The 111,174-nt window shown below is 62.7% G+C and carries 108 protein-coding genes and 2 pseudogenes (2 of these 110 cut by a window edge); 49 read left to right on the top strand and 61 right to left on the bottom strand.

Annotated elements, in window-relative coordinates; genetic code table 11:
- The 4 genes in view from PPGU16_RS31795 to PPGU16_RS31780 are tightly spaced (at most 37 nt apart) and all read left to right on the top strand, a layout consistent with a single transcriptional unit that may run on beyond the window.
- On the top strand, nucleotides 1-978 hold the 3' portion of the coding sequence (locus tag PPGU16_RS31795; protein WP_180726689.1) for an ABC transporter ATP-binding protein. The gene continues 210 nt to the left of window position 1, outside the view; only the last 978 of its 1,188 coding nucleotides appear in the window; its start codon lies off the left edge, out of view; the stop codon is at nucleotides 976-978.
- A gap of 1 nt (nucleotide 979) precedes the next feature.
- The gene (locus tag PPGU16_RS31790; protein ID WP_180726688.1) at nucleotides 980-2,035 is read left to right on the top strand and encodes an ABC transporter substrate-binding protein; all 1,056 of its coding nucleotides are present in this window, start codon (nucleotides 980-982) and stop codon (nucleotides 2,033-2,035) included.
- Between the two features lie 37 nt (nucleotides 2,036-2,072).
- Nucleotides 2,073-3,326 (top strand): ABC transporter permease, encoded by a 1,254-nt coding sequence (locus tag PPGU16_RS31785; protein WP_180727130.1) that lies wholly within the window; start codon nucleotides 2,073-2,075, stop codon nucleotides 3,324-3,326.
- 30 nt (nucleotides 3,327-3,356) lie between these two features.
- Nucleotides 3,357-4,184, top strand: coding sequence for an ABC transporter permease (locus tag PPGU16_RS31780; RefSeq protein WP_180726687.1), 828 nt, complete (start codon nucleotides 3,357-3,359; stop codon nucleotides 4,182-4,184).
- A 28-nt stretch (nucleotides 4,185-4,212) separates the two neighbouring features.
- On the opposite strand, the gene PPGU16_RS31775 is transcribed toward PPGU16_RS31780, so the two are convergent.
- Genes PPGU16_RS31775 through PPGU16_RS31765 form a run of 3 tightly spaced genes read right to left on the bottom strand, consistent with a single transcriptional unit; the run spans nucleotide 4,213 to nucleotide 7,581 of the window.
- Nucleotides 4,213-5,334, bottom strand: a complete 1,122-nt coding sequence (locus PPGU16_RS31775) for a DUF2817 domain-containing protein (protein WP_180726686.1) — start codon at nucleotides 5,332-5,334, stop codon at nucleotides 4,213-4,215.
- 11 nt (nucleotides 5,335-5,345) lie between these two features.
- Nucleotides 5,346-6,506, bottom strand: coding sequence for an FAD-binding oxidoreductase (locus PPGU16_RS31770; protein ID WP_180726685.1), 1,161 nt, complete (start codon nucleotides 6,504-6,506; stop codon nucleotides 5,346-5,348).
- Between the two features lies 1 nt (nucleotide 6,507).
- Nucleotides 6,508-7,581 carry an aromatic ring-hydroxylating dioxygenase subunit alpha gene (locus tag PPGU16_RS31765; RefSeq protein WP_180726684.1) on the bottom strand — a complete coding sequence of 358 codons (1,074 nt, stop codon included), beginning with the start codon at nucleotides 7,579-7,581 and terminating at the stop codon, nucleotides 6,508-6,510.
- Between the two features lie 134 nt (nucleotides 7,582-7,715).
- Here PPGU16_RS31765 and PPGU16_RS31760 point away from each other — a divergent pair, with 134 nt between their 5' ends.
- The gene (locus tag PPGU16_RS31760) at nucleotides 7,716-8,663 is read left to right on the top strand and encodes a LysR substrate-binding domain-containing protein (RefSeq protein ID WP_180726683.1); all 948 of its coding nucleotides are present in this window, start codon (nucleotides 7,716-7,718) and stop codon (nucleotides 8,661-8,663) included.
- A 16-nt stretch (nucleotides 8,664-8,679) separates the two neighbouring features.
- Here the strand turns inward: PPGU16_RS31760 and PPGU16_RS31755 are convergent, their stop codons facing one another.
- From PPGU16_RS31755 to PPGU16_RS31745, 3 genes are all read right to left on the bottom strand, one after another.
- Nucleotides 8,680-9,522, bottom strand: a complete 843-nt coding sequence (locus tag PPGU16_RS31755; RefSeq protein WP_180726682.1) for a phytanoyl-CoA dioxygenase family protein — start codon at nucleotides 9,520-9,522, stop codon at nucleotides 8,680-8,682.
- Nucleotides 9,523-9,554: 32 nt separating this feature from the next.
- On the bottom strand, nucleotides 9,555-10,328 hold the full coding sequence (locus PPGU16_RS31750) for an ABC transporter substrate-binding protein (RefSeq protein WP_180726681.1): 774 nt from the start codon (nucleotides 10,326-10,328) through the stop codon (nucleotides 9,555-9,557).
- Nucleotides 10,329-10,480: 152 nt separating this feature from the next.
- Complete coding sequence (locus PPGU16_RS31745; RefSeq protein WP_180726680.1) at nucleotides 10,481-11,395, bottom strand: LysR family transcriptional regulator; 915 nt, start codon at nucleotides 11,393-11,395, stop codon at nucleotides 10,481-10,483.
- Between the two features lie 160 nt (nucleotides 11,396-11,555).
- On the opposite strand from PPGU16_RS31745, the gene PPGU16_RS31740 reads away from it, so the two are divergent.
- From PPGU16_RS31740 to PPGU16_RS31730, 3 genes are read left to right on the top strand one after another with little or no spacing between them, the layout of a single operon-like run.
- Nucleotides 11,556-12,920, top strand: a complete 1,365-nt coding sequence (locus PPGU16_RS31740) for an MFS transporter (RefSeq protein WP_180726679.1) — start codon at nucleotides 11,556-11,558, stop codon at nucleotides 12,918-12,920.
- Nucleotides 12,917-13,414 (top strand): GAF domain-containing protein, encoded by a 498-nt coding sequence (locus PPGU16_RS31735; protein ID WP_180726678.1) that lies wholly within the window; start codon nucleotides 12,917-12,919, stop codon nucleotides 13,412-13,414. Before PPGU16_RS31740 ends, PPGU16_RS31735 begins: the two co-directional genes overlap by 4 nt.
- Before the next feature lie 51 nt (nucleotides 13,415-13,465).
- A complete protein-coding gene (locus PPGU16_RS31730) occupies nucleotides 13,466-14,707 on the top strand; it encodes a metal-dependent hydrolase family protein (protein WP_180726677.1) in 1,242 nt (413 codons plus the stop codon).
- A gap of 5 nt (nucleotides 14,708-14,712) precedes the next feature.
- Here PPGU16_RS31730 and PPGU16_RS31725 read toward each other — a convergent pair whose 3' ends face one another.
- A complete protein-coding gene (locus PPGU16_RS31725) occupies nucleotides 14,713-15,630 on the bottom strand; it encodes a LysR family transcriptional regulator (RefSeq protein WP_180726676.1) in 918 nt (305 codons plus the stop codon).
- A gap of 145 nt (nucleotides 15,631-15,775) precedes the next feature.
- Between PPGU16_RS31725 and PPGU16_RS31720 the strand changes: the two genes are divergently transcribed.
- Nucleotides 15,776-16,531: an SDR family NAD(P)-dependent oxidoreductase gene (locus tag PPGU16_RS31720; RefSeq protein WP_180726675.1), complete on the top strand. Its 756-nt coding sequence runs from the start codon at nucleotides 15,776-15,778 to the stop codon at nucleotides 16,529-16,531.
- 36 nt (nucleotides 16,532-16,567) lie between these two features.
- On the opposite strand, the gene PPGU16_RS31715 is transcribed toward PPGU16_RS31720, so the two are convergent.
- Nucleotides 16,568-17,488 (bottom strand): LysR family transcriptional regulator, encoded by a 921-nt coding sequence (locus PPGU16_RS31715; protein ID WP_180726674.1) that lies wholly within the window; start codon nucleotides 17,486-17,488, stop codon nucleotides 16,568-16,570.
- 106 nt (nucleotides 17,489-17,594) lie between these two features.
- Here PPGU16_RS31715 and PPGU16_RS31710 point away from each other — a divergent pair, with 106 nt between their 5' ends.
- Nucleotides 17,595-18,254 carry a peroxiredoxin-like family protein gene (locus PPGU16_RS31710; protein ID WP_180726673.1) on the top strand — a complete coding sequence of 220 codons (660 nt, stop codon included), beginning with the start codon at nucleotides 17,595-17,597 and terminating at the stop codon, nucleotides 18,252-18,254.
- Between the two features lie 105 nt (nucleotides 18,255-18,359).
- Here PPGU16_RS31710 and PPGU16_RS31705 read toward each other — a convergent pair whose 3' ends face one another.
- Both PPGU16_RS31705 and PPGU16_RS31700 read right to left on the bottom strand, forming a co-directional pair.
- On the bottom strand, nucleotides 18,360-18,728 hold the full coding sequence (locus PPGU16_RS31705) for a hypothetical protein (protein ID WP_224027587.1): 369 nt from the start codon (nucleotides 18,726-18,728) through the stop codon (nucleotides 18,360-18,362).
- Between the two features lie 146 nt (nucleotides 18,729-18,874).
- Entirely contained in the window at nucleotides 18,875-20,140 is a 1,266-nt protein-coding gene (locus PPGU16_RS31700) for a LysR substrate-binding domain-containing protein (protein ID WP_180726671.1), read from the bottom strand.
- A 142-nt stretch (nucleotides 20,141-20,282) separates the two neighbouring features.
- Here PPGU16_RS31700 and PPGU16_RS31695 point away from each other — a divergent pair, with 142 nt between their 5' ends.
- The 4 genes from PPGU16_RS31695 to PPGU16_RS31680 all read left to right on the top strand — a co-directional run bounded on the left by PPGU16_RS31695 (nucleotide 20,283) and on the right by PPGU16_RS31680 (nucleotide 24,728).
- A complete protein-coding gene (locus tag PPGU16_RS31695) occupies nucleotides 20,283-21,134 on the top strand; it encodes an amidohydrolase family protein (protein ID WP_180726670.1) in 852 nt (283 codons plus the stop codon).
- A gap of 31 nt (nucleotides 21,135-21,165) precedes the next feature.
- On the top strand, nucleotides 21,166-22,080 hold the full coding sequence (locus PPGU16_RS31690; RefSeq protein ID WP_180726669.1) for a substrate-binding domain-containing protein: 915 nt from the start codon (nucleotides 21,166-21,168) through the stop codon (nucleotides 22,078-22,080).
- Nucleotides 22,081-22,147: 67 nt separating this feature from the next.
- A complete protein-coding gene (dctA, locus tag PPGU16_RS31685) occupies nucleotides 22,148-23,503 on the top strand; it encodes a C4-dicarboxylate transporter DctA (protein WP_180726668.1) in 1,356 nt (451 codons plus the stop codon).
- A gap of 184 nt (nucleotides 23,504-23,687) precedes the next feature.
- Nucleotides 23,688-24,728 (top strand): porin, encoded by a 1,041-nt coding sequence (locus PPGU16_RS31680; protein ID WP_180726667.1) that lies wholly within the window; start codon nucleotides 23,688-23,690, stop codon nucleotides 24,726-24,728.
- A 23-nt stretch (nucleotides 24,729-24,751) separates the two neighbouring features.
- Here PPGU16_RS31680 and PPGU16_RS31675 read toward each other — a convergent pair whose 3' ends face one another.
- Nucleotides 24,752-25,528: an SDR family NAD(P)-dependent oxidoreductase gene (locus PPGU16_RS31675; protein ID WP_180726666.1), complete on the bottom strand. Its 777-nt coding sequence runs from the start codon at nucleotides 25,526-25,528 to the stop codon at nucleotides 24,752-24,754.
- Nucleotides 25,529-25,673: 145 nt separating this feature from the next.
- Here PPGU16_RS31675 and gcvA point away from each other — a divergent pair, with 145 nt between their 5' ends.
- Together gcvA and PPGU16_RS31665 are read left to right on the top strand one after the other, a co-directional pair.
- On the top strand, nucleotides 25,674-26,600 hold the full coding sequence (gene gcvA / locus PPGU16_RS31670) for a transcriptional regulator GcvA (RefSeq protein WP_180726665.1): 927 nt from the start codon (nucleotides 25,674-25,676) through the stop codon (nucleotides 26,598-26,600).
- 117 nt (nucleotides 26,601-26,717) lie between these two features.
- On the top strand, nucleotides 26,718-27,011 hold the full coding sequence (locus PPGU16_RS31665; RefSeq protein ID WP_180726664.1) for a hypothetical protein: 294 nt from the start codon (nucleotides 26,718-26,720) through the stop codon (nucleotides 27,009-27,011).
- 54 nt (nucleotides 27,012-27,065) lie between these two features.
- Here PPGU16_RS31665 and PPGU16_RS31660 read toward each other — a convergent pair.
- Nucleotides 27,066-28,077 (bottom strand): annotated as a pseudogene (locus PPGU16_RS31660) (GlxA family transcriptional regulator).
- A gap of 124 nt (nucleotides 28,078-28,201) precedes the next feature.
- Here PPGU16_RS31660 and PPGU16_RS31655 point away from each other — a divergent pair.
- The 4 genes from PPGU16_RS31655 to PPGU16_RS31640 all read left to right on the top strand — a co-directional run bounded on the left by PPGU16_RS31655 (nucleotide 28,202) and on the right by PPGU16_RS31640 (nucleotide 31,357).
- The gene (locus tag PPGU16_RS31655; protein WP_180727129.1) at nucleotides 28,202-28,843 is read left to right on the top strand and encodes an HD domain-containing protein; all 642 of its coding nucleotides are present in this window, start codon (nucleotides 28,202-28,204) and stop codon (nucleotides 28,841-28,843) included.
- Between the two features lie 86 nt (nucleotides 28,844-28,929).
- Nucleotides 28,930-29,502: a TetR/AcrR family transcriptional regulator gene (locus PPGU16_RS31650; RefSeq protein WP_180726663.1), complete on the top strand. Its 573-nt coding sequence runs from the start codon at nucleotides 28,930-28,932 to the stop codon at nucleotides 29,500-29,502.
- A 125-nt stretch (nucleotides 29,503-29,627) separates the two neighbouring features.
- The gene (locus PPGU16_RS31645) at nucleotides 29,628-30,509 is read left to right on the top strand and encodes an NmrA family NAD(P)-binding protein (RefSeq protein WP_180726662.1); all 882 of its coding nucleotides are present in this window, start codon (nucleotides 29,628-29,630) and stop codon (nucleotides 30,507-30,509) included.
- A gap of 86 nt (nucleotides 30,510-30,595) precedes the next feature.
- Nucleotides 30,596-31,357 carry an SDR family oxidoreductase gene (locus PPGU16_RS31640; protein ID WP_180726661.1) on the top strand — a complete coding sequence of 254 codons (762 nt, stop codon included), beginning with the start codon at nucleotides 30,596-30,598 and terminating at the stop codon, nucleotides 31,355-31,357.
- A gap of 15 nt (nucleotides 31,358-31,372) precedes the next feature.
- On the opposite strand, the gene PPGU16_RS31635 is transcribed toward PPGU16_RS31640, so the two are convergent.
- The 6 genes from PPGU16_RS31635 to PPGU16_RS31610 all read right to left on the bottom strand — a co-directional run bounded on the left by PPGU16_RS31635 (nucleotide 31,373) and on the right by PPGU16_RS31610 (nucleotide 37,008).
- Entirely contained in the window at nucleotides 31,373-32,218 is an 846-nt protein-coding gene (locus tag PPGU16_RS31635) for a helix-turn-helix domain-containing protein (protein WP_180726660.1), read from the bottom strand.
- Nucleotides 32,219-32,256: 38 nt separating this feature from the next.
- Nucleotides 32,257-32,814 carry a carboxymuconolactone decarboxylase family protein gene (locus PPGU16_RS31630; protein WP_180726659.1) on the bottom strand — a complete coding sequence of 186 codons (558 nt, stop codon included), beginning with the start codon at nucleotides 32,812-32,814 and terminating at the stop codon, nucleotides 32,257-32,259.
- Nucleotides 32,815-32,922: 108 nt separating this feature from the next.
- Nucleotides 32,923-33,762 (bottom strand): urea carboxylase-associated family protein, encoded by an 840-nt coding sequence (locus PPGU16_RS31625; RefSeq protein ID WP_180726658.1) that lies wholly within the window; start codon nucleotides 33,760-33,762, stop codon nucleotides 32,923-32,925.
- A 76-nt stretch (nucleotides 33,763-33,838) separates the two neighbouring features.
- Nucleotides 33,839-34,522 (bottom strand): GntR family transcriptional regulator, encoded by a 684-nt coding sequence (locus tag PPGU16_RS31620; RefSeq protein ID WP_224027575.1) that lies wholly within the window; start codon nucleotides 34,520-34,522, stop codon nucleotides 33,839-33,841.
- Between the two features lie 8 nt (nucleotides 34,523-34,530).
- Nucleotides 34,531-36,048 carry an amino acid ABC transporter permease/ATP-binding protein gene (locus PPGU16_RS31615; RefSeq protein ID WP_180726657.1) on the bottom strand — a complete coding sequence of 506 codons (1,518 nt, stop codon included), beginning with the start codon at nucleotides 36,046-36,048 and terminating at the stop codon, nucleotides 34,531-34,533.
- A gap of 87 nt (nucleotides 36,049-36,135) precedes the next feature.
- Nucleotides 36,136-37,008, bottom strand: a complete 873-nt coding sequence (locus PPGU16_RS31610) for an ABC transporter substrate-binding protein (RefSeq protein WP_180726656.1) — start codon at nucleotides 37,006-37,008, stop codon at nucleotides 36,136-36,138.
- 345 nt (nucleotides 37,009-37,353) lie between these two features.
- Here PPGU16_RS31610 and PPGU16_RS31605 point away from each other — a divergent pair, with 345 nt between their 5' ends.
- Both PPGU16_RS31605 and PPGU16_RS31600 read left to right on the top strand, forming a co-directional pair.
- A complete protein-coding gene (locus PPGU16_RS31605) occupies nucleotides 37,354-38,394 on the top strand; it encodes a hypothetical protein (protein WP_180726655.1) in 1,041 nt (346 codons plus the stop codon).
- A gap of 323 nt (nucleotides 38,395-38,717) precedes the next feature.
- Entirely contained in the window at nucleotides 38,718-39,482 is a 765-nt protein-coding gene (locus PPGU16_RS31600) for a flagellar brake protein (RefSeq protein ID WP_180726654.1), read from the top strand.
- A gap of 45 nt (nucleotides 39,483-39,527) precedes the next feature.
- Here PPGU16_RS31600 and PPGU16_RS31595 read toward each other — a convergent pair whose 3' ends face one another.
- Together PPGU16_RS31595 and PPGU16_RS31590 are read right to left on the bottom strand one after the other, a co-directional pair.
- Nucleotides 39,528-39,812: a hypothetical protein gene (locus PPGU16_RS31595; RefSeq protein WP_180726653.1), complete on the bottom strand. Its 285-nt coding sequence runs from the start codon at nucleotides 39,810-39,812 to the stop codon at nucleotides 39,528-39,530.
- Between the two features lie 124 nt (nucleotides 39,813-39,936).
- The gene (locus tag PPGU16_RS31590; protein WP_180726652.1) at nucleotides 39,937-40,818 is read right to left on the bottom strand and encodes a LysR substrate-binding domain-containing protein; all 882 of its coding nucleotides are present in this window, start codon (nucleotides 40,816-40,818) and stop codon (nucleotides 39,937-39,939) included.
- 202 nt (nucleotides 40,819-41,020) lie between these two features.
- Here PPGU16_RS31590 and PPGU16_RS31585 point away from each other — a divergent pair, with 202 nt between their 5' ends.
- Genes PPGU16_RS31585 through PPGU16_RS31575 form a run of 3 tightly spaced genes read left to right on the top strand, consistent with a single transcriptional unit; the run spans nucleotide 41,021 to nucleotide 43,375 of the window.
- Entirely contained in the window at nucleotides 41,021-41,767 is a 747-nt protein-coding gene (locus tag PPGU16_RS31585) for an SDR family NAD(P)-dependent oxidoreductase (RefSeq protein WP_180726651.1), read from the top strand.
- Between the two features lie 56 nt (nucleotides 41,768-41,823).
- Complete coding sequence (locus PPGU16_RS31580; protein WP_180726650.1) at nucleotides 41,824-42,960, top strand: alkene reductase; 1,137 nt, start codon at nucleotides 41,824-41,826, stop codon at nucleotides 42,958-42,960.
- Between the two features lie 16 nt (nucleotides 42,961-42,976).
- A complete protein-coding gene (locus PPGU16_RS31575; protein WP_180726649.1) occupies nucleotides 42,977-43,375 on the top strand; it encodes a DUF427 domain-containing protein in 399 nt (132 codons plus the stop codon).
- Nucleotides 43,376-43,424: 49 nt separating this feature from the next.
- On the opposite strand, the gene PPGU16_RS31570 is transcribed toward PPGU16_RS31575, so the two are convergent.
- From PPGU16_RS31570 to PPGU16_RS31555, 4 genes are all read right to left on the bottom strand, one after another.
- The gene (locus tag PPGU16_RS31570; protein ID WP_180726648.1) at nucleotides 43,425-44,192 is read right to left on the bottom strand and encodes an SDR family NAD(P)-dependent oxidoreductase; all 768 of its coding nucleotides are present in this window, start codon (nucleotides 44,190-44,192) and stop codon (nucleotides 43,425-43,427) included.
- Nucleotides 44,193-44,377: 185 nt separating this feature from the next.
- Nucleotides 44,378-45,292: a LysR family transcriptional regulator gene (locus PPGU16_RS31565; RefSeq protein ID WP_180726647.1), complete on the bottom strand. Its 915-nt coding sequence runs from the start codon at nucleotides 45,290-45,292 to the stop codon at nucleotides 44,378-44,380.
- 56 nt (nucleotides 45,293-45,348) lie between these two features.
- The gene (locus tag PPGU16_RS31560) at nucleotides 45,349-46,644 is read right to left on the bottom strand and encodes an Nramp family divalent metal transporter (RefSeq protein WP_180726646.1); all 1,296 of its coding nucleotides are present in this window, start codon (nucleotides 46,642-46,644) and stop codon (nucleotides 45,349-45,351) included.
- 100 nt (nucleotides 46,645-46,744) lie between these two features.
- Nucleotides 46,745-47,710 (bottom strand): ferritin-like domain-containing protein, encoded by a 966-nt coding sequence (locus PPGU16_RS31555; RefSeq protein WP_180726645.1) that lies wholly within the window; start codon nucleotides 47,708-47,710, stop codon nucleotides 46,745-46,747.
- Between the two features lie 492 nt (nucleotides 47,711-48,202).
- On the opposite strand from PPGU16_RS31555, the gene PPGU16_RS31550 reads away from it, so the two are divergent.
- The 4 genes from PPGU16_RS31550 (at nucleotide 48,203) to PPGU16_RS31535 (ending at nucleotide 50,461) form a co-directional block, all read left to right on the top strand.
- Nucleotides 48,203-48,805: a sigma-70 family RNA polymerase sigma factor gene (locus PPGU16_RS31550; RefSeq protein WP_224027564.1), complete on the top strand. Its 603-nt coding sequence runs from the start codon at nucleotides 48,203-48,205 to the stop codon at nucleotides 48,803-48,805.
- Entirely contained in the window at nucleotides 48,802-49,521 is a 720-nt protein-coding gene (locus tag PPGU16_RS31545) for an anti-sigma factor (RefSeq protein WP_180726644.1), read from the top strand. Before PPGU16_RS31550 ends, PPGU16_RS31545 begins: the two co-directional genes overlap by 4 nt.
- 139 nt (nucleotides 49,522-49,660) lie before the next feature.
- Entirely contained in the window at nucleotides 49,661-49,924 is a 264-nt protein-coding gene (locus PPGU16_RS31540; protein WP_180726643.1) for a PepSY domain-containing protein, read from the top strand.
- Between the two features lie 15 nt (nucleotides 49,925-49,939).
- Nucleotides 49,940-50,461 carry a cytochrome b/b6 domain-containing protein gene (locus tag PPGU16_RS31535; protein ID WP_180726642.1) on the top strand — a complete coding sequence of 174 codons (522 nt, stop codon included), beginning with the start codon at nucleotides 49,940-49,942 and terminating at the stop codon, nucleotides 50,459-50,461.
- Nucleotides 50,462-50,491: 30 nt separating this feature from the next.
- Here the strand turns inward: PPGU16_RS31535 and PPGU16_RS31530 are convergent, their stop codons facing one another.
- Nucleotides 50,492-51,667, bottom strand: coding sequence for a porin (locus PPGU16_RS31530; RefSeq protein ID WP_180726641.1), 1,176 nt, complete (start codon nucleotides 51,665-51,667; stop codon nucleotides 50,492-50,494).
- A gap of 305 nt (nucleotides 51,668-51,972) precedes the next feature.
- Here PPGU16_RS31530 and PPGU16_RS31525 point away from each other — a divergent pair, with 305 nt between their 5' ends.
- On the top strand, nucleotides 51,973-52,590 hold the full coding sequence (locus PPGU16_RS31525) for a dihydrofolate reductase family protein (RefSeq protein WP_180726640.1): 618 nt from the start codon (nucleotides 51,973-51,975) through the stop codon (nucleotides 52,588-52,590).
- A gap of 53 nt (nucleotides 52,591-52,643) precedes the next feature.
- On the opposite strand, the gene PPGU16_RS31520 is transcribed toward PPGU16_RS31525, so the two are convergent.
- On the bottom strand, nucleotides 52,644-53,606 hold the full coding sequence (locus PPGU16_RS31520) for a GlxA family transcriptional regulator (protein WP_180726639.1): 963 nt from the start codon (nucleotides 53,604-53,606) through the stop codon (nucleotides 52,644-52,646).
- 145 nt (nucleotides 53,607-53,751) lie between these two features.
- Between PPGU16_RS31520 and PPGU16_RS31515 the strand changes: the two genes are divergently transcribed.
- Both PPGU16_RS31515 and PPGU16_RS31510 read left to right on the top strand, forming a co-directional pair.
- Complete coding sequence (locus tag PPGU16_RS31515) at nucleotides 53,752-54,942, top strand: MFS transporter (RefSeq protein WP_180726638.1); 1,191 nt, start codon at nucleotides 53,752-53,754, stop codon at nucleotides 54,940-54,942.
- Nucleotides 54,943-55,032: 90 nt separating this feature from the next.
- A pseudogene (locus PPGU16_RS31510) lies at nucleotides 55,033-55,122 on the top strand (carboxymuconolactone decarboxylase family protein); the annotation flags it as partial.
- 77 nt (nucleotides 55,123-55,199) lie between these two features.
- On the opposite strand, the gene PPGU16_RS31505 reads toward PPGU16_RS31510, so the two are convergent.
- The 8 genes from PPGU16_RS31505 to PPGU16_RS31470 form a co-directional block, all read right to left on the bottom strand.
- Nucleotides 55,200-55,553 carry a BON domain-containing protein gene (locus PPGU16_RS31505; protein ID WP_180726637.1) on the bottom strand — a complete coding sequence of 118 codons (354 nt, stop codon included), beginning with the start codon at nucleotides 55,551-55,553 and terminating at the stop codon, nucleotides 55,200-55,202.
- 47 nt (nucleotides 55,554-55,600) lie between these two features.
- On the bottom strand, nucleotides 55,601-56,404 hold the full coding sequence (locus tag PPGU16_RS31500; RefSeq protein ID WP_180726636.1) for a hypothetical protein: 804 nt from the start codon (nucleotides 56,402-56,404) through the stop codon (nucleotides 55,601-55,603).
- Nucleotides 56,405-56,474: 70 nt separating this feature from the next.
- Nucleotides 56,475-56,933 (bottom strand): YaiI/YqxD family protein, encoded by a 459-nt coding sequence (locus PPGU16_RS31495; RefSeq protein ID WP_180727126.1) that lies wholly within the window; start codon nucleotides 56,931-56,933, stop codon nucleotides 56,475-56,477.
- A 169-nt stretch (nucleotides 56,934-57,102) separates the two neighbouring features.
- Nucleotides 57,103-57,750: a TetR family transcriptional regulator gene (locus PPGU16_RS31490; RefSeq protein ID WP_180726635.1), complete on the bottom strand. Its 648-nt coding sequence runs from the start codon at nucleotides 57,748-57,750 to the stop codon at nucleotides 57,103-57,105.
- 66 nt (nucleotides 57,751-57,816) lie between these two features.
- Nucleotides 57,817-61,188, bottom strand: a complete 3,372-nt coding sequence (locus PPGU16_RS31485) for an efflux RND transporter permease subunit (RefSeq protein ID WP_180726634.1) — start codon at nucleotides 61,186-61,188, stop codon at nucleotides 57,817-57,819.
- 10 nt (nucleotides 61,189-61,198) lie between these two features.
- Nucleotides 61,199-62,413 carry an efflux RND transporter periplasmic adaptor subunit gene (locus tag PPGU16_RS31480; protein ID WP_180726633.1) on the bottom strand — a complete coding sequence of 405 codons (1,215 nt, stop codon included), beginning with the start codon at nucleotides 62,411-62,413 and terminating at the stop codon, nucleotides 61,199-61,201.
- 152 nt (nucleotides 62,414-62,565) lie between these two features.
- On the bottom strand, nucleotides 62,566-64,140 hold the full coding sequence (locus PPGU16_RS31475) for an efflux transporter outer membrane subunit (RefSeq protein ID WP_180726632.1): 1,575 nt from the start codon (nucleotides 64,138-64,140) through the stop codon (nucleotides 62,566-62,568).
- Between the two features lie 102 nt (nucleotides 64,141-64,242).
- Nucleotides 64,243-64,986, bottom strand: a complete 744-nt coding sequence (locus PPGU16_RS31470; protein ID WP_243460740.1) for a TetR/AcrR family transcriptional regulator — start codon at nucleotides 64,984-64,986, stop codon at nucleotides 64,243-64,245.
- 177 nt (nucleotides 64,987-65,163) lie between these two features.
- Between PPGU16_RS31470 and PPGU16_RS31465 the strand changes: the two genes are divergently transcribed.
- Nucleotides 65,164-65,790, top strand: coding sequence for a glutathione S-transferase family protein (locus tag PPGU16_RS31465; protein WP_180726631.1), 627 nt, complete (start codon nucleotides 65,164-65,166; stop codon nucleotides 65,788-65,790).
- Between the two features lie 52 nt (nucleotides 65,791-65,842).
- Here the strand turns inward: PPGU16_RS31465 and PPGU16_RS31460 are convergent, their stop codons facing one another.
- Genes PPGU16_RS31460 through PPGU16_RS31450 form a run of 3 tightly spaced genes read right to left on the bottom strand, consistent with a single transcriptional unit; the run spans nucleotide 65,843 to nucleotide 68,098 of the window.
- On the bottom strand, nucleotides 65,843-66,430 hold the full coding sequence (locus PPGU16_RS31460) for a flavin reductase family protein (RefSeq protein WP_180726630.1): 588 nt from the start codon (nucleotides 66,428-66,430) through the stop codon (nucleotides 65,843-65,845).
- A 1-nt stretch (nucleotide 66,431) separates the two neighbouring features.
- Complete coding sequence (locus PPGU16_RS31455) at nucleotides 66,432-67,166, bottom strand: GntR family transcriptional regulator (RefSeq protein WP_180726629.1); 735 nt, start codon at nucleotides 67,164-67,166, stop codon at nucleotides 66,432-66,434.
- Complete coding sequence (locus PPGU16_RS31450; RefSeq protein ID WP_180726628.1) at nucleotides 67,163-68,098, bottom strand: polysaccharide deacetylase family protein; 936 nt, start codon at nucleotides 68,096-68,098, stop codon at nucleotides 67,163-67,165. The genes PPGU16_RS31455 and PPGU16_RS31450 overlap by 4 nt, the downstream gene beginning before the upstream one ends.
- Nucleotides 68,099-68,397: 299 nt before the next feature.
- Between PPGU16_RS31450 and PPGU16_RS31445 the strand changes: the two genes are divergently transcribed.
- Genes PPGU16_RS31445 through PPGU16_RS31430 form a run of 4 tightly spaced genes read left to right on the top strand, consistent with a single transcriptional unit; the run spans nucleotide 68,398 to nucleotide 72,652 of the window.
- Entirely contained in the window at nucleotides 68,398-69,453 is a 1,056-nt protein-coding gene (locus PPGU16_RS31445; protein ID WP_180726627.1) for an ABC transporter ATP-binding protein, read from the top strand.
- Nucleotides 69,454-69,506: 53 nt separating this feature from the next.
- On the top strand, nucleotides 69,507-70,808 hold the full coding sequence (locus PPGU16_RS31440) for an ABC transporter substrate-binding protein (RefSeq protein ID WP_180726626.1): 1,302 nt from the start codon (nucleotides 69,507-69,509) through the stop codon (nucleotides 70,806-70,808).
- 31 nt (nucleotides 70,809-70,839) lie between these two features.
- Nucleotides 70,840-71,754 carry an ABC transporter permease gene (locus PPGU16_RS31435; RefSeq protein ID WP_180726625.1) on the top strand — a complete coding sequence of 305 codons (915 nt, stop codon included), beginning with the start codon at nucleotides 70,840-70,842 and terminating at the stop codon, nucleotides 71,752-71,754.
- Nucleotide 71,755: 1 nt separating this feature from the next.
- Nucleotides 71,756-72,652 (top strand): ABC transporter permease, encoded by an 897-nt coding sequence (locus PPGU16_RS31430; RefSeq protein ID WP_180726624.1) that lies wholly within the window; start codon nucleotides 71,756-71,758, stop codon nucleotides 72,650-72,652.
- Nucleotides 72,653-72,680: 28 nt separating this feature from the next.
- Here the strand turns inward: PPGU16_RS31430 and PPGU16_RS31425 are convergent, their stop codons facing one another.
- The 5 genes from PPGU16_RS31425 to PPGU16_RS31405 form a co-directional block, all read right to left on the bottom strand.
- On the bottom strand, nucleotides 72,681-73,394 hold the full coding sequence (locus tag PPGU16_RS31425) for a TetR family transcriptional regulator (RefSeq protein WP_180727124.1): 714 nt from the start codon (nucleotides 73,392-73,394) through the stop codon (nucleotides 72,681-72,683).
- A 73-nt stretch (nucleotides 73,395-73,467) separates the two neighbouring features.
- Nucleotides 73,468-74,385, bottom strand: a complete 918-nt coding sequence (locus PPGU16_RS31420) for an ABC transporter permease (RefSeq protein WP_180726623.1) — start codon at nucleotides 74,383-74,385, stop codon at nucleotides 73,468-73,470.
- The gene (locus PPGU16_RS31415; RefSeq protein WP_180726622.1) at nucleotides 74,382-75,500 is read right to left on the bottom strand and encodes an ABC transporter permease; all 1,119 of its coding nucleotides are present in this window, start codon (nucleotides 75,498-75,500) and stop codon (nucleotides 74,382-74,384) included. Before PPGU16_RS31415 ends, PPGU16_RS31420 begins: the two co-directional genes overlap by 4 nt.
- Nucleotides 75,497-77,077, bottom strand: a complete 1,581-nt coding sequence (locus PPGU16_RS31410; protein WP_180726621.1) for an ABC transporter ATP-binding protein — start codon at nucleotides 77,075-77,077, stop codon at nucleotides 75,497-75,499. Before PPGU16_RS31410 ends, PPGU16_RS31415 begins: the two co-directional genes overlap by 4 nt.
- On the bottom strand, nucleotides 77,074-78,096 hold the full coding sequence (locus tag PPGU16_RS31405) for a BMP family protein (RefSeq protein WP_180726620.1): 1,023 nt from the start codon (nucleotides 78,094-78,096) through the stop codon (nucleotides 77,074-77,076). Before PPGU16_RS31405 ends, PPGU16_RS31410 begins: the two co-directional genes overlap by 4 nt.
- 196 nt (nucleotides 78,097-78,292) lie before the next feature.
- On the opposite strand from PPGU16_RS31405, the gene PPGU16_RS31400 reads away from it, so the two are divergent.
- The 10 genes from PPGU16_RS31400 to PPGU16_RS31355 all read left to right on the top strand — a co-directional run bounded on the left by PPGU16_RS31400 (nucleotide 78,293) and on the right by PPGU16_RS31355 (nucleotide 89,271).
- On the top strand, nucleotides 78,293-79,099 hold the full coding sequence (locus PPGU16_RS31400) for a cysteine hydrolase family protein (protein ID WP_180726619.1): 807 nt from the start codon (nucleotides 78,293-78,295) through the stop codon (nucleotides 79,097-79,099).
- A complete protein-coding gene (locus tag PPGU16_RS31395) occupies nucleotides 79,096-80,247 on the top strand; it encodes an amidase (RefSeq protein WP_180726618.1) in 1,152 nt (383 codons plus the stop codon). Before PPGU16_RS31400 ends, PPGU16_RS31395 begins: the two co-directional genes overlap by 4 nt.
- 10 nt (nucleotides 80,248-80,257) lie before the next feature.
- Complete coding sequence (locus PPGU16_RS31390) at nucleotides 80,258-80,449, top strand: DUF4089 domain-containing protein (protein ID WP_180726617.1); 192 nt, start codon at nucleotides 80,258-80,260, stop codon at nucleotides 80,447-80,449.
- A complete protein-coding gene (locus PPGU16_RS31385; RefSeq protein ID WP_180726616.1) occupies nucleotides 80,446-81,849 on the top strand; it encodes an AtzE family amidohydrolase in 1,404 nt (467 codons plus the stop codon). The genes PPGU16_RS31390 and PPGU16_RS31385 overlap by 4 nt, the downstream gene beginning before the upstream one ends.
- The gene (hpxZ, locus tag PPGU16_RS31380) at nucleotides 81,849-82,226 is read left to right on the top strand and encodes an oxalurate catabolism protein HpxZ (protein WP_180727123.1); all 378 of its coding nucleotides are present in this window, start codon (nucleotides 81,849-81,851) and stop codon (nucleotides 82,224-82,226) included. The genes PPGU16_RS31385 and hpxZ overlap by 1 nt, the downstream gene beginning before the upstream one ends.
- Nucleotides 82,227-82,426: 200 nt before the next feature.
- Nucleotides 82,427-82,789 carry a hypothetical protein gene (locus tag PPGU16_RS31375; RefSeq protein WP_180726615.1) on the top strand — a complete coding sequence of 121 codons (363 nt, stop codon included), beginning with the start codon at nucleotides 82,427-82,429 and terminating at the stop codon, nucleotides 82,787-82,789.
- Nucleotides 82,790-82,881: 92 nt separating this feature from the next.
- A complete protein-coding gene (locus tag PPGU16_RS31370) occupies nucleotides 82,882-84,177 on the top strand; it encodes a TolC family protein (protein ID WP_180726614.1) in 1,296 nt (431 codons plus the stop codon).
- A gap of 11 nt (nucleotides 84,178-84,188) precedes the next feature.
- A complete protein-coding gene (locus PPGU16_RS31365) occupies nucleotides 84,189-85,721 on the top strand; it encodes an efflux RND transporter periplasmic adaptor subunit (protein ID WP_180726613.1) in 1,533 nt (510 codons plus the stop codon).
- Nucleotides 85,718-88,927: an efflux RND transporter permease subunit gene (locus PPGU16_RS31360; protein WP_180726612.1), complete on the top strand. Its 3,210-nt coding sequence runs from the start codon at nucleotides 85,718-85,720 to the stop codon at nucleotides 88,925-88,927. Before PPGU16_RS31365 ends, PPGU16_RS31360 begins: the two co-directional genes overlap by 4 nt.
- Nucleotides 88,924-89,271: a copper-binding protein gene (locus PPGU16_RS31355; protein ID WP_180726611.1), complete on the top strand. Its 348-nt coding sequence runs from the start codon at nucleotides 88,924-88,926 to the stop codon at nucleotides 89,269-89,271. The genes PPGU16_RS31360 and PPGU16_RS31355 overlap by 4 nt, the downstream gene beginning before the upstream one ends.
- A gap of 882 nt (nucleotides 89,272-90,153) precedes the next feature.
- Here the strand turns inward: PPGU16_RS31355 and PPGU16_RS31350 are convergent.
- Nucleotides 90,154-90,777, bottom strand: coding sequence for a VOC family protein (locus PPGU16_RS31350; protein WP_180726610.1), 624 nt, complete (start codon nucleotides 90,775-90,777; stop codon nucleotides 90,154-90,156).
- Nucleotides 90,778-90,887: 110 nt separating this feature from the next.
- Here PPGU16_RS31350 and PPGU16_RS31345 point away from each other — a divergent pair, with 110 nt between their 5' ends.
- Nucleotides 90,888-91,451, top strand: a complete 564-nt coding sequence (locus PPGU16_RS31345; protein ID WP_180726609.1) for a DUF4142 domain-containing protein — start codon at nucleotides 90,888-90,890, stop codon at nucleotides 91,449-91,451.
- 67 nt (nucleotides 91,452-91,518) lie between these two features.
- Here the strand turns inward: PPGU16_RS31345 and PPGU16_RS31340 are convergent, their stop codons facing one another.
- Entirely contained in the window at nucleotides 91,519-91,737 is a 219-nt protein-coding gene (locus PPGU16_RS31340) for a DUF2795 domain-containing protein (RefSeq protein WP_180726608.1), read from the bottom strand.
- Nucleotides 91,738-91,978: 241 nt separating this feature from the next.
- On the opposite strand from PPGU16_RS31340, the gene PPGU16_RS31335 reads away from it, so the two are divergent.
- Nucleotides 91,979-92,149: a hypothetical protein gene (locus tag PPGU16_RS31335; protein ID WP_180726607.1), complete on the top strand. Its 171-nt coding sequence runs from the start codon at nucleotides 91,979-91,981 to the stop codon at nucleotides 92,147-92,149.
- Between the two features lie 69 nt (nucleotides 92,150-92,218).
- Here PPGU16_RS31335 and PPGU16_RS31330 read toward each other — a convergent pair whose 3' ends face one another.
- From PPGU16_RS31330 to PPGU16_RS31250, 17 genes are all read right to left on the bottom strand, one after another.
- On the bottom strand, nucleotides 92,219-93,442 hold the full coding sequence (locus PPGU16_RS31330; RefSeq protein ID WP_180726606.1) for a M24 family metallopeptidase: 1,224 nt from the start codon (nucleotides 93,440-93,442) through the stop codon (nucleotides 92,219-92,221).
- 20 nt (nucleotides 93,443-93,462) lie between these two features.
- Entirely contained in the window at nucleotides 93,463-94,602 is a 1,140-nt protein-coding gene (locus tag PPGU16_RS31325) for an FAD-binding oxidoreductase (protein ID WP_180726605.1), read from the bottom strand.
- 14 nt (nucleotides 94,603-94,616) lie between these two features.
- Nucleotides 94,617-95,873, bottom strand: coding sequence for an aromatic ring-hydroxylating oxygenase subunit alpha (locus PPGU16_RS31320; RefSeq protein WP_180726604.1), 1,257 nt, complete (start codon nucleotides 95,871-95,873; stop codon nucleotides 94,617-94,619).
- Nucleotides 95,874-95,991: 118 nt separating this feature from the next.
- Nucleotides 95,992-96,918 carry a LysR substrate-binding domain-containing protein gene (locus PPGU16_RS31315; protein ID WP_180726603.1) on the bottom strand — a complete coding sequence of 309 codons (927 nt, stop codon included), beginning with the start codon at nucleotides 96,916-96,918 and terminating at the stop codon, nucleotides 95,992-95,994.
- Between the two features lie 7 nt (nucleotides 96,919-96,925).
- The gene (locus PPGU16_RS31310) at nucleotides 96,926-98,074 is read right to left on the bottom strand and encodes a branched-chain amino acid ABC transporter substrate-binding protein (RefSeq protein WP_180726602.1); all 1,149 of its coding nucleotides are present in this window, start codon (nucleotides 98,072-98,074) and stop codon (nucleotides 96,926-96,928) included.
- A 44-nt stretch (nucleotides 98,075-98,118) separates the two neighbouring features.
- Nucleotides 98,119-98,529 (bottom strand): cupin domain-containing protein, encoded by a 411-nt coding sequence (locus PPGU16_RS31305; RefSeq protein WP_180726601.1) that lies wholly within the window; start codon nucleotides 98,527-98,529, stop codon nucleotides 98,119-98,121.
- A 45-nt stretch (nucleotides 98,530-98,574) separates the two neighbouring features.
- On the bottom strand, nucleotides 98,575-99,609 hold the full coding sequence (locus PPGU16_RS31300) for a GlxA family transcriptional regulator (RefSeq protein WP_180727122.1): 1,035 nt from the start codon (nucleotides 99,607-99,609) through the stop codon (nucleotides 98,575-98,577).
- 67 nt (nucleotides 99,610-99,676) lie between these two features.
- On the bottom strand, nucleotides 99,677-100,678 hold the full coding sequence (locus PPGU16_RS31295; protein ID WP_180726600.1) for a LysR substrate-binding domain-containing protein: 1,002 nt from the start codon (nucleotides 100,676-100,678) through the stop codon (nucleotides 99,677-99,679).
- Between the two features lie 220 nt (nucleotides 100,679-100,898).
- Nucleotides 100,899-101,669 (bottom strand): pyrroline-5-carboxylate reductase, encoded by a 771-nt coding sequence (locus PPGU16_RS31290; protein ID WP_180726599.1) that lies wholly within the window; start codon nucleotides 101,667-101,669, stop codon nucleotides 100,899-100,901.
- A gap of 67 nt (nucleotides 101,670-101,736) precedes the next feature.
- Nucleotides 101,737-103,230: an aldehyde dehydrogenase gene (locus PPGU16_RS31285; protein ID WP_180726598.1), complete on the bottom strand. Its 1,494-nt coding sequence runs from the start codon at nucleotides 103,228-103,230 to the stop codon at nucleotides 101,737-101,739.
- A 17-nt stretch (nucleotides 103,231-103,247) separates the two neighbouring features.
- Nucleotides 103,248-104,579, bottom strand: coding sequence for an NAD(P)/FAD-dependent oxidoreductase (locus tag PPGU16_RS31280; protein WP_180726597.1), 1,332 nt, complete (start codon nucleotides 104,577-104,579; stop codon nucleotides 103,248-103,250).
- Nucleotides 104,580-104,584: 5 nt separating this feature from the next.
- Nucleotides 104,585-105,472 carry a dihydrodipicolinate synthase family protein gene (locus PPGU16_RS31275; protein WP_180726596.1) on the bottom strand — a complete coding sequence of 296 codons (888 nt, stop codon included), beginning with the start codon at nucleotides 105,470-105,472 and terminating at the stop codon, nucleotides 104,585-104,587.
- A gap of 37 nt (nucleotides 105,473-105,509) precedes the next feature.
- On the bottom strand, nucleotides 105,510-106,805 hold the full coding sequence (gene glyA, locus PPGU16_RS31270; protein ID WP_180726595.1) for a serine hydroxymethyltransferase: 1,296 nt from the start codon (nucleotides 106,803-106,805) through the stop codon (nucleotides 105,510-105,512).
- A gap of 89 nt (nucleotides 106,806-106,894) precedes the next feature.
- Entirely contained in the window at nucleotides 106,895-107,770 is an 876-nt protein-coding gene (locus PPGU16_RS31265) for a glycine betaine ABC transporter substrate-binding protein (RefSeq protein WP_180726594.1), read from the bottom strand.
- Nucleotides 107,771-107,868: 98 nt separating this feature from the next.
- Nucleotides 107,869-108,750 carry an ABC transporter permease gene (locus PPGU16_RS31260; protein WP_180726593.1) on the bottom strand — a complete coding sequence of 294 codons (882 nt, stop codon included), beginning with the start codon at nucleotides 108,748-108,750 and terminating at the stop codon, nucleotides 107,869-107,871.
- The gene (locus tag PPGU16_RS31255) at nucleotides 108,747-110,036 is read right to left on the bottom strand and encodes a quaternary amine ABC transporter ATP-binding protein (RefSeq protein WP_180726592.1); all 1,290 of its coding nucleotides are present in this window, start codon (nucleotides 110,034-110,036) and stop codon (nucleotides 108,747-108,749) included. Before PPGU16_RS31255 ends, PPGU16_RS31260 begins: the two co-directional genes overlap by 4 nt.
- Before the next feature lie 522 nt (nucleotides 110,037-110,558).
- Nucleotides 110,559-111,174: the 3' end of an ATP-dependent Clp protease ATP-binding subunit gene (locus PPGU16_RS31250; protein ID WP_180726591.1), read on the bottom strand. It continues 2,264 nt past the right edge of the window; the window shows 616 of its 2,880 coding nt (coding positions 2,265-2,880); its start codon lies beyond the right edge, outside the window; the stop codon is at nucleotides 110,559-110,561.

The raw sequence follows: 111,174 nt of genomic DNA, 5'->3' as shown, positions 1-111,174 counted from the left end.
CTCGACGACAAGCCGCCGCATCAGCGCGACATCGGCATGGTGTTCCAGAACTACGCGCTCTTTCCGCATCTGACGATTGCGGAGAACGTGGCGTTTCCGCTTTCGGTGCGTCACGTGAGCCGCGCCGAGCAGAAGACACGCGTGAAGCGCGCGCTGGACATGATCGAATTGCCGCATCTGGCCAACCGTCGTCCGTCGCAACTGTCGGGCGGACAACAGCAGCGCGTCGCACTGGCGCGCGCGCTGGTGTTCGAGCCGAGCGTCGTGCTGATGGACGAACCGCTCGGCGCGCTCGACAAGCGTCTGCGCGAAACGATGCAATACGAAATCATGCGCCTGCATCGCGAGCTGTCGCTCACGATCGTCTACGTGACGCACGATCAGGCCGAAGCATTGACGATGTCGAACCGTGTCGCCGTGTTCTCCGATGGCCGTATCCAGCAAGCCGCTACGCCGAGCGAGCTTTACGAGAATGCGCAGAATGCCTTCGTCGCGAACTTCGTCGGCGAGAACAATGGATTGACGGGCCGTGTCGTCAACGTCAGCGACGACAGCGCGACCCTCGCACTGGCGGACGGCAGCATCATTCGCGGCCGCTGCGAGAGCGGGCTGCGCGAAGGCGACGAGGCGATGCTCGCGCTGCGCCCCGAGCGCGCGCATATTCCGAGCGCCGAAGGCACGCAGGTCGACGGACACAACAACGTCGTGCAAGCGCGCGTCGAAGAACTGGTGTATTGCGGCGATCATCACCGCGTCCATCTGAAGCTCGGTGCGCGCGACGCCCTCGTCGTCAAGGTGCCCAACACGCAACGCCACGCGCTGCCCGCGCCGGGCGACATGGTCGAGGTCGCATGGCGCCACGACGACTGCAAGATTCTCGCAATGACGGCAAGCGCGCATCGCAACGCGCCTGCCAATTACTCCCCGCCGTCTCCGTTACCTTCCATCATTACGACCGCACCCGCAGGAGCCAACTGACATGCGCACTCCAATCAAGGCACAACGTGCCGCACTTGCCGCCCTCTCCGTCTTCGCGTTCTTCGCCGCCAGTGCTCAGGCAGCAGAGACGCTCTCCGTCGTGACCTTCGGCGGCGCCTATGAAGCCGCTGCGAAGAAGGCCTATTTCGAGCCGTTCACGCAAGCCACGGGCGTGGGCTTTTCGACGGAATCCTACGACGGCGGCCTCGCCAAGCTCTCCGCGATGGAACAGGCGAAGAACACCACATGGGATCTGATCGACCTCGAAACGAATGATGCCATCACCGCCTGCGATGAAGGCCTGCTGCAGAAGTTCGACAAGAAAACGTTGGGCAAGACGAGCGATTTCATCCCCGGCTCGATCAGCGATTGCGCCGTGGCGAGCATGGTCTGGTCGACCGTCTTCGCCTACGATGCGAGCAAGCTGAAGAGCGCGCCGACCACCGTCGCCGACTTCTTCGATCTGCAGAAATTCCCGGGCAAGCGCGGGCTGCGCAAGTCGCCGAAGGTATCGATGGAATGGGCGTTGATCGCCGACGGTGTCGATCCGAAGGACGTCTATAAGGTGCTCGCTACGCCCGCAGGCGTCGATCGCGCGTTCAAGAAGCTCGATACAATCAAGAAGAACATCGTCTGGTGGGAATCGGGTGCGCAGGCGCCGCAGTTGCTCGCTGACGGCGCAGTTGTCATGACGCAAGCCTACAACGGCCGCATCGACGATGCCGCGAAGAAGGACAACAAGCCGTTCAAGGCCGTCTGGGATGCGCAGGTATACGACTTCGACTGGTGGGGCATTCCCACGGGCGCGAAGCACGCGGACGCGGCGGCGAAGTTCATCGTGTCCGCTTCGCAGCCGAAAGCGTATGCCGATCTGTCGAAGTACATCGCCTACGCGCCGCCGCGCAAGGACGCGATCGCGCTCGTCGACAAGCAGCGGCTGTCCGATCTGCCGACCTCGCCGCAGAACTTCAAGCGCGCGCTGCAGATCAACGCGAACTTCTGGGCCGACAACGCGGACCAGATCAACAAGCGTTTCCAGACCTGGCTGACCCAGTAACTTCGCTGTTCAAAGAGAGCCCGACGTGACTACCAGCATGCCCGTATCGGCCCCAGCCGCGGCTTCGGGCTCTCCGACGAGAGCCAACGGCCGCGCGTCGTTCCAGAAGGCGCAGCGCCGCGCGTCGGCTCAGGCGCTGCTGCTGGCGCTGCCGTTGATTCTGTTTCTGCTATCGACATTCATCGCGCCCATCGCGTTGCTGCTCGCGCGCAGTGTGCAGAATCACGAAGTGCCCGACAGCATGCCTGCGCTCACCCGCGCGCTCGATGCATGGGACGGCCACGGTGTACCGGACGAACGCACGTTTGCACTGCTTGCGTCGGGCCTCAAAGAAGCGCAAGGAAGCGGACAACTCGGCACGGTCGCGCGACGCCTGAACTTCGCTCAGCCCGAGTTCCGCAGCCTGCTGATGCGCACCGCGCGCAATCTGCCCGCCGATGCGCCGCCCGCATGGAAACTCGCGCTCACGCAAATGGACGAGCGCTGGAACTCGCCGGAAACCTGGCGCCTGCTGAAACGCGCCGCCGCATCGCCGACGCCGGACTATCTGCTCGCCGCCGTCGATGCGCAAGTCACGCCGCAAGGTTCCGTCGAGTTCGTGCCGGACAACTCGTCGGTCTATCGACAGGCGTTCCTGCGCACGATCTCGATCAGCGCGACCGTTACGGTGCTGTGTCTGCTGCTCGGCTACCCCGTCGCGTGGATGCTCGCCAATCTGCCCGCGAAAAGCAGCAACCGTCTGATGCTGCTCGTGATCGTGCCGTTCTGGACCTCGCTGCTGGTGCGCACCACGGCATGGTACGTGCTGTTGCAGCCGGGCGGCGTCATCAACAGCCTGCTGATGGGACTCGGACTCGCGACGCATCCCGTGCCGCTCATCTTCAATCGTGCGGGTGTGCTGATCGGCATGACGCACGTGCTGTTGCCGTACATGATTCTCGCCATCTATTCGGTGATGAAGAGTGTCTCGCCCATTTACGTGCGCGCGGCGCAGTCGCTCGGCGCACATCCATTCACCGCATTCGTGCGCGTGTATGTGCCGCAAACGCTGCCGGGTGTCGGCGCGGGCTGCTTTCTCGTGTTCGTGCTGGCGCTCGGGTACTACATCACGCCCGCATTGCTCGGCGGAGCGGGCGACGAGATGATCAGCCAGCTCATTGCGATGCAGACCAACACGCAGCTCAACTGGGGGCTCGCGGGCGCGCTGTCGGCGTATCTCGTGATCTTCACCGCAGTGTTCTACTTCCTGTTCAACCGCATCGTCGGCATCGACCGTTTGCGCTTCGGTTGAGCCACGCCTACACGACGACAAAGAGCCGCCATGCAAAATCAACGGAAGAAGGTGTTGACGGAGCGCATCGCGACGCACTGGGTGCGCGTGCATACCGCGATCGTGTTGTTCTTTCTGATCGCGCCGATTCTCGCGATCATCCCGCTCTCGTTCAACTCGGGCTCGTATTTCTCGTACCCGTTGCAGGGCTTTTCACTGCGCTGGTACGAACAGGCGCTGACCAGCGGCGACTGGCAGCGCGCACTCCTGAACAGCCTCGGCATCGGCGCGGCCTCGACGCTGATCGCAACATGCCTCGGCACGCTCGCCGCGCTCGGCCTGAGCCGCACGCAGTTTCCGCTGCGCTCGCTGATCATGCCGATCATCATTTCACCGATGATCGTTCCCATCGTCGTCGTCGCGGCCGGGTTCTATCTGATCTTCGCGCCGTTGGGGCTGGTGAATTCCTATCCCGGCGTCGTGCTGGCGCATGCGGCGCTCGGCACGCCCTTCGTGGTCATCACCGTGACGGCGTCGCTGCTGTCGTTCGATCAGAGTCTTCTACGCGCCGCATCGGGTCTCGGCGCCAGGCCCTGGATCGCGTTCCGGCGCGTGACGCTGCCGCTGATTGCGCCGGCCGTCGCGACGGGCAGCGTGTTTGCATTTGCGACTTCGTTCGATGAAGTGATCGTCATTCTGTTCATCGGCGGGCCGGATCAGACCACGGTGCCGCGGCAGATGTGGAGCGGCATCCGAGATTCGATCGATCCTTCAATACTCGCCGTCGCGACGATGTTGATCGTGTTTGCGGTGCTGCTGTTCGCAAGCATCAACTGGCTGCGCAGCCGGGCTGCGGCTGCGAGCCAGGCGCTCGTCTGAGGTGCTTTAGAGGTGCTTTAGAGGTGCTTCAGCTTTGCTTCGGCGTGATGCCGGGCAGCGCGGCAAGCGCCCGCATCCAGATCTGGCGCGTGCGCATCCATACCAGTTCGCGCCAGTCGGGATCGGCGGGCATGAACGATTCGAACAGTGCGCGGCTGATCGCGCGTCCTCGCGCATCGTGAGGGTCACCGTACAGATGCAGCCAATGGTCGTCGCGCAGCGCCGTGTGCATCGGCGCTTCGGGATAGGTGCCGCACTCGATGACGAGCTGCAGCAAGTGCGTGTCCGGCAACGCGTCCAGCATCGCTTGCGACGTATAGCCCGTCGCCCGTGCGACCACGCCTGTCTCGCTGACTGCTGCATCCGCGTGCGTGACCAGCGTATAGAGCCACGGGCCATAGAGGCGCTGCGCGTCGGCGAGCCCCGGATAGACCGATTGCGTGATCGACATCAGCATCGGATGGCCGAACGCGCCTGCGCCCGTATGCAGGTCGAAGGCAATCGCAACCTGAGCGGGCTTGAGGAAACGCGCGGCGATATCGCGCAGCGTGCGGTTCGACCAGGTGGGCTGCTGGCCGCCATAGAACAGACCGTCTGCGTGGAGGTATTGACCCGCGCCGACGATTGCCTGTACCCCGGACCACCCCAACGCGTCGATCTGCTTCGCGAGCAGCGCATCGGCATGCTGCCTCTGCGGACCGTCGATGTCGCGGCACGTGTAGATTTCATGCAGCGCTTCGTAGCGCGGATTGTCGGGCAGCGCAGACGTGAAGTCGACGTAGTTGCGATTCAGATCGACATTGTCTTCGTTCACGCGCCTGACCCACGCCGTACCCCACGGGTTGATCAGATGGACCATCAGCACGGCGACATCGTCGGGTAGTGGGTGCGTTGCCAGTTCGCGCAGCCACGCGGTTTGACAGGTCGAACCGTAGTAGCCCTCTACGCCATGTGTGCCCGATAGCGTCATCAGTACGCGGGATGCGTCGGGCTTGCCGAGCCAGGCGACGTCTGTCGCGAGCGCTTCGCCATTCGGTCCTTTCAAAGGATGCGCATACGTCGTCAATGCGGCGCCTGCCGCGCGGGCCGCGTCGAGAAACTGGGTGCGCTGCGTGTCGAAATCGGGTTCGACGGGAAAGCTGATCTTCATAAAGTCCCCGGTTATTCAAACGTTCTTGCGTCGTCGGATAGCGCCAGGGTAACGCTTCCCACGGGCTTCGCGCAACACAGCAATACTGTACCTTCCGATGGCGGCTCCAGGGGTTCTTCCGTGTATTCGACCTTCCCGTCGATCAGACCCGTCACGCAGGTGTTGCAAATGCCGATCCGGCAGCTGAACGCGGGCTCATAGCCGTGCTTCTCGGCGAATTCCAGCAGCGAGCCACAGGCCGCGTCCCATGCGACGGGCTCGGCTTGTGGTCGAAAGCGGATGGTCGTTACCGTGGCGGCGGCTTCCTGAATCACTTCACGTGATTGCGCGCTTAAAGGCTCCTCGACCGCATCTTCCTCGAGAACCGTCGCGGGACCGAAGAACTCGTAATGAATGCGTTCACGCGCAATACCGAGGCTGCGCAACAGCTTCCAGCTCGACTGCATGAACGCAGGCGGACCGCATAGATAGACTTCGTAGTCATCGAGCGGCAACAGGCTTTGCAGCGTGTCTTTTGAAATCAGCCCTTCGCTGTCGAAGTTCTTCAATACGCGGTCTTCCGCAGAAGGAAGCCGGTAACAGAAGTGCACACGAACGTTCGGATGCGCTGCCGCCACCGCCTCGACCTCGTCGCGGAACGCGTGCACCGCGCCGTTTTCGCACGCATGGATGAAATGCACGCGCCGCGCGTGCGCGCCGTCCATCGCACGCAGGCAATGCAGCATGCTGACGAGCGGCGTCAACCCGACTCCGCCACTCATCAATATCACGGGTCGTGCAACGTCGTCGCCGCATACGAACGCGCCCGACGGTCCGGCGAGTTCCAGTTCATCGCCGACGTGGACATGCTGATGAAGATACGACGAGCCGCGTCCAGCGGGGACAGCGGCGCTGCCCGCCTCGCGTTTGACGGAGATTCGCCAGCGCGTTCGATCGGCGGGATCGCCGGACAGGCTATATGTGCGCAACAGACGCTCGCCCGGCGACAACGGCAGGCGCACCGTGACGAACTGCCCAGCAGCGAACGGCGTCAACGCTTCACCATCGGAAGGCACGAGATCGAACGAAACGATCGATGCGCTTTCCTGTGTGCGCCGCGTCACGCGAAAACGCCTGAAGCCGGGCGCTGCGCGCGACGCGGACAGCGCCGCCGGATCGTCCATGACGCGCATGTCAGTGCTCCGCGCGCTGGCGGCTCACCACATACACAGGCGCGGTCGTCGCCGTGACCTGCTGCTCGCGCTCGATCATCTGCGCAATCGCGCGTCTGAACCGCAGCGGTCCAGCATCGATTGCGAGATCGATGTTCGGCGTGCGGGCGTTCTGCATGCCGCGATGAACGGCCGTCAACACGACGCGGTCCTCTTCGAAAGCGTGGCGCACGTCCGCGTCGAACTGGCGTGACACCTGTTCGTCCTGCGGCGCGAAGTTGCGCGTCTGGAACCAGTAGTACCGTGTATGCGATTCGTCGACGGGCGTCATGAAGTTATACGAGTTCATCAGGAACACATCGGGATGAAGCGGCGCGCCGTCGCCGCCCGTGCCCGACGGCGTAAAGATCGCCTTGATGATCGCGTGCGACGGGAAGCGCACTTCGTAATGCTGCTTGCGGTCGCACCGCCCTTCGAAGCCGACGAACTGCGCATAGAACGGCGCGACGTCGACATCGCGCATCCAGCGTGAGACGGTCACGCCATGCGCAGCGACCTCGGTCTTCAACGGCTCGGCCTCGCACGCAGCATTACCGAACGACGACGGATGCACCCAAGCCACATGCGAAGGGTCGAGCAGATTGTCGGTGACATAAAGGTAATGGCAGTCCACCGTCATCGCATCGCCGCGATTCACGCCCCACGCAGGGTTGCCCCATTCGTCGATGTGCACGATCGTCGCGGCGTCCGCCTCGTCGGCATCGCCCATCCAGATCCACAGCAGGCCGTAGCGCTCCGCCAGCGGATAGCTGCGCACTTTCGCGCCGGGCGGAATGCGCGGGCTACCGGGCGCGCGCACGCATGCGCCCTCGCAATCGAAGGTCAGGCCGTGATAACCGCACTCCACCTGATCGCCGATCAGTCTTCCCATCGACAGCGGCAGCTTGCGATGCGGGCACGCGTCTTCGAGCGCGACGGGTGTGCCATCCTCGCGGCGATACAACACGACCGGCTCGCCGAGGATCGTCACGGGCATGAGCGTGTGCGTGACCTCTGCGTCCCATGCTGCGACGTACCATGCATTCCTCAGAAACATTGCGCGGCCTCCGTTATCCGGTTTCGTATTCACTTGCCGGTCAGGATAAAAAGCCAAAACATAAAAGAACAGATGTCAAACACTGGCTGTTCGTTTAGAGTTTCTAAATCGTCGAACCTTTCCCCACCCATACGATGACGACGAACAGCTTTCCCCCTTTGCGCGCATTGCAGGTGTTCGAAGCAGTAGGCCGGTGCGGCGGCGTGACGGAAGCGGCGAAGCGGCTTGGCATCTCCCCCGGTGCAGTGAGCCAGCAGATCAAACTGCTTGAAGACACGCTCGGACTGCACCTCACGCAAAAGGACGGCAAGCGCCTGAGCCTGACGTCGATCGGGCGCCAGTATCACGAGAGCTGCGCGGCCGCGTTCGAAAGCCTGCGTGTCGCGCATGCGGAAATCGAGCGGGCGAAGAACACGCGCAATCTCAGCGTCAGCGCGCTGCCTTCGCTGCTGTCTAAATGGCTCGCGCCGCGCATGCTCGAATGGCAGCGGCAGCACGCGGATCTCAGCGTGTATCTCGACGGCACGCATACGGAGCCGTCGCCCGATGGCTACGACATCGACTTTCGCATCAGCTACGGCGAGCGCATCGCGGATGTCGAGAACTCCGTCGAACTGTTCCGCGATTACGTGGTGCCCGTTTGCAGTCCGCAACTGCTCGCAGCGGATGCGCCACTCGCTGCGCCCGCCGAGATCCTCGGCTATCCGTTGATATCCGTCGACTGGCGGCCGAAGTTCGCGTCGCCGCCTTCGTGGCGCGAATGGCTCGTCGCCAACGATGTCGATTGCAGTGAACTGAACGAGAACCGTCAGGTGTTTTCGTTATCGAGCGTCGCGATTCAGGCGGCGATAGACGGCTACGGTTTCGTGCTCGCGCAAAGTTCGATGGTCTGCGACGATCTTGCCGCAGGCCGCCTCGTGATGCCCTTCGCGCTAGGATTGTCGCTGCCGTGGCCGTATTTCCTCACATGGAAGCCGAATGCGTTCGACAGACCGCATTGCCGCAGCTTTCACCGCTGGCTCGTGACGCGCGGCAAGGAACAGCAGCAACTCAACGACAGCATGCTGAGCGTGGTCGCCTGAAGCGAAGGACCGTGCATCAGCCCGCGCTCGCGCGCCACAGCACGGGAAACAGCGGATGGTCCATCGGCGCGCCTTCGGGCAATTGCGCATCGAGGCCCGGGAAATCGGGGGACGTGCGCCAGCGGCGCGGTGCGTGACGAACATCGTCGCCGATGAAGCGGACCGAAAACGCGCGCCGCCGCGTGTTGCCGCCAACGCCACCCGATGCATGCAAGGTCAGCATGTTGAAGCACACCAGGTCGCCCGGTTCGAGCGCCCATCCGATGATCGGATAAGCGGCGCGGTTCGATTCGATATCGGGCAGGTCGGCGAGCGTGCCTTCCGGAAACCATTTCGCCTGGTTGTCCATGAACGTGCGCGGCATGAGCCACGGGCCGAGATGCGAGCCGGCCACGAATTCCAGCGTCGATTCGCGCGAAACGGGATCGACGGGAATCCACATGCTGACGTTCTGCGAGCCGCTAATGTTGCAGTACGGCTGGTCCTGATGCCACGGCGTGCGCTGCCGCGTGTTCGGCTCCTTCACGAGCAGATGGTCGTGATAGAGCCGCACGGTTTCGCCGCCCATCAGCGCGCCCGCTGCGGCAGGCGCCGCCGACCCGTCAATGAAGCGGCGATACGCGTCGTTGTCCTGCCAGTTGCAGAAGTCTTCGAAGAACCAGCCTGGATCGTCGGGACGGCTCGCGACTTTCGCGCGCGGACTCGGCTGCGCGAGGTTGTGCTCGATGCCTTCACGCAACAGCGCAATCTCGTCTTCCGTGAAGAGCTGGCGGATGCACACCGCACCATCGCGGCGAAAGTCGGCGATCAGTTCCGGCGTCAGCGCACGTTCGATGCGTGCGTCGATGTCTTGCAGCATGGTGTCTCCGTATAAGGCGCGATTCGATCGTCTCAGCCGTTCAGGATATCGAAGTCGAAGTAACGGCGTTCGATCTTCTGATACGTTCCGTCCTTGATCATATCGGCAATGGCCTGATCGATCATCTCACGCAACTGCGGATCGTCTTTGCGCAAGCCGATCGCGGCGCCCTTGCCCAACGTCTTCGCATCGTTCACGGGCCCTCCGAGAAACGCATAGCCCTGCCCTTGCGGCGTTTTCAGAAAACCCTCGCTGCCGGAAATCATGTCGGTCAAGGTTGCGTCGAGTCGCCCCGAGCGCAGATCGGTGTAGACGAGTTCCTGATTGGCGTATGAAACGACATTGATGCCGGCGGGCGCCCAGTAGGCTTTTGCGTACACCTCTTGCGTCGAGCCTTGCGCGACACCGATGTTCTTCCCCTTCAGCGATTCGACCGAGGGTTGCAAGCCAGCGCCAGCGCGTCCGATCAGGCTGCTCGGCGTGTTGAACAGGGTTGTCGAGAATGCCACTTGTGTTTCGCGTTTCGGCGTCACCGACATGGCCGACAGGATCGCGTCGAACTTGCGCCCCTGCAGGGCGGGAATGATGCCGTCGAACGCCGTTTCGACCCATACGCATTTTGCGTGGAGCCGGCGGCAAATTTCATTGCCGAGGTCGATTTCAAAACCGACGAGTTTGCCGTCGGGCGCCTTCGACTCGAACGGCGCGTAAGTGGGATCGACACCGAACTTCAGTTCGGTCAACTCCTTCGCGTGTACGGACAATGCTGCGAGCAATAGTGCGAGACAAACCAGCGGCTTTTTCATGAGCATCCCCGTTCCAAACAGCAACCGTTGAAAAAACGGACGATTCGCTTGTCCGTCGATTACGGATCAGCATAGGAACTCAAAAAAACGAAGAATAGTGGCCCGTCGGTCGCGGATGATTTAGATTTTCTAAAGCTTGAATGACCACGCATTCAAGGCGACGCGAACATATCGACCAATTGATCGCGCGGCCAGCGGTGCGCGGGAACCGTCTCGTTGCGTTGATGCCAGAACAGGCTGATGACGCGCTCCGGGGCTTCCAGCGGCGCACGCACGCTAACGAGGTCGCCGGCCATGGCACCGCGTTCGCACAGATCGCGCGGCAGCACGGCGATCAGATCGCTCGCACGGATGATCTCGCACGCGACCGTGTAGTGATTGACCGACGCGACGAGGTTGCGCTTCAAACCGCGCGACGCAAGAAAAATATCGAACGACGGCTGCGTCTGTCCTGCAAGGCTGATGTCGACATGACGCGCATTCAGGAAGCGCCGGGTGGTGAGCTTACCGGGCGAAGCGAGTGGATGACCGCGCCGCATCACGCATGCGTAGTCGACACTCCAGAGCGAGCGCGAGCGGATATGCGCGGGCGGCAGCGTCTCGTTCACATAGACGCCGATCAGGCAATCGACACGATTGCCTTCGAGCAGCGCCGGCGCGTCGAGCAGGATATTCGGCACCGTTTGCCATTGCAGATGCGGCGCGCTTTCGCCGAACCGTTCGATCAGGCGCGGCATCACGATGCCCGCAACGTAGTCCGACATCGACAGGCTGAAGCTCAGCTCGGCGCTGCCGGGAGAGAAGGTCTCTTCATCGAGCGCCGCGCGAATGCGGCTCAGCGAATCGCCGACGGGTCCCCATAGCGCCATCGCCCGTTGCGTTGGTGTGACGCCCGCGCCGTTGCGGATGAAGAGCGGGTCGTCGAATGCTTCGCGCAAACGGCTCAACGCGTTGCTGACGGCGGGCTGCGTGAGCGAGAGCTTGGTGGCGGCACGCGTGACGGCGCCTTCCGTCATCAAGGCTTCGAATACCTTCAGCAGGTTCAGATCGAGCGACCGGAAGCTCATGCGCATCCATTCACGATATCAATGTAGTGGATCAAGGATATAAATATTTATGACGTTCGACAAGCCATAGAATCGGCCTCACACCAAGGTCCATCGCACGCCGCGAGCGCGCATGAGGCCGCGCCGTCAAGCCGGATTGTCGAGACTCAAGGAGCGCAACGTGTCAAATGTTTCTGCACGTATCGAGCGTCTGCCGTTTGGGCGTTTTCATGGACACCTGCTGCTGATGGGCGGCCTGGGCTACGCTTTCGACGCCATGGATGCCGCCGCCGTCGCGTTTGTCCTGCCCGTGCTGCGTCACGACTGGGCTTTGTCCAGTGTGCAAACGGGCGTGCTGGGCAGCGGCAACTTCATCGGCTTTTTCTTCGGCGCGCTGCTCGCGGGCACGCTGGGCGATCTGATCGGCCGGCGCAAGGTGATGATGTCGGCGCTGCTGATCTACTGCGTAGCCTCCGTCGTCAGCGCGATGACGGAATCCTGGCCGACCTTTTTAGCCGCTCGCATCGTGGCCGGCATGGGAACGGGCGCCGAGAGCGCGATCATCGCGCCCTACCTCGCCGAGTTCGTCGCCAAACGCTATCGCGGCATCTTCACGGGCGCATTGGCCGGGTTCTTCTCGTTCGGCTTCGTCGCCGCTGCGTTGCTCGGCTACTTCATCGTTCCCGCGTTCGATTCAGGCTGGCGCGTCGTGCTGCTGATCACCGCACTGCCGATCCTGATGCTGTTGTGGTGGCGCCGTTCGTTGCCCGAATCGCCGCGCTGGCTGGAAAGCCGCGGGCATGTGGGCGAGGCGAAGCGCGTGCTCGACAGCATCGAGGCGAGCTTCGCGGCCCGTGGGATCGCGCTGCCCGAACCGGAGCCCATCAGCCCCGGCAGCGCGCCGCCGGCGCACGCGGGCACACTGTCCGCAAACTTCCGCGCGCTGTGGGCGGGACGCCAGGCGCGTATCACGACGATGACCTGGCTGATGTGGCTGTCGATCACCTTCAGCTACTACGCGTTCTTCACATGGATTCCGGGCCTGCTCGTGCAGCACGGGATGAGCATCACGCGCAGCTTCGGCTATTCCCTCGCGATGTACGCTGCGCAGGTGCCGGGCTACTTCAGCGCGTCGTGGTTCAACGAGCGCATCGGACGGCAGGCGACCATCGCGTCGTACATGCTGCTCGGCTGCGTGTGTGCCTTGGGCATGGCCTTCGCCCGCTCGAACGAGGAGATCATGGCGGCGGGCATCGGGCTGTCGTTCTTCATGAACGGCACCTATGCGGGCGTATATGCCTATACGGCAGAAGTCTTTCCCACGGCGGTGCGCACGACGGGCGCGGGGACGGCATCGGCGATCGGCCGTATCGGCGCGATCGTGTCGCCGATTCTCGTCGGCTATCTGTATCCGAACTTTGGTTTTGCGGGCGTGTTCGGCGTGACGACAGTCGTGCTGTTGCTCGGCGCCATTGCCGTGGTCGTAATGGGCGTGCCGACACGCGGACGTTCGCTCGAAGACATCGCCGCGGGAGAAGCGGCATGAATGGCGTGCAAGAACAGGGCTTGCAGGCGTTCGTCGCGCTGGCTCGCGCACAGGCGAGCGAAGATCAGCCAGCGGCGCTCTATCGCGCGCTCGACACCGTCCTTGCGCAAGCCGTCGGCCATACGCTCTTCACGATACTGCGTTACGACGACACGACGAATGAATCGGCACGCATCTACAGCAACATGCCAGCGGCGTATCCGACGGCCGCGAAGAAGCCGCTGTCGGGCGGCAACTGGACCGACATCGTGCTGACGCGCGGCGAGGCGTTCATCGGCAAGACACCGGACGATCTGCGCGCCGTGTTCGCGGATCACGAACTGATCGCGTCGCTCGGTTGCGAAAGCGTGCTGAACGTGCCCGTGCGGTGGAAAGGTCGCACGCTGGCGTCGCTCAATTTGTTGCATACGCGAGCCTGGTATCGCGACGATCACGTGCCGATCGCGCAGTCGCTCGCACAGTATGCGTTGCCTGCGCTGCTCGACGAAGCCTGACACCGGCTGCGCGCAGCGCATCGAATCATTCATGGAACCTGGGAGAAACGCGTGGACAGCATTCTCTTCACCAACGCAGGATTGCTCGATGTCGAGCGCGGCGAATTGCGCGAAGCGCATCACGTGCTCGTCGAAAACGGCCTCATCAAGGAAGTGTCCGACCGGCCGCTGAAAAGCGCCGCGGCGCGCGAGATCGACTTGCGCGGCAAAACGCTGATGCCGGGTTTGATCGACCTGCATGTGCATGTGATCGCCGTGCAGCTGAATCTGTCCCAGCAGGTGCACATGCCGAACGTGCTCGTCACGCTGCGCTCGGTGCCCATCATGCGGGCGATGCTGCGGCGTGGCTTCACCACGGTGCGCGACGCGGGCGGCGCAGGTTATCCGCACAAGCAGGCAGTGGAAAGCGGGCTCGCAGTCGGGCCGCGCCTGTTCGTCGCGGGGCGTGCGCTCAGTCAGACGGGCGGACACGGCGACATGCGCGCCCGTTCGGATTATCTCGGCGACAGTGCGCCGTGCGGCTGCTGCGTGCGGGTCGGCGCGCTGTCGCGCGTCGCCGATGGCGTCGATGAAGTGCGCCGCGCGGCTCGCGAGGAATTGCAGATGGGCGCCGATCATCTGAAGATCATGGCGTCGGGCGGCGTTGCGTCGCCGACTGATCCCGTCGGCGCATTCGGCTACGCGGAAGACGAAGTGCGAGCGATCGTCGAAGAAGCGCGCGCCCGCCAGACCTATGTGATGGCGCACGCTTATACGGCGGAAGCGATTGCGCGCGTCGTCCGCTGGGGCGTGCGCACGATCGAACACGGCAATCTCATCGACGCGCCGACGGCGAAGCTGATGGCGGAGTTGGGCGCGTATGTCGTGCCGACGCTCGTCACCTACGAAGCGCTGGCTTCCGAAGGCGCGCAATACGGTCTGGGCGAGGAGAGCGTGGCGAAGATCGCCGACGTGCGCGAGGCTGGTCTGCGTTCGCTCGAAATCTATCGCGACGCGGGCGTGAAGATGGGTTTTGGCTCGGATCTGCTGGGACCGTCGCAGCGCTTGCAGAGCGACGAATTCCGCATTCGCGCCGACGTGTTGGGCAATGCGGCGACGCTCGCCTGTGCGACCACGACGGCCGCTGAAGTGCTCGGACTGCCGGACAAGCTCGGACGCATCGCGGCTGGCGCGTGGGCCGATCTGCTGGTCGTGGATGGCAACCCGTTGCGCGATATCTCATGTCTGCTCGGGCAAGGCGAACGCATTCCGCTCGTCATGAAGGGCGGTGCGATCCAGTTCGAGGAGTTGTGAACGGACTACGTATGCAAGCGGTCATACGGCCGGAAAATCTCCAGCGCCCAATCGACGAACGCCCGCATCCTCGCGCTGTCGTGTTGCGATTTGGCGAACACGATATGCAGAGGATGCAGCGGCCGGCTCCATTCCGGAAGAAGCTGAACGAGATCGCCGCTCGCGAGTGCCGCACGCGCCATGAACGCGAAGGTCTGGCCAACGCCGAGCCCGCTGACCAGCGCAGTCAGATGCGCGGTACTCTCATTGACGGAAACGCCCCGCGTGCCTTTCGGGTCGATCTGGATTGACTCATCGCCGCGCTCGAAGGACATCGTGAAAACGCGCCCTGTCCGCGATGAGAAATAGCCGACCAGATCGTGCTCGCCGTAGAGTTCTTCCGGATGCGTCGGCAGCTTGCGCGATCGCATGTATCCCGCGCCCGCATACGTGCCCCAATCGAGGCTCGCGATACGTCTTGCAATCAGCGACGTGTCCGTCAGTTCGCCACCCCGGATCACACAGTCGACGCCCTCGCCGATCAGATCGACTTCCCTGTCGCTGACGCCAAGCTCCAGCTGGATCTCCGGATATCGTTGCCGGAACAGCGGAAGATGCGGCAACAGGATCAGGTTGGCCAGCGACGATCCGATATCCACCCGCAAACGCCCGCGCGGAGCGCCACGCGAATCGGCGAAAAGCGTGTCCATTTCGTCGACGTCGGCAAGCACCTTCAGCGCGCGATGGTAATAAGCCTGGCCTTCGTCGGTGACGGTCACCTTGCGCGTGGAGCGCTGAAACAGCTTGACCCGCAAGTGCGTTTCGAGATCCTGGATCAGCTTGGTGACGGTGGGCCTCGGTATGTTCAGGCTATCGGCGGCTTTGCCGAAGCCGCCCGATTCGGCGATCCGCACGAACACGCGCAACGCGAGCATCTGATCCATTCCGTTTCCAGGCTTGATTGACGGTACCGATCATATCGCGATTATTCATGTCCATAAATAATGATTTAGCTGACACGCTATTTATTGGCGCAGGAGAAACACTTATCGTTGCCACATCGATTCATTCAATTCATTTGAGGACATCATGAGCAAACGACTGGAAGGCAAAATCGCACTGGTGACGGGCGGCACGAGCGGCATCGGTCTGGCCGCGGCACAGGAGCTCGCACGCGAAGGCGCAAAGGTGTACGTCACGGGCCGCCGTCAGGCCGAACTGGATGCGGCGGTGAGCGCAATCGGTCACGCGGCAACGGGAGTCAAGGGCGACGTCACGCGCAGCGCCGATCTGGACGCGCTGATGACACTGATCCGCGAACGCGAAGGACGTCTCGACATTCTGTTTGCCAACGCTGGCGGCGGCTCGCTGGCGCCGCTCGGTGAGATTACCGAGCAGCATTTCGACGACACGTTCAATCGCAATGTCCGCGCGGTGGTCTTTACCGTTCAAAGCGCGCTGCCCCTCATGTCGCGCGGCGGCTCGATCATTCTCACCGGATCGATTGCCGGCTCCACGGGCACGCAGGCGTTCAGCATCTATAGCGCTTCAAAGGCGGCCGTGCGCGGTCTTGCGCGCAGCTGGGTGCTCGATCTGAAGGACCGCGGCATTCGCGTCAACGTCGTCAGCCCTGGCTCGACCCGCACGGTGGGCCTCGCGGAACTCGGAGGCGATACGAAGGAAGGTCAGGACGGGTTGCTGTCGTACCTCGCGTCGCTGGTGCCTATGGGCCGTCTTGCCGATCCGATGGAAATCGCCAGAGTGGTGACGTTTCTGGCATCCGACGATTCGAGCTTCATCAATGGCGCGGAGATCACCGCGGATGGCGGGCAGGCGCAGGTGTAAGCGGAACGAGCCGGCGCGCCGGCTTGCATAACGCCTCTACCGCCCCCGCGTCCTCGCATCGGCATCCACCGATATCGGTGCGAGCTCTTCCACCAGAAAGCTGATCAACGCCCGCGCCGCAGGACGCGCGGCGCGGCCTGTCGGAAACACCGCATGGATTTCAACAGGGTCGAATTTCCAGTCTTCGAGAACCGGCACGAGCCGGCCATCGGCGATCTCGCTGCGGCATCCCCACAGACCGATCACCAGTATCCCCAAACCGGCGACGGCCGCCGCCGTCGCCGCTTCATTCACCGTCGATGTAATGCGCCCGTCTCCACGAACCACCGCTTCGCGCCCGTCCTTGCGCAGCGTCCACCCCAATGACGCGGCGCTCGACGGGCCCGTGACGAACGCATGCTGGCCCAGTTCGGCGGGTTCGACCGGACGGCCCTTGCGCGCGAGATACGCGGGCGCGGCGACCAGCAGCCGGGGCGAACGGCCGAGCAACCTCGACGTCGCGCTCGAATCCGGCAACGCGCCGAAGCGGATCGCGACATCGACGCCCTCGGTAATCAGATCCTGACGATCATCCGACATCAGCAGATCGATGTTGAGCGCCGGGTGCATCTCCAGAAAGCGGTCGATACGCGGAATCACCTCCCGTATGCCAAAGCTCGTCGACAGCGCCACGCGCAGGCGTCCGCGCAGTTCCGTCGATCCGCGCGCGGCGTGATCCGCCTCTTCGAGCGCGTCGAGGATCGCTTCGACGCGCGTCAGGTAATCGACGCCCGCTTCAGTCAGCTTGACCGCACGGGTGCTTCTCACGAACAAGGCCGTACCGACGTCCGCCTCGAGTTCGGAGATCTGCCTCGACACGGAAGGCTGACTGATGCCGAGCTCCCGCCCCGCTCTCGTGAAGCTCGACGTGCGCGCGACGCGCGCGAACAGCCGCAGCACGGATAGCTTGTCATTCATTTGCCCGGAGAATAATTGAAAGTCATCCAGCCATTCTACCCGGCTCCGTTCAAATGAATGAAGATGGATTCACGCCACCACCGGCGAGCCCACACTGGAGTCAGTAATGAACCTGCAACAGAAACTGGATGCCTTCAAGTCGAACTTCGAGACCAGGGTCGCGCCGCCCGAGGTCGTCGACGTCTTTCACCGGACCACGGCCGAACTGATCGCAACGGGTCAGGCGGAGCGCTCGCTGAAGGTGGGCGATCTCGCGCCGACCTTCACGCTCGCCAATGCCGAGGGCGAGGTGGTCTCATCGACGGAGATGCTGAAGCAAGGGCCGCTGGTCGTGACGTTTTACCGGGGCGTCTGGTGCCCGTATTGCAACATCGACCTGCAGGCTATCGAAGAAGTCGCGGACGAGATCCGTACGCTGGGTGCGAGCCTGGTTTCGATCTCGATGCAAACCGCGACGAGCAGCCTGAAATCGCAACGACAAAACAAGCTCAGCTATCCGATCCTCGTCGATGAAGGCGGCAAGACAGCCGATGGGTTCGGCATCCGCTTCCGGCTGCAAGACGAACTGATCGACGCCTACAAAGGCTTCGATATCGATTTGCCCGTCATCAATGGCGAGCCCAGCTGGACGCTACCGATGCCCGCCCGATACGTGATCGCGCAGGACGGAACCATCGCGTATGCCGAAGTGAGCCCCGATTACACGAAGCGCCCCGATCCGGGCGAGCTGGTCGCAGCGTTGAAGAAGCTGAAAACGGTGGCCTGAAGCTTCGACCGGACCGTCGCCGCCGCTGGCACAGGTCCGGATACGGCATCGGCTGCGTCGACACGGGCGATCGAATGAACCGCGGGTGTCGACGCGGTCGACGGGTCAATACCACCAGCCCGGACCTGGACCCGGGCCCCACATGCTCCAGTTCCACGCCGCATTCTCATTCATCTCCGCGTTCATCCGCTCCTGATCGATGAACTTTTGCTGGAGCTGTTCGCGCTTGTAGTTATCCCAGGCCGTTTCGTCGCCGATATACAGGCAGCCGCACGAGTACGGGTCCGCATAGAGAAAGATGGGCTTGCCGTCCTTGACCTTCTGGACGACGCGATTGGGCGGCAGCGTCTGCAGTTGCAGGCGCTGGGCATCGGTCGTCACGGGGACGATATGGAAGCCCGCCGCCGACAGCAGGTCGTTCTTCTCGTTGGCGCGTTCGACAGGCGATGCACATCCGGCAATCAGAACGCTCATGCTCATTGCTACCAAACCTGTGACCAATCGGTGCTTCATCGTCGTCCTCGGGAAGTAGGCGGTAAGTTTCAAGAATCACATATGGTGCGCAGTGTGGGCGCCAAAACTTAGGCGGGAATTACAGCGGCACGGCGCACCGGTTCGATTCACGGTGAAGCTTCGTACACATCCTGGTCGTGCTGCGTTGCCCTGCACTCCTGAACCAGCTGCTCGATAAACGCCTGCTGCATCGGCGTGCCGAGCCAATCCGTTCTGAGCGTGTAGCCGACCACCCGGCTCGCCTCGGGCGTCTCGAGTTCCAGCGCCACCATCTCGCTGCCCGGATACGCCTCGCGAATCTGCGAGCGCGACAGCAGCGTGATGCAATCGCTTTCCACGAGCATCGCCATCATCATCGCGAGGGAACTGGTCTCGACAGCGAGCGGCGGTTGGCCGGGCAGCCGCGCGAGAATCGAATCGATTACCGCACGCCGCGGCACGTCGCGTTGCGGCACCACCCAGTCGAACGAAGCGAGGTCGCGCGCGGCGATCTTCGCTTTGCCCGCGAGCCGATGCCCCTTTCTGACGGCCACCACGTACGGGTCCGCAAACAACGCGTTCTCCTGAATCGATCCTGTCAGACGCGGCTCGCGCAACGCACCGATGATCACATCGATATTGCCGAAGCGCAGCTCTCGCAACAGTTGCGAATGCGAGCCTTCGTCGACCGTCACCTTGGCATCGGGGTACTGACGACGCAGCCGCTCGATCGCGCGCGCGACGAGACGAGGCGCGAGCATGGGCAGCACGCCGAGCGAGATCTTGCCCGTCATCTGCCCGCGCGCATGCGCGAGATCTTCACGAGCCTGCGCGATCTCGTACATCGCGAGACTCAGGCAACGCGCGAACTCGATACCCGCCGCGTTCGCCGACACGCTATGCACGCGGCGCCGGTAAAGCGTCGCGCCGACCGTCTGCTCGATCTGGCGCGCCGCGCGATGCACGGCCGGCTGCGAGATGCCCAACTGCTGCGCGGCCTCGGCTGCCGATCCGCAATGTGCAATGGCGATATGGCAGCGCACCTGCGAATCCGTCAAATGGCGGCAAATCGTGCCGACGTTCGCGGCACGCACGTCCGTTTCGCCCGTCAGATCGGCGACGGCGCGCTCCATCTGGTCGAGCATGCGCCGCACGCGCCGGTGCAGGATCACGCCCTCTGCCGTCAGTTCGCTGCCGCCGTAACCGCGCTCGAATAGCGCGCCGCCAAAGCTCGATTCGAGCTTGCCGATGGCAAGGCTGACCGCGGGCTGCGTGCGCCCCGCACGCGCCGCCGCGAGACCGATCCCGCCCGTTTCACAAACGGCATCGAACAGAAACAGACGCCGCAAACGCGCCAGATCATCGTCTGGCCCCAGCCCTTCATGGGTCGACATAACTCGTCATATCACGCTCTGGAAAACCCCTAGCTTAACCAGAATTTATGTCGGAGGGTGCAGTTCATATTGCGGGATTCGTTTCGCCTGCGCTTACAGTGACGTCAGTCCGATCAAGATGTTCTCAGCCAGGAGTCAGTTCATGTCTGTCGTCGTCGACACACACACCCACGCAATTTCCCCGGATAAAGTGCGTTATCCGCTCGCGCCCGTCGGCGGTCATCAATCGGAATGGTCGGCAAAGCGGCCTGTCAGCTTTGAAGGCCTGCTCGCCGCCATGGATGAAGCCGGCATCGGCCGCGCGGTCGTCGTGCAGGCATCGACGGTATACGGCAACGACAATAGTTATGTGGTCGAGGCAGTGCGCAGCCACCCTGACCGCTTTGCAGGCGTGTTCTCGATCGACGTGCTGGCCGCCGACGCCGTCACGCAGATGCAGCGCTGGCTCGACGCCGGGCTGAGCGGGCTGCGTCTGTTCACGACGGGCAGCACGATGCCGGGCCAGGCCGGCTGGCTGGACGACGAGCGTTCGTTTCCCGTCTGGGAATATGCACAGAAGCATGATGTGTCGATCTGTCTGCAGATGACGGCACAGGGCATTCCCGCATTGCTGAACATGCTGTCGCGCTTCCCTGATATCCGTGTGCTGCTCGACCATCTTGCGCGCCCGGAACTGGCAGGCGGCCCGCCCTACGAGGCAGCCGCGCCGCTCTTCAGCCTCGCATCGCATCAGGGCGTGTATCTGAAGCTGACCAACCGCACGATCGCCGAGGCTTCACGCGGCGCGTCGACGCCCGCCGCGTTCTTCCCGCGTGTGCTCGACGCATTCGGCGCAAAGCGCATCGCATGGGGTTCCAACTTCCCCGCCGCTGAAGGCACGCTGCCGCAATTGCTCGCCGATGCGCGCGACAGTCTGTCGACGCTGCCCGCCGAAGCGCGGGACGCGATTTTCGGCGATACGGCACGCGCGCTCTACCCCGTGCTCGCCCGCTGAGCGCCGCACCCGCCGACACGGAGAAAAGTACGTGAGCACCGAAACGAAACCGCTGCGCCTGAAGACCGCGCTGAAGACCTACCCGCATACGCGTGCACTGAAATCCGGCGAACTGAGCGATCCCGCCGTCGAACTGGTATTCGAGGACATCGAGCCTATCCATCGCGCGTTTGCGCCGATGGCGCGCCAGCAGGCATTCGACGTCAGCGAACTGGCAATCGTCACCTATCTGCAGGCGAAGGCGTATCACAAGCCCATCGTGCTGCTGCCTGCCGTGGTCGCGGCGCGCTTCCAGCAAAAGTGCATTATTTATAATGCGCAACGTGGGCCACTGAGCGTCGACGACCTGGCAGGCAAGCGAATCGGCGTACGCGCCTATTCGCAGACCACGGGCATGTGGGTACGGGCCATCCTCGCGCAAACCTATGGCGTGCCTGTCGACAGGATCGATTGGGTGACGTTCGAAGGCGCCCATCTGGACGAATACCGCGAGCCGTCCTTCGTACGGCGCGCGCAAGCAGGCCAGCAACTCTTGCCGATGCTGCGCGCAGGCGAACTCGATGCCGCGATCCTCGGCAACGACCTGCCGGACGAACCCGGGCTGGCGCCGTTGATCGCCGACGCGGCCGCCGCCGATCGCGCGTGGTACGGGCTGCATCGGTATGTGCCCATCAATCACGTGGTCGCGGTCAGGAAGGAACTGGTCGATCAGCATCCCGACGCCGTACGGGCCGTCTACGATCTGTTGCGGCGAGGCAAAGCGCTGGTAGCGGATGCACGGGACGTAAGCAAACCCGATCCGCTGCTGTTTGGCATCGATGCGCTGCGCGGGCCGCTCGAAGAAACGCTCTCGTTCTGCGAGCGCCAGCAACTGTTGCCGCGCAAGCTGAGCGTCGACGAAATTTTTGCAGACTGCCTCGACGTGCTCGGCGACGCCGCCCGCTAGTTCGGCAGACACCGCTCCAACCATTCCAAGCGAATCCGAATTCGCCGCCGTTTCAGAAGGAGACATCATGAGCTTGCCCGGCAAGGCCGCATCCAAACCCCGGGGACGCCAGCCGTTCTATCGCGATCTGTCTTTCCAGGTTCTCGCCGGTATGGCCCTCGGCGTTGCCGTCGGCTACTGGTTTCCGAAGTTCGGCATCAACCTGCAGCCCGTCGGCGACGCATTTATCCGCGTCATCCAGATGCTGATCGGGCCCATCATTTTCTGCACCGTTTGCAGCGGCATTGCTGGTGTCAAGGACTTCAAGAAGGTAGGCCGCGTCGCCATCAAGGCGCTGTTCTACTTCGAGGTGGTGACGTCGCTTGCTCTCGTGATCGGGCTTGTCGTCATCAACGTGCTGAAGCCCGGCGTCGGCATGAACGTCGACATGAGCAGCGTGCATTCGTCGGCCGTCGATGCCTATGTCGCGAAAGCCCATCACGTCGTCACGACGAGCGAGTTCCTGCTGAACGTCATCCCACATACGGCAATCAGCGCGTTTGCAGGCGGCGACGTGCTGCAGGTGCTGTTCTTTTCCGTGCTGTTCGCGTTCGGTCTCGCAGCGATTGGAGAGCGCGCCCGTCCGGCGATGGATCTGATCGATTCGGTGTCGAGCGCGCTGTTCTGGATCATCGGCCTGACGATGAAGATCGCGCCGCTCGCCGCGTTTGGCGCGATCGCCTTCACGGTGAGCAAGTTCGGCTTCGGCACGCTGATTTCGCTCGGCAAGCTGATTCTCGAGTTCTATCTGACCTGCGCGCTCTTCATCGTGCTGATTCTCTGGCCGATCGCGAAGGTGAACGGCTTCAGCCTGTTGCGACTGATGCGCTACATCGGCGCCGAACTGTTGCTCGTGATCGGCACGAGTTCGTCGGAAACCGTGTTTCCGCAACTGATCGACAAACTCGAACGGCTCGGCTGCGAAAAGTCCGTCGTGGGCCTCGTCTTGCCGACCGCGTACACGTTCAATCACGACGGCACGTGCCTCTATTTCGCCGCGGCCGCCGTGTTTCTCGCCCAGGCAACCAATACGCCGATGACATGGCACGACCAGCTGGTGCTGCTCGCGGTGCTGCTGCTGACCTCGAAGGGCGCAGCGGGTGTATCGGGCGCTGCGATTGCCGTGCTTGCCGCTACGCTCGCTGCGTCGAACACGATTCCCGTGGAATCCATCGCGCTGATTCTCGGCATTCACAAGGCGCTGTCGAGTGCGTTCGTGTTCACGAACATCGTCGGCAATAGCGTCGCAACGATCGTGGTCGCGAACTGGGAGAAGGCGCTCAACCGCACGGCCCTGCGCAATGAACTCAAGGCGGGCTTCAAACCGATGGACACGTCGATTGGCGCGTTGAAACAGTCCGGCGGCAGTTCGGCTGGGAGTTGATCCGACAGACGGCAGGTGGCGCCGGAATGCGGCGCCACCTGCTGAAACAATAAATGGCTCCCGTGAACCAGACACAATAGTTAGTCATACGAATCGTATGGAAGTCGCGGGAAACGCATGACGGACGCGGAGAAGTTCGGCTTCCCCGTCAGCGTCACAAGATATCAAAAACAGGAGACAGGCTGTGAAAGGAAAGTGGACGAACCGCATTGGACTGGGCGTATCGACGGCAATTGGGCTTCTCGCGGCCACGCCCGCGCATGCGCAATCGAGTGTGCAACTCTTCGGCACCGTCGATGGCGGCGTGCGGCATCAGACCAATGCAGCGGCAGGCGGCGGGTCGGTCACGACCATGAATTCGAACGGCTACTACAGTTCCAACAAGCTCGATTTCCGCGCGAGAGAAGATCTCGGCGGCGGATGGAACGCGCATTTCCTGCTCGAAAGCGGTTTCAATCTGGGCAACGGCCAGCTCGACAACACCACGGGTCTGATCTTCAACCGGCAGTCGTTCGTCGGCATTGGCCACAAACAATACGGCTCGCTCGATCTCGGCCGCCAGTACACGATCGCGCACGACATCATCAGCTTTTACGATCCATACGGCTTTCATTTCACGCCGATCATTCCATTGACGGTCGCATCGGATGGCACCCGCAACAACAACGACGTCAAGTACAAGAACACGTTCGGCCCGCTGCTCGTCGAGGCAGACAATTCATTTGGCGGCGTCGCGGGCGATTTCAGCAGCGGCGCGGCACGCGCGGTGGGCCTCAACTATACGACGGGACCGATAGGCATTGGCGGCCTGTACGGCCATCGCAATGTACTGGCCGGCAAGACCTACGTCGGCGACAGCTACTACATGATCGGCGCCAGCTATCAACTCGGCCCGGTGCGCTTTTCTGGCGGCTTCATGTCCGAGGATCAGCAAAACCAGGGCGCGCCGCATATGGTCACCAACAACGGCTTTGGCGGCATTGCGTGGACCGTGACGCCGTACCTCGTGTTTCGCGGCGCGTACTACCAGACCAATGTCTCGACGGATAAATCGGGGCGTCGCGGGATGTCGGTGCTGTCGCTCGGTTATCTGCTGTCCAAGCGCACCACGCTCTACGCGGAAGGCGACTATACGTCCTACCGGCACGCCGTGGTGAGCACGCTGAATCCGGCTGGCGCGTCGAGCCAGACGGCCGTCACCGTGGGTATCGACCATCTGTTCTAGCGCGGCGCAGCGCACCTCGACCCTCAAGCCTGACGTCCCGCCATCACACCGCCGTCGACGGGCAGCACGGTCCCCGTGATCCACGCTGCGCCCGGCGATGCCAGAAAGAGTATTGCCTCGGCGACATCGGCGGGCTGTCCATTGCGGCCAAGCGGATGAAACGCATTGAATGACGGCAGCGTCTGCCTGACCTCTTCGTCCGACATGAACGTGTTGTACACCGGCGTTTCCACCACGCCGGGCGCAACCGTATTGATGCGAATGTTCGACGATGCCAGTTCGATGGCGAGGTTGCGCGTGAGCGCGTGCACGCCCGCATTGGCCGCGGAGTATGCAGACGACGGCGTTGCGCCAATGGCCTGCAACGCCCATAGCGACCCCGTCTGGACGATCGCGCCGCCGCCGCGTTGCTTCATCGCGCGCGCGGCAGCTTGTGCCATGAAGAACTTGCCTTTGAGGATCGTGTCGAGAAACCAGTCGTATTCGGCCTCGGTAAGATCGAGAAACGCCTTGGGCCGGAAAACCCCCGCGTTGTTGACAAGAATGTCGACGCCGCCGAACGCCTGAGTCGCGATGTCGACGAGCGCAGTTGCCGTTGCCGGCGACGCGATGTCGCCAGCGCCGATGCGAATCCTCGTTCCCGTCGGATCGATATCCCGCGCGGCCTGTTTCAGTTTTGCCTCGTCGCGCCCGCCGATCACGACGCTCGCCCCTGCTTCAACCAGACGCCCCGCCACCTCCTTGCCGATCCCGGAACCGCCACCCGTCACGACGGCGACTTTGGAAGAAAAACTATTCATTGTTCGACTCCTTGAAATAACGATAATACGGATGATCGAAACGCCGTTAAGCGTTTTCGTCGTTTTATGCGTGTATTGTTGAATTGCACCGGGCAATGCGCAAATCAGATATTCTGTTCATTGTTAAAAGAAAATCTTTATATCGATGAGCGCTCCCGTTTTTCTCAATGCGTTGCGTGCGTTCGAAGCAAGCGCGCGCCATCAAAGCTTCTCCGCAGCCGCGTCTGAATTGAACGTCACGCCCGCTGCCGTCGGTCAGCTCGTGCGCAGCCTCGAAGAATGGTTGGGCGTGGCGTTGTTTCATCGAGGCGTCGGCGGGCGAGCGCGGCTGGTGCTGACGGATGTGGCCGCACGAGCACTCCCCGACATCCAGGCCGGTTTCGATCGACTCAATCTCGGCTTCGAGCGGTTGAAGGAGGGATCGCCTGTCGGCGTGCTGACCGTGACCGTAAGTCCCGCGTTTGCGGCGAAGTGGCTGTTGCCGCGCCTCGACGGTTTTCAGCATGCGTGGCCGGATACCGACGTGCGCCTCGACACCAGCCTCAAGCTGGCCGACTTCGCCACACAAGGGATCGACATCGGCGTGCGCTATGGCGCCGGGCACTGGCCAGGCCTCGAAGCCGAAAAGCTGATGGAAGAGGAGGTGTTCCCGGTGTGCTCGCCGAAGTTTCTCGAACGTCATCCCCGGTTGCGCAAACCCGATGATCTGAACGGACTGACGCTGATCGACGACCTGTCCGTCGATCGACAGGCAGGGTTCGTCACATGGGACGCATGGCTTGAAGATGTCAGCAAGAAGCCCATGAAAGCCCGCGCGAGCCTCAAGATCAACAATTCGGCCGCCGTGCTGCAGGCTGCGATAGACGGCCACGGCGTCGCGCTCGCGCGCAGTGTGCTGGCGCGTGACGATCTGACCTCGGGGCGCCTGATACGCCTGTTCCCGACAATCGCGAGACCGTCGGAACTGGCCTACTACATCGTCTATCGCAGCGAGTGCGCGGATCTGCCGAGACTCGTCGCGTTCCGTCAGTGGCTACTCGACGAAGCGTCCCGCAGTGAAAATTCCGGGTAAATAGACATGGCGTAAACGGCTCTAAAGTTGTCGTTTGCGACAGTACCGCCGGAGCGGCTGTCTCACTAGACTCATCTCCGTTGTACCTCAACATGACAATTCACCGGAGAAGTCTTCATGAAAGTTTTCGCCATTGGTTCGATCCGTCAGGCGCTCACGCCGGAACAGCGGCAGCGCATCATGCCGAAGGAAGTTCCCGACACGCTCAAGCTCTACCTCGACGGCACCATCGAGCAGTTCTGGTTCCGTGACGATCCGGCGACGCCCGGTGTCATCTTTCTCATGAACGTCGAATCCGTCGATCATGCAAAGGCGGCCGTGGACGCGCTGCCGCTCACGGCCGAAGGTCTCATGAGCTTCGATCTGTTGTCCGTTGGACCGCTTGCACCGCTTCGTCTGCTGCTTCAGTAACCATCACGTTGCGGGTGCCGCCGTCGTTGATACGACGGCGGCACGGCTTCAGGGTCATTCGCTATCCGGCGCGAAGCGTCGCGCGTACTCTCGCGGACTCACGCCCATTCGCCGCGTGAACGCTTTTCTCAACACGTCGCCGCTGCCGTAGCCGCACCGGCGCGCTATCTCGTCCATCGACCGCTCGCCGAGTTCGAGCGCCCGGCGAACGGCTTCGAGCCGTACATCTTCGACATACTTCGCGGGCGTCGTTTTCAATTCGCGCTGAAACATGCGTATCAGGGTTCTCACACTCGTCGACGCCCTGTCCGCCAGCATTTCCGTCGCCAGGTCCGTATGCAGATGCTCGCCGATCCAGAGACACAGATCGTCGATGCTCGAACCCGACACGCGCTGCGATTGAAGCGCGACGCTGAACTGCGCCTGCCCGCCAGGACGCCGCAGGAACAGGACCAGGTTTTTAGCGATCTCCAACGCAACGTCGTTGCCCAGGTCTTCACCGACGAGCGCGAGTGCGAGATCGATTCCCGCCGATACACCCGCCGACGTGTACACGTTGCCGTCTTTCACCCAGATCGGAACGGGGTCGACCTGCACATTGGGATAACGCTCGGCGAGGTGCTGGGTCATCCGCCAATGGGTCGTCGCCCTGCGGCCATCCAGCAGCCCCGTTTCCGCCAGCGCAAAAGCGCCGACGCAAATCGAGCACACGCGGCGCACCGTGTTCGAACGCTTTCGGATCCAGTCTATGGCTGCCTTGTCGAAGTGATCGATCGAATTGAAGCCGGTCGTCACGATCAACGTGTCGATTGGCCTGTTCGAGCGACGCTCGGTTTCGAGCGTCCGGTGGCCCTTGAGTCCGATACCCGTTTCGCTTTCCAGATGGACCGGAACCCGCGCTCACCAGTTCGAGTGAATAGGGAACGGGTAGACCAGCGTGCAACTGGTTCGCGGATACGAACACTTCGGCAGGACCGATGACGTCGAGCGCGTCCACGGGCGGCAAACCGAGAATCACGACGCGCTTTTGCGGCGGCCCCGTCTTGCGACCGGAAGCCTTCTTCATCGACATCTCCTATGAAAAAACGTGCGTTTTCATTTTGGCACGAATCGTCCAAAAACAGTCATATGTGACATGTGGCGTGTTCATACACTCGATGGTCAATCAACTTGTCATTTGCAGAGGCCGTATGAGCACAATCGTTACCATCGGAGGAATCGACGCTCCCGATTCCGACTTCACCCGTCAGGCCGACTCCCTCATCGGACGCGTTCATTCGAGCGCGCTCCTGAACCACGTGCATCGAACGTGGTGGTTCGCCGAATTCCTCGGACGTAAGCGCGGTTTGAAATACGACCGTGAAGTCGTCTACCTCGCGTCCCTGCTTCACGATCTGGGACTGACAGACGCATTCGCCGCCGACCAGCGCTTCGAGGTCGACGGCGCCGATGCCGCGAGCCTGTTCCTGACGGCGAACGGCTACGCGGAACGTAAGGCGGAACTCGTGTGGGACGCGATCGCGCTTCACTCCAGCGCCGGTATCGCCGAACGCAAGCAGCCGGAAATCGCCCTGGTCTATATGGGCGCGCACGTGGACGTCTTCGGGCTGCGGCTGGACGAAATCACGCCTTCTCTCGTCGACGATGTACTGACGCTGTATCCACGCGCCGGATTCAAGGCAGCGTTTGCCGAAGCGCTGGCTGAAGTCGTCAGGAAGAAGCCCCACACCGCCCTGGGCACCGGTCTGGTCGATATCGGACATCGGCACGTCCATGGTTTCGACTGCGCGAACGTGTGCGACCTGATCGACAACGCGCCGTTCGACAGCTGAAACGCAGTGTTGCAACAAAGATTCGTTGACTCTCATTTAGATGATGACTATCATCCAAAACATCGAATCACGGAGCGCAGCAAGCCATGAGGAAGTCCAGGGAAGAAACGGCCGATACACGCCGGCGGATCGTCGAAGTCGCCAGCCGGGCATTCAGGACCAACGGCATTCAGGCAACCGGACTGGCCGATCTGATGTCCGATGCGGGGCTTTCACATGGCGGTTTTTACCGGCATTTCGATTCCAAGGATCAACTGGTCGCGGAAGCATGCGAATCGGGACTGACGGCGATCATCGGAAGACTCGAAGCGGCGGCGAGCGGAAGCGAAGGCAAGGAAGGATTCAAGGCCATCGTCGATGCGTATGTGTCGTCGTCGCATCGGGACGCGCCCGCGGACGGTTGTCCGCTCGCCGCGATGGGCAGCGAGCTGGCGCGGGCGGACGAACAGACTCGCGCGGTCGCATCGCGCGGATTTGCGGATCTCGTCGACGTGCTGGCAAAACGAAGCGCGCGGCGGCGGCGTGAAGCGGCACGATCAGAGGCCGTGTTCGCACTGTCGGCGATGATCGGCGCCATCACGATGTCCCGCATCACTGACGACCCCGACGCTGCGGCAGCGATCCTGCACGACGTCAGGCAACACCTCGAAGCCATGTAAGCGATACGAGTCGTTGGAATCGGCCCGTAACGTATGTCTAAAAATGTGCATATGCACTTGAAGGTCATTGACACATCCCCTGCACTCTTGATGAGTGTTCAAACCGTTAGATTGGAGAGTTCATCATGAAGCAACGCAAATACCTCATTACTGGCGCTACCGGCAAAACGGGTGCGCACACCGTTCGTCATCTGTTGAACGCCGGACATGCCGTTCGCGCCTTCGTGCACCGCGAAGATGAGCGCAGCGAAGCGCTGCGCCAGCAAGGCGCTGAAATCTTCGTCGGCGATCTTCTCGAACATGACGACGTGATCCGCGCGATGGAAGGTGTGACAGGCGCCTATCTGTGCTACCCCGTGCGTCCGGGCTTTATCCAGGCCACCGCGTATTTTGCGGACGCAGCGCGGCGTGCAGGTGTCGAAGTCGTCGTCGAGATGTCGCAGATTTCTGCGCGGGAAGATTCGGATAGCCATGCCGCACGCGATCACTGGATCGCAGAACGCGTGATCGACTGGTCGGGCGTGCCGGCCGTGCATATTCGCCCGACGTTCTTCTCCGAATGGCTGGTTTTCCCGTGGGTGCGCGATCAGATCGTGCAGGAAGGCAAGATCACGTTGCCGTATGGCGACGGTCGTCACGCGCCGATTTCCGGCGAGGATCAGGCCCGACTGATCGCCACCGTGCTGGCGAACCCGTCTGCGCATATCGGCAAGACCTATCCGCTGCTCGGACCGGTCGAAATGAACCAGCAGGAAATCGCCGATGAGATCGGCAAGGTTCTGGGTCGCACGATCACCTACAGCCCGTCGACGATCGAAGCGTACCGTGCGCATCTGGAGAAATACAACTTGCCGGAGTTCATGATCCAGCACTTTCTTGCGATCGCCATCGACTACCAGAACGGGATCTTCTCGGGTCAAGACGGCGTTATCGGCGAGATCACGGGGCAGGCGCCCCAAACCGTCGGTGATTTCGTGCAAGCGAATCGCCACGCTTTCGAGCAGTAAGCCGTGACGGATGCGGCTCGCGTTGTCGGGCCGCGTTCTACCCCAAACGCATTGTCCACATACGACCCTGCAAAGGAGTACATGCAATGAAACTCAGCGGCAACACCATCTTCATCACGGGTGCGACTTCGGGCATTGGCCGCGGACTCGCTGAAGCCTTTCACAGGAAGGGTAACAAGGTCATTATCGGCGGCCGCCGGAAGGCCCTGCTGGATGAAGTAACGAAGGTCAATCCCGGCATGGACTCCGTCGAAATCGACGTGACCGACCCCGCGCAAATCGCAAGCGTGGCCGGGCACCTGATTCAAGCGTATCCATCGCTGAATGTGGTCATCAACAACGCGGGCATCATGCCGTTCGACGATGTGACGGGTCCGCTCGACGACGCGCAGGCCATCCATCTCATCAACACCAATCTGTTGGGCCCTGTGCGGATCAGCGGCGCATTCATCGAACATCTGAAGAAGCAGCCTGAAGCGTTCATTATCAACAACAGTTCGGTAGTCGCTTATGTCCCGATGGCGATCTCAGCACTGTATTCGGCAACGAAGGCCGCTATTCACTCGTACTCGCTGTCGCAGCGCTTCGCGTTGCGCGATAGCTCTGTCCGTGTTCTGGAAATCGTGCCGCCGTGGGTGGATACCGATCTCGTCTACAAGAGCGGCGATCCGCGCGCCATGCAACTGGAGCCCTTTATTGCCGAGACTTTTGCGCTGCTGGAGCACGCGACCACAGAAGTCGTCGTCGAGTCTGCTCAACAGTTGCGAAACAGCGCGGGACGGGAAGAGCATGGCATCGTCGACTACTTCAACCAGATGTTGATCGATGAGCCTCTGCCGATGCCCTGATGTCCGGCGCGGCGGTCATCGAAGCGTTGCATTCGCTTCGAGCAACTGGAGATGACGCGCTTCTGTCGCGTCGTCGACGGGAAACATGCATTCCACACGGAGCTCCTGCGCCGCAATGCTTTGCGGCGCGCCAACGCTCGTGACCATCGAAAAGTAACGAAGCACTTCTCCACCACTGACGAAACCGATTGGAATGACGGGCATCGCAGGCGCGGCCCACGACGCATGCCCCGTCTTCCAGTCGCGTGGTGCGTCGGGATAGGCGAGCAGTTCATCGAGCAGGCGCGCGGTGTCGTCGTCAATCACGCGGCCTACCGATTCCCTGTACACCCGCTGCAGCAGGCTTCGCGCAACGCTGTCCCATTCGTCCACGAATGGGCGCATCCCCTGCGGATCGAACATCAGATGCAGCATGTTGCGCGGGCCCTTGCGCGCCGCCATGTCGATGAAGCAGTTGAAAAAGCGCGGCGCGGCATCGTTGGTCATCAGGACATTCCAGTGCCGGTCCATGACGATGGCGGGAAACGGCTCGTGCTGACGCACGACCCGCTCCAGCGCCCGAATGACTCCCTGCATTTCCTGTGCATTCCACGGCGCCTCAGAATACACAGGCGCATAGCCCGCCGCCAGCAGCAGTGCGTTGCGCTCGCGCAGCGGTACGTCGAGCGCTTGCGCGAGCGTCAGCAGCGTCTCGCGGCCCGGCACGCTGCGCCCGCTTTCGATAAAGCTGATCTGACGCTGCGAAATACCTGCATCGAGCGACAGATCGAGCTGACTCACCCCACGTACATCGCGCCAGTAACGGAGCAGGTTGCCGAGTTCGCCCGACGGCGCTTTTGAATCGCGGCTGCTGACGTTCATCGGCTTTCCTCCGATTGAAGCGGGTCACTATAACGGACTCACACGATACCTGCACGCCAGGCAAATGCTTCGAACGGCGCTTCGAGTGCCGGCCGGGTCACGCTACTCGTGTAGTTCGTGATGGTCGACGCGGCGACCACCGCAATGACCTCGAGTAGTTGTTCGGTGCTGAATCCCGCTTCGAAAAACCGCTGCTGGTCCGCGTCGGAAAGAAGGCCGCGCCGTTCGATCAGCGTGCGCGCCAATGTCGATAATGCGGCCAGTTGGGCGTCTGCTGGCAGAGCGCCACGCCGGATCGCATCGACATCGGCGGACGATACGCCTTGCTTCAATGCGAGCGCCGTATGGAACGCGACGGGCCATTCACTGGCGTTTGTCACGGCATTGGTCAGCAGCAAGGTCTGGATCTGCGGCTCGGACAGACTGCTCGCATGCACGCGTTCGAACAGGCCGATGAAACCGTTGATCAACACCGGCGACGCAGCCATCTTTGCGGCGACGTTCGGGATCACGCCGAACGCCTGTTGCAGGTGTTGAAGCACGGGCTTCGATTGCAGCGGGGCGGATTCGAGCGTGTGAACGGGATAGCGGGACATGGTATCTCCTTGGCTGTGAGCGCCACCGGACTGGTGACGCGACAGCCCAAGCGTAGGCGTCCCGGTGCTGCGCGCCAATTACATCGCATGTAATCAACGCGCGGCCGATTATCGCTGTCCGCCCAGCGTCAGCCCGTGCTGCCCCTTGTACGCTGCCACAGGCGGCGTCGACCAACCTTCGAGCAGATCCGGCGCAAGCCGATAGATTTCCACGCCGAGCGGCCGGCATACTTCTAGCGGGTCGCGCGCATCCGGTCCCCACATCGGCAGAGAAAGATCGCCGCCCGGACAGGTCGACAGCGCGCACAGCAGATCGATCTCCGCGAAGAATTCCAGATAATCGCCCTTCTGCGCGGGACAGGCCTTCATGAAGTACTTGTCGTCGAGATTCAGACCTGTGCACTGGAATACATTGAGAACATCGTGCACGTCGTACTCGGTCAGACCGTACGGCGCAACGGCGCGCGTGAGATTCGAATGGCAATGAAAGTGAAAATCTTCACCCGTCAGCATGCGGTTCACGTACGGGTCGCAGCGCGTGCCGAGCAGATCGTGCACGCGCCCGCCATGCTCGTCGACGCCGTAATCGGCGAGCGTGTCGTCGGTAATCGTCACCATCGGGCGCAGAAACGGCAGCGTCGACCACAGACGGTCGAAGGTGCTGACGTGCGCTGCCTGCAACTGGCGCGTGCGCGATGCCCACATCCGTTCGCGCGGATTGTGCAGGTTCCACATGTTGAGGTCCGCCACCTGCGGTCCTTCGATCGTCACGATACGGAAGACATGCCCGGCAGGCACCGTCCACGCCTGCCCCGATCGAATCGGAATGACGATCGATTCGATCAGCTCGCGGGCATCCTGCTCTGCGGCGATGCGTCCATAGAACGCCTTGTCGACGTCGAGCGCGGAGCCCTTGGTCGTTTGATAGGCGGCGGGGTAGTTCAACATGAGATCGCTCCTTGATGATGCAGCCGGCGTGACCACGCTCTCGTGGCGCCGTTCGATACGCGCGGCCGCGAGATGGTCATAAATAGTCGAGCATCGCGTGCTCGGACTCCGTCAGATAGTCGGCGAGCGCCGCTTGCGCCTTGTCGAGCTGGCCGCGCTCGATCAGCGCGAAAATGCGCTGGTCTTTCGCAACCCACGGCTTCTGGAAGCGCTTTTCGTCCGGCGCGGACCCGAACACGAGCCGCAGTTGCGCGAGGATCGTCGTGAAGAACGCATCGAATAGTGCGCTGTGCAGCAGGCGCACGATATGCCGGTGAAACAGCAGGCTATACGTGCCGACAGCTCGCCAGTCTTCGCGTTCGACGGCATCCTGCGCGCAACGGATCGCTTCGCGCATCAGCGCGAGATCGTCGTCTTCTATCGGCTCTTCGCGCATCAGCGCCTGCAATTCGAGCGTGCGCCGCACGCGGTAGATATCGCGCACGTCGTGACGCGTGAGCGTGCGCACGATCACACCGCGATGCCGGTAATGCACCGCGAGCCCTTCGCGGCACAACAGCCGCAGTGCTTCGCGCAGCGTGTTGCGCGACACGTCGTGCAGTTGCGTCAGATCGTTCTCGACGAGCGCCGTGCCGGGCAACAGCTTGCCCTCGATGATGTCGTCGCGGATCGTCGTCAGGATGCGGTCGGTCACTGACTGGTCGGCCTCAGCGGCTGCCGGTGCGGGCGCTGATTGGGCGGACGTACGTACTGTTGTCATTCGTAAGCTCAGGCGATATGAACGTCTTTAAGAAAACTGGCGATACGCGAGGTTTTCTGCTTCGCCAGTTCCAGCGGAGGACCATCGCTGAGTATCGTACCGCCTTCCATGAATATCACCCGGTCCGAGATGCGGAACGCGAATTTGATTTCGTGCGTGACGATGATCATCGTCATCCCGTCGCGCGCCAGCTGCTCGATGACTTTCAGCACTTCCTGTACGAGTTCCGGGTCGAGTGCGGAGGTCGGTTCGTCGAACAGTACGATGGAAGGCTGCATGGCCAGTGCGCGTGCGATCGCCACGCGTTGCTGCTGTCCGCCCGACAACTGATGCGGATACTTGTGCGCATGCGCTGCCATGCCGACTTTCGCCAGGATCTGCATGCCGGATGCTTCGAGCGCGCCGCCCTTCTCGCGGTTGTGATAACGCGGCGCGAGCGTTACGTTTTGCAGCACGGTCTTGTGTGGAAACAGATTGAAGCTCTGAAACACCATGCCGATGTCGAGAATGCCGCGCATGTAGTCGCCGTGCCGCGCCTTGCCCTGCCCGTGCAGCGTGGATTGCAGGAACGTGCGTCCGTGCAGGCGTACTTCGCCGCCGTCGAGTGTCTCAAGGCCGTTTAGCGTACGGATCAGCGATGTCTTGCCGGAGCCCGACGGCCCGATGATCGACACGACTTCACCCGCCTTCACGGTCAGATCGATGCCCTTGAGCACTTCGTGCTGGCCGTAGGTTTTGCGAATACCGACGGCTTCGAGCGCGCGTCCTGTGGCTCGCGAGTCGGCGGCTTTCGCAGCGGCCCGAGATGCGTCGGCCGGAATCACGGCGACGTCGATCATCACGGCATGCTTGCGGCGCGTGACGTCGAGGCGCTTTTCGAGCACCTTCAGCAGATGACCGAACACCGTGACGATCAGCACGTAATAGAACGACACCGCGAGCATGGTCTCCAGCACCTTGAAGTTCTGCGTATAGAGACGCTCGCCCACCAGAAGAATCTCAGCGAGAGAAATCACCGACACCAGCGACGTCAGCTTGACGATCGTGATGTACTCGTTGATCAGCGACGGCAGCGCGACCCGAAATGCCTGGGGTAGCACGATCAGGCGTTGCAGCCCGACGAAGCCGATGCCGAGCGCCCTGCCCGCTTCGAGTTGTCCCTTGTTGAGCGCGAGCAGGCCGCCGCGATGAATCTCGGCGATATACGCGGTTTCGCTGATCGACAGCGCGATCAGTCCGGCCCAGAACGGATCGGACAGCACGCCGCCCGACCATGGCAACACCTGCGGCAGGTTGTAGACGAAGATCAGCAGCACCAGCAGCGGCAAGCTGCGGAACAGCCAGATATAAGCTCCGCACGCGGCGCGCAACGGCAGCAACGTCGATTGCTTGCCGAGCGCCAGCATGAATCCGGCGACGATCCCGATCACCCACGTCGCCACGCTCAGTTCGACGACGAGCCACGCAGCCTTCCAGAATGCCGCGTCGACGAGTAGCGACGCCGCGTAATGCCAATCGAACAACATGCGACTCCCCTTCCCGCGCGCTGCGAAAGCAAGACGCGCGTGGCGATGCGGGCACGCGGGCCCGCAGGACAATGGAACAGCGCGGCGTTACTTCTGCGCGCTTCCCAGCGCAAGGGCGATGTCGCCGCCCGTCGGTTCCGCGACGTTGTATTGCTTGAGCAGCGCCGCGTATTCGCCCGACGACTTCATCGACGCCAACGCAGTCTTTAGTTGCGACAGCAGCGCGTCATTGCCCTTCTTCACGCCAAGCCCGATGACCACCGGGTAGAGCGGTGCCGTCGACGTAATCGCCACGCGCCCACCCAGCCGGTTCGCCGTGATCTGCGCGACGGCGGAATCTTCGAACTGCGCATCGACGGCGTGCGACAGCACGGCTTGCGCCGCTTCCGGCGAGGTCTCGAACTCGCGCACATCGATCGCACCGCGCCCCGCCGGGACGCACACCTTGCTCGACACATCGGCGAGCTTCGGAATCCACGAGGCGCCCTTGATCGAGCTGACCCGCTTGCCGCACAGGTCCTCCGGCGTCCTGGGCGCGAAACCCGCACCGCTGAGCGCGAGCAGCGAGCCGCCCGTTTTCAGGTACGGCAGAAAGTCGATCTGCTTCGCGCGCTCGGGCGTCACGTACAGCGCGGACGCAATCACGTCGAAGCGGTTGGCGTTGACGCCGAGAATCAGATTCGCGAAGCGCGTGTCGACGAACGACGGCTTGAGCTTCAGATGCGTGGCGAGCCTGCCCATGAACGCGGGATCGAAGCCGGCGGGCGTGCCGTTGTCCAGATAGTCGTAAGGCGGGTACGTGAGGTCTGCGCCGATCTGCAGATTCTCGGACGTGACTGTCCCGGCCGCGGCGGCAATGTCGGCGTGCGCCGCCATGAAGAGGGGCAAGATCGCGGCGGCGATCCTGATCGTGTGCGACAGGCCCTTGAGGGCCGACTTCGGAAAAATGTGGGCTTTCATGAGGGTCTCGCTCGTCGGGTGGCTGGTTAAATTGTTCAACAATGCGCAAACTATTGTTGAACAATAAACAGAATGCAAGCGGTTTTTTGGTGGCAAGGAACCGGGCGGGTTCGATCGGAAAGAAAGGGGGAACAGCAAGGTGGGATGTCCGGCGAACCCTATGTGTGTGCAGCGACCAACATACGGACCCGTCTGAATGCTGAAGAATGGCTCAGTCAGCGCGCCGCCACATATCCGCTATAGAACGGGCGGCATCGCGCAACGCGCCGGGGTGACGTCGATCACCTCGTTGCCAATGAAAAGAACACCAATGCCTGACTTGCCGGCGGTATGGGGAGACCGAATATGGGCATCACTCGCAAGCGTCTAGCGACGCCGGACGAGCCATGCGACGTGGCGCCAGGCGATGAGCCCGCACAGGACAGCCCCGCGCAGCCACTCGATGAACGGGCATCGTCCAGCCCCGCCGCGCCCGAAGCGCCTCATGCGCCCGAGGCGCCTCACAAACCTTTGCGCCGCTCCAAACGGAAACCTGATGTCACTCGCCCGCTGCTGATCGTGCGCGTGCAGTCCCGGCCGAAACAGCTCGGCGCCGCCAAGGAAGGCGGCCCGCCCGACTGGAGTCTGAGCGCTGGCGTGGCGACCGTCCTGTTCGGCTTCGTGATTGCGTTCGGCACCTACGTCACGCTGACGCAACGGGAAGCCGTGCAAAGCCGGTTGGGGCATTTCGCCAACCTGGACAAGCCGCATCCGCCGAAGCACGATAGTTCGGCGTTGCCGGCTCAACCTGCCTTGGATGTCGCACAGGCCACGCGCGCGCCGATCGAAACGCCACCCGTTCCGCTGGCGGCACACGACACTGCGATGCCCCGCACGGCTGCCAGCGATGCAGCGAGTCCCAGCGTTACCGTTGCGCATGACGCGCCGTCGAAACCGCCGCCCGTAGCGGTGGCCGCCGCTGCAACTGCGCGCGGCAGTCCCGCCAGCACGCGAAATGTTGCAGGCGCAACTGCGCCTCCCGTGCGCGTGGCGCCGAAGGTGATCGTTCAGGATTCAAGTCCGGCCACGACACAAACGCATGCAGCGCCGACCACGCCGAAGGAGCGGCGTACCAGCCCGAAAACGGCGGCGAAAACCGCATGCGGCGCGTTGGAGCCGTGTGATCAGAACGTTGCGCATGTCGAACGTGCGACGCATGAGCCCGTCACCGTGCGGCCTCCCGTAAAAAGCGCGACGACGACAACGGTGATACGCGAGGCGGCAGTGAGCGTACCGGCCGCACCTGCCGCGCAGGTGATTCCGCCGCCCGCTCCCGCGGAAGTCCGCGCTGAAGCCACGGCGGCACTTTCGCTTACCGTGAACAAGAACCTGTTTCGACAGCATTAGAACGGGTCACGCGATATGCGAGCCATCCCGTCCGATGCGCGTTGCCGAGCGGCTCCACTCAGCGAAGGCGCGAATGTTCCGTCGTGGCCGTAACACGCTTGCGTGCGTTACGTAGCGGCGCGCCCTCCTGCCCCATCTGCAGCGTCCAGGGCGGTGGCCGAAACCCTTTACTCAAGGCGGCCTCCGCCTCACGACTGACATTTTCAGTAGCGCTGACACGCCTGGCATAGTCCCTGCACTGTCACGACCAACCCGGCCCGCCAGCGCCCTAGCAGCGCTGCGGCCGATCCGGTCACGACAACCCACTACGCACGGATACTTCGATGATTGCCGACCATCCGCTAACCGCCGCTCCCGCCGACCAGACTCGCGACGCCCGCGCCGATTATGCGCAGCGCCATCCGTTGCAGATCGCTGTCTGCCTGCGCGGCCTGGCGGCGCGGCAGGATTTCATTGCGGTCGAGTTCGACGGCCATCAGATCGTGACGCAGGTGATCGACGTCGACTCGCGCAATGCGCGCTTCGTGTTCGATCCCGGCAGCGTCGATGCCGCCAATCGCGCGCTGCCCGACGCAATGGAATTGCGGTTTCACGGCACGCCTTCGGGTATTCGTACCGAGTTCACGACGAGCGCTGCGAAGCCGGTCACGTTCGACGGACGACCCGCGTTCGAAGCGTCCTTTCCTGCCGTGCTCTACTACGTGCAGCGTCGACAGACCTTCCGCGTCGAGACACCCGTGCTCGATCCGTACACCGCGACGGGCAGTTACGCGGACGGCAATGCGTACAACCTGCTGGTGAAAGATCTGTCGTTGGGCGGCGTAGCGTTGCGAACCACCCATTCACGCTTCGACGACGTCGAGAGGGGCTGCATCCTGCGCGACGTCACGTTGAAACTCGGCAGCTTCGGCACGCTGCGACTCGATCTGGAGATCGTCGCGCCGCGCAAGTCGATGACGCCGGCGGGCGAGTGGTGCACCGTGCTTGGCTGCAGGTTTGTCGATTTGCCTGGCGCTGCCGAGCGCACGCTGCAACGCGTGGTCACGCAGCTTGAGATGAAGCGGCTCGCCGTCGGGTCACGTGGGTGACATGACAACGGGCGAACCAGACCGCAGTTGCCGCAAGTCGATGTTTCAATGGCGGTGGTTTTCCCAGCCTCTGTGCCAACCGCCGCCCTGCCCATTGCCGTAGCCGTAGCCCGCCGGTGGCGCCCTATAAACTGGCGTCGGACTGGACTGATAGACGTAGGTACCCGGCGCGCCGTAGGCACCCGGTGGTGCGTAGCGTGACTGATAGACCACGGGCGGTGGCGGCGGAGGAATCGGCATGTAATAGCCGCCCACATTGGCCTGTGCCAAAGCTGACGCAGGCGCGCAGACGGCCACAGCGATTGCCAGCAGTGAGATCGCGCGCTTCATGATGTGACTTCCCCTCGGGGCGCCAATTCGGCCCGACTGTGAGATGGCCAATTGAAGGATAGTCGCTCGATCGGCGTTCATCTGTAACGGTCGGTAACGCGCTTTCGACCCACGACCGCAACGGTCATGCATCCACCAGTTCATCCGCCCTCGACAAAAACAGCTTCAGCACAGGCGACGCATTCGACCGGCTGTAGCCGATCGCGAGATCGACGGTCGGCGCCTCGCCTGCCAGCGGACGGCTGACCACCGACCACGGCAGCAGATTGTTCGCGTACTCGGGCATCAACGAAAGCCCGCGCGTCGACGCAACCAGCGACATGGCCATCGCGAGATTGTCGACGCCATGCTCGGGCTTTGGATCGAGCCCGTTGTCCTGCAGATACTGCGCGACCACGTCGTGCAGCACGCGCGCCTTGTTCGACGCCATGATGAACGGCTCGCCTTTCAGGTCCGACGGACGGATTGCCTGCTTCGCCGTCAGCCGATGATCGCTCGGCATCAGCACGACGAGCTTCTCGCGATAGACGACGCGATAGTCGAGATCGAGCCCCGGCTCCCTGCGCACGAACGCAAGGTCGAGCTTGCCGCGCGCCACTGCGTCGGCGAGATCGGGCGAATAGCCGCTCGACACCGTGACGTCGATGTTCGGCAACTCGTCGCGCAACACCTGCATCGCGCGCGGCAGCCACGTCATTTCCTGACCTGTCAGGAAGCCGAGCGCGAAGACCTGTTTGGCCGGACGCGACGCGCGACGTGCGGCTTCGATGGCGGCATCGACCTGTGCGAGCGCCAGCCGCGCGTGGTCGAGAAACGCCTTGCCCGACGCGGTCAGTTCGACGCCGCGCGCGCTCCGGCTGAACAGTTCCGCCCTGACCTCGTCTTCGAGATCGCGGATCTGCCGGCTGAGCGATGGCTGCGACGTGAACAGCCGTTGCTCCGCGGCGACCGTGAGGCTGCCCGTTTCCGCTACGGCAACGAAATAGCGCAGATGACGCAACTCCATGCTTCCTCCTGTTTCCCAGCCTGTAAGCCATGCTTCCAAGGCATGCCCGCCAGCCTACAAAGTCTTTTTTCTTTGCGCAAGCGAAGGCTAGATTACATGCCAGCAGTCACATCGAGCAGCGCGGACGCCGGCAAGCAGTTTCATCGCCATACCTGCCTGTTATGTCGAACGGTCCCGCCGATCAACCAGACGGAGCTTGACCATGAACGATCTCGCTGGAAAAACCGCGCTCGTCACGGGCGCATCGCGTGGCATCGGCCGCGCCATCGCGCTAGCACTTGGCCGCGCCGGCGCGCAGGTGCTGGTGCATTACAGCAGCAATGAGGCGGCCGCCGATTCGACCGTCGCCGGGATCATCGCGGGCGGCGGTCACGCGCAGAAAATCGCCGCCGACCTGCGCGCCGCCGACGGCCCGCGCATGCTCGCCCAACGCGTGCGGTCAATCGTGGGCGGACGGCTCGACGTGCTCGTCGCGAACGCGGGCATCGCCAGGGCTGCAAGCATCGAAGACACGACGGTCGACGACTTCGACGAACTCTTTGCCGTCAACGTGCGCGCGCCGTTCTTCCTCGTTCAGCAACTCCTGCCGATGCTGTGCAAAGGCAGCAGTGTCGTGCTGCTGTCGTCGCTGGCGGCCCGCGCATCGGTTGGCGAACTGGCCGCCTACGCCGCGACCAAGGGTGCCGTCGATACGCTCGTGCGGCACTTCGCATCGGCGCTCGGGGAGCGCGGCGCGCGCGTGAATGCCATCGCGCCCGGCGTCGTCGCGACCGACATGTCGAGCTTCGCGACGACCGACGCAGGCCGCGACTACACGCTGAGTCTGCAGGCGCTGAAGCGCGTCGCGCAGCCCGACGATATCGCCGGCGCCGTGACATTCCTCGCTTCCGACAAGGCGAGCTGGATCACGGGCGACACGCTGCGCATCGACGGCGGCTCGAAGCTCTGACAGTCATATGACCATCGCCACGCATTCGATCCACACCAATTGATAAGGCATCCATAATGACAAATACCAATCTGAAACTGTTCTCGTCGACCAACGTTGGCCCGTTACAACTGTCGCACCGCATCGTGCACGCGCCGATGACGCGTTTGCGTTCCGACTCCGACGACAGTCCGAGCGAGATGATGATCGAGTACTACCGGCAGCGCGCATCGCAAGGCGGTCTGCTGATCACGGAAAGCGCGCATCCTTCATATGACAGCCGTGGCTATCTCGGCGCGCCCGGCATCTATACCGACGAGCATGTCGAAGCCTGGAAGAAGATCACCGACGCCGTTCACGCAAGAGGCGCACGCATCTTCATGCAGATCGCGCATGACGGACGCCAGTCACACGTCGATCTGAGCTGGGGCAATGCGCCCATTGCGCCGTCTGTCGTGCCGTACGAAACCACGGTCTTCACGCAAAACGGCTGGGTGCCGAACTCGCCGCATCGCGCGCTGGAAACCAGCGAGATTCCCGCCATTGTCGAATCGTTCAGACATGCGGCAGCGCGCGCGAAAGCAGCCGGTTTCGACGGCGTCGAATTGCACAACGCCAATGGTTATCTGGCGGATACGTTCCTTCAGGACGGCACCAACAGGCGCACGGACGCCTATGGCGGCACGATCGAAAAGCGCACGCGTTTCTCGCTCGAACTCGTCGACGCGTTCGCCTCCGCGTGGGGCGCGGATCGCGTCGGCGTGCGCGTGTCGCCGAGCGGCCGCTGGGGCGCGATCTCCGACAGCAACCCCGAAGCGACCTTCGGCTATTTCGCCGAACGGCTCAATGCGTATGGCCTCGCGTATCTGCACGTGATCGAGCCGCGCGTGATGGGCACGGAGACGCTCGTCGAAGGACAGGCGCCCGTCGCGTCGTCGTTCCTGCGCAAGATATTCAACGGCCCGATCATCGCGGCGGGCGGCTTCGACCGCGCCGGCGCCGAGCAGATCCTGCAACGGGGCGACGCCGATCTCGTCGCGTTTGGCCGGTGGTTCTCGTCGAATCCCGATTTGCCCGAGCGCCTGCGACGCGACCTGCCACTCACGCCTTACCAGCGCGACGCGTTCTGGGGTGGAGACGAACGCGCGTACACCGACTTTCCCGCGTACGACGACACTGCTGCCGTCGAAGCATCGAACGATGAAACCGTCTGATTCAAGGAGCGAAAGCATGTCCACCAGCAACACGCCGAACACGACGCGGACCGTGAAGATTCCCGGTCCCGATCACCCCATCACGATCGAACGCAACGCTTCGCGCGTCGTCGTCACGGTCGCGGGCCGCGTCATCGCCGACACCCGCGACGCGCTGACGCTGCGCGAAGCGCACTACCCGCCCGTGTTCTACATCCCGAGAAAGGATGTCGACGTCGCCCAACTCGAACGCACGGCGCATTCGACGTACTGCCCGTACAAGGGCGACGCCGCGTACTTCTCCATCCCGTCGGGCGGCGAGCGCGCTGTCAACGCGATCTGGACTTACGAAGCGCCGTATGCCGCTGTCGAGCCGATTCGCGAGCACCTTGCGTTCTACACCGATCGTGTCGATTCGATCGAAGAACGTGAATGAGGAATCGACTCGAGCCCACGGCCGATCGTACTGACCGAGACAGCTCGCGTCAAGCGATCCATCCGCCGTCGACGGTCAGGCTCTCGCCCGTCGTGTAGCCTGCTTCGGGGCTGGCGAGATAAGCGACGGCCGCCGCGATTTCTGCCGGCTTGCCGAAACGGCCCACGCTGGCGAGCTTCGTCATCGTTGCGTGGTCTTCCGTGCCGGGTTGCGGAGCGAGTTCTGTATCGATCGGGCCGGGTTGGACGGCATTCACGGTCACGCCGAACTTGCCGAGTTCACGCGATAGCCCGCGCGTGAAGCCTCTGAGCGCGAACTTCGAGGCGATGTAGAGCGTCACGCCAGGCAGGGGCGCGGCTTCACCAAAGGCCGAGCCCACGTTGATGATGCGCCCCCAGCCCGCCGCGACCATGCGCGCTGCCGCGTCTTTCGCCAGTTCGATGGGCGCGCGGACATTCAGGTTGAAGTGCGTGTCGTACGACGTGTCCGACGAATCGAGGAACGGCCCATATTCGACTGTGCCAGCGTTGTTGACGAGAATATCGAGCCGCCCCTCGAAGCGGCCGCCGAACGCACCGTTCAGCGACCCAATGAGGCGCTTGACGCCTTCCGGCTGCGACAGGTTGGCACCGACAGCCTCAGCCTCGCCGCCGGCATCGCGGATTTCCTTGACGACGGCTTCCGCCCGCGCCGCACTCGACGCGTAGTGAACGATGACGGATGCGCCGTCGCGCGCAAGACGTGCCGCAATCGCTGCGCCGATTCCACGCGAAGCGCCCGTCACGAGGGCGAGTTTGCCTTTCAGAGCTTGGGTCATGCTTTTCCTCAACAGTAGGTTTCGAAGCGGTCCTCCGGCCTGAACGGCCGGAAGGGACTGCTGCATCGGAGCCAATGTTTCGTGCATTGGTTGATGCGTATCCTCCGCTGAGGCGGCATCGCCCGGTAGCCGCGGGCGGGGAATAGCGCCTATTCCTGTTGCGAGGGGGCAAAGGTTCGCAGCGTCTAGCCGGTGAGGTCCGCGCCGGCGTTGCGCTCATTGAGAAGGTGTTCGACAAACGCGACGAAGGCACGCGCTTTCGTGGTGGCCATGCGGCCGGACGGGAAAACCGCCCACAGGTCGATCGGCGGCAATGTCCAGTCGGTCAGGACGGCCTGAACAGTGCCGTTCGCGAGTTCGGGGGCGAACATCCATTCCGAAGCGACGGCAAGGCCCATGTGCCCGAGTACCGCCGTGCGCATGCCTTCAGCCGCGTTCACGCTTATCCGGCCGGACAAGGTCACGGTCGAGTCGGAGCCGTCACTGCGGCTGAACAGCCACGATTCACCGCCGCCTCGCAGGGAGTAAACGACTGCCTGATGCCGGTTCAGGTCGGCAGGTGTTTGCGGAACGCCCGCTTCAGCGAAATAGGACGGGGTGCCGACGACGAACCGCCGCCCGCTGGAGATGCGACGCGCGGTCATGGTCGAATCGTCCAGCGTGCCCATGCGAAACGCGACATCGACGCCCTCTCCGAGCAGATCGACGGACCGGTCATCGAGCACGATGTCGATGCTCAGATTGGGGTGCTGATCCAGGAAAGACTTGAGGGCTGGCAAGACATGCAGCCGGGCGAAGGTAACGGCTGCGCCGATGCGCAATCGTCCCGACAAGCCTTCCGACGACTCGCGCACAGCCTGCTCGGCCTGATCGGCCTCATCGATGGCCCTGAGTGCGTGATCGTAGAAACGCTGACCGGCATCCGTCGGCGCGAGGCCACGTGTCGATCGCAACAGCAGACGGGCGCCCAGACGTTCCTCCAGCTGCGCGACCGCCTTTGAGACGGCTGGCTGGCCCAGCTTCAGGCGGCGTGCGGCGGCGGAAAACGAACCCGCATCGACAACTGTTACGAAGGTCTCCATCGCCACCATGCGGTCCATGTGCATTCTCCTGGCAGATCGTCAGCGAAAATGCGCAGTGTAGCGAAACGGGTTTTCTACTTGAATGTTTTCCAGCACAGCACGAGGTTCAGGCATATAACGATCGCCGTGCAAACGAGCGCCGCCACGTTCGTAATCCTGCTGTTCCGGTAACGTCCCATCAACCCGGCGCGCGACGTGAACCAGACCAGCGCGATCATCGGAACGGGCAGTGCGACGCTCAACGCGACCTGGCTCAACACCAGAGCACGCGTTGCGTCCACGCCGAGTCCGACCACGACGAACGCGGGCGCCATCGTCACCAGTCTTCGAACCCACACGGGAATGTGAAAACCGACGAAGCCCTGCATGATCATCTGCCCCGCCATCGTCCCGACCACTGAACTCGAGATGCCAGAGGCGATCAACGCGGTCAGAAAGAAGCCGGCCGCCGCGCTGCCGAGGAGCGGTGTCAGCGTGCGCCATGCCGTCTCGATGCTGGCCATTTCGGGATGTCCCTGATGAAACGCTCCCGAAGCCATGATGACCATCGCCATGTTGATCAGCCCCGCGACGCCAAGCGCCACTACCACTTCGATATGCGAGAACTTCAGCAAGGTGGCCCGTTCGCGCTCGTTGCGCGCCGAGATCCGGTTCTGCATCAAGCCCGAATGCAGAAACAGCACATGCGGCATCACGGTTGCGCCGACGATGCCGACCGCGAGCGTCAGCGCGTTGCTGTCAGGAATAGCCGGAGTCAGTGTATGAAACGCCACCGCGCGCCAGTTCACCTGCGTCATCGTCAGTTCGGCGAGATACGACAAGCCGATCACACCCACCAGCGCCGCGATTGCCAGTTCCAGCGGCCGAAAGCCGCGTCGCTCGAATTGCAGCAGGCTGTATGTGACGGCTGCCGTGACACACATCGCGGGCAACATCGGCAGGCGGCACAGCAGGGACACGCCAATCGAGCCGCCCGTGAATTCGGCGAGATCCGTGGCCATCGCGGCAATCTCGCTGATCATCCACATCACCATCACGCGACGACACGGCAGGGTATCGCGGCACAACTCCGCGAGATTGCGCCCGGTGACGAGCCCGAGTTTCGCCGACAGCGACTGGAACAGCATCGCAATCAGATTCGACAGCAGGACGACCCACAGCAGCGCATAGCCATAGCCGGCGCCCGCCTGGATGTTGGTGGCGAAGTTGCCCGGATCCATATAGGCGATCGACGCAACGATGGCCGGTCCGGCGAAAGCGAGCATCGAAAGCGGCCCACGACGTGCGCCAGCGAGCGCGGCATGCATCGTCGTACGGGATCGCTCCGTGAGCGACTCTGGCACGACAGTGCGAACGGCGATCCTGTTCATCACGGCTCCTCGGCGTCGTTGTGCGCGCAACAGGCATGGCAAGACGGCAGCGGGCGAAATACGAGGTCGCCCGCTGCGCAAGCTCCAGCAAGATGCAAAGTCAGGCACTCATGTTGAGCGTGCCGTTCACGCCGTTCGGGAAGAAGCCGCCTTTCATCGCCGCAGAACTCGTCAGGTAGACGATGTTCAGCACGTTTGCGTAATTGCGGCTGAACGCCAGGCCGTTGTCGTCGAGCGGAACGATATTCGAAGTCCCCGCCGTCGTACCCGTGATGCCCTGATCATCATGGCCATTGTTGTCGAGGCTGTCGCGCGCGGCGGAAATCGCGTTGGCGGCCGACACCAGACTCATCGCGTCGATCCCTTTCGCGTACAACGTCGTGCGCACCAGACCCGCGTGATACGCCTCGGCCGCGAGTATGCCCGCCGCCGCTTCGAGAAAGGTCTTGTTCGTGATGAGCGGCGATGCGCCCTTGTAGGCCGTGACGCCGACGTCCTCGAAGATGAACGCGCCAAGCAGAAAGTTGTTGTCGTTCGCGTAGGGATTGAACGCAGCACCCGCGCCTACCAGCCCGGCCGCCCGCGCCGCATTCGAGAACGCGCCGTTGGGATCGGTGCCGCCGATATCGATCGCGGGCTGCGCCACGGCCGCCGATCCCAAAGCGCTGCGCAAAAACGTCACGTGCTCGCGCTCGTCTTTCGCGATCTCGTTTGCGTACGCCTTCACGACGGGGTCCTGAAACGGCACCTGTTGACCGGCAATCACCGCGCCCATCGTCCCGACGCCTGCCGTCATGGAAGCCGGGAGGCCGGCCCCCGTCGTCGCATACGCATAGAACTGCGATTCCAGGTACTCGAGGTTGAGGGCGAAATTGAGAATCTCCGCGTCGGTCGGTGCGCCCGCGGCGCCGGCGTTGTTGCCCGAGCCCCCGCCGCATGCGCTGATGAGCGTGCCGCCCACGAGGCCCAGACTCAGTCCGCCTGCATTCCGGAAGAACTGGCGCCGATCTCGGCGACGCTCGGCGCGCCGGTCGAACGTTTCCATAATCGCTTTCGCATCTGACATGATCCTGCTCCTTGAGATGTTCGGGTGAACCGATGCAAGGTCGCGCGTCGATCGAAGTCGTCAGAATCCCTAACGGCACGCCGACGCGTTTCAATGCACGAGCGGGAGACACGGAGTTGTCATGACAGGCAGTGGTCGCGTCTGTAATAGCGTTACGGCGGGCAAGACGAAATGGATGCAGTGCGCTGTGCTTTTATTCGGACGCGCAAATGGCAGTGCATGCGTATCGGGAAGAAAGCGCCATTCTTCTATCAGCGACTGCAAATCTGACTACCATCAGATCAGGCAGTAGAAATAGAAGCGGTAATGCCTTACCGCTTTGCATCCGCAATACGCCCGACAACGTAAAAAGGAAATTGCATCCGCGTTCGAGACCGTTCAGGAGATCCGATGTCCTCGCGACTATTACCTGATGACGGGCTACTGGACGCACATTGCGCTGATACACTACGTGCACGAAGGCGTACTGTGTACGGCCAGCCCGGGTGGAACATGTCCTCAAGGCAACCGAAGGAAATGCGTGACGCGACGCGTGCACCCACGTCTTCGGACGCGGCTGGGCGCGACGATCTCGATCGCATGCTGTCGGCCGTTGCCTTGCGCGACCGGGTTGCATTTGAAACGCTCTATCGCCTGACGTCTCCAAAGATCTTCGCCATCTGCATCAAGGTACTGCGTGACCGGTCCGAAGCCGAGGACACGCTTCAGGATGTGTACGTCACCGCCTGGAACCAGGCAGGCACTTTCAATCCGCAGCTATCCAGCGCGCTCACGTGGCTCGGGACGATCGCGCGCAATCGCGCAATCGATCGCATCAGGCGCCGCCGCACGGTCTCGCTCGACGAAACGACTGTCGACGAGATCGTCGACGAATCGCCCACGCCTGCCGCCCTTGCGCAACTCAGTCAGGAACGCCAGCGGCTCGAGTCGTGCCTGCAGGCGCTGCCCGATGTTCAAAGAAACGTGGTCAGGGAGGCATTCTTCACGGGCTCGTCGTACGCCGAACTGGCAGCGCGAATGAGCGTCCCGCTGGGCACCATGAAAAGCTGGATCCGCCGCAGTCTGATGCAGCTCAAGACGTGTCTTGAAAGATGAATACGCCCATCTCTCCCGACGACAAAGACCTTCGCTGCGCGGAGTACGTGCTGGGCGTACTCAGCGACGAAGAGCGCCGCGAAATCGAACTTGCGATGCAGCAGGAAGCGGACGTGGCCGAATCGCTTGCGCGTTGGCAAGCGCGCCTGATGCCTTTGAACGAAGACGTGGCAGAGGTCACGCCGCCGTCCCATGTGTGGGACCGTCTGCAGGCGCAGTTGGGCTGGACACGGACAGGGCGCCGCGCGGGTCTGTGGAACAGCTTGTCGTTCTGGCGCTGGACCGGGTTGACATCCGTCGTCGCCGCTTGCGCGCTCGCCATCTTCCTGACTCGCTCCGTGTTGCTGCACGAAACCGTGACCCCGCCCGCAGGGGCGCAATATCTGGTCGCGACGCTCGAACGGCAAGGCGCGGGCGCAGCATGGACCGCAACGGTCGATGCGCAACACGCACAGATCGTCGTCGTTCCGCCTCGCGACTTCGTGATTGCCTCCAACCATTCCACGCAGATGTGGATGATTCCGCCCGGCTCGAAGCCCATCTCTTTGGGCGTCATCGATGCGCAGCACCCGACCATCGTGCCCGTTGCACAGGCGCAGCTTCAGCAACTCGCAGCACAGCCAACGCTTGCGGTATCGCTCGAACCGCAAGGGGGATCGCCGACCGGACAACCCACCGGGCCGGTGCTCGCGGCGGGCCCTGTCAAGGGAATCTGAATGGTGGCTGCCTCGCGCGCAGCGTTGGCACTCAAAAAGACTGGCTAGTCAGCATTTGCTTAAACCCTACAATACGCTTGCAGTCCACCCTGCGTGCACGTAGAGTAACCGCTCGACAAACCAGCACATGAGGTGACGGATGTTCAAGTTCCTGGCGGTATGCGTCGCATTGGGCCTTTCCGGTACGGCATTCGCCAAAGCCGATTGCCCGGCTTATCCGAAGAGCGAGTGGATGAAGGAATCGGATGCGCGTGCCCAGCTCGAAGCGCAAGGGTACAAGATCAAGAAGTTCAAGGTCGACGGCAACTGCTACGAAATCTACGGCCACAACAAGGAAGGCAAGAAGGTCGAGATCTACTACGACACCAAGACGCTTGCCGTCGTGAAGTCCGAGATCGACTGACGCCTGGCGCGCACGATGCCTGTCAAAACCTGGGACTTAGGCGTGCGGTTCACACACTGGACCGTCGCCGGCATCGTCGTGTGGAATCTGTTCGGGCCGACTGACCAATTGCATCGGGTACTTGGGTACATCGCTGCCGGTCTGGTTGCCTGTCGAATCGTGTGGGGCTTTATCGGCACGCCCTACGCACGATTCTCCGCGTGGTGGCCAACGCCGGCCCATCTGAGGGACTACGTACGCTCGCTGGCCGCCGGCAAGCCACGCCATCATCTGTCGCACAATCCGCTCGGCGGCCTGATGGCAATCGCACTCTGGCTGCTGATTCTGGCACTGGCAGTCAGCGGCTGGCTGATGCGCCTCGACGCGTTCTGGGGCGAAGACTGGCCGCATGACCTTCACTCGGTTCTTTCAATCGCACTGGAAGTCTGCGTGTGCGCGCATATCGTCGCGGCCGTCATCATGAGCGTCTGGACACGCGACAATCTGATCACCTCGATGCTGACGGGCATCAAGCGCGATCCTGCCGACAAGCGCTGATACCTGAATGCGCGGCCCGAATGCAAGTGCTCAGAACATCTTGCGAATACCCACTGCCACGCCCAACTGGTTGGTTCGGCCAATGGTATTGGTCGGCACACCGGCGGAATTGACGCCGCTTGGATAGTCGGCAGCGAAGGCACCTGTCCCGCGCGCCCAATCCGTGATCGCGTAGATTTCGGACTGCCTCGAGAACGAGTACTCGGCGAGAATCGTAGCCGACTGGTTCACCCCCGTACCGAGCGATCCATCGAGCCGTTCGGCATTGCGCGCGTGCCCGTAGTAGTAGGCGAACGTGAACAGCAATGGCGCGGTGGCTTTCCAGTTCGCACCGACGTAAAACGTATCGTCGATACGGTTAGGGCTGGCACCCTTCAGCGTCGGCGAGCCAGCCTGCTGCATGTTCACGTCGGTCAAACCCGTCTGGTCCTGGCCGTGCAGCCAGCCGGCCAGCAGGCGAACATCGTGAGTGACCTGCCATGCGCCGCTGATGTGCAGGAAGTTGGTCTTGCCGCCATTGATTGCACTGCCGACACTCGTGCCGACCGCAGAGCCCGTCGCGGAGGTCGGTACGGAAACCTGCTGGAAGCCGGCGTTGAGCATGGCAGGGCCATACGTGTACGTCAGTTCCACAGCGTAGATGGCACCAAGACCGAGCGCGCCTGGCTGATTGCCGAAACCATAAAGCGCATCGATTGCCAGGTTATAGAACGTGCCTTTGTACTTGACCGCGTTGTTGATTTCCAGGTAATTGCCGATGCCGTTGTAGGGCCAACTGTTTTGCCAGTAATTGCCAACGGTCAATGGGTCGAAGATATCGCCCAAGGTGTCGTAAGCGGGCGCGTATTGCCTGCCGAATGTCAGCGCGCCCCACTTGTCGCTCGACAGGCCCACGTAAGCCTGTCGACTGAACAATGTGTTGGGAACGTGGAGTGTTCCATTGAACGCTTCGAAGCCGTTTTCGAGGTGGAAGACCGCGGCCCAGCCGCCGCCCAGATCTTCACTGCCTTTCAAGCCCCACCGGCTGTGGGTTTCCGGACCCGAGGTCATGGCGACCTGGTCGTCGCCGCCCGGACCGGCGTTCGTCTGATAGCGAATGGCTTCGTCGACGATGCCGTATAGCGTGACCGAGCTTTGCGCGTATGTCAGCGGAGCCGCGGTGGCGAACAGTGCGCCGATGGCACTGGAGACAACGATCTTTTTCATCAGCGATCCACCGTAATGAGTGAGCCAGCTGGATCAATTTCGTGAACAGGAGCATAGCCCGTCAATTCGTTACGGCAAAGCGATCCGCCGACGAGGTGTTGTTTATTTGCTCTGCTGCATGAATGCATAGGTATCGTCTGCCGATTCACTCTGGCGCTAACGGTTTATCCGCTCGATCAGCCTGTGTCGCGTTGCCCTGGGCGTAGCATTGGCAATGGCGTGAGCCGCCAGACGCTTTGTCGATTCAGATGCGTTTCGTTCGTCGTATCTACGAATCCATCGGGCTCGTCGACCTGGAGAACAACATGCGCAAGCTCATCGTTTCCGTTTTCATCAGTCTGGATGGTGTCACGCAGGGCCCGGGCGGGCCTGAAGAAGATCCCAGCGGAGCGTTCCGCCTTGGCGGCTGGATAGTCCCCTATGCCGACGAAGCCATCGGCGAGAACTTGCACGATCTGCTCTCGCAGCCATTCGAGTTGCTGCTGGGGCGTTGTACCTACGACATCTTCGCGTCGTATTGGCCACACGTACGGGCCAATTCGCGCAGCCACGCTATTGCCGACATGTTCAACAGCGTACCCAAGCACGTCGCTACGCACCGGTCCGACTCACTAGACTGGCAGAACAGCCGTGCGCTGAAGGGCAACCTTGCTGACGCGATACGCGCGCTTTGTCGTGAAGACGGTGCCGATCTATTGACGTTCGGTAGCGGCGACATGGTGCGCCAACTGCTCGCAGCCGGTCTGGTGGATGAGCTTCGCCTTCTGATTTACCCCGTGATGCTCGGGCACGGCAAGCGCCTGTTCGGCGACGACGCCCACGCGTCTGCCTTCACTCTGGCGCATTCGATCAGCACGCCTGGCGGCGTATTGATTAACCGCTACTTGCGCAACGGCGAAGTGCGCACGGGAACGTTCGAGTGAGTCGTGTCACGCGTATGTGAGCCGACTCGCTGAACGCAATGAGATTGCACGGTTCACTGCTGAGCGCGTCCAGTCGACCCGCGTGTTTCCCTGCCAAAACGACGGACCGCTTGCGGCGGTTGCCCGACGGTTCGCAGGAATGCGCGCCTCATGCGCTCCCGATCCGAGAAGCCGACTTCGTCGGCGATCACATCCAGCGACAAACGCCCTTTTTCAAGCAACAGCCTCGCGGCCTCTACGCGCAAATGTTCGACGGCTTTGGCCGGGGACTGCCCCGTTTCAGCAGTGAAGGCCCGGCTAAACTGGCGCGGGCTCAGGCCCGCGACATCGGCGAGTTCCTCGACGGTCAACGCATTGCGCAGATTCGCGTTCGCATGGTCGATCGCCTTCTGGATGCGATCCGATTTGGGCTCGAGGTCGAGCAACGTGGAGAACTGCGATTGCCCGCCCGCGCGGCGGTGATAAACGACCAGCTTGCGGGCGACGGCGCGTGACACGTCCTGGCCATGATCCTTCTCGATCATCGCCAGCGCCATGTCGATCGTGGCCGTCATGCCCGCCGATGTCCAGATCGGTCCATCGACGATGAATATCTGATCTTCTTCGACGGCAATGTTGGGAAAACGGCGCTGCAGATCGTGCGCGAAGCGCCAATGTGTCGTCGCCCGACGGCCATCGAGCACGCCTGCTTCAGCCAGGATAAACGCGCCGGTGCACGGCGCTGCGATTCGTCTCGATGTTTTCAACGCGCGGTTGACGAATGCAGTCAGTTGCGCAGAGACAATGTCGATCTCGACGCCCGAGCCGAACATGACGGTGTCGAAGGCGGCGTCGCTGAACGCTTGCGTTTCCACACGAATCCCCGCCGAAGACACAACGAGCCCACCCTCTTCCGACAAAACCGTCACTTCATATGCCGGTTCTCCGAGCACGACGTTCGCCAGTTCAAAGGCCGTGACTGCCGCGAAGCCCATCAGATAGAAATTCGGAAATACGACGAAGCCGATCTTGTGCATGGTGCGCCCAACTCATGTCCTGAATCGCTTGTATATATGACATTTGAGACACGGTCAACGGCGTTTATGCTGTACCCGTACCCTTCCGGCGCAAGAAAACCCGGCGGAGCTGAACCTCGAACCGCTTATCACAAGAGCTTTTTGTATGGATCGTCGACTACTGATACTGGCCCTTGGCATGTTCGCCATGGGTACCGACAACTTCGTCGTCGCCGGTATTCTTCCTGGCGTGGCTGCATCGCTGAATACATCCGTCAGCCTCGCGGGGCTGATGGTCACCTTTTACGCATTGACCTACGCAATCGCAGCCCCCGTCATGGCGGCCGTGGCGGGCGGCTGGCCGCGCAAGCTCCTGCTGGTTTCCGCGCTCGGAATATTCGTCGTGGGCAACATGCTCAGCGCGGTCGCCGTGGACCTGCACTGGGTTCTGTTCAGCCGGGCGTTGTCGGGATTCGGCGCCGCGCTGTTCTCGCCGACTGCATTGGGCGTCGCCTCTGCGCTCGCACCGCCTGAAAAACGCGGCCGTGCGCTGGCTGCCGTCACGGCGGGTTTGACGGGGGCGACAGCGCTTGGCGCGCCGATCGGTACGTTCATCGGCGGATTCGGTGGCTGGAGAACGACGCTCTGGTTCGTCACGCTGCTCGGGATGGTGGCGATGATCGGCGTCTGGACGATGCTGCCGTCGGTTCCCCGGCCTGCATCCGTGAAGTTGCGAGAACGGCTTGCACCCATCCGCGATGTCCGGATCGCGCTCACCCTGCTCACCTCGCTATTCGCGTTTGGCGGGTTCCTGATGGTCTACACGTATGCGGGCGTGGTGCTGCAACGTGTCACGCATGGCGACGAACGGATTCTTGCCGGGATGTTCCTGCTGTGGGGCGTAGCGGCGACGGCAGGAAACCTGCTGGCCGGCCGTCTCGTGGATCGATTCGAGAGCCGCAACATCATCAACGCGATGCTTTGGGTTGCCATCGTCAATTTCTGCGCGTTGCCGTGGACATCCGCACATGCATTCAGCGCCGCGGTTGCGCTCGCGATCTGGGGCGTATGCGGCTGGGGGCTGATCGTCCCGCAACAACATCGGCTGGTGCACCTGAAGCCGGGCGTGGCGCCGCTGCTGCTGGCGCTCAACAATACGGCGACATACGTCGGGCTGGCCTGCTCGGGCGTGCTTGGCGGGGCCGTGCTGCCGTCGATCGACGGGCAGTATCTGAGCCTCGTCGCGGCGGCGTTGATTGCGTTCGCGTTCCTGCTCGCAGAAGCCGCGCACCGTTGCATGCAGCGGTCCTCCACACAGCAACGCAAGATGGTGAATCGCGAGACCGAGCCGGTTTGAATGACTAACCGTCGGCATCCAAAACAAATTAGCTATCCGAATGATCGAATAGACGATCGCTACCACCTGGAAATGCATACGCGCGATCTGCTCGTGAATCTCACGATCGCAACAAGTTTGATGAACGCTGATAACCGGATGGCAATCGGCTTCCGGAATTCACCGCAGGCCGCGCTGTAAAAGAAGGCTTGCGGGGTGAGCCATAACGCACCAAATCGAGCCGCAGCCCATCCCCGCAATTCGCCGCAATCGAGGTGTTACTGCCCGCCTTCCCGAATCGTCAGAGCATTCTTCACCGACGTGACGCCGGACACGCCCTTCGCGATCGAGGTCGCCTTATCGATCTGAGCCGGATCGGTCACGCCGCCAGCGAGCGTCACCGCGCCGCCCTTCACGAGAACATTGATCCCCGTCGTATCGACACCGCCCTTCGAAAGCGCCGAGGCCACCTTTCTGCTCAATGCCCGGTTCGCCTTCCTGATGGACGATTTGGATGCGCCTTGCGTGGTCGTCGGTGCGCTAGCCGCTTCGCTTCCCTGTGCCCAGGCATTGACGGAAGCAACGACGATCAATGCAGCGCCAGCCAGCTTGAGTGTTTTGATTGCGTTCATTTTTGCCCCTGTTTAAGTAACTCAACGAAAGATGTTGCCGACTACTTTTAAGTCTTCACATTCTCTTGCCTGGTGCCCGCGGCGGCGGCAAGGCGGCTCTGTGCCGGGACGAGCTGGTCATCCGTGGTCGCCACCAGCCATAGACGTGCGTGTTGCATGATCTGGCGGTTGTGGTCCTTCAATGGGCCCATTGCGGCTGCGGCCTTCCAGACCACCGGGCCCGTCCGGCTCTTGCGGCCCGAGGGCGCGCCTACCAGCAGGCAATAAGGTCCCAACGGCAGCGATACAAACGGTAATGCGGGACTTGCACGCACGCGCCAATCGATGAATGGCGTCTCGCTGATCAGCAGCGGCGAGGGCAAGCCATAAAGCACACTGAAATCGTACAGCGCCAATTGTTCGCGCACGCCCGTATAACTACGCCGGATGTCGTCGACAACCGCCGCACGGATCTCGTCCTCGAACATCGGCTCTTGCGCATAGCGGGCCATTGCCTCGCGAGCCTCCGCCTGATAGGCGCTGAAGAGGCCAAGCTCCACGCAGTCCTGCACCGCGCGTTGAATCTCTGCGACAGAACCCGCCTCATCCGGCGTGCCCAACTGCGCAGCCCGCAAGAACCGGGCAAGCCCCGCTTCCTGGATCGCAGGACCTTCAGCTAATACAGTGTCGTCACTGTCTTTGTCCAGAGGCACATAAATATACTTCTCGGCGGCGAAACGTGATTTCTTGCCTTCATCGAACTTGATTTCGCCATCGACGTAATCCAGATAGCGCGTGCCGACTCGACCATGCTCCCAGATCCAGTTCTTCAAAAGCGGGCGTAGCGGATGCAGTCTCTCTTGATCGGCCATTGAAACCTCCTGGTGCCCCAGTATAGTTCCAATTCGCCGGTTGAAAACCACAGCGAATCACATTCGACGTTCAGGCCGGCGGCGCGCGATGCCTTGCGAGGAACCGGTCCAGTTGCCCCGCGAACGTCTTGCTGTCGCGCGGACTGAATGGCGCTGGACCGCCCGTATCGACGCCCGTGCTGCGAAGCTGATCCATCACGGCACGCATCGTCAGGCGTTCTTCGATATTCTCGCGGCTGAACCAGCCTCCACGCGGGTCGAGCACGAAGGCACCCTTGTCGAGCGCCGCGGCGGCAAGCGGTATGTCCGCGGTAATCACCAGATCGCCGGCCACGGCCAGCTCGACGATGCGCATATCGGCCGCGTCCGCGCCCGCCGGTACTTGCAGCGACTTGATATAGGGCGAAGGCGGCGTCTGCAGATACCGGTTCGCTACCAGCGTTACACATACTTCGGCGCGACGCGCCGCCCGAAACAGCATGTCCTTGATGACAACCGGGCAGGCGTCTGCGTCAACCAGCACTTGCATCTTGTCGCTCCCAATTACTGCGTTTGCTTCCGTCTGAATCCGTTCGAGGTTCGCATGTTCGTTCATCAACCTCGCGATCAGACGCGAACCATACTACTTCAAAACATGAAGGCCACCCGGCACAGCGCACCCGTTGACACAGCGCGCCAGAAGATGAGCGGGACGGCGGCTAGCCGCACGCCCCCTGAGCGCGCCGCAGCGAAGGAGAATAGCTCAACAGGCCGATGCACACGTCCGTCAGAAACTCCGCATCGCGCGGCAGCATGATCGAATCGCGTTCGAGCAGCCAGTCTCGCAGCACGCCGCCGAGAAACGCATGCACGACACTCGACGCGCGTCCGGTATCGAGATCGCACGGAAGTTGCCCTCTCGCGATGGCATTACGCAAGCCGCGCTCGAGATACATCCTTCCGTTGCGCGCGGCATCGTGTTGCCGCTCGGTCACGAGCACCATGTCTTTCGTATTTTCGCACTTCGTGAACAACACTTCGAACACGCGGCGGCTGTGCGGCTCGACCACGGCCTTGCTGAGGAAATAGACGAGCAGTTGCCGGATCCTGCCGAGCGGGTCCGGCTCCGCGGTATCCGCGGTCGCGGCAACGAGCATTTCCATCGGAAGCATCACGCGGTTTGTCATCGCGACGAACAGATCGCTCTTGTTGCGGAAGTGCCCGTATATGGCGCCGCGCGTACACCCCGCGCGCATCGCGATGTCTTCCAGCGACGTGCGGGACACGCCATGCTCCGCGAACAGCCGTTCGGCTGCATCGAGAATCTGGTCGCGCGTTTCCCGCGCCTGTTGTCGTGTTCGCCTCATCGGTCTTTCCACCGGTTCGAGACTGGTTCAGAAGCGCCGCGCGCGGCGGGTGTGGTTTCATATTCGTCAGACGGGCGCACCCTCCCCTGGCGTTCCATCGCGCGGCGCACCGTCCTTCGGCGGGCCATCCGGGTGTCCGCCCGACGCGCCGCCATCGCCGCCACCTCCATGATCGCCGCCGTGATGCGGCATCTTGTGCGACACCTCGTCGAGCTTGTCGCCTAGCAGCCGTCGCACGACCACATAGAAGACGGGGATCAGCAGCAGGCCGAGGAAGGTCGCGAACAGCATCCCGCCGATCACGCCCGTGCCGATCTCGTGACGCGAAGAAGCGCCCGCCCCCGACGAGATCACCAGCGGGAACACGCCGAGAATAAATGCCATCGACGTCATCAGGATCGGGCGCAGCCGCAATCGGGCCGCCGTCAGCACCGCGTCGCGCAGTGTCATGCCGCGTTGCTGTCCCTCGACCGCGAACTCTACGATCAGAATCGCGTTCTTCGCCGCGAGACCGATCACCGTGACGAGGCCGATCTTGAAGTAGATGTCGTTCGGCACGCTGAAGGTCAGGCAGAACGCGAGCATGCCGAGCATGCCAAGCGGCACCACCAGCAGCACCGACGCGGGGATCGACCAGCTTTCGTACAACGCCGCGAGACACAGGAACACCACCACGATCGACAGCGCCATCAGCGTGGTCGCCGACGATCCCGACAGCAGTTCCTGATACGACTGCCCGGTCCAGTCACCCGCGAAGCCGCGCGGCAACTGGTGGTTGATGATGTCGTTGAGCGTGTCGATCGCCTGCCCCGTCGAGTAGCCAGGCGCCGAGTTGCCGACGATCTCGATGGCTGAATAGCCGTTGTAGCGCGGCAGCACCGTTGGCCCGAAAGCCCATTTGGCGTTCACGACGCTGGCGAGCGGCACCATGTTGTAAGGGGCAATCGACGTATTGGCGGGCGACGGATCGACGGGTGTGACGAAGCCGTTCGAGCCGACGGCCGTGCCTGCGCTTCCCGTCGTGCCCGAACTGCTCTTGCTGGAAGACGCCTGCGTCGACGACCCGTTGGCCGCAAAAACACTCGGCGTGTAGAGGTGCTGAAGCGCGTCGAGCGACATCCGGAACGGCGCGTCCGCCTGGATATAGACCCGCTTCACGCGGCCGCCGTACGTAAACTGGTCGATATAGAACGGCGCAAGCTCCATCTCGAGCGTCTGATAGACATCCGTCAGCGACAGGCCCATCGCCTGCGCCTGAGTGCGATCCACCGCGATGTCCAGTTGCGGCGAGTTCGGCAGCGAGTTGGGCCGGATGCCGAACAGCACGGGACTTTTCGCTGCGCTCGCGAGCAGCGTGCGCTCCGCCTCGCCGAGTTCGGCGCGCGATTGACCCGAGCGCGCCTGCAGATACATATCGACGCCGCCGAACTGGCTCAGGCCGCGAATGGTCGGCAGGTTCACCGCGAAGATCTGCGCATCGGGGATCGATGACAGAATGCGGTTGATCTGCGGGATCATCTTCATGGCCGTTTCGGAGCGGTCCTTCCAGTCGGACAGCTTGATGAACGACATGCCGACGTTTTCGCTCGTACCGACGAAGCTGAAACCTTCGGGCTGGAAGATGCCGACGATATCCTTGCCGAGCGGGCTGTTGGCCAGCTTGTCGCGCAACTCGGCCATCACGTGATCGGTGCGTTGCAAGGTCGATCCCGGCGGCAGGTTGACGAGCGCCAGCACGAAGCCCTGGTCTTCGTCGGGGACGAAGCTGGTCGGCAGCTTCGTGTACAGGAAGCCCGTCAGCACGAGCAAGATCACGAATGCCACCATCCAGCGCGGCGCATGATGCACGGCTTTGCCCACGTGACTGAGATAGTGTTTCGTGGTCCAGTCGAAGGTCCGGTCGAACCAGCGATAAAACGCGCTCTTCTTCTCCTGGTGCTCGGTCCTGAGAATGGCCGCGCACAGCGACGGCGTGAACGACATCGCGAGAAACGCGGAGAATCCCATCGACACCGCAATCGTCAGCGCGAACTGCGCGTAGATGATGCCTGTCGCGCCGGGCTGCAGCGCGGACGGCACGAACACGGCCGTCAGCACGACCGTGATCGCGATGATGGCGCCCGTGATCTGTTTCATCGCCTTGCGGGTCGCCTCGCGCGGTTCCATATGCTCTTCGCTCATGATGCGCTCGACGTTCTCGATCACGACGATGGCATCGTCCACCACGATGCCGATTGCCAGCACCATGCCGAACAGCGTCAACTGGTTGAGCGTGTAATGCAGCGCGGAAAGACCAATGAAGGTGCCGAGCAGTGCAACAGGAATCACGAGCGTCGGGATGATCGTCGCGCGCAGGTTCTGCAGGAAGATCAGCATCACGAAGAACACCAGCACGATCGCCTCGATGAGCGTGCGGATCACGTCCGTGATCGACGCGGTGATGAACGGCGTCGTGTCGTACGGCACGCTCCAGGTGACGCCTTCCGGCAGATCGCGCGCGAGCGTGTCCATCGTCGCCTTCACCGCTTTCTCGACCTTCAGCGCATTCGCGCCCGGCAGCAGGAACACGGCAAGACCGCCCGCCGGCTTGCCGTTGTAGACGGGCGCCTGCCCGTAAGTCTGCGAGCCGAATGAGATGCGCGCCACGTCGCTCAGTTTGACGGTGGTGCCATTGCTGTTCGATACGACGATGATGTCTCGGAACTGCTGGAGCGATGAAAACAGACTGTCGCCGGAAACGGTCGCCGTGAACACCTGGCCCTTCACGGCAGGATCGGCGCCGAGCGAGCCGGCCGCGAACTGCGCGTTCTGTCCGCTCACCGCGTTGAGCACCTGCGTGGTCGACAGGCCATAGCTCTGCAGCTTGTCGGGATCGAGCCAGATCCGCACCGCGTACTCCGAGCCGAGCAGCGTCGTGTTGCCGACGCCCGTCACCCGGCCGATGACAGGCTGGATCTGCGACGCGAGTATGTCGGAGAGCCGTCCCGCATCGATCGATGCATTATTCGACTGCAGCGCGATGAACAGCAGAATGTCCGGGCTGGACTTCGCCACGATCACGCCCTGCTGCGTCACCTGCGAAGGCAATAGCGGCTCGGCGAGCGTGACCTTGTTCTGCACCTGCACCTGCGCGATGTCCGGGTTGGTGCCCGTCGCGAACGTGAGGATGATCTGCGTCTGTCCATTCGAGCTCGACGTCGAGCTGAAGTACAGCAGGTTGTCGATACCCGTGAGCTGCTGCTCGATCACCTGCGTCACGGTCGATTCCATCGTCTGCGCGCTCGCGCCCGGGTATTGCGCCGTGACGGTCACTTGCGGCGGCGCGATGTCCGGGTACGAATCGATCCCCATGCTGCGCACGGCGATGATGCCGAACAGGCAAATGAGAATCGCGATGACCCACGCGAAAACGGGGCGGTCGATAAAGAAACTCGGCATGAGCGCTCTCCTACTTCGCCATGCCGGCCGAAGCCGCTGCGGCCGATGATGCCCCCGCGCCCGATGAAGCCGGCGACGCAGCAGCAGGCGGCTGCCACGCGACGGCCTTGACGGGCGCCCCTTCGTGCGCAAACTGCACACCTGTCACGATGACCTCGTCGCCATCGTTCAGCCCGTGCGTCACGATCCAGTTGTTGCCGAGACTGTTCGTCGTCTCGACGTCCCTGCGCGCCACCTTGCCATCTCCACCGACCAGCAGCATGTAGCCACCCGTGGTATCGCGCAGCAATGCCTGCTGCGGGACCAGGAACACATTGTTCTGCCGCCCGAAATCGACCGTCAGCGAGACGAACATGCCGGGCAGCAAGCGCCGCTGCGGATTTGCGACGAGCGCGCGCAGATTGACGGCACCCGTCGACGCATTGACCGTCACGTCGGAGAAATCGAGCGTGCCCGCACTGCCGTAGGGCGCGCCATTGGGCAACGCGATGCGCACCGAGACCTGGTTCTGCTGCGACAGGTCGACCGTGCCGCCTGTTTGCGATTGCTGCAGCGTCGCGAGATCGGCCGAGCTGATCGTGAAGTTCACGTACATCGGGTCGATCTGCTGGATGGTCGTCAACAGTGTGCCGTTGCCACCCGAGTCGGTCGTGCTGCTGCCGACCACCGCGCCCGCCGTCACCTGCTGCTGGCCGGCAATGCCGCCGATCGGCGCCGTCACGCGCGTGTAATCGAGTGAGATGCGCGCGCTCTGGACCGTCGCCTCGTCGGCTTTGACTTTCGCGGCCGCGCTGCGCTCGGCGGCGTCGGAGTTGTCGACGGTCTGCTGTGAGATCGAACCGACGGGCAGCAGCTTGCGATTGCGCTCGGCGGTGATGTGGTCGTTGATATAGGTCGCGCGGTCCTGAGCCAGGATCGCGAGATCATTGTCGAGCTGCGCGCGATAGAACGTCGGATCGATCTCGAACAGCAGCTGTCCCGCGCGGACCTGCGACCCTTCCGCGTAGTTGCGCTTGAGCAGCACACCCGAGACGCGCGCCGTCACGTTCGCACTGTAGTAAGGCGAAAGACGCCCGACGAAGCGCCGTTCGAGCGGCACCGACTGCGCTTGCACCTTCACTGTCGACACCTGCGGCGGCGGTGGCGGCGGTGCCTTTTTCGAGCAGGCGGCTAGCACGATCACACACAGACATAACAACGACACGCGTTCCAGACGTGACTTCATGAGAACTCCGTTGTTGCGTGACACTGGTACGCGCGGGCTGCATGTCTGCATGCGGGCGCGGCTGTGTCGGGTGATCGTCCTGAGCTGCGTGCGCGTCAATGCATCAGTCGTGTCGATCGTGTTCAGTGGTATTCAGTCGTCTTCAATCGTCTTCAATCGGCCGGGCTGGACGACTGCTGCGCGACAGGTCGTATTGCGCTTCCCGAAGCCGGTGACGCCGCGTCAGCGTCATCGCGCTGCCAGCCGCCACCGAGATTTTTCACGAGCAGCACGTGATTCTGCGCGAGCAAGGCCTGCGTATCGCGCAGACTCTGTTGCGCCTGGATCAACGTCAGCCGCTGGTTCAACACGTTTTGCTGGCTGACTGCGCCCGCATTGAACTGCGCCTCTTCACTCGCGAACAGCCGCACGTTGTTGTCGAGCACATGCGCGAATGCGCTTTCCTGCGCGCGCAGATGATTCATCGACGACAAGCTGTCTTCCACACTCTGGAATGCCGCGAGCACCGTATTGCGGTAGTTGGCCACGTCTTCGTCGTAGGTGGCACGCGCTTCGTGCACGGCAGCCGTGCGCGCGCCGCCGTCGAAAATGGTTTGGGCCAGATCCGGTCCGAGCGTCCAGAAGCGGTTCGGCACCGTGAACAGATGCGCGAGCGTGCTGTGCGCGAAACCGCCTTCAGCGGAGAGCGTCAAGGTCGGGAAGAACGCGGCTTCCGCCACGCCGATGCTCGCATTCGCCGATGCCGCCGTGCGCTCGGCACTGACCACGTCGTAACGCCGCTCGAGCAGTTGCGAAGGCAGCGACGTCGGCACGGCGGGCGCAACGAAGTGATAGTCGGGATCGGGCGGGATGCTGAACGACTCGGGCGGCACGCCCACCAGCACAGCGAGCGCGTGCTCGTCATGTTCACGGTTGATTTCCGTGGTCTGCAGATCCGCGATCACCGTCTCCAGATCTTCTTGCGCGACCAGCACGTCGTCGTTGGAGGCGCCGCCCTGGGTGAAGGCCGTCTGCACGATCGCAAGGATGCGGCCGTACGCGTCCTGTTGTTCCTTCAACGCGCGGATGTCGTAGTCGGCTTGCCGCAATTCGAAGTAATCGGTCGCGACGCTGGCCGCGATGGAGATACGCTCGCCGGCGAGTTGCGCGTCCGAGGCCTGCGCGTTGGCCTTCGCTGCCTCGATCTGACGGCGTATCTGGCCCCACAGGTCCAGTTCCCAACTGACCGCTCCGAGCGCCACCACGCTGTTGCCCGCTCCGCCCACCGCGGACGTCGACGCCGACGCCCCGGAACCGCGGCTCGCGCTCAGCGCCGTGACGTTGCCGCCCGACCGCGCGCCGGACAGCCCGGCCGTCACAGTCGGGAACAGGCCCGCGCGGTTGGCTTCGACGGTCGCGAGCGCGAGACGATAGGCAGCCTCCGCCGCGGCGATCGACTGATTCGCGCGCAACGCCTGATCGACGAGGTCGTTGAGCTTGTCGTCGCCGTACATCCGCCACCACGTACTGTCGATCGCGGCTTGCGGGTTCGCATCGGCGCGCTGCCAGTCGACCCCTTCCTTGAATCCTTCCGGAATCTGCGCTTCGGGCCTGCGATAGTCCGGGCCCATCATGCAAGCGGCCAGCGACATGACGACGAGCACGACGCCACCTAGCGCCGCCAACCGCCATTGCGTCCTTCCACACCCTGCGCGCACAGCACTCGACGCACGCGAAGCTGTTTTCATGCACTTGCCTCCACCGACTGGATCGGCATTCCGACACAAGCGATTTACTTCGTATGACTAATTGAATTGAATGAAAACAGAAAATGTTTTGAAAGCTTTGCTTCACCGGGTCAGGCACCCTGCGATGAAAATCCTGACCGCCTGTTTCGCGATCACTCGACGTCGCGCCGCGCTCGGACGCCGCGCGCCCATGAGCAGCATTCTTGCGCGCACACCGCCTAGCACCAGATACACGAACTGCTCGGTTGCGAGTTCGACATCGTCGAATTCGAGCTCACCGTTTTCTACCGCTGCGCGCAGATAGCCTTCGAGCGGTTCGATGCCGATCAGCCGTCCACGCTCCTGATAAAGCCCCGCCGAGAGCGCGGGAAAGCGGCGTGTCTCGACCAGCAGCACCCAGTAAAGCTGCGTCATGTCATCGCGAGTGCCGATATCGAGCAGGTGTAGCGCCGCTCTTTCGAGCACGTCGAGCGGTTCGCCGCCGCTCGTGACGATATGCCGGAGTTGCTCCTGCCAGGTCCGCCCCAGCGTTTCCAGAATTGCGCTAAACAATTGCTCTTTGCTGCCGAAATGACAATAAAGCGTCTTCTTCGCCACGCCCGCATCGCGAGCAATGTCGTCGAGACTGGTCTCCCGGAAGCCAACAGTCAGGAAGCGTTTTTTGGCGCTCTCAACCACTGCGCGAAGCCGAGCCTTCGACTCGCATCGCGTCAAGCGTCCACCCGGCCCGTGCTTGCGTTCTGGATTCATGGCGTCCGAAAACAAGCCGCAAGGAAACTCTACTGGCGAGTTTCCACTACGTGTCTTCAATGAGGGGACGTGCCATGCGCACGCGCCGACGACCACAGCCTCACGCAGTATAGTCAATGAAATCGGCCAGGAGCATCCGACAAATAACTATTGTTGTTCGTGCAATTGAATCATTAATTGTCACTTCTGGCGACAGAGGTACACGGAAATCATTCATTCGATCGGCTGCTATTGGGTCACGGATTTCGCATCGTCATTAAAAAGGACATGGAGATGAATACCAGCTATCAGCTTTACGGCGCGCCGACAGGCAATTGCATTCGCGCCGCCATCGCGCTCGAAGAAGCCGGCTTGCCGTACACCGTGCGCGCCGTCGATCTTGTGAACGGCGAGCATCGCAGTGCCGCGTATCTCGCGCTGAACCCCGTGGGGAAAGTGCCCGTGCTGGTTGAAGACCAGCAGAACGGGCCGCCCGTCGTGATCACGCAATCGAACGCGATCATGCTTTACGCGGCGGAAAAGGCACCCGGGCGCCTGTTACCCGACGACTCTCTTGCACGCGCCGTCGTCTATGAGCGGTTTTTCTTTTTCGTCACCGATGTGATAGCCGTGAGTCACGCTGCCTTTTTTCTTCGGGGCTCGGGTGGTGTGCCAGAGGGACAAGCGCGCCTTGTGGAACGGATGCTCGCCGCGCTCGAATCGGCAGAACGGTTTGTCGATAAAGAACCGTATATGGCAGGAAAGACATTTTCGATTGCGGACATCGCGGCCTTTACGATCACTCAGTCGGTCGAGTCACAACTGCCCTGGGCTCAACTGCCCAATTTGCGCCGCTGGTATGAACAGATCGCGGCGAGGCCCGCGTTCGCGCGCGGCCTTAAGGTATTCAATGCACGCTGATCGAAGTGAAGCCGCTGGAGCGAGCTTCATCTTTTCAAAGATCGAATGCCGCTTAAAGCTCGAACCGGTCCCGCGTCGTCACATAATCACTCGCACCGAACCGGCCCACGGGAAAGTAGTGCTGCAACCTGACGCGCCAGGCCTCGCGATCGATCAGTTCGTCGCGCGCATGCAGCACCAGTACTTTACCGATAAATATATGGCGGCTGGTCGTTTCAAGCGTTTCCCAAAGCTCGCATTCGAACGCGACAGGCGCCTGTGCGATGCGCGGCGGCTTGACGCGTGTCGACGGCAAAGCGCTAAAGCCCACTTCATCGAGTTCGCTGACATTCGAAGCAAATCGCTCGCCGCAGCGATGCATCTGCTGCGCAATCGCCTCGTCGGCGAGATGCACGACGAACTCCTTCTCGCGCGGAATGTTCACGGCCGTGTCCTTCAACGTGCCGTCCGACAGCCGGTTGATGCTGATCATCACGATGGGCGGTTCCTCGCCCAGCATGTTGAACATCGAGAACGGCGCGGCATTCACCGTGCCGTCCACGCCGAGCGTGGTCACGAGCGCGATAGGCCGCGGCACGATCAGGCTCGCCATCAGCTTGTAGCGCTGGTACTCGGTAATCGCTTCGAAGTCGATTTCCATGTCACTCCATCGCGGTTTGTCGATCGGGTTCGATGCCTAGCAGCTGCGCAAGCCGCTTCTTGCCCGGCATGCGCGACGTTTCGATGCGCGCTTCCAGACTCCGGAGATGCGCGGTCATATGCCCAATCGCACCTTCGGCATCGCGGGCTTCGAGGCAATCGAGAATCGCGGTGTGCTCGTCGTGCTCGCATGGCGCGTTGCCCACCGGCTCGTAAGCACCGACGATCAGCGAGCAGCGCGAAATCAGTTCGGTGAGGTAGCGTTCGAGCGTCGCGTTGCCTGCCAGCGCCGCGATACGCAGATGAAACTCGCTGGCAAGCCGCGCCCATGACGGCTGATCGAAGCGATGCATCGCCTCGTGCTCGTCGGCAAGCTGTTTGCGCAGCGCGCCGATATCGTCGACGCTCGCGCGTTGCGCTGCGAGTTCGACCAGCGCGCGTTCCACCGCGCAGCGCGCCTCGAAAATCTCGCGTGTTTCTTCGCGAGTCGGCTGCGCGATGACAGCGCCCTTGTTCGGACGCAGGACGACGATGCCGTCGTGCGCCAGCTTCTCCAGTGCACGCCGCACGACCGCGCGCCCGACGCCGAACAGCTCGCACAACTCCGGCTCGGGCAGCTTGGTGCCCGGCGTGAGCCTGTGATTCAGCACGCCTTCGAAGATCGTTTGATAGATGCGCCCATCCGCACCCGCCTGATCGCGCTTCTCGGGCCGCATGCCCGCCTGCACGGCACTCATGCGGCTTGCGCCGCGACAGGCGCGGCTTCTTCTGCATGGCGCGCGATATCGCCGGGCGTCGTGAGCCAGATGTCGTCACGCGCACTGGCGATATGCGCGAGCGCGCGCCGCAAATGCCGCAACCGGTACGGCTGCCCGACGATGTACGGATGCAGCGCGATGCCCATCACCAGTGCCTGCGACCCGCGTTGAGTCTGCTCGAGCATTTCGTCGAACTGGTCGACGATCATGTCCGCGAAATCGCGCATGTCCATCTGCCGCGCCATGATCATCGGCAGATCGTTCAGCTCCTGCGGATAGGGAACCGACCAGAGCGGACCGCTCGTCGTCTGCATGCGCACCGGCCGGTCGTCGTGACACCAGTTCAGCGTATAGCGATATCCCGTCTCGGCCAGCAGATCGGGCGTACGGTGCGACTCGGAGATCCACGGCGACAGCCATCCCGCAGGCTCCGCGCCCGACTGATCGATCATGCGCGAGCGGCAATGCGCGAGTAACGCGCGCTCGCCGTCCTCGTCGAGGTCGCTCTGGCGCTGCGCGTTGGTGTGGCCGTGCGCGATCAGTTCGTCGCCGCGCGCCACGCAGGCTTCGACGAGTTCCGGGCAGTGATCGTAAAGCGAGGTATTGATGAGCGTGCCCGCCGGCATATCGAGCGAATCGAACAACTCGATGCAACGCCACGCGCCGACCCGGTTGCCGTACTCGCGCCAGCTGTAGTTCAGCACATCGGGCTGCGGAGACAGCGGCCCCAGCGCCGCGCCCAATCCCTCGCCGAACGCGAAGTGCTCCAGATTGAAGCCGAGATAGACGGCGAGTCGCGCTCCATTCGGCCAGTCATAAGCGTCGCCCTCGTGAATCGGCTGATAGCCGAAGCGGCCATGTGTTGCCAGTGAGCCAAACGAACTGCTCGGCTCGCGCTTGAAGTCGTTCATTGTCGGGTGTGAATGATCCGCTTTGGTTAGGTTGTGCCCCAATCCGAACGGAACCTGCACTGCGATTGCACACGCAACCAATCCAGAAGTGCAGACGATCGAGGTCCTCAATCGTGTGCAATATGCGCGCCAACCTGTCGACACGCGTTGTCGGCTGGCCTTGCAGCACCCATGCGGACACCCTCGAGCCACGACGAAACCGCGAATGGCATATGACTTGCAGAAGCTCCCGGCTGCATGCTTCGTTCGCCGCACGTTTCGCCGTACTCCATTCGCGTTTCCTGACAGGACACACCTTCATGGTTCAGCCGGCCTCAACCGTGGTTCATGCAAGTCCCGCCGACATCGAGCTCGTCCACGTGTCGAAGCGTTACGGCGATTCGCTCGCCGTCGATGCGATCGACCTGCGCATTCCGGGCGGCGCCTACTGCTGCCTGCTTGGCCCGTCGGGCTGCGGCAAGACGTCGACGCTGCGCATGATCGCGGGTCACGAGTGGGTCTCCGAGGGCGACGTGCTGATCGGCGGACGCAACGTGACCCATGAACAGCCCGCCGCGCGCGGCACGGCCATGGTGTTTCAGAGCTATGCGCTGTTCCCGCACCTGTCGGCGCTCGACAACGTCGCGTTCAGCCTCAAGATGCGCGGCGTCGCCAAAGAGGCGCGCAGAAAGCGCGCGGGCGAACTGCTCGAACTCGTCGCGATGTCGGCCTATGCGAACCGCAGGCCCGCGCAGCTTTCGGGTGGCCAGCAGCAACGGGTCGCGCTCGCGCGCGCGTTGCTCAACGAACCGCGCTGTCTTCTTCTCGACGAGCCGCTGTCCGCGCTCGACCCATTCCTGCGCGTGCAGATGCGCGCCGAACTCAAGCGCTGGCAAAAGGAACTCGGCATCACCTTCGTCCACGTCACCCATTCGCAGGAAGAAGCGATGGCGCTCGCCGATCTTGTCGTGGTGATGAGTCACGGCCATATCGAACAGACGGGCACGCCATTCGACGTCTTCAACCGGCCGCGCACGGAATTCGTCGCGCGCTTTCTCGGCGGTCATAACGTGCTTGGCGCGAAAGGCGGCCTCTTCACCGTCCGCGCGGACCGCTTGCGCATCGCGCCGCAAGGCGTCACACCGGGCACGAGCGCGGGAGAAAGCGGCTTGAGCCGCATAGGCGGCCTCGCCTGCACCGTGCGGGAAGCCGAGTATCAGGGCACGCATTTGCGCATCACGCTCGACCCGCAGGACGGCTCGCCCGCGCTCGTGTCCCTGATGAGCGACGCCGACTACGATCCGCAACGTCTCGGGCCGAATGCGCGCGTGACGGTCTGGTGGGATGAGCAGAACGCCCATCCGCTCGCGGCCTAGCAAGTGATCTGACAACGACGACGCAACGACAATTTCTTTAGAGGAGAAGAGCAATGAACGACGACAAGGTGGCCGCAAACGTGCAACAGGCTGAAGACGAGACCGTCGGCAAAGGGATATCGCGCCGCACGTTCATCAAGGGTGCGGTCGCGGCTGCGGGCATCGCGGGTTTCCCGTACGTGCACGCGCAAGAGAAGATCACGTTGCGTTACCTCGGCACGGCCGTCAACCAGAGCGCGGACATTGCAAAGAAGTTCAAGGAAGACACGGGCATCGAGATTCAATACATTCCCGTCACCACCGATGACGTCACCAAGCGCATCATCACGCAGCCCAATTCGTTCGATATCGTCGACACCGAGTACTTCGCGCTGAAGAAGCTCATCCCGGCCGGTACGCTCGCGGGCATGGACGCCAAGCGCATCAAGCTCGCCGACAAGATCACGCCCGTGCTGACGAAGGGCGAAGTGGACGGCAAGAAGATCGGCGATCAAGGCACGGCGCCGAAGAAAGTGATGTTCCTCAAGGGCGCGCGCTCGACCGAGTTCTCCGCGACGCCCACGGAATGGATGACGCTGATCCCCACCACGTACAACGCCGACACGCTCGGCATTCGCCCCGACCTCATCGCGCGGCCCGTCACGACGTGGGCGGACCTGCTCAATCCGCAATTCAAGGGCAAGGCGGCGCTGCTGAACATTCCCGCTATCGGCATCATGGATGCCGCGATGGCAATCGAGGCGATGGGCCGCGTGAAATACGGCGACAAGGGCAACATGACCAAGGCCGAAATCGATCAGACCATCAAGATCCTGATCGAAGCGAAGCGCGCCGGCCAGTTCCGCGCGTTCTGGCGTGACTTCAACGAGAGCGTGAACCTGATGGCCTCGGGTGAAGTCGTGATCCAGTCGATGTGGTCGCCCGCCGTCACGAAGGTCCGCACGATGGGCATCGCCTGCAAGTTCCAGCCACTGAAGGAAGGCTATCGCTCATGGGCGTCGGGTTTTGGCTTCCCGCGCTCGCTACAGGGCAAGAAGCTCGATGCCGCATATGAATTCGTCAACTGGTTCCAGGACGGCTGGGCTGGCGCGTATCTGATGCGCCAGGGCTATTACCCCGGCGTGACGGAAACGGCGCGCACGCATATGCAGGCTTACGAATGGGATTACTGGATGGAAGGCAAACCCGCGGCGCAGGACATCAAGGCGCCTGACGGCCAGCAACTCGAAAAAGCGGGCGCCGTGCGCGATGGTGGTTCTTATAACCAGCGCATGGGTGCGATCGCGTGCTGGAACGCCGTGATGGACGAGAACATCTACATGGTGCAGAAGTGGAACGAATTCATCGCGGCATGACAGTGCAAAAGAACAAGCGCGGAGTGTGAAGATGGCCTCGGTCGAGTATCTCCAGCAGGCGAAGCAACCGGCCGCGCGTCATCGGCGCGTGAGCGCGTGGCTCCAGGCCACGCCGCTCACGGTGACGTTCGCGCTGTTTTTTATCGTGCCGCTCGTGATCACGTTGATCGTCAGCTTCTGGGACTTCAACGAGTATCAGATCATCCCGGCGTTCACGCTGAAGAACTACGCGGCGATCTTCGACGGCTGCACGTCGTTCACGGACGTCTGCGTCACTTTCAAGACGTATTGGTCCACGCTGAAGTTCTGCGCGATGGTCTGGGCGGTGACGCTGGTACTCGGCTTCACGATTGCGTATTTCCTCGCGTTCCATGTGCGCACCACGGCGATGCAGACGGTGCTGTTTCTGGTCTGCACGATTCCGTTCTGGACGTCGAACGTGATCCGCATGATCTCGTGGATTCCGCTGCTCGGCCGCAACGGGCTGGTCAATCAGGCGCTGATGTCCGCGCATCTGGTCGACCAGCCGCTCGAATGGCTGCTGTATTCGAACTTTTCGGTCGTACTGGCGTTCGTGCATCTGTATACGTTCTTCATGATCGTCCCCATCTTCAACGCGATGATGCGGATCGACCGCTCGCTGCTCGAAGCCGCGCGCGACGGCGGCGCAAGCGGCTGGCAGGTGATCCGCGACGTCGTGCTGCCGCTGTCCAAAACAGGCATCGTGATCGGCTCGATCTTCGTCGTCACGATCGTGATGGGCGATTTCCTCACCGTGGGCGTGATGGGCGGACAGCAGATCGCGTCGGTCGGCAAGATCATCCAGGTGCAAACGGGCTATCTGCAGTTTCCCGCCGCGGCCGCGAACGCGATCATTCTGCTCGCGGCGGTGCTCATGATCGTGTGGGCACTGACGCGCGCCGTCGACATCAGAAAGGAACTCTGACATGAGTGTTTCGCTCAGGCATCGCGAGCGTCGCCCCGCGAGCTTCTACTGGCTCGCGCTGCTGTTCGGCCTCTTCGTGCTGTTTCTGTACGGCCCTGTGATCACGATTTTCATTCTGTCGTTTCAGGGTCCGGAAGGCGGTCTGACGTTTCCGATGCGCGGCGTGTCGCTGCACTGGTTCGAGGTCTTGCGCAATGGTGTCGGCGATGTCGACATCTGGGCTGCGTTCGGGCGCTCCGTCAAGCTCGCGATTGCGGTAACGCTGCTGACGGTGCTGTTCTCGGTGAGCGCGGGCCTCGCGTTCAGGCGGCGCTTTCGCGGCGATACGGCCGTGTTCTACGTATCGGTTGCGAGTCTCATCATGCCGTCCATCATCGTCTCACTCGGCATCGGGCTGACCTTCCGGCTGCTCGATACGCTCATCAAGTATCTGGCCAATGAGTGGGGATTCCAGTCGTTCGCGGATAGCTGGACCACGTCGATGGGCCTCTATACGTCCGCGCTCGGCGCGCATCTCACGTGGACGTTACCGTTCGGCCTGCTCGTGATGTTCGCCGTTTTCAACCGCTTCAATCCCGCCTTCGAGGAAGCGGCACGCGATCTGGGCGCATCGCCGTGGCAATCGTTCCGCCATGTCGTGCTGCCCATCATCGGGCCGTCCGTGATCGGCGTCGCGATGTTCGGCTTCACGCTTTCGTGGGATGAAATCGCGCGCACGTCACAGGCGATCGGCGATCAGAATACGCTGCCGCTCGAACTGCAGGGCCTGACGACCTCGGTGACTACGCCCGTCATCTACGCGCTCGGCACGATGACGACGTTGATCTCGCTGGCGGTGATGGTGGGGGGATTGCTCATCGCGAGATCGCTCGCACGCAAGCGAGCCGCTGCGGCTTGATGCACTGCGCGGCGCGTTATCGGCAAGATCAGAAATGCGCCGCCAGTTCCGGTACACGCGCTCCCGTCAGAAACGCGCGCACGAGTTCGTGCGCCTGTGCCTTGTGCGCCGTCTGCCATTCAGGCGCGAGCATGTCCGTGTCGAACATGCGTGACAGCGTATACGCATTGGACTTGTGAAAATACGCGAGGCTCACGAGCGTCACGTACATATGCAACGGATCGATCCCCTCGCGCAACTCGCCAGCGGCCTCTCCGCGTTGAATCAAGGTGCGCAGTTTGTCGAGCACGGGCGACGACATCGCGGGAATGACTTTCGATCGTTTCAGGTAGCGCGCCCGGTTCAGGTTCTCCCACGAAAGCAGACACAGCAACTCGGGATGCGCAGAAAAGTGGCCTTCCGTGAAATCGTATAGCTGCAAGACGCCCGCTGCGGGATCGACAGTTTTCTCATCCAGTTCGACGGCCAGCTCCGCTTCGCGCAGCTTCGCAAGCACATGCTCCAGCACTTCGACATACAGCATTTCCTTGCCGCCGAAGTAGTGATAGATCATCCGGATGTTGACCTTCGCGCGACTCGCGATCCCTTCCACGCGCGCACCACTGAAGCCCTTGTCGGCGAACTCCTTGATGGCGATCCGGAAGATACGCTCGCGCGTCCTGGCCGCAAGTTGCTGGCGACGCGTAGGCTCGTCCTTCGCCGTTCGGGCGGATGCACTGGGTACAGAGGCGTTGCGTGGCATGGTGTCGATGAATGATTGAAGAATGGCGCGGCGTATCGTCATGGTACTCCGCCGCGCCCTGGCGCTCGCGCGCTCAGCGCCTGAACGGCTGGGTGAGCGCGGGCGGCGCGGACTGGCGGCCAATCAGGCCCGCCACGGCCACGAGCGCCAGCAGATACGGCAGCATGATGAGCAACGCGGTCGGCACATGCAGCCCGAACATCGGCAGTTGAAACTGCATCGCCGTCGCCGCCCCGAACAGCAGGCACGCGAGCGCCGTGCGTCCGACCTTCCAGTTGCCGAAGATGATCGCGGCAATGGCCAGATAGCCCGCGCCGTTGGTCATGCCTTCCGTAAAGGTATGGATGTCGCCGATCGAGATGAAGCACCCTGCCGCCGCCGACATCACGCCCGAGAACACCACCGCGCCGTAGCGAATTCGCGCGACGCCGAGACCCGATTGATCGACCGCGCGAGGCGCGACACCCGTTGCGTGCAGCGCGACGCCCAGGGCGGTGTGACGCATCACCACGTAGGTTGCAACTAGCACCGCGAGCCCCGCATACAGCAGCCACACTTGCCCGAATATCGGTTCGCCGATGACGGGCAGCGTGCCGAGCACAGGCGGCGACCAGTGCGCAAGACCCGGAATCACCGCGCTCGAACGCTCGCCGAAGATTTCGCGGTACGCGAGTGTCGTGCCGCCGAGCGCCAGAATGTTGATGCCGATGCCCGTCACGATCTGGTTCGCGCGCATCGTCACGCTCAGGAATGCCTGCAGCAGCGCGAGCGGAATCACGCCGAGCATGCCGCACAGCAAACCAATCGACGGATTGCCCGTCAACCATGAAAAGGTCGCGCCGAGAAACGCGCCCGTCAGCATCATGCCTTCGACGCTCATATTGAGCACGCCCGCGCGCTCGCTCACGAGTTCGCCCGTGGACGCGAGCATCATCGGCGCGGCGAGCCGGATCGACGCGCCCGCAAAGACTGCGAGAAGTTCGAGGTTCATTGACGCGCGTCTCCCTTGTCGAGCCACATCGCGCCGCCCGCGAGCGCGATGGTGACGATGCCCTGCACGATCAGCACGAGCGCCGACGGCACCTGCGCGACCATTTCCATGTTGATGCCGCCCGAGCGCAAAAAGCCGAACAGCAGCGCCGCTGCGAACACGCCCGTGATGGAGCCGCGCGCAAGCAGGCCGACCACCAGACCGTCGAAGCCGTAGCCCGACGAGAAGCCTGCTTTCAGCGAGTATTGATCGCCTTGCAGCATCAACGCGCCGGCCAGCCCGCTGAAGGCGCCCGCCAGCGCCAGCGCGCCGACGATCGACGATGTGATCGGCAGACCCGCGCGCCTCGCCGCGACCGCATTGAGGCCCGCGGCGCGCAGCGACAGGCCGAAGCGCGTACGCGTGAGCATGAACGCGGAACCGATCGCCAGCGCGATCGTGACGGGCAGGCCGATATTGAGGTTCATGCCGCTCGCCGCGAAGATCGCCGGGAGTTTCGTGAGATCGGGAATTTCGAGCGATTCGGGCAAGGTCGCGCCGTTCGTCATCGGCTGGCGCAGCAGCGCTTCGCTCTGCACGCACCAGTAAAGCAACCACACGGCGATGAACGACAGCAGCAACGTGCTGATCACCTCGTTGGTGCCGGCCTTCGCTTTCAGCACGCCGGGCACGCCGCCCCACAGCGCGCCAGCGGCGGCGGCGCCGAGCATCGGCACGATGAACGACAGGCCGAACGGCAAGTGCGCGCAGCCGCCGTAGAGACTGAGCGCCGTCGCGACGATACCGCCGATCGCAAGCTGCCCTTCGCCGCCCACGTTGGTGAGCTTCGCGCGGTTCGCGATCACGAAGCCGGTGCCGACCAGCGCGAACGCGAGACTCCGATTGATCGACGCGCCGATCGCATATGGCGAGCCCCATGCGCCGTCGGCGAAAGCCGCGAGCGCGTCTGAAATGTGTACGCCCATCAGCGCGATCAGCGCGAGCGCCGCCAGCATCGCGAATACGACGGCCCCGGCGATCACGCCCGCCACGCGCACATGCGGCAGACGCGCGCGCCAGCCCTGCGCGTCGTGCGTCGAGCCGAATAGGGTTTGCACCTTCATCTGCGGATTCATGCAGGTTCTCCCGCGCCCGCCATCCACGCGCCGATGCGGCCGCGATTGCTCGCGTCGGGCGTACAGGTGCCCATGACGCGCCCGCGATACAGCACGACGATACGGTCGGCGACGCTCATCAGTTCGTCGAGTTCGGAGGAAATCAGCAGCACGCCCACGCCGCGATCGCGCGCGGCGCGAATGTGCGCATACACGGCGGCGACCGCGCCGACATCGAGGCCGCGCGTGGGCTGCGCGGCGAGCAGGAACAGCAGGGGATCGAGCGTCAGTTCTCGCGCCAGCACGGCCTTCTGCTGATTGCCGCCCGACAGCCCGCCGAACAGCGCGTCGGGGCCGCTTGCGCGCACGTCGAAGCGCTGCATCAGATCGAGCGCGGCAGCGCGCATCGCACCGCGGCGCAGAAAACCGGCGCGCGTGTAACGGTCGAGGTGATTGAGCAGCAGATTGTCGGCGACGCTCATGCCCGTGACGCATCCCACTGCGTGTCGATCTTCGGGCACGATGCCGACGCCTGCTTGCGTCAGTTCGCGCGGCGTCGCATTCGTCATGTCGCGCCCCGCGATGAAAAAGCGTCCCGCCGATGCGCTCGACATGCCCGCGAGCACCGCGCCGAGTTCGCTCTGCCCATTCCCTTCCACGCCCGCAATGCCGACGATCTCGCCGCGATTCACGACGAGCGTGCAAGCTTCGAGGCGCGTGACACCTTCGGCATCGCGTGCGCTCAGACCGTCGATCTGCAATACCTCTTCGGCAAGCGGACGCGAGTATGGCGAGCGCGCGCTGACGAGCGACAGACGGCTCGCCAGATCGCCGTCGTCCTCATCACCGTCTTTACCGGGGCGATGAATCATCGCATGCACGAGCCGGTCGATTTCGCTCGACGGCGTCGCCGAACGCGCCACCACGCGCCCCGATTGCAGCACGGTCGCATGCGTGGCGATCCGGCAAATCTCCTTCAGCTTGTGCGTGACGAGCACCACCGCGCAACCGCGTGCGGCGACGCGCTCGCAGGTGTCGAGCAGCGCGTCGATCTCGGCGGGCAGCAACACGGCTGTCGGTTCGTCGAGCAGCAGAAGACGCGGCTCGCGCATCAGGCATTTGACGATTTCCACGCGCTGCCGCTCGCCCACCGACAGGTCGGCCACCTTCGCATCGAGCGCGAGTTCCAGCCCGACGCTCGCCAGCACTTCACGCAAGCGCGTCGCTTCGCGTTGCCGGTTGAGCCAGCCGCGCGCCTGGCCAAGCAGAAGATTGTCGAGCACGCTGGCGTCGTCGACGAGACTGAAATGCTGATGCACCATCGCGATGCCGTGCGCCAATGCCTCGCGCGGATTACGCGGACGATACGGCGCGCCGTTCACCTGCATCGCGCCCGCATCGGGCTGGTGAACGCCGAAAATCACGTTGCACAGCGTCGATTTGCCCGCGCCGTTCTCGCCGAGCAGGCAGTGCACGTCGCCCGGCATCAGATCGAGCGACACGCCTTCGAGCGCCGTGAACGCGCCAAAATGCTTGCCGATGGTCGTCAGCGACAGAATCGGCTCGGCACGCGCGACGGGAGAAGCGAGCGTGCTCATCCCTCGGATACCTTGATCTTGCCGCTCAGGATGTCGTCTTCGATCTGCTTGAGCTTCGCGTCCATCGCGGGCGTCGACTTGCAGATCACCATGCTCGACGCTTTCGGTCCCATTGCCAGGCCGAAGGCCTTGTAGCCCGGCTGCCATTGGCCCTTCTCGAGTTGCTCGATCGCGTACTGCGCCTGGTAGCCGACGCCCGTGATGCTGTACGCCACATACAGCGGATCGGTGCCGCAACGGTCCGTATAGCTGCCGATGATGTGCGTGTTCTTTTCCTTCGCCGCCTGTTCCAGCCCGCGCAACCCGAGGTTCAAGATGTGATAGTGGACGTCGGCGCCTTGCGCGATGGCGGCAGCCGTCGCTTCGCGTGCCTTCGCGACGTTGTCGAAGTCGCCCGTATAGCTCTCGAAGTACTTCACCTTCGGGTTGATATAGCGCGCGCCGTTGCCGAATTCCTTGCCCGCGTTGACGATGGACGGAATCTCCATGCCGCCCACGTAGCTCACTGCGCCGCTCTTCGACATCATCGCGGCGGCCGCGCCCGCGACGAATGCGATCTCGGCCTGCTTCACGTCGTACCCCGCGACATTGGGCGGCATGTTCTCACCCTTGTTGCCGCCCACGACCGAGAACTTCACATTGGGAAAGCGCTTGGCGATCTTCAGCACGGCCGCCTGCGTCTGTCCGCCGATGCCGATCACCAGTTGATTCTTCGACGCGAGATTGGTGAGCGCCTGCTCCATGTCCGCGTAGTTGATGTTCTCGATGATCTGCGTCTTCAGCTTCGGGCCGAATTCCTTCTGCGCGGCGACCACGCCGTCGTAGCCCGATTCCATCCACCCCTTGTCCGTCTTCGAGCCGGGAATCAGCACGCCGACGCGCATCGCGTCATCGGCGGCGTGCGCGGCGGGAATGAAGAGCGACGGCGCGGCGAGCGCGACGAGTCCCGTCACGACGAGCGTGCGAGCCAGGAGCCGGCGCAGTTTCCCGTTCGATACCTGTTGCGAACCGATCATCATTGGCACTCCTTTTGCGTTGGATTTGGGTAAGTAGGTTATTCATGACTGAAATGCACGTTGCAACTTCGATGCCAATGCGCGTTCGATCCCGCCGGAATGCTTCCGCGTTTCCGATCTGGCGAGCGGCATTGGCGACGTGTAAACCGCCGTTTCAGGAACCCTCGGACATCACCCGTTCAACGCTCTGGAGAAACCCGTGAACGACAACTCGAACCCAGACCTGGCAACGCCTGGCGGCGCGCTCGGCGCCTTCGCGCAGACCCGCTGGAGGGCCACCGAAACGCTCGTCGACATGGCCGCGCCGACGCCTGCGCCGCGCATCGCCATCCTCGATTCCGAGCCGCAAAACGTCCGCTTCGACATCGAAAAATCGGCCCTCGTGATCATCGACATGCAGAACGACTTCTGCACCAAAGGCGGGTGGGTGGACCACATTGGGGGCGATTACAGTGCGGACCGGGCACCGATTGCACCACTGCAGCGCCTGCTGCCCGTCGTGCGCGAGAGCGGCGTTCCCGTCATCTGGGTGAACTGGGGCAACCGGCCGGATCTCGCGAACATGCCGCCCAATCAGATCCATCTGTACAAGCCGACAGGCACGGGCATCGGTCTTGGCGAGCCGTTGCCGGAACATGGCGCGCGCGTGCTGGAGAAAGATTCGTGGGCGGCCGCCGTGGTCGACGAACTGAAGATCGAGCAGCAGGACATCTGCGTGGACAAGTACCGCATCAGCGGCTTCTGGGACACACCGCTCGACAGCATCCTGCGCAACCTCGGCACGCGCACGGTGTTCTTCGCGGGCGTCAATACCGATCAGTGTGTGATGCACACGCTCACCGACGCGAATTTTCTCGGCTACGGCTGCGTGATGCTGACCGATTGCTGCGCGACGTCGTCGCCCGCGTTCTGCACGGAAGCCAGCATCTGGAATGTGAAGAAGTGCTATGGCTTCGTCGCGGATTCGCCGCAATTCGCGGCTGCACTGAAGGGAGCGGCAGCATGAGCGCGTTCATCCCGGGCCCGCGTGTCGAAGTCGGCGCCACCGCGCGCGGCGCGCTCGACGGCTTGCGCTTCGCGGTCAAGGATCTGATCGACGTGGCGGGCACGACCACGGGCGGCGGCAACCCCGACTGGCTCGCGACTCACCATCCCGCGGTGCGACATGCGCCTTGTGTGGCCAGCTTGCTCGATGCGGGCGCATCGGTGGACGGCAAGACGATCACCGACGAACTTGCCTACAGTCTGGAAGGCGTGAACGCTCACTACGGCACGCCGCTGAATCCACGCTGGCCGTTTGCGCTGCCGGGCGGATCGTCGAGCGGCTCGGCCTCCGCCGTGGCGAGCGGCGAAGTGGACTTCGCGCTCGGCACCGACACGGGCGGCTCGGTGCGCGTGCCCGCCGCGTTCTGCGGACTGTGGGGGATTCGTCCGACTCACGATGCCGTCTCGCTGGAAGGCGTCCTGCCCTTCGCGCCCTGCTTCGATACTGTCGGCTGGTTTGCGCCCACGGGCGCGCTGCTCGCGCGTGTCGCCGACGTGTTGCTGGACGGCGCGCCTTCCGTCGATGCGCCCTCGGCCCTCGTGCGCTGCAAGGAAGCATTCGCTGCACGCGCAACGAATGAACCTGTGGACGCACAGCGCCTGCGCGAATGGTTGGCCACGGACGACGAGATCGACGTCATCGCGGATGACCGCGCGCACTGGCTGCATGTGTACCAGCAGTTGCAGGACGATGCGATCGGCGCGTCGCTCGGCGCGTGGATCGATGCGACCAGGCCGCGCTTCGGCGCCGATATCGCCGCGCGCTTCGCGCGCCTGAAGACGCACGACGCCGCCGAAGTCGAACGCTGTCGAGTCTTGCGCGAGACGTTCGCGCAACGCATCGACGGCGTCGTGGGCGACGCACTGATCGTGCTGCCGACCACGCCGCGCTCGCTGTTGAACAGGCAGGAAACGCCCGAACGCACCGATGCGTTCTATCGCGACGCGTTGACCATGAATGCGATTGCCGCATTCGGCGGCTTGCCGCAAGTCACCGTCCCCGTCGTGAACGAAAGCGCACGACCGCTGGCGCTATCGATCATCGGCCCGCGTGGCAGCGACCGCGCGTTGATCGCGCGGGCGCGCCAGCTTTTCCCTACTCTTTTGTGATCCGACAACCATGCCAACTTCTCTCGATACCACGCTAGACGATTACGTCGATGCCGCACTCGCCCTGCACTTCCCAGCGCTTCCCGCTGAAGCCGCCGCGCGCGTGAAAGCGCAATTCGCGCGCGTCGCGCAGCTTGCCGCGCCCGTGCTGGCGTATCCCGTCGACACAAACGACGAACCCGCGACGGTGTATCGCCCATGACGACATCCAGCAGTGTTTCCGGCAGTGCGTTGTCCATCGCGCGCGCGTATGCCGAAGGCGAGTTCAACGCCCGTGAGTTGATCGAGGCGACGCTCGCACGGATCGACACACACGACGCGCAGATCAATGCGTTCACCGCCGTCACGCGCGAACGCGCGCTCGCCGAAGCCGATGCGCTCGATGCGCGCCGCGCGAGCGGTCAGACGTTGCCGCCGCTCGCGGGCGTTCCGTTTGCGGCGAAGAATCTGTTCGACATAGCGGGCGTCACGACGATCGCCGGCTCGCGCGTACTGGCCGACGCGCCGCCCGCCACCACTGACGCGACGCTCGTAAAACGCCTTTGCGATCAAGGCGCGATCATGGTCGGCGCGCTCAACATGGACGAGTTCGCGTACGGCTTCACGACCGAAAACCATCACGCAGGACCGTGCCGCAATCCGCACGATGTGACGCGTACGGCGGGCGGGTCGTCGGGCGGGAGCGCGGCGGCCGTCGCAGCGGGCTTCGTGCCGATCACGCTCGGCACCGATACCAACGGCTCCGTGCGCGTGCCGGCTTCGCTGTGCGGCGTGTTCGGCGTGAAGCCGACTTATGGACGCCTGTCGCGGCACGGCACCTGGCCGTTCGTCGCGAGCCTCGATCATATGGGTGCGTTCGCGCGTAGCGTGGACGATCTCGCTGCCGTCTACGACGCGTTGCAATGCACCGATCCGTTCGATCCCGCCTGCGCGCAGCGTGGCTTCGAATCCGCGAATGCGCGGCCGGGTGTGTTGCGCGTGGCGCGGCTCGGCGGCTATTTCGATGAACATGCGAATGACGATGCGCGCGAAGCCTCGCACGTTGCCGCTGAGGCGTTGTCGGCGACGCATACGGTTGAATATCCCGATGCCGATGCGGCGCGCGGCGCGGCGTTTCTGATCACGGCGGCCGAGGGCGGTCAACTGCATATGGCGAATCTGCATGCGCGCTATGACGAACGTGAGCCCTTGTCGCGCGACCGGCTGATTGCGGGTGCGTTGCTACCCGCTGCGTGGATCGTGCAGGCGCAGCGTGTGCGCGCTGCATTGCGGCGTCGCGTGCTGGAACTGTTCTCGCAATACGATGTGCTGATTGCACCGGCTACGCCCGTCGTGGCGCCGCACATCGGCGATGAGTTCATGGACGTGAATGGCGAGCGGCTCGCTGTGCGGCCTAATCTCGGGTTGTTGACGCAGCCGGTTTCCTGTCTCGGTCTGCCTGTCGTCGTAGCGCCGATGCGTACGCGCGGTGGTTTGCCGATCGGCGTTCAACTGATCGCGCCGCCCTGGCGTGAAGAGCTTGCGTTCGAAGCGGCGCGGCGTCTGGAAGCTGCGGAGGTCGCGTACTGTTCGCTGCCTTCGTTCGATGCGGGAGCGCAATGATGATCGAGATCAATCGACCGGATGTACTCGCCGAAGTCAATGCGGCATTCGATGCTTATGAGCAGGCGCTCGTCACCAACGACGTTGCCGTGCTCGATGCGCTGTTCTTCGACTCGCCGCATACGTTGCGGTATGGCGCGACGGAAAACCTGTACGGGTATGACGCGATCCGTGCGTTTCGCGCTGCGCGGCCTGGTAAGGGACTCGAGCGTACGGTGACGGCGCGTGTCGTGACCACTTATGGCGATGCGTTCGCCGTCGCGAATATCGAGTTTCGGCGCGATAGCGAGGCGCGTGTCGGCAGGCAAAGTCAGACCTGGGTGAAGACGCCCGAAGGCTGGCGCGTGGTGAGTGCGCATGTGAGCTGGATGGCTTGAACCCAGGCTCGTGATGCTTTTGTTTTTTCGCCGATGTCCGCGTCAGGGCGGCCCGGATATCGGCGTACGCCATGTATGACACGGGAGCAGCGGAAGCGCATTCGCGGTAACGCCCATGCTAGCGCCTGTATCCGCGAGAGCGGTCATACAGTCGTGCAGCGTACGCATTTTCCGGCGCAGCCTCGGCTATAATCCCAGCCATGAAATTTCTCCGGACCTTGCTCCTCCTCTTGCTTTGCGCGGTGCTGCCCATCAGTGGGCTGGCAGCGAGCGGCTTGACGGGTGAATGTCCGATGCAGATGAGCATGGGTTCCGACGAAGGCAGCGCCATGTCGTCGGACATGCCCGGCTGCGAGATGACGCAATCGTCTCAGCCGGAAAAAGCCAAAGGATTCTTCTGCAAGGCAACGGCGCAATGCCAGCTTGGCAGCCTGTACCACCCGGCCTCGCGCATCGAAGTCTCCCGCCCTGCGGGACTGTCCAGCCCCGTCGTTTTCCACTACGCGCAGTCGCTCATCGTCCGTGAACCGGGCGGCCTCTGGCGACCTCCTCGCGCCATCTGATCCCTTGCTGACAGGTTCGCCGCATTAGTGGCGATGTCGTCCTGCGTCCAGGACGTGGATTCCCTATGGGAGTCCGCCGTTGGGGTTAGACCATGCCTTCGACCAAAGTCACGCCGTCATGCCGGCGTGCACCACCGCGCGCGCGTTCACTTTTTGCCGCGCTGCTTCTCACGAGCGTCAGCGCGTACGCTCAGGAAACACCCGTCACACTCGATGCCGCGCTTCAGGCTGCGACGGATCGCTCCGCCGCGATGGGGGCGGCACAGGCCTCCGTGCGCGCGAGTTCGGAAGCGGCCGTCCGCGCCGGTCAGTTGCCCGACCCGACACTCAAGGCCGGTGTCGATAATCTGCCGGTCACCGGGCCGCAGAAATACACCATCGGCCAGGACTTCATGACGATGCGCCGTATCGGCATCGAGCAGGAATGGGTGTCGGGCGACAAGCGCCGGCTCCGCTCCGAACTGGCGAACGACCTGGTGGACCGCGAACGGGCCGGCTACCTGGGCCAGCTCGCGAACACCCGCCAACAAACGGCCATAGCGTGGCTCGGCGCGGTCTACGCGAAGAAGGGCGTCTCGCTGCAACGTCAGCTCGTCGAGCATATGACCCACGAACTGGACGCGACGAAAGCGTCTTATCGTGGAGCGAAAGCGACGGCCGCCGATGTCACCCAGGCCCAGGCGATGCTCGCGCAGACCCAGGACCAGTTGCTCAAGGCGCAGCAGACATTGCAGACCGCGCTCATCGGCCTGTCGCGCTGGACGGCGACACCCGTTTCGGACGTGACGGGCGAGCCGCCCGCGCCGCAATCCTATGTGTCGTCGCTGCCGCCGGAAGAACTGCGCGAGGTGCAGCCCGTGCTCGTCGCGGCCTCGCGGGACATTGCGGTCGCCGATGCCGATACCGCCGTCGCAAACAGTAACCGCAGCCCCAACTGGACGTGGGAAGTCGCCTACCAGCAACGCGGTGGCGCGTATTCGAACATGGTGTCGGTCGGCGTCAGCATTCCGCTGCCCATCAATCGCAAGAATCGCCAGGACCGGGATGCGAGCGAGAAGGCGGAACTCGCCACCAGGGCGCGGCTGATGTACGAAGACGCGCAACGTCAGGTGGAAGCGGATATCCGCACAGAGTCCGCGACCCTCGCCAGCGGTCGCGAACGCATTACCAGTCTCTCCAACTCCCTGCTTCCGGCAGCCGGCCAGCGCGTGCAACTTGCGGCTGCCGCATACCGGGCAGGCACCGGCTCGCTCGCCGACACCTTTGCTGCCCGGCGTGCGCAACTCGAGGCCGAGCTTCAGGTGCTGGACCTGCAACGCGATGTGTCGCAAACCTGGGCACAGCTCGAATACCAGGTCGTGCCGGCGTCGATGTCCGTGGGTCAGTAAAGGAGAACAACATGCACAAGAAACAACTGGCACGCGCGGCCCTGATGGTGTTCGCCGCGGTGGCCCTGCTCGCTGCAGGCTATGTTGCCGGCACGCGTCGTCCGGCGTCGGAGGGAGCGAGCGCTGTCGGCACCGCGACGTCCAGCGCCAACGTCGATCCGAAGACAGGTCGCAAGGTACTGTATTGGCACGACCCGATGGTCCCCGCCCAGCACTTCGACAAGCCGGGCAAGTCTCCCTTCATGGAGATGCAGCTGGAGCCCGTCTACGCGGACGAAGGAGGCGGCTCGACGGGCATCCACATCGACCCGGGCCTCCAGCAGAATCTGGGCATCCGCTACGCAACCGTTCGCCGCCAGCAGACGTCGGAAGGCTTCGATGCCGTCGGCACCACCCAGTTCGACGAGTCCCAGGCGGACGTCGTGCAGTCACGGGTCACGGGCTACATCGACCATTTGTACGCCAATGCGCCCATGCAGCGAATACGCAAGGGAGCGCCGATAGCGTCGCTGTTCGTACCCGACTGGCTCGCGCCACAGGAAGAATATCTGTCGCTCAGGCGCAGCGGCATGGACGTGGGCCTGCTGGAAGCGTCGCGCGCACGGATGCGTGCGCTGTCGATTCCAGACGGCGTGATCGCGGCCCTCGACCGGACTGGAAAGGTTCAGACACATGTCGTTCTGTCGTCGCCGGAAACGGGCGTCGTGAGCGAACTGAACGTGCGAGACGGGGCACAGGTTACGCCGGGCCAGACGCTGGCCAAGGTCGCCGGCCTCTCGAAGCTCTGGCTCATCGTCGAAATTCCCGAGTCGCTTGCGTTGAGCGTTCAACCCGGCATGCGCGTCGATGCGACGTTCTCCGGCGACCCGGCGCAACACTTCAACGGGCAGATCCGCGAAATCCTGCCGGGCATCAGCGCCAGTAGCCGCACGCTGCAGGCACGCCTCGAAATCGACAACACCGCGCTGAAGCTCACGCCCGGCATGTTGATGCGTGTGCGCGTCGATGGACAGAAGACCGTGTCGCGTCTGCTCGTCCCGTCCGAGGCAGTCATCACGACGGGCAAGCGCTCTGTCGTCATCGCGAGAAACAGGGGTGGCCGGCTGCAGCCCGTGACGGTGACGGTTGGCAACGACGTCGGCAGCGAAACCGAGGTGCTGAGCGGATTGAGCGACGGCGAGCAGGTCGTCGCCTCCGGCCAGTTCCTGATCGATTCGGAAGCCAGCCTGAAATCGGTCCTGCCACGGCTGGAAGGTGGCGCAGGCGCGAGTCCGGGCGTTGCAACGCCGGCATCGGCTTCAGCGGCGGCGCCACAAACGTACGAGACTACCGGCAAGGTCGAAAAGGTCACGCCGCAAGACATCACGTTCTCGCATCAGCCGATACCGGCCCTGAACTGGCCGGCAATGACGATGTCGTTCAGCAAGCCGGCGCCCACCGCGTTTCCGGATGTGAAGGCAGGCCAGACGGTGCATTTCGTCTTCAGCCAGTCCGGTGATGGCTACCAGTTGCAGAAGGTCGAACCCGCCGGAGGTGCCCAATGATTGCGCGCCTCATTCGCTGGTCCATTCACAACCGCTTCCTGGTTCTCCTCGCCACCGTGCTCGTGACGGCGTGGGGCATCTATTCGGTCACCCAGACCCCACTCGATGCACTGCCCGACCTGTCTGACACGCAGGTCATCATCAAGGCTTCGTACCCGGGCAAGGCGCCGCAGGTCATCGAGGACCAGGTGACCTATCCGCTCACCACGACGTTGCTCGGCGTGCCGGGCGCAAAAGCCATCCGCGCCTATTCGGCGTTCGGCGATGCGTTCGTCTACGTGCTGTTCGACGACAAGACCGACCCGTATTGGGCTCGCTCGCGCGTGCTCGAGTACCTGAACCAGGTGCAAAGTCGTCTGCCGCCTGGGGCGACCGTCTCGCTCGGCCCGGATGCGACGGGCGTGGGCTGGGTGTACGAGTACGCCCTCGTCGACCGGACCGCGCGGCATGACCTCGGGCAACTGCGTGCACTGAACGACTGGTTCCTGAAGTTCGAACTGAAGTCGGTGCCGGACGTGTCCGAAGCGGCGTCGATAGGCGGCATGGTGCGCCAGTACCAGGTGGTGCTCGACCCTGACAAGCTGCGCGCATACGGCATCACGCAGACGATGGTGGCCGACGCGCTGGGCAAGGCCAACCAGGAGTCAGGCGGCTCCGTCGTCGAACTCGCCGAGTCCGAATATGTGGTGCGTTCTTCCGGCTATCTGCATTCACCGGATGACTTTCGCCATGTCGTGCTGCGCACGAACGATGCCGGTACGCCCGTACTGCTCGGCGATGTGGCGCGCGTCCAGATTGGGCCCGAGACGCGCCGCGGTATCGCGGAACTGAACGGTCAGGGAGAGGTAGCGGGAGGCGTCATCGTCATGCGTTCGGGCAAGAACGCGCTGACGACCATCGAGGCGGTGAAAGCAAAGCTTGCTGACCTGAAGCGCTCGCTGCCGCCTGGCGTCGAGGTCGTCACGACCTACGACCGCTCGCAACTCATCGATCGCGCGGTGGACAACCTCAAGGACAAGCTCATCGAGGAGTTCATCGTCGTCGCGCTGGTTTGCGCGGTCTTCCTGTTTCATCTGCGCAGTGCGTTCGTCGCCATCCTGTCGCTGCCGCTCGGTGTGCTGGCGGCCTTCATCGTGATGCGCTATCAGGGCATCAATGCGAACCTGATGTCGCTCGGCGGCATTGCGATTGCCATCGGCGCGATGATCGACGCGGCCATCGTGATGATAGAGAACGCGCACAAGCATCTTGAGGCGTTCGAGCACGCGCATCCGGGCACGCCGATAACCGCCGCGCAACGCTGGGAACTGATTGCGACGTCTGCCGCCGAGGTCGGGCCCGCGCTGTTCTTCTCGCTGCTCATCATCACGCTGTCCTTTATTCCTGTGTTTTCGCTCGAAGGACAGGAAGGCAAGCTCGTCTCGCCGCTGGCATACACGAAGACGTACACGATTGCAGCCGCAGCAGGTTTGTCCGTGACGCTCGTGCCTGTGCTGATGGGCTATCTCATCCGGGGCCGCATTCCGCACGAAAACGCCAACCCTATCAACCGCGTACTGATTCGCCTGTACAGACCGCTGCTCGAAGCCACGCTTCGACACCCATGGCTTGCGATCGGCGTCGCCGTAATCGCACTGGCTGCGACCATCGTGCCGGTGTCGCGTCTTGGCGGAGAGTTCCTGCCGCCACTCGACGAAGGCGACCTGCTGTACATGCCGACGGCACTGCCGAGCATTTCGACCGAGAAAGCGAGTGAACTGCTGCAACAGACCGACCGGCTCATCAAGACCGTGCCGGAGGTGGCGACCGTGTTCGGCAAATCGGGACGTGCCGACACCGCCACTGACCCCGCGCCGGGTCTGGAGATGTTCGAGACGACGATCCAGTTCAAGCCCCGCAGCGAATGGCGACCCGGCATGACGCCGGAAAAGCTGGTCGATGAACTGGACCGGACGGTGAAGGTGCCGGGTCTGTCGAATGTGTGGGTTCCGCCTATCCGCAACCGGATCGACATGCTGTCGACGGGCATCAAGACGCCCGTCGGCGTCAAGATTTCGGGCCCGGACCTGACGCAAATCGACAGGATTGCATCACAGGTCGAAGCAGCGGTGAAGGATGTGCCGGGCGTCACCTCGGCGCTCGCCGAGCGGCTGAATGGCGGCCGTTACATCGACGTCGATATCGACCGGCTCGCGGCGGCACGCTATGGGCTTTCGGTGGCGGACGTGCAGTCGGTCGTCTCGTCGGCGGTGGGCGGTGAGAACGTCGGCGAGGTGATTGCTGGCCGCGAGCGCTACCCGATCAACATCCGCTATCCGCGCGAGGTCCGGGACTCGCTCGAGAAGTTGCGGCAACTGCCCGTCGTCACGGACCGGGGCGCGCAGATCCAGCTCGGCGATGTTGCGCATATCGCCATTGTCGACGGGCCGCCGTCGATTCGCAGTGAAAACGCGCGGCTTTCCGGTTTCGTCTACGTCGACATTCGCAATACGGACTTGCAGTCGGCCGTGAAGGCGATGCAGCGCGCCGTCGCGGAGAAGGTTGCGTTGCCGCCGGGGTACTCGATTGCGTGGTCAGGTCAGTTCGAGTACCTGGAGCGCGCGGCGGCGAAGTTGCGCACGGTGATTCCGGTGACGCTCGTCGTCATCTTCGTGCTGCTGTTCCTCACGTTCAACTCGGCGGCCGATGCGTTGCTGTTGATGTCGACGGTGCCGTTTGCGCTGGTGGGCGGCTTCTGGCTGATCTGGGTGCTGGGGCATGCGGTATCCGTCGCGACGTCGGTTGGCTTCATCGCGCTCGCGGGCGTCGCGGCCGAATTCGGTGTCGTGATGCTGCTGTACCTGAAAGGCGCGCTTAACCGCCGGCTCGAAGATGGCGAACCGTTCACCGAGGCTTTGCTACTCGATGCGATTCGCGAGGGTGCGGTGCTGCGTGTCCGGCCGAAGGCCATGACGGTCGCGGTGGTGCTTGCGGGTCTCATCCCGATCATGATCGGACATGGCGCCGGGTCGGAGGTGATGCAGCGCATTGCCGCGCCGATGGTGGGCGGCATGGTCACCGCGCCGCTTCTGTCGATGTTCGTTATTCCCGCGGCCTGGTATCTGTTGCAGCGCCGTCGCGCGAGACATGTGGGCCATGAGCGGTTCCTCGATGCAGTCCCTTCTGGCACGAACGTGCCTTCTACTGAAACTGGAGAAATCCGATGAAAAAACTGATTGTTGTTTCTGCTGCGCTTGCAGGTGTTTTTGCCGTTCCGGCGTTTGCTGGTGATGAGATGGCGGGCATGAATATGTCTGCGCCTTCGGGTTCGAAGATGTCGCCGAAGACGGCGCTCACCGATGCGGAGGTCAGGAAGGTGGACCCGGAGACTGGCATGGTGACGTTGAAGCACGGCGCGCTGGAAAATGTCGGCATGCCGCCGATGACCATGGCGTTCAAGGCGAAGGACGCTGCGATGGTCAAGCAGGTGCACGAGGGTGACAAGGTCAAGGTGCGGATCGAAAACGTTAATGGTGCGTTGACCATCGTCAAGATGGAGAAGGGGTCTTGAGGGGCGGTGTTTGCTGCGCAAGCGGTTTGGTTGTTCTGGGGTTTTGCGCTGGCATCCGCTTGATGTTATTGGTTCGCTAGCGTTGCCCCTGTGCGGGGCGGCACCTACTTTTCTTTGCCGCCGCAAAGAAAAGTAGGCAAAAGAAAGCGGCTCACACCGCCAGCACGTGTTCTTATCCACGGGCCCCCGACGTCCCCGTGCTTCACACAGTGGTGCCCCGGTGCTGCCCGTTGCCAACGCTTCAAATGAACGCCTCACCCACTTCGAATACCCATGCTTGGGCAAGCGGCACCGAATGGTGTGTGCCGCCCAGGTGGCAAACTGTGTGTAGGCTTTCGCACCATAGGCGCATCACTCCGGACTGGTAGCAAGGTTGGCGTTTCTGATAAGAGCACTACCCTGTGCGGTGCGACAACCTGCACACCGTTTGCCACCTGGGCGGCACATACCATTCGCTGCCGTCTGCCGTTGTACGGGTGCCTGAAGCGGGTGATGCCTTCACTCAAAGCGTTGGCAACGCACGCGAACAAGATTGCTACCGTGTAAAGCACGGGGACGTTGGGGGCCCGTGGACAAGAACACGGGCTAGCGGTGTGAGCCGCTTTCTTTTGCCTACTTTTCTTTGCGGCGGCAAAGAAAAGTAGGTGCCGCCCCGCACAGGGGCAACGCTTGAAGCACCAATAACAAAACGCGGATGCCAGCGCAAAGCCCCAAGAACACCACAACACGACTGCCAGCACAAAAACAGCCTGGAGCGCCGCACGCAATCCCCCGCGCCGATCAATCGCCGCAAGGATATAACTATGATAATCACAGTGCGATACGATACGACGAATGTCGCCGGACCCTCATAACGCGGGCGCTAAAGCCGCCAACTGCTTGCTAGCCAGCCTGCTCCCGAACCATGAATTCGGCGTACCAGTCGGCCCAGTTTTCATCATGCTGACCGGTCTTTTTTTCGTGTTCGCCGTGCGCGGCGGCAGCGCGACGCAGCGCGCCCGCAAGTTCCTTCGACGAACCGAAGGTCGTGTCGCCAGCCTCTACGCGGCCGGGTAGCCGTGTCGTCACTTCCTGGAAAACCCAGCCGTTCCCGTCGGGGTCGCTGAACGACGCGAACGAACCATAGGTAGCGCGCGATGGATGCGGGCCGCTCAAACGTCCTTCTTCACCAGCATGATGGAATACGCCGCCGACGTCGTGAAAGACCTCGCTCACCTCGACGCCCCGCTCCACAAGCTCCGCGTGCGCGGCCACCACGTCCGACACGATGAGATGCAGCCCCTGCACCGAGCCGGGTGCTTCCGTCGTGACACCTTTCCCGAACAGGACCGAACACTGCGAACCCGGAGGCGTGAAGTGCACGACCCGGAACTGATCGTCTTTCGCGAGATCGACGTCGAGTCTCCAACCCAACTGCGTGTAAAACTGCTTCGCGCGATCGACGTCCGCCACGGGAATGACGACGACTTCGAGTTTCATGTCGACCGTTCTCTGTTCATTGCTCATGTCCAGCTCCTCACGATTGACCACTCCACGGGGGCAAATGCAAACAAGCTCAGGCGGCACAGCGATTGCACCTCATGCGTGACATCCACGTGAATCCCGGGAGGATACGCATGAAGCATAGGCACACGAACCTTAAACATATCGCCATTGGCGCGATCGTGCTGACGAGCACCCTCGCCTTCGCGCCGCTCGCCGTCGCGCAGACGGAAGCCGCGTCGACGACTGCCGCCAATCCGTTGGCCCAGGCCGACAAGGACTTCGTGCAGGCGGCGTCGATGTCGTCATCGACGGAGATCGATGCGGCCAAACTCGCCACCGCCAATTCGGAAGACAAGGATGTGAAATCGTTCGCGCGTCACATGATGCTCGACCACACGAAGCTGTCCGTGCAGTTGAAAATGGCCGCCCCGCATGGCGTGACCATCCCCATGAACAATTCGGACACGACCGTGCTCGGCCCGCTGAGAGGGCTCAAGGGTAAGGCCTTCGACGAGGCGTATATATCGAAGGTCGGCGTGGAGGGCCACAAGCAGGCTGTCGCTGCGTTCGAAAAGGAGATTTCCGACGGACAGGATGCGAAGTTGAAGAAGGCCGCGCAAGACGCGCTGCCGACCATCAAGAAGCACTATCAGATGGCGCAGGACCTCGCCGTGAAGAAGGGCGTATCGCAATAACAAAGAAACGTACGGCGCGGTGAGTGAAAGCCGCGCCAGCTTCGTACTCCATGCTGCGAAAAAACGCTCACTCTTCGTTGCCTACCGCTTTGGAAACGGCGGCCGGACTTTCGTAATCCTCGTCCGGCAAGGCGGCGAGCGCCTCCATCACGTCCTCGTCGGCGTCGTTTTCCTTCGCGGTTTTCAGCAGCACCTCTTTGCGCGCCGGATAGGACTCGCCCTTCAGCGCCTTCTGTACATCGATGAACTTGCGGCCAGGCTCGTGCTTCGGGTTCGACGTCGACATGATTCGCTCCATTGGGACATGTGGCATCCCTCACCGTGCATGCGGCGTTCCAGCCTTTTCGACCCGGGAATGCCGCTTGCCGCTGCGAGGGTTGGCACGACCTGCCGCGCGGACGGTGCGGCGCCACTTCGGCGGCGACGCGGCAATGTGAAGTCGACTCGCTGCGGAGAAACGCGGCGCGGGAATACCACTTGCGCACCGTCACCTATAGCCGAACTCGCCAAACTCAATGGAGCCCGACATGCAACCCGATGACACACCCCTCAAACCCGGCGACGAAGGGCCACCCGACGCCCCTGGCGTCGGCGAAGACACCTGTAGCGCCTGCCACGGCACAGGGAGCGTAGAAGGACAACGCTGCAGCGTTTGCAACGGGACGGGCAAGGTGCTGCAGGGAATCGGCGGCGGCTAGCGCGGCGGGAAGACAGCGGGCGCTGCGCGCATTGAGTCAAACTGAGTCAAACTGACGCGAAGCGCAGCCTCACAGCCAGCCCGTTTCGAACCCGCATGACGTGAGCGGCTCGCAACCGTGCTCCGTGAGCAAGACCTGCTGTTCGAGCTTCACGCCCTCGCTGCCGCGATCCGCGCCGATATAACTCTCGACACAGAGCGTCATGCCCGCTTCGAACTGGCCGTCGTACCCACTGCTTGCCCAATCGACCTGATGCGCAATGGACGGATATTCATCCACCATGCCGATACCATGCGCAATGCAGCTATACCGGTTCTTCAGATACGCATCGGGGATCCTCCATGCTTTCTCCGAGAACTCACGGAATGTCATCCCCGCACGCAGCAAACCCATGTTGAAATGAACCTGCGCATACGCCGTTTCATAGAGCTTGCGCTGCTCGTCGGTCGGTCGGGTATGCCCGACCGTCCACGTCCGGGAGATATCCGCACAGTAGCCATTCGGCCCGACCATGTCGGTGTCGAATGCCAGCAATTCGCCAGGCCGCAGAACGCGCGCCGAGCATTCCTGCATCCACGGATTGGTCCGGTCCCCCGAAGACAGAAGGCGCGTTTCGATCCACTCGCCGCCGTGGCGGATATTTTCGTAGTGAAGATGCGCCCATAGATCCTGCTCGGTGATGCCCGGCCGAAGCTCGCGATGCATGCGCTCGATGCCCTTCTCGCACGCACGGATCGATTCGCGCATGAGCACGCACTCATCCGGCGACTTGATGCTCCGCGCCAGTTCCATCATCGCTTGCCCGTCCAGCAGCGTCATGCCGGTTTCGGCAAGGCATGCCGCACCGAATGGATCGAGCCGGTCGACCGCAAGACGCATTTCGTTCGGCGCATGCCTGCTCAACACGTCGACGATTTCCGCACTCCATGTCTTCGCGCGGCGTTCAGCGTCGTGCCCCGCGTTGAAGAACGTCCAGCTGATCGCAGGACGCAACTCGACGTTCAGGCTCAGCCCTTTCCACACATGCTCGCAGCTATGAAACTCCCAACCGGTGACGCGGCCATCGGCGAATACCATCACATACCGCGACGGGTTGCGTCCCGTCCATATCTGCATGTTCGACGTATCCGTCGCATAGCGGATATTTACCGGGTCATAGAGCAGTATCGCGGGACAGTTGGCCTTTTTTAACTGCGCTTGCACGCGCGCCAGGCGGTATGCCCTGACATCGGACAGCGTGTTATCCGTTCCCGTCGAATCGACGAGAACGTCGATGGGTTCGCATTCAGCCATGCGCTCGCTCCAGACGAATGTCAAAGCTCCAGCACCAGATCGGACGTCGGACGGCTGCAGCACAGGAGCCTGAAGCCTTTGACGACTTCCCTGTCACGAATTCCGCCGTTGTGTTGCATCTCGACCGAACCTTCAAGCAGCTTCGTCTTGCAGGTTCCGCATACGCCCTGGCTGCACGACGATGGAATCGCCACGCCAGCCTTTTTCGCGGCGGCGAGGACCGTTTCCGTCGCAGCCATCGTGAACGACCTCGCCGAGCGCGACAGCTTGACGGTGTACGTTTCCTGGCTCACGGCGCGCTCCGACGAACACAGCGCCGGCGCTTGCACAGCAACATCAGACGCGATGTCGAAACTTTCCTGATGGTAGCGAGCCGGGTCGTGACCGCCTTCGCGAAGCATCTCCCTCACCGCGCCCATATAGCCTGCCGGGCCGCACGTGAACACCTCGCGCTCGGTGTAATCGGGAAGCCACTTCGCAAGCAGCGCGAGACTGAGCCTGCCTGTCGGCGCCGTCCAGTCGAGTTCATCGCCCACACCTTCACAAACGAAGAACAGTCGAAGACGCGGCGACAGCTTCGCGAGCCTGCGCAGTTCGTCGCGAAACACGATATCGGCGGGCGTTCTCGCGCTGTGCACGAATGCGATATCGCGGTCGAGGCCAAGATCGATACTGGCGCGCGTCATCGACATCAACGGCGTCACGCCCGAGCCCGCGGACAGATACAGCGACTTCGCCACGCGAGTGCCCGTCGGCGTAAAGGTGCCGGAAGGCCCGTACGCCTGCAACGTGTTTCCCGGCTTCATGTTGTCGTGAAGCCAGTTCGACATGACACCGCCCGGCACCCGCTTGACCGTGATGGACAGCAGCCACGGACGCGTCGGCGGCGACGAGATCGTGTAGCAGCGCTCGACGGCTTGCCCTTTCACATCCGCCGACACCGTCAGGAATTGCCCCGGCTCGAAGCGCACCGGCAAGCCATCGCCTGCACGGAACTCGAAGCTCTTCACATCATGCGTTTCGTCCACCACGCGGCAGCACGTCAGCACCTGCCGCTCGTTGCCCGGCCAGAGCCTGCCGCCGGACTCCCACGTATTCGCATCAGTGAACCGGTCCGCTGCATCGGGCGCCGGGTCGAATACCCTTTCGACAGAATTCATGACGGTGACCTCGCTCAGATGCCGTGCGCGCTCAAACGCGCTGCATACCAGCGCGAGAACTGGTCGACGTAGGTTTCGGTGAACGGCGAGAACATGCCCGGCGTGTAGGCCGGGTCCTGCGTGCCTTCGTGTGTGATTTCGACGAGGTGCTTGTCCTGCGTATTGGTTGCGATCCAGACTTCGGTCAGGTCCGATACCTTGTAATCGACGCCTTCCACCGCATCGGCATGGACGAGCCATTTCGACCGCACCAGCGTCCTGTCCGGCGCCAGCGGAATGATGTAGCTGATCACGGCATGGTCGCTCATCACATGCGTCCATGAGTTGTGCGTCCAGAGGTGCATATCGCCGAGATCGCGGCGCTGCAGATTGCCCAGCAGCCGGGTGCTCGCCACTTTCGTGTTGAGCGTTTGCGATTCGCCGTTGCCCGCAATGACCAGTTGCTGCGTTCTGAACTGGGTGACGGCGTCCTCGTCGAGCCGCTCGAAAGCGGCGCTGATGAATCCGTCGCGTTCCCAGCTTGCCTGACACGCCGCATTGCGCGCCTTATATTCGTCCAGCGCGCGCAGTGACTCTTCGTTCAGATTGTCCGGGCAAAAGCCGAAGTCTTCAGGAAGAAATGAAGCCGTCAGTTCGGGATGCGTGGCCGCGCAGTGATAACACTCGCGGTTGTTTTCCATCACGAGTTTCCAGTTGCCTTCTTCGATGATCTCCTGCTCGAAAGCGATCTTCGTATTCCGCAGGTCAAACGGAGCGAAACGCGGCACCATCGTTTCTTCGAGTATCGCGATATCTTCGGGCGGCTCCGAGGCGAGGCACACGAAAATATGCGTGCCGACAATCTTCGTATGCACCGGGATCAGGCTGCGGCAGGTGGCATCGAAATCCTTGCCCATGTGCGAGGCGTGGCGCAGGCTGCCGTCGAGGTCGTAGGTCCATTGATGGTAAGGACAGACCAGCATGCCGACCGTCGACTTCCCCGCCTCCTTCAGACGCGCGCCCCGATGCCGGCAGACGTTGCGGTAGGTGCGGACGTTTTCATCGTCGTCCCGCACGATCATGATCGACGCCTTGCCGATATCGACGACGGACACATCGCCCGGTTCGGGAACATCCGCCGTCACGCCGACGAGAATCCAGTGCTTGTGAAAGAAGACTTCGATGTCCGTCTCGAACACGTCCTGACGCCCGAACAGCTCGCCGGGCATGCCGTGACCGGCCTGACGGCTGCGGATCAATTCGCCATGAGTTTTGAATGACACTTCGGACATCGTCTTCTCCAACGTTCAGGGGATGTGGGAACGTCCAGTGTTCCCGCGATGAACCCAGTATTGGATTGACGAAAAAGAGCGTCAATGCGCTTTATTTTCGGTCTGGCATTACTTTGGATTATGCGAGCGAATCCTGCCGCAGCCAGTCGATCAGGCTGTCGGTGGCAGCCGTGATGGTGCGCCCGTGCGGCACCACGATGAAGTACGCGTCGTCCGGCTTGAGCGACGCGACGGGCAGCCTTACCAGCTCGCCGGATTCGACGAGATCGTGGACGAGCCTTCCCCAGCCGAGCGCGATGCCCTCGCCATAGCGCGCGGCCTGGATCGCGTCCGTGTACAGGCTGCAGCGCAGCGCGAAGTTCAGGCGCAGCGGCCGCAGGCCGACGGCATTGAACCACGCTTCCCATCCCATCCAGCCTTCCGACGTCGAGTCCGACTCGATCAGCGCCGCGTTCGCGACGTCCTGCAGCGATTGCGGCATGCCGCGCGACGCCACCCACTTCGGCGAGCACACGGGAAAGACTTCCTCGTCGAACAGCAAGGTTGCCGTGCCGTCGCTCCATCGGCCGTTACCGAAGCGCACCGCGACATCGATCTCCTTGTGCCGCAGGTCTGCCGTGAACATCTGGGTGGACAGACGAAGCTGAAGATTCGGCTGCGCTTTCTTCAGCGAAGCGAGACGCGGCAATAGCCGAAAATGCGAGAAGGCGGACGTCGCCGCCAGCACCAGTTCCTGCTGCACCGGGCCGCTGGAAAGCCGGTCGAACACGCCGGCTATTTTCTGCATCGACCCGGCGACCACGAGGTACAGCGCCTCGCCTTCGTCGGTCAGCTCGATCGAACGATGCAGGCGGTGAAAGAGCCGCACGCCGAGCGTGTCTTCGAGGAATTTGACCTGCCGGCTGACGGCCGCCTGCGTGACGCCGAGTTCGTTCGCCGCGACCGTGAAACTGCTCAGGCGCGCGACCGATTCGAACTCGACGAGGGCCGTCATCGACGGAATGAGGCGCCGGTATCCTTTGGTCCCTGCATTAGCCGGTTTCATCCTGAACTCATTCCGCGCTGATCGTCGTCACAGGCACCCATTTTCCGTTCTTCACCTGATACAGCGTCGACGTTGGATGCTTCAGGTCGCCGTAGGCATCGAACTCGATCTTTCCGGTGATCCCCTCGTACTGTGTCGTGCGCAGTGTGGGCATGAACACCTCGGGCTTTGCGGAGTTCGCCTGTTTCATTGCGTTGATCGCCACCCATGCGCAGTCATAGGCGAATGGCGCATAAGTCAGCGTGTCCGCGCCGAAGCGCTTCTTGAACTTTTCCGCGAACGCCTTGCCTTGCGGCAGCGACTCGACTGGCCGGCCGTACTCCCACGCCATCGCGCCTTCGGCCGCGCTGCCCGCGACACTGATGAAGATGCTGTCGGCAATACCGCCGCTGCCGACGAACTGCGCGCGCATGCCAAGCTGTCTCATGCGCTTGGTCAGCAACGCGGCCTGATTGTCGAGTCCGGCGAAGTACAGCAGATCGGCATTGGCCGCCTTGATGCTCGTGAGTTGCGCATTGAATTCGACGGCCTTCTCTTGCGTGTATTCCGACGCGACGATCTGGCCGCCCGCCGCCGCGACGGCCTTCTTGAATTCGTCTGCGGCGCCCTGGCCGAATGCCGTGCGGTCGTCCATCACGGCGATCCGTTGCGCTTTGGTGACGGTGACGGCGTACTTGCCGGCATTGCCGGAGTTCTGCGCATCGGTGGCGATGATGCGGAACACGTTCTTCAGGCCCTGACGCGTGATCGCGGGATTGGTCGCGGCGGGGTCGATCAGTGGAATGCCTGCCTTGGCGAAGATCGGCGATGCGGGCAATGCGACACCCGAGTTGTAATAACCGACCACGGCCACCACGCCGTCGTCGACCAGTTTCTGTGCTACCTGTACACCGACGCGCGGGTCGCCCTGGTCATCCACGGAGGCCATCTCGAAGCGCACGTCCTGTCCGCCCAGTTTGATGTGCTGCGCGTTGGCTTCTTCGATGGCAAGCCGCACACCGTTTTCGATGTCCTTCCCGTTCGCCGCTCCGACGCCCGTCAACGGCGCCGACACGCCTATCTTGACGACCTGCTGTGCAACGGATGGATGACTTGCGAGCGTCATCGCGATCGCAGTCAGCGAGGCGAGAAGAACTCTTCGTGAAGTATTGACCATCGGTTCACCTCCGATTGCGGCACATGAGGCGCAATGCTTCCTGCTCAGCCTTGCGCGCGAGAAACGATCGTCGAGCCGATATGCGCGACCACCAGCACCGTGCAGCCCCCTTCCGACGACGTGCTATGCCGCGAACCCGCCGCGTAGCACACGGTCTGACCGGGAAGGAAATCGGTGCCGTCGTCGTCCGTGAACACGCCGTCGAGAATCATGATCAGCTCGGTCGAATCGTGCTGATGCTCGAACGAGCGCGCGCCTGGCTCCAGACGCATCCAGTAGCTGGTCCACGCGCCGCGTTCGTCTTCGGCAACGGGAATCCAGAAGAAGCCGGGCAGCACCGAGTCGCCGATCTTCATCGCGCGCCAGTCGCGCTCGTCGATCGAATACCAGCGGCGCGCATCCTTCACGTTCAGGCCGAAGAGAACCATTTCGTCACGCAGTTGGGCGGTCGTCATGTAGAGTGGTTCCTGTTGCCGGGTTGTATGCGCTCACCGCACCTGTCAGCTTGCGGCCAGTGCAGGTGAGTGGCTTTGCGGCCTCGCCACGCGATACGCGTTTGGCGATTCGCCGAATTCCTTTCTGAATTCACGGCCGAGATGCGAAGCGTCGGAAAAGCCACACGACGCGGCGATATCGGCAACCGTGCGGTCCGAACTGGTCAGCAGCCACGACGCCATGCGTATGCGGATCTGCCGTCCATACGCATGCGGCGACTTGCCCGTTTCGGCCGCGAACAGCCGCTCCAGTTGCCTCACCGACATATCCAGCCGTCGGGCCAGTTCCGCGAGACTCAACGGCTGCCCGATATGCTGCTCCATCAGCAGGATCGCGCGCCGCACCTTCGGATGCGTTGCCGGTTCGAGTCCCGGCGGATGCGGCTGCGGCGCGTTGCCCTTCTGCGCATCGTCGACCAGCATGATGCGCAGCGCCTTCTGGACGATCGTCGCCTCGACATGACGCAGCAGGATCGCGGCGGCGACATCGATCGATGCGCGTCCGCCCGAACAGGTAATGCGCCGCCCGTCGATCACGAACAGCCGGTCCGCGACCAGCATTCGCTCGTCGACACCCGGAAAGCGTTCGACGAAATCCCAGTAATGGAACCAGCTCACGCAGATGCGGTAGCCATCCATCACGTCGGCTCGCATCAGCGCGAACGCGCCCGTGCAGATGCCGACCAGCGTCGCGGATGTCCTGGCGGCGTCCTGGATGAACTGCAGCGTGGCCTTGCTGGCGGACGGCCCCGAATGCAACAGGCCGCCGACGACCACTACGTAATCGAAGACGCCTGCTTCATCGAAGGTAGTCCACGGCGCGACCTGGATGCCGCAACTCGCCCTGACGGGCACGAGCGATTCCCCGACGATAGTCCACGAGCAGCGCACGGGCCGGCTCATGTCGCCTTCGTCGCTGGCCAGACGGAGCAGGTCGACGAAGCCCGAGAATGCCGTCAACGTGAAGTTCGGCAGCAGCACGATGCCAAAGCGCAAGGGCCGGGACGTTCTGCTTTCGGAGTGAAGCGTGTCGCTCAACATGGCACTGCCTGCGTCGACGTACTGTGAATCGTGGCCGCTCACGCGGCCTGAACGGATATCGGTCAAGCTACTTCGCCGCTTCGGTTTCGACGCCTCGCCATTCGCGCATCATCGCGCCGACTTCTTCGCCGAGCCATTCGCGGAACTGCACGTATTCGGGCCGCAGCTTCGCATTCTTGTGCGTGATCACATAGTGATGACGGTCGTGGAATTCGAGCGCATCCTGCACGGGCCGTAACAGCTGGCCCTGTTCGACCTGACGATGCACGAGATGATGCCAGCCGAGCAACGTGCCTTCACCTGCCTCGGCCTGCGCAACCAGCAGCCGGTAGTCGTTGCTTTCCAGATGTTCGTTGTCGACCAGCCGGTCCGAACCGTCGCCTTGCTGGAACCAGTTGCGCCACACGCGCCAGTCGACGTGCTCGCAAACCTGGGCGCGTCCCAGCAGCGACAGATTCAACGTGGGATGCGACAGCAGATCCAGCGGCTTCAACGATCTGCCGTGAAAATGCCGCTCATGAAACGACGGGCTGCACACGGGATACACCACGTCATGAAAGAGCGGCTCGATTTCATACTCCGGCTCGCGCGGCGGATTCTTCGTGATGATGACGTCGGGCTCCATGAGGTCGTCGAGTTCCATGAAATGCTCGGTGACCATCACGTGCAAACGGATCTCCGGAAAGCGCTTGCGAAACGACGGCAGCCTGAACGACAGCCACAGCGCCGAGAAAGTGTGCGAGACGCACACCGTCAGCGCATGCCGGTCGGTGCGGCGCACGGCTTCGGCCGCTTCGGCGATGTTCATGATCGACAGATACGACGCGTTGTACAGAATGCGCCCGGCATCCGTCAGCGCAATGTGCCTGCCCGTCCGCTCGAACAGCGCCACTTCCAGCGAGTCCTCCAGTTCCTTGATCTGCCGGCTGATGGCGGCCTGGGTGACGCACAGCACTTCGGCGGCCTGCGTGAAGCTCTCGTATCGGGCAGCCGTGACGAAGCATCTCAGCGCCCGCAGAGAAGGCATCTGCGCGAGCAGCCGGTCAGCGAACAACTGTTTCTTTTGCATGGCTTTCACCTGTGAAGCGGACCCGCGATGCGGCGACCGCGCGTCGAGCAGACAGCTCCCGCGAGAAAATAGTGTGCGATTCTTCCTGACAACTGGCAATGGCGGCCAACCCGGGTGCATCGCCGCATGTGCCGCGCCCCGGCCGCCTGGCGCGCATCCGGCGGCTGCATCTGATGATTATCCGCTGCTGCGGCGCTCGCGAGCGGTTCGGCTTTTGTCGCTACGCCCGGCCCCTGATACGGCGCAGCACGCCGTCGAGCGCTTCGCTGTAGCAAGCGTATGCCCCACGGCGGGAAAGCTCGGTGTGCACCTGTTCGTTGATGCCGCCCGGTGTCATGCAATGCATGGCCATTGCTGAAAACGGCTGGGCCGTGCGGGTCGTGTCGTGGGCAAGTCCTACACAGTAGCCGGACAAAAATGCACGCGCGTCGGCGTAGTCGATGCCCTGTTTCGCGAGCCACGACGCCTGGGTTTCGAGCACCGCGTAGAAGCTCGCCATCGTCGCCGTGACGGCCGACAAGGCGTCGAACCTGTCTTCGCTGTCGACTTCCACTGCTTCACCGAGCGCCGCGAAGATTGCTTTGGCGACTTCGTCGGCGGGGCAGATCGCGGTACTGCCCTTGCCCTCTGCGACGGCTGGCAGCGGCACGGCACGCGCAAGCTTGCCGTTCGTGCGGACAAGGCTGCGCAACTGATCGAGAGAAATACCCGCCATGAAACTGATGACGTGGTGACGCGAACCGAATTCGAGTTCGCCGAGCACTTCGGCCGCGATTTGCGGCACGACAGCCAGGCAAACGACATCCGAGTCATCCAGCACTTGTTGGTTGCTCGCGCAGACGTGGATACGCCCGTCGAGCGCGGCAAGCTCCGCCGCCGTCTGCGCATTGCGCGGCGACAGCGATATCCGCTCGAACGGCACGCCGAATCTGAGCATGCCCTTCACGACCGCTTGTGTGATCGTGCCCGTTCCGATGAATCCAGCTCGCATGTGGCCTCGCGTGAATGTGATGCATGCCCAGCCGGCATGGCTGGGCTGTCAGTGGTTTCGACCCGGCTTAGTCGAGCTTCAGCCAGGTGGTCTTCAACTCGCAGTACTGGTCGTGCGCATAGACGGATTTGTCGCGGCCGCCAAAGCCCGATTGCTTGAACCCGCCGAACGGCGTCGACAGGTCGCCTTCGCCGAAGCAGTTCACCGTCACCGTGCCCGCGCGAATCCGCGCCGCGATCTTGTGCGCATGGTTCACGTTGTCGGTCCACAGCGAGGCGGCGAGGCCGTAGCAGGTGTCGTTGGCAATCTGCACGGCTTCGTCGATATCCGCATATTCGATGAAACACACGACCGGGCCGAACACTTCTTCGCGCGCGATGCTCATGTCCGGCGTCACGTTGTCGAAGATCGTCGGCTCGACGAACCAGCCGCCCGAGTCGGCGCGCGTGGCCTTGCCGCCGCACACGACGCGCGCGCCCTCCGCCTTCGCCTTTTCGATGTGAGCGAGCACCTTTTCGAAATGCTTCTGCTCGATCAGCGAACCGAGCTTGACGTCGGGGTCGAGCGGATCGCCCGTCTTCCATCCTTCCAGAACCGCCTGTACTTTTTCCAGCAGGCTCGCCTTCAGCGACGCTGGAACCAGAATGCGCGAGCCCGCGCTGCAGTTCTCGCCCATGTTCCAGAACGCGGCGGCGACGGCCTGCTCGGCGACGGCATCGAGATTCGCGACATCGGGCAACACGACCTGCGGGTTCTTGCCGCCGCATTCGAGCACGACGCGCTTCAGGTTCGTGTCAGCCGAGTAATGCAGAAACCGCTTGCCGGTTTCCGTCGAGCCCGTGAACGCCACCAGATCGACGTCCGCATGACGGCCCAACGCCTGACCCGCGCTTTCGCCCAGGCCCGTCACGACGCTCAACACGCCTGCGGGCACGCCCGCTTCCAGCGCGAGATCGGCGATGCGCAGCGTGGACAGCGAGGTCTGCTCGGCAGGCTTCACGATCACGCTGTTGCCGACCGACAGCGCCGGGCCGATTTTCCATGCGAGCATGAGGGCCGGAAAATTCCACGGCAGCACCGCGCCCACGACACCGATCGGTTCGCGCGTAATCATGCTGACGACGCTCGCGCCCGACGGCGACAGCGCGTCGTATCGCTTGTCGGTGACTTCGGCATGCCAGCGGATGCACGCCGCCGACTCGGGAATGTCCAGTCCCAGGCATTCGCTGATCGGCTTGCCGGCTTCCAGCGCTTCGAGCAGCGCGAGTTCCTGGGCGTTGTCGTCGATCAGTTGCGCGAGTCGCAGCAGCACTGCCTTGCGCTGGGCGGGCGCGGCTTTCGACCACACGCCGGACTCGAATGCATCCCGCGCCGCCGCGACCGCGCGGTCGATATCCTTCACATCGCACTTCGCGATGTCGGCCAGCACTTTACCCGTAGAAGGATTGAGCGTCGCAAACGTCTCGTTCGATGCCGCGTTTGTGCGCTGTCCCGCGATAAAGGCTCTGCCGTCGAGCGACAAGCCTTCCGCTTTCTGCTTCCATTCCTGATACGTCGTCATGTCCTGTCCTCACAGATTTAAAGCTCGGCACCCGCCGAAAATTCCTTGACCCAGATGGCCGCCGATACCGCGACGTCCGCAATGGGACGCACGGGCAGCGAACGCGGATGCGGCTGGTTCAGAAGCTGACGGACGAGATCGCTGGACTGGCCGAGCGCGTATTCGGCGATCAGCTTGCCTGACGCCGACCCTCGGCTTAAGCCCAGGCCATTGCATCCGACCGCTTCGAACACGCCGTCGGCCCGGCGCCCGAACAACGCGCCGTTGTTCGCCGACAGGCACAGCGGACCGCCCCACGTGTATTCGAGTTCGACGTCCTTCAACATCGGAAAGCGCCGGTCGAACGACCGTTGATGCAGGCTCTTCGCTTTCGCCAGATCGGCCGGCGATACTTCCAGATTCGGCCGGAAAGCAAAGTGATTGCGAACGCAGATGCGGTCCGTGATCAGACGGCGCACCGTCGAGCCCATCGGGTCGGCGGGAATCAGCGCCCATGAGCGCGTGCCGCCTAGCCGCTGAACTTCTTCCGGCTTCATGACACGCGTCATCGACGCGAACGTGTACACAGGCAGCAGGCCGTTCGGATGTCCGCCGAACGTCGCCGCATAGGCGTTGGTGCAGAGAATCACGCGCTTCGCGACGATCTTGCCGCCCGCGAAGGTCAACACCTTCGAAAGCCCCTGGTCCTCGATCCGCGTCACCGCGCTGAGTTCGAAAACCTGCACGTTGCCGGGCAGGCTCGCAGCGAGACCGCGCATCAGCGCCGCGGGCTGCACCGTGCTGCAGCCGGGCGTGAAGAGCGCACCCTCGTAGAAGTCGGTGCCCGTCACCTTCGCAATGGCGGCTGCGTCGAGCCATTCGAACGATTCCTCGATACGTTCGAGGCCCTCGGCAAAATGCGCCAGCGCCCCATGCCCCTTCCGGTTCACCGACGCATGAAATTTCCCATCGTCGCGCCAGTCGCACTCGATGCCGTGCTGCTTCACGACCGAGCGCACATAGTCGATGCCGTGACGCTGAAAGCGGACGTCTGCCTTGTCCGCCTCCACGCTGCGCGAATAGCTCTCGCTGCTGATGTCGTGCGGCAGATCGACGAAGAAGCCGGAATTGCGCCCGGCCGTCGTGCGCCCGATACGATCCGCCTCGACCAGCGCAATCGACGCATCGGGCGCCAGTTCGGCCAGGCGCCGGGCCGCGCACAGGCCCGTAATGCCGCCGCCGACCACGACCCAGTCGTAGCGGCGCTCAGACGACACCGCGACGGCAGGCGCAGGCGGCGGCAGGCTTTCCCACCATCCGTTCACGCCGTCCGGGGCGGGAAACCGCGCGAATTCCAGTTTCGAGGTCATGCACGTTACTGAGCGTTGGACAACATCGGGCGTACGAGCTTCGCAAAGCCGCTGCGTTCGTTTTCATCGAGCGTGCCGAGCGGCGCGCGTGCGACGCCGACGGGCATGCCGGCCAGCTCGCAGCCGTATCGGACGTATTGAATGAACTTGCCGCTGCGTTCCAGTAGTTCGAGCACGGGCAGCAACTGCGCCATCAGCTTGCGGCCGGTTGTGAAGTCGCCTTGCTTCACGCACGCATCGAACAGCGCCGTGTGTGCTTCCGGCAGGAAGTTGGACGCGCCGCCCACCCAGCTCTTTGCGCCCCATACGAAGAACTCCAGCGCCTGGTCGTCCATCCCGCAGCTCAGCACCAGCCGATCCTTGAAGTGCGTGGCGAGATGATGCAGATGCGAAATATCGCCCGTGCTTTCCTTCATCGCGATGAAGTTGGGACGTTCGAGCAGTTTCGACAGCACGCCGTCGCTGATGTCCGTGCCCGTGCGCGCCGGAAAGTTGTACAGCATGACGGGCATGTCGAGACTGTCGTCCACCTTCAGCAGGTGGGTCAGCAGTTCGTCCTGGGTCGGCTGCGCGTAGTACGGCGCGGCGAGCAGGAGTGCATTCAGGCCCGCACGCTTCGCTTCCTGGCCTAGACGGATCACTTCTTTCGTCGTTGTCGCGTTGATGCCGGCCGTCAGATACGTCTTGCCGCCCGCCGCTTCGGCAACGGTGTGAAACGTCTCCACGCGTTCGTCGAAACTCAACGCGTAGTATTCGCCCGTCGTTCCGCCGACGCCGAGGCCGGCGACACGGCCGGCGAGATTCGCGGCGTGCTTGCCGAGCAACGTGTGATCGATTTCGCCATCCGCCTTGAACGGGGTGACGAGCGGTGTGTGTACGCCCTCGAAGCTCATTTCGATTCTCTCTTGAGTAGTGGATCAGCGAATCGCTTTACACAAGCGCTTCGGCATGCGAGTAAATGGGGAACTGGCTGCACAGATCGCGCACGCGACTGCGGACAGCGCGCTCGACCTGCTCGTCGCCCGCAGGTTCGTGTTCCAGCGCGGACAACACTTCCAGAATCATCTGGCCGATCTGTTCGAATTGCGCGGTGCCAAAACCACGCGTCGTGCCTGCCGGTGTGCCGAGGCGAATGCCCGACGTGACAGTCGGGTTCTGCGTGTCGAACGGAATGCCGTTCTTGTTGCAGGTGATGCCGGCGCGCTCCAGCGCCTTCTCCGCCTGCGTACCCGTCAGACCCTTCGAGCGCAGATCGACGAGCAGCAAATGGTTGTCGGTGCCGTCCGTCACGAGGCTCAGCCCGCCCGACTTGAGCACATCGCCGAGCGCCTGGGCGTTGCGCAGCACCTGGTCGATATAGGCGGTGAACTCCGGCCGGAGCGCTTCGCCGAACGCGACCGCCTTGCCCGCAATGACATGCATCAGCGGCCCGCCCTGCAAGCCGGGGAAGACGGCCGAGTTGATCTTCTTCGCGATGTCGCCGTTGTTGGTGAGAATGAAGCCCCCACGCGGACCGCGCAGCGTCTTGTGCGTCGTCGATGTCACGACATCGGCGAATCGCACCGGGTTCTCGTGCCGCCCCGCTGCGACGATGCCCGCGATGTGCGCCATGTCGACCATCAGCAGCGCGCCCACGCTATCGGCGATGTCGCGGAATGCGGCGAAGTCCAGCGCACGCGGATACGCCGAGTAGCCCGCGATGATCAGCTTCGGCCGATGCTCTTCAGCCAGCCTGCGCACCTGCTCGTAGTCGATGCGATACGTTTGCGGATTCACGCCGTACTGAACCGCGTTGAACCACTTGCCCGACAGCGCGGGACGCGCGCCGTGCGTCAGGTGGCCGCCCGCATCGAGCGACATGCCCATCACCGTGTCGCCCGGCTTGACGAGCGCGAGCATCACCGCGCCATTTGCCTGCGCGCCCGAATGCGGCTGCACATTGGCGTACTCGGATTCGAACAGCGCCTTCACGCGGTCGATGGCGAGCGCCTCGACGCGGTCCACATGCTCGCAGCCGCCGTAGTAACGCTTCGACGGATAGCCTTCCGCGTATTTGTTGGTCAGCACGGTGCCTTGCGCTTCCATCACCGCTGCCGAGACGATGTTCTCGGAAGCGATCAGTTCGATCTGCGTCTGCTGGCGGCGCAATTCCAGCGCAATCTCCGATGCGATGACAGGGTCGCGGCTCTGGAGCGGTTCTGCAAAAAAGCGCGAGTTCTCGTTCACGTGGTTACTCCGGGAAAGATCGTGAAGCATGTAGTGCAAGACGGCGACAACGGTCGATGCGATGCGGGTGCTGTTCGGCTGATTGCGGCTTATTGCTGCAACCAGGCCTTCAGCTTTTCCGGATGGGCATCGACGAATTTCTTTGCGGCCGTCGCGTAGTCGTTCGTGCTGTTGCCTTCGAATTCGATCGCCTCGACGTCGGCGAGCGTCAGCTTGAAGTGCTTGAAGAACACATCAGCACGCGGGAATTTCGTTGCGAACTGCTTCGATGCAAACCCATGCACCTGCTCCTCGCCGCCCAACGTGCCTTTCGGGTCCTTCAGGTAGCGCATCTGCCACTTCTGGAACAGCCAGTGCGGGCTCCAGACCGTGGCGACGACCCATTGCTTCGACTGATAGGCGCGCGACACGCCCGCGAGCATGCCTGCCTCGCTCGACGATTGCAGGTTGTAGCCATTCAGGTCGTACGCCTTGAGCGCCTTTTCCGATGCCTGCATCAGACCGCCGCCGGGCTCGATACCTTGAATGGTGCCGTTCAGCTTGCTCTTCACTTCCGGCTTTTCCAGGTCGGAGATCGTTGCAAGCTGCGACTCGGGAATGTAGGCCGGCACCGCCCAGCCGTTCTTGCCGCCCGTATAGATCACGCCGACGTCTTCCATGTCGTTCTTGTACTTCGCGTAGTAGGCACCATGCGTGACGGGCAACCAGCCGCCAACCATGATGTCGAGATCGCCGCGCGCAACGCCCTGATACTGGATGCCGATATCCGCCTGCACGAACTGGACGGGCTGCTTGAGACTGGTCTCGAGCGCGTACTTGGCCACGTTGGCGACAGCGAGCACGTCTGCCCAGTTGGTCACGGCCATCTTGATCGGCTCGGCTGCCACAGCGTGGCCAGCGCTCACTGCGACGACCGTCGACACAGTCAGCTTCGCAACCAGCGATTTGAACAGATTGATCTTCATACAGTACTCCTACGCGATTATTGAAGTATTAGAAAATGGAAAGACATAGCGATGTGGTGTGTTAGTGCTTTACTGCGAGATGACGGCGTGCGTTATCGTCAGGTGCGCACCGCCGCGTTCGTGCCAGGCTTCGTGGTTCGAACGGTGCGCTTCGCCTTCGTCGCCTTCACGCCGAAGCTCTCCGTGAGACGGTCGAGCACGATGGCGAGCAGCACGACGCCCAGTCCGCCCTCGAATCCGATGCCGATATCGAGCCGCTGGATGCCGCTCAACACGTATTCGCCCAGGCCGCCCGCGCCGATCATCGACGCGACCACGACCATCGAAAGCGCCATCATGATGGTCTGGTTCACGCCGGCCATGATCGACGGCAGCGCATTTGGCAACTGGATTTTCCAGAGCAGTTGCGAATCCGTGCTGCCGAACGAGCGGCCCGCTTCCAGCAGTTCTTCGCGCACCTGGCGGATGCCCAGGGTAGTGAGGCGTACCACAGGCGGCATCGAAAACACGATGGTGGCGATCACGGCAGGGACACGGCCCAGGCCGAACAGGATGACAGCGGGGATCAGATAGACGAATGCCGGCATCGTCTGCATGAAATCGAGCAGCGAGCGCAGGACCATTTCGACGCGTTTGTTGCGCGCGCCCCAGATGCCCAGCGGCACACCGATCACGAGGCTGAAGACCGTCGCCGCCATCACCAGCGCCAGCGTCGACACCGTCTGCGCCCACAGTCCCATGTAGTGGATCGCCAGCAGCGCAATGCCGACGAACACCGAGAACACGACGCCACGCCGCCACAATGCGAAGGCGACGAGCAGCACGAGCATCGCAACGAACGGCACGGCAGCGAGTCCGTCTTCCAGCAGCTTGATGACTGCGCCCAATGCGGCAGAGAAAGCGTCGAAGCCGCCGCGGAAATGCTGAAAGAGAAAGTTGACCGCGTTTTCCGCAAACTTCCCGATGACTGACGAGTTCATGCTGCTCTCCGTTCCATGACCTGCTTGAGAATCGTCCGGCAGGACACGACGCCTGCGAGCCTGCCGGCTGTGTCGGTGACGGGTACGTCGTGCTGCTGGCTCAAGGCGATCGTGGCCAGTTGATGCAGATCCGTATCCAGCGGAACAGCGTTCACGTCGTTCACGAACGCTTCCCTGATCGAATGCCCGCCTGTCTTGTGCAGCGAAGCCGGCGTGACGCAGCCCTGATATCGACCCGCTTCGTCGCACACGTAGCCGCATTCGACGCCGCTGTCGATGAGCTGATTCAGGTAGCGCTCCGAAGGCGCAGCGACGTCGCAGGAAATCAGTCCGCGCTCGACCGTCGTCATCAGGCTCGACGCCTTCAGGAAGCGCGACACGTCGACATTGCGGAAGAAGTCGCGCACGTAGGCATCGGCGGGCGACTGGATCAGTTCAGCCGGTGTGCCGACCTGAATCAGGCAGCCATCTTTCATGATGCCGATGCGGCCGCCAATCTTGATCGCTTCTTCGATGTCATGAGAAATGAACACGATGGTGCGCTGCTCTTCTTTCTGAAGCCGCAGGAGTTCGCTTTGCATTTCGAAGCGGATCAGCGGATCGAGCGCCGAGAAGGCTTCGTCCATCAACAGCACGGAAGGATTCACGGCGAGCGCGCGAGCGAGGCCGACGCGTTGCTGCATGCCGCCGGAGAGTTCGCCCGGCAGCAGCTTTTCATACGAGCCAAGGCCGACCCGCGTTAGCGCGGCGCGTGCGATGTCGTAGCGCTCGGCCTTCTTGAGGCCCGCGACTTCGAGTCCATAGGCGATGTTGTCGAGCACCGTGCGGTTCGGCAGCAGCGCGAAGGACTGGAACACCATCGCCATCTTCTTGCGGCGCACGTCGCGCAGTTCCGGCGTCGACATCGGCGCGATGTCGCGGCCTTCGAGAATGACCTGGCCCGACGTCGGCTCGATCAGACGGTTCAGAAGGCGCACCAGCGTCGACTTGCCCGAACCGGACAGGCCCATGACGACGAAAATTTCGCCCGCCTTCACGCTGAGGCTCACATCGTTGACGGCAACCATGTTGCCCGTCTGCTCGAAGATTTCATTCCGGCCGAGACCTTGCCTGATCAGTCCAGCGGCACGCTCGGGCTTGGGTCCGAAGATCTTCGACAGGTTCTTGACCGTGAGAATATCGGTCCCGGAGATAGCGACAGGCTTCGCCGCTGCGGAAACGTCGTCCGCTCCGAAGGTACCCGGATGGACCATGCTGTCCGGCGCGAATGTCAGGTTTGGCGTCATTCTGTCATCCCAACTGGCGAGTTCAGGAAATCGGCGCCGCGCATTGCGTTTGCTTGATATGCGGCAGCACTCGATTGCGAACCCGGGTTTCTCGCGCAATATGCCGCCTGTCTTCTGACGGGCAGAAGATTCGTGCGTCACATCCGGCGAACCGCGGGCTTAATGCATGAAGTGCAGCGTATCAAGCCAATTTGCTTCATCCAGCTACATTTTCTGCGCTCTTTCCCATACCTCTGGTAATGCAAGGTTTTCGTGCATCGGGTGCGAGAGCGTGCATGCGACGTTGGGAGGCGTCACGCTTCGAGATGGGACGGGCGTTTGCGGGCGGATGACGCGCCCGGCGCCTGAGGAACGGATGGCGCGAAGACCGCGCCCTGCCGGCGGCTGTGTAGGGAATGTACCAGGACGGGCGGTCAGATTGGGCAATTGCCTTCTGCGACAAGGCTCGCAGCCGGCCGGAAGCGTCAAGCTTGCAAATGACTTCCGGCCGGCTCGTGGCGCTTGCGGCGCCTGGATGGCGGCTCAGTGCGCCAGACCGTCCTCGATGAAAGCGGGCGGATCGCTCGCCGGGAACGAGTCGTCGAGCGCTTCGTCGAGGCGCGCTTCGGAGCGCTCTTCGGCGGCTGCCTTCGCGCTTCGGCGCGGCTTCCTGGCCTTGGTCTTGCCGCTGCTCGCGGCGGCCTTCGGCGCAGCGTTCGCGGTGACGTCTTTCGACGCAGCCGGGGTCGCCGTCAGAACGACCTTGCCCTGTGCCTCGTCCCACGCGCACGTCATGCGGTCGCCTTCCTTGACGTCGCCGCCCAGCATCTGCTTCGCGAGCGCGGTTTCGAGCCCCTGGCGAATCTGCCGCCTGAGTTCACGCGCGCCGAAACGCGGCTTGTAACCGGTCGCGGCGAGATGATCGACGAGGCTGTCTTCGAAGACAAGCTCGATGTCCTGCGCGCTCGCCGTGCGACGCACGCGTTCGAGTTGCAGCATGACGATCTCGCGGATCTGCGCTTTCGACAGCGCCTCGAAGATGATGATTTCGTCGAGACGGTTCAGGAATTCCGGCCGGAAGTGCTGCTGAAGCACCGCCATCACCGCCGTGCGCACATCCGGATTCGGCTCGTGCGACGATGCGAAGCCCGGCGGCGTC

It is taken from the genome of Paraburkholderia largidicola (assembly GCF_013426895.1).
Classification (GTDB): Bacteria; Pseudomonadota; Gammaproteobacteria; order Burkholderiales; family Burkholderiaceae; genus Paraburkholderia; species Paraburkholderia largidicola.
The sequence above is the reverse complement of the archived record's forward strand: the minus strand, read 5'-3'. Positions and strand labels throughout refer to the sequence as shown.

What these genes read in the sequence shown, in the direction of transcription:
- PPGU16_RS31780 (WP_180726687.1), top strand. Translation starts at nt 3,357, where the DNA reads ATGCAAAATCAACGGAAGAAGGTGTTGACGGAGCGCATCGCGACGCAC.
- PPGU16_RS31695 (WP_180726670.1), top strand. Translation starts at nt 20,283, where the DNA reads ATGTCTGTCGTCGTCGACACACACACCCACGCAATTTCCCCGGATAAA.
- PPGU16_RS31605 (WP_180726655.1), top strand. Translation starts at nt 37,354, where the DNA reads ATGGGCATCACTCGCAAGCGTCTAGCGACGCCGGACGAGCCATGCGAC.
- PPGU16_RS31370 (WP_180726614.1), top strand. Translation starts at nt 82,882, where the DNA reads ATGCCTTCGACCAAAGTCACGCCGTCATGCCGGCGTGCACCACCGCGC.
- PPGU16_RS31255 (WP_180726592.1), bottom strand. Translation starts at nt 110,036, where the DNA reads ATGACGCCAAACCTGACATTCGCGCCGGACAGCATGGTCCATCCGGGT.
- PPGU16_RS31310 (WP_180726602.1), bottom strand. Translation starts at nt 98,074, where the DNA reads ATGGTCAATACTTCACGAAGAGTTCTTCTCGCCTCGCTGACTGCGATC.
- PPGU16_RS31295 (WP_180726600.1), bottom strand. Translation starts at nt 100,678, where the DNA reads ATGCAAAAGAAACAGTTGTTCGCTGACCGGCTGCTCGCGCAGATGCCT.
- PPGU16_RS31720 (WP_180726675.1), top strand. Translation starts at nt 15,776, where the DNA reads ATGAGCAAACGACTGGAAGGCAAAATCGCACTGGTGACGGGCGGCACG.
- PPGU16_RS31535 (WP_180726642.1), top strand. Translation starts at nt 49,940, where the DNA reads ATGCCTGTCAAAACCTGGGACTTAGGCGTGCGGTTCACACACTGGACC.
- PPGU16_RS31565 (WP_180726647.1), bottom strand. Translation starts at nt 45,292, where the DNA reads ATGGACCGCATGGTGGCGATGGAGACCTTCGTAACAGTTGTCGATGCG.
- PPGU16_RS31620 (WP_224027575.1), bottom strand. Translation starts at nt 34,522, where the DNA reads ATGACAACAGTACGTACGTCCGCCCAATCAGCGCCCGCACCGGCAGCC.
- PPGU16_RS31290 (WP_180726599.1), bottom strand. Translation starts at nt 101,669, where the DNA reads ATGCGAGCTGGATTCATCGGAACGGGCACGATCACACAAGCGGTCGTG.
- PPGU16_RS31560 (WP_180726646.1), bottom strand. Translation starts at nt 46,644, where the DNA reads ATGAACAGGATCGCCGTTCGCACTGTCGTGCCAGAGTCGCTCACGGAG.
- PPGU16_RS31745 (WP_180726680.1), bottom strand. Translation starts at nt 11,395, where the DNA reads ATGAGCTTCCGGTCGCTCGATCTGAACCTGCTGAAGGTATTCGAAGCC.
- PPGU16_RS31335 (WP_180726607.1), top strand. Translation starts at nt 91,979, where the DNA reads ATGCAACCCGATGACACACCCCTCAAACCCGGCGACGAAGGGCCACCC.
- PPGU16_RS31260 (WP_180726593.1), bottom strand. Translation starts at nt 108,750, where the DNA reads ATGAACTCGTCAGTCATCGGGAAGTTTGCGGAAAACGCGGTCAACTTT.
- PPGU16_RS31505 (WP_180726637.1), bottom strand. Translation starts at nt 55,553, where the DNA reads ATGAACGCAATCAAAACACTCAAGCTGGCTGGCGCTGCATTGATCGTC.
- PPGU16_RS31590 (WP_180726652.1), bottom strand. Translation starts at nt 40,818, where the DNA reads ATGGAGTTGCGTCATCTGCGCTATTTCGTTGCCGTAGCGGAAACGGGC.
- PPGU16_RS31330 (WP_180726606.1), bottom strand. Translation starts at nt 93,442, where the DNA reads ATGGCTGAATGCGAACCCATCGACGTTCTCGTCGATTCGACGGGAACG.
- PPGU16_RS31550 (WP_224027564.1), top strand. Translation starts at nt 48,203, where the DNA reads ATGTCCTCAAGGCAACCGAAGGAAATGCGTGACGCGACGCGTGCACCC.
- PPGU16_RS31600 (WP_180726654.1), top strand. Translation starts at nt 38,718, where the DNA reads ATGATTGCCGACCATCCGCTAACCGCCGCTCCCGCCGACCAGACTCGC.
- PPGU16_RS31540 (WP_180726643.1), top strand. Translation starts at nt 49,661, where the DNA reads ATGTTCAAGTTCCTGGCGGTATGCGTCGCATTGGGCCTTTCCGGTACG.
- PPGU16_RS31350 (WP_180726610.1), bottom strand. Translation starts at nt 90,777, where the DNA reads ATGAGCAATGAACAGAGAACGGTCGACATGAAACTCGAAGTCGTCGTC.
- PPGU16_RS31375 (WP_180726615.1), top strand. Translation starts at nt 82,427, where the DNA reads ATGAAATTTCTCCGGACCTTGCTCCTCCTCTTGCTTTGCGCGGTGCTG.
- PPGU16_RS31770 (WP_180726685.1), bottom strand. Translation starts at nt 6,506, where the DNA reads ATGCGCGTCATGGACGATCCGGCGGCGCTGTCCGCGTCGCGCGCAGCG.
- PPGU16_RS31710 (WP_180726673.1), top strand. Translation starts at nt 17,595, where the DNA reads ATGAACCTGCAACAGAAACTGGATGCCTTCAAGTCGAACTTCGAGACC.
- PPGU16_RS31425 (WP_180727124.1), bottom strand. Translation starts at nt 73,394, where the DNA reads ATGCCACGCAACGCCTCTGTACCCAGTGCATCCGCCCGAACGGCGAAG.
- PPGU16_RS31485 (WP_180726634.1), bottom strand. Translation starts at nt 61,188, where the DNA reads ATGCCGAGTTTCTTTATCGACCGCCCCGTTTTCGCGTGGGTCATCGCG.
- PPGU16_RS31775 (WP_180726686.1), bottom strand. Translation starts at nt 5,334, where the DNA reads ATGAAGATCAGCTTTCCCGTCGAACCCGATTTCGACACGCAGCGCACC.
- PPGU16_RS31715 (WP_180726674.1), bottom strand. Translation starts at nt 17,488, where the DNA reads ATGAATGACAAGCTATCCGTGCTGCGGCTGTTCGCGCGCGTCGCGCGC.
- PPGU16_RS31625 (WP_180726658.1), bottom strand. Translation starts at nt 33,762, where the DNA reads ATGTTGAACTACCCCGCCGCCTATCAAACGACCAAGGGCTCCGCGCTC.
- PPGU16_RS31285 (WP_180726598.1), bottom strand. Translation starts at nt 103,230, where the DNA reads ATGACGACGTATCAGGAATGGAAGCAGAAAGCGGAAGGCTTGTCGCTC.
- PPGU16_RS31315 (WP_180726603.1), bottom strand. Translation starts at nt 96,918, where the DNA reads ATGAAACCGGCTAATGCAGGGACCAAAGGATACCGGCGCCTCATTCCG.
- PPGU16_RS31635 (WP_180726660.1), bottom strand. Translation starts at nt 32,218, where the DNA reads ATGAACGTCAGCAGCCGCGATTCAAAAGCGCCGTCGGGCGAACTCGGC.
- PPGU16_RS31575 (WP_180726649.1), top strand. Translation starts at nt 42,977, where the DNA reads ATGTCCACCAGCAACACGCCGAACACGACGCGGACCGTGAAGATTCCC.
- PPGU16_RS31555 (WP_180726645.1), bottom strand. Translation starts at nt 47,710, where the DNA reads ATGTCAGATGCGAAAGCGATTATGGAAACGTTCGACCGGCGCGCCGAG.
- PPGU16_RS31280 (WP_180726597.1), bottom strand. Translation starts at nt 104,579, where the DNA reads ATGACCTCGAAACTGGAATTCGCGCGGTTTCCCGCCCCGGACGGCGTG.
- PPGU16_RS31725 (WP_180726676.1), bottom strand. Translation starts at nt 15,630, where the DNA reads ATGGATCAGATGCTCGCGTTGCGCGTGTTCGTGCGGATCGCCGAATCG.
- PPGU16_RS31275 (WP_180726596.1), bottom strand. Translation starts at nt 105,472, where the DNA reads ATGAGCTTCGAGGGCGTACACACACCGCTCGTCACCCCGTTCAAGGCG.
- PPGU16_RS31305 (WP_180726601.1), bottom strand. Translation starts at nt 98,529, where the DNA reads ATGACGACCGCCCAACTGCGTGACGAAATGGTTCTCTTCGGCCTGAAC.
- PPGU16_RS31570 (WP_180726648.1), bottom strand. Translation starts at nt 44,192, where the DNA reads ATGACCCAAGCTCTGAAAGGCAAACTCGCCCTCGTGACGGGCGCTTCG.
- PPGU16_RS31415 (WP_180726622.1), bottom strand. Translation starts at nt 75,500, where the DNA reads ATGAATCCGCAGATGAAGGTGCAAACCCTATTCGGCTCGACGCACGAC.
- PPGU16_RS31390 (WP_180726617.1), top strand. Translation starts at nt 80,258, where the DNA reads ATGCCAACTTCTCTCGATACCACGCTAGACGATTACGTCGATGCCGCA.
- PPGU16_RS31460 (WP_180726630.1), bottom strand. Translation starts at nt 66,430, where the DNA reads ATGGAAATCGACTTCGAAGCGATTACCGAGTACCAGCGCTACAAGCTG.
- PPGU16_RS31480 (WP_180726633.1), bottom strand. Translation starts at nt 62,413, where the DNA reads ATGAAGTCACGTCTGGAACGCGTGTCGTTGTTATGTCTGTGTGTGATC.
- PPGU16_RS31515 (WP_180726638.1), top strand. Translation starts at nt 53,752, where the DNA reads ATGGATCGTCGACTACTGATACTGGCCCTTGGCATGTTCGCCATGGGT.
- PPGU16_RS31580 (WP_180726650.1), top strand. Translation starts at nt 41,824, where the DNA reads ATGACAAATACCAATCTGAAACTGTTCTCGTCGACCAACGTTGGCCCG.
- PPGU16_RS31325 (WP_180726605.1), bottom strand. Translation starts at nt 94,602, where the DNA reads ATGAATTCTGTCGAAAGGGTATTCGACCCGGCGCCCGATGCAGCGGAC.
- PPGU16_RS31475 (WP_180726632.1), bottom strand. Translation starts at nt 64,140, where the DNA reads ATGAAAACAGCTTCGCGTGCGTCGAGTGCTGTGCGCGCAGGGTGTGGA.
- PPGU16_RS31765 (WP_180726684.1), bottom strand. Translation starts at nt 7,581, where the DNA reads ATGTTTCTGAGGAATGCATGGTACGTCGCAGCATGGGACGCAGAGGTC.
- PPGU16_RS31750 (WP_180726681.1), bottom strand. Translation starts at nt 10,328, where the DNA reads ATGAAAAAGCCGCTGGTTTGTCTCGCACTATTGCTCGCAGCATTGTCC.
- PPGU16_RS31300 (WP_180727122.1), bottom strand. Translation starts at nt 99,609, where the DNA reads ATGTTGAGCGACACGCTTCACTCCGAAAGCAGAACGTCCCGGCCCTTG.
- PPGU16_RS31450 (WP_180726628.1), bottom strand. Translation starts at nt 68,098, where the DNA reads ATGAACGACTTCAAGCGCGAGCCGAGCAGTTCGTTTGGCTCACTGGCA.
- PPGU16_RS31360 (WP_180726612.1), top strand. Translation starts at nt 85,718, where the DNA reads ATGATTGCGCGCCTCATTCGCTGGTCCATTCACAACCGCTTCCTGGTT.
- PPGU16_RS31645 (WP_180726662.1), top strand. Translation starts at nt 29,628, where the DNA reads ATGAAGCAACGCAAATACCTCATTACTGGCGCTACCGGCAAAACGGGT.
- PPGU16_RS31430 (WP_180726624.1), top strand. Translation starts at nt 71,756, where the DNA reads ATGAGTGTTTCGCTCAGGCATCGCGAGCGTCGCCCCGCGAGCTTCTAC.
- PPGU16_RS31760 (WP_180726683.1), top strand. Translation starts at nt 7,716, where the DNA reads ATGACGACGAACAGCTTTCCCCCTTTGCGCGCATTGCAGGTGTTCGAA.
- PPGU16_RS31615 (WP_180726657.1), bottom strand. Translation starts at nt 36,048, where the DNA reads ATGTTGTTCGATTGGCATTACGCGGCGTCGCTACTCGTCGACGCGGCA.
- PPGU16_RS31500 (WP_180726636.1), bottom strand. Translation starts at nt 56,404, where the DNA reads ATGGCCGATCAAGAGAGACTGCATCCGCTACGCCCGCTTTTGAAGAAC.
- PPGU16_RS31320 (WP_180726604.1), bottom strand. Translation starts at nt 95,873, where the DNA reads ATGTCCGAAGTGTCATTCAAAACTCATGGCGAATTGATCCGCAGCCGT.
- PPGU16_RS31585 (WP_180726651.1), top strand. Translation starts at nt 41,021, where the DNA reads ATGAACGATCTCGCTGGAAAAACCGCGCTCGTCACGGGCGCATCGCGT.
- PPGU16_RS31630 (WP_180726659.1), bottom strand. Translation starts at nt 32,814, where the DNA reads ATGTCCCGCTATCCCGTTCACACGCTCGAATCCGCCCCGCTGCAATCG.
- PPGU16_RS31790 (WP_180726688.1), top strand. Translation starts at nt 980, where the DNA reads ATGCGCACTCCAATCAAGGCACAACGTGCCGCACTTGCCGCCCTCTCC.
- PPGU16_RS31610 (WP_180726656.1), bottom strand. Translation starts at nt 37,008, where the DNA reads ATGAAAGCCCACATTTTTCCGAAGTCGGCCCTCAAGGGCCTGTCGCAC.
- PPGU16_RS31595 (WP_180726653.1), bottom strand. Translation starts at nt 39,812, where the DNA reads ATGAAGCGCGCGATCTCACTGCTGGCAATCGCTGTGGCCGTCTGCGCG.
- PPGU16_RS31355 (WP_180726611.1), top strand. Translation starts at nt 88,924, where the DNA reads ATGAAAAAACTGATTGTTGTTTCTGCTGCGCTTGCAGGTGTTTTTGCC.
- PPGU16_RS31395 (WP_180726618.1), top strand. Translation starts at nt 79,096, where the DNA reads ATGAGCGCGTTCATCCCGGGCCCGCGTGTCGAAGTCGGCGCCACCGCG.
- gcvA (WP_180726665.1), top strand. Translation starts at nt 25,674, where the DNA reads ATGAGCGCTCCCGTTTTTCTCAATGCGTTGCGTGCGTTCGAAGCAAGC.
- PPGU16_RS31465 (WP_180726631.1), top strand. Translation starts at nt 65,164, where the DNA reads ATGAATACCAGCTATCAGCTTTACGGCGCGCCGACAGGCAATTGCATT.
- PPGU16_RS31410 (WP_180726621.1), bottom strand. Translation starts at nt 77,077, where the DNA reads ATGAGCACGCTCGCTTCTCCCGTCGCGCGTGCCGAGCCGATTCTGTCG.
- PPGU16_RS31530 (WP_180726641.1), bottom strand. Translation starts at nt 51,667, where the DNA reads ATGAAAAAGATCGTTGTCTCCAGTGCCATCGGCGCACTGTTCGCCACC.
- PPGU16_RS31265 (WP_180726594.1), bottom strand. Translation starts at nt 107,770, where the DNA reads ATGAAGATCAATCTGTTCAAATCGCTGGTTGCGAAGCTGACTGTGTCG.
- PPGU16_RS31640 (WP_180726661.1), top strand. Translation starts at nt 30,596, where the DNA reads ATGAAACTCAGCGGCAACACCATCTTCATCACGGGTGCGACTTCGGGC.
- PPGU16_RS31650 (WP_180726663.1), top strand. Translation starts at nt 28,930, where the DNA reads ATGAGGAAGTCCAGGGAAGAAACGGCCGATACACGCCGGCGGATCGTC.
- PPGU16_RS31365 (WP_180726613.1), top strand. Translation starts at nt 84,189, where the DNA reads ATGCACAAGAAACAACTGGCACGCGCGGCCCTGATGGTGTTCGCCGCG.
- hpxZ (WP_180727123.1), top strand. Translation starts at nt 81,849, where the DNA reads ATGATCGAGATCAATCGACCGGATGTACTCGCCGAAGTCAATGCGGCA.
- PPGU16_RS31520 (WP_180726639.1), bottom strand. Translation starts at nt 53,606, where the DNA reads ATGCACAAGATCGGCTTCGTCGTATTTCCGAATTTCTATCTGATGGGC.
- PPGU16_RS31435 (WP_180726625.1), top strand. Translation starts at nt 70,840, where the DNA reads ATGGCCTCGGTCGAGTATCTCCAGCAGGCGAAGCAACCGGCCGCGCGT.
- PPGU16_RS31655 (WP_180727129.1), top strand. Translation starts at nt 28,202, where the DNA reads ATGAGCACAATCGTTACCATCGGAGGAATCGACGCTCCCGATTCCGAC.
- PPGU16_RS31735 (WP_180726678.1), top strand. Translation starts at nt 12,917, where the DNA reads ATGAATGGCGTGCAAGAACAGGGCTTGCAGGCGTTCGTCGCGCTGGCT.
- PPGU16_RS31755 (WP_180726682.1), bottom strand. Translation starts at nt 9,522, where the DNA reads ATGCTGCAAGACATCGACGCACGCATCGAACGTGCGCTGACGCCGGAA.
- PPGU16_RS31705 (WP_224027587.1), bottom strand. Translation starts at nt 18,728, where the DNA reads ATGAGCGTTCTGATTGCCGGATGTGCATCGCCTGTCGAACGCGCCAAC.
- PPGU16_RS31340 (WP_180726608.1), bottom strand. Translation starts at nt 91,737, where the DNA reads ATGTCGACGTCGAACCCGAAGCACGAGCCTGGCCGCAAGTTCATCGAT.
- PPGU16_RS31700 (WP_180726671.1), bottom strand. Translation starts at nt 20,140, where the DNA reads ATGTCGACCCATGAAGGGCTGGGGCCAGACGATGATCTGGCGCGTTTG.
- PPGU16_RS31545 (WP_180726644.1), top strand. Translation starts at nt 48,802, where the DNA reads ATGAATACGCCCATCTCTCCCGACGACAAAGACCTTCGCTGCGCGGAG.
- PPGU16_RS31785 (WP_180727130.1), top strand. Translation starts at nt 2,073, where the DNA reads ATGCCCGTATCGGCCCCAGCCGCGGCTTCGGGCTCTCCGACGAGAGCC.
- PPGU16_RS31440 (WP_180726626.1), top strand. Translation starts at nt 69,507, where the DNA reads ATGAACGACGACAAGGTGGCCGCAAACGTGCAACAGGCTGAAGACGAG.
- PPGU16_RS31405 (WP_180726620.1), bottom strand. Translation starts at nt 78,096, where the DNA reads ATGATGATCGGTTCGCAACAGGTATCGAACGGGAAACTGCGCCGGCTC.
- dctA (WP_180726668.1), top strand. Translation starts at nt 22,148, where the DNA reads ATGAGCTTGCCCGGCAAGGCCGCATCCAAACCCCGGGGACGCCAGCCG.
- PPGU16_RS31345 (WP_180726609.1), top strand. Translation starts at nt 90,888, where the DNA reads ATGAAGCATAGGCACACGAACCTTAAACATATCGCCATTGGCGCGATC.
- PPGU16_RS31495 (WP_180727126.1), bottom strand. Translation starts at nt 56,933, where the DNA reads ATGCAAGTGCTGGTTGACGCAGACGCCTGCCCGGTTGTCATCAAGGAC.
- PPGU16_RS31675 (WP_180726666.1), bottom strand. Translation starts at nt 25,528, where the DNA reads ATGAATAGTTTTTCTTCCAAAGTCGCCGTCGTGACGGGTGGCGGTTCC.
- PPGU16_RS31385 (WP_180726616.1), top strand. Translation starts at nt 80,446, where the DNA reads ATGACGACATCCAGCAGTGTTTCCGGCAGTGCGTTGTCCATCGCGCGC.
- PPGU16_RS31420 (WP_180726623.1), bottom strand. Translation starts at nt 74,385, where the DNA reads ATGAACCTCGAACTTCTCGCAGTCTTTGCGGGCGCGTCGATCCGGCTC.
- PPGU16_RS31525 (WP_180726640.1), top strand. Translation starts at nt 51,973, where the DNA reads ATGCGCAAGCTCATCGTTTCCGTTTTCATCAGTCTGGATGGTGTCACG.
- PPGU16_RS31490 (WP_180726635.1), bottom strand. Translation starts at nt 57,750, where the DNA reads ATGAGGCGAACACGACAACAGGCGCGGGAAACGCGCGACCAGATTCTC.
- PPGU16_RS31665 (WP_180726664.1), top strand. Translation starts at nt 26,718, where the DNA reads ATGAAAGTTTTCGCCATTGGTTCGATCCGTCAGGCGCTCACGCCGGAA.
- PPGU16_RS31445 (WP_180726627.1), top strand. Translation starts at nt 68,398, where the DNA reads ATGGTTCAGCCGGCCTCAACCGTGGTTCATGCAAGTCCCGCCGACATC.
- PPGU16_RS31455 (WP_180726629.1), bottom strand. Translation starts at nt 67,166, where the DNA reads ATGAGTGCCGTGCAGGCGGGCATGCGGCCCGAGAAGCGCGATCAGGCG.